The following is a 112,594-nucleotide window of genomic DNA, read 5'->3' as shown; positions in this document are numbered from 1 at the left end:
GAATTTAGGCTGCGTTATGTAGAACCGAGTAATGCATCTCCTGGTTCTGGGACTGGTATACAGTCGCTAATAGATGGTCAACTAGCTTTTGCCCAATCTTCTCGACCAATTTTAGACCAAGAATTTAGCCGGGCCCAGCAGCGTGGGTTCACTTTGAAACAAATTCCTGTAGCAATTGATGGTTTGGCAGTTGCAGTTAACCCAAACCTCAATATTTCAGGACTGACAGTAGACCAATTAAAGTCAATTTATACTGGCAAAATCAATAATTGGAGCCAGTTGGGTGGTTCCAATATCCCCATCAAGCCTTATTCCCGCCGGATAGTTGATGGTGGTACGGTAGAACTTTTTGTCCAAGACATCTTGGGTGGTCAAGCTTTCAGCTCCAATGTGGAATTTATCTCCACAACCACCCAAGCCTTGCAAAAATTGGCTGGTAGTCCTGGCGGCATTTACTACGCTTCTGCCCCAGAGGTGATTCCTCAGTGTTCAATTAGAGCCTTGCCGTTGGGGCGCACACAAGGACAGTATATTGCTCCCTACCAAGAACCATTTGTCCTCCCGTCTGAATGTCCTGGTAAACGGAACAAGTTGAACATTGAGGCTTTTCAATCAGGAAAGTACCCGATTACCCGCAATCTGTTTGTGGTGGTCAAACAGAATGGTCAGACTGAGCAGCAAGCAGGTGTCGCTTACGCCAACTTACTGCTGACTGAGCAGGGACAGGAACTGATTACCCAAGCTGGGTTTGTCAAAATTCGCTGACATCGTGATGGTATTCAGGCAGAGTGGCGGAAATCGCCCCTCTGAACTGTGCTTTAGCTGGCTCTATTAATCGACTCTGCTGGTAAGCAAATCAGATTATCACCTTGGGTAAGGATTAAGCCACGTTGACGCAGCTTGCCCATTAAGCGGGTGACGGTGACACGAGTCGAACCAATGGCGCTACCAATTTGGGCATGGGTAAGGGGGAAAGGCAGACAATAGCCGCGAATTACATCAGGATCGGTGTCGCTCATTGCCGGCTCTCCATATTCCTCAATCAACAATGTGAGGAACCCTAAGAGTCGGTCAATTGTGCGGCGTTGTCCCAAAGCACTCAGCCACAGCAGCTTGCGCTGGTGCTGATATCTAAAGGCATCCATAACTTCCCGGCGGAAGTGAGGCCAGTTATCTAAGTCGTGCCAGTACATCCACAGCACCGCTGTTTGGTCAACATGAGCGTAAGCTTGGAGTGTGAATGGTGACTGGGCAACAATTTCAAATGGCTGTCCCGCTCCAACAAAACCCAAGAACGCTTCCTCTGGAGTTCTGTTGATTCGTCGAGACGTTAGCTGGCTAGCAGTGGCGCTAACCTGAGCGGTTCCTACCATGCGAATTGCACCCCTTTGCACCAAATATAGCAATCCAGGTCGGGCTGGAATGCGCTCATCTTTGCTGAAGGTGCGGCAGCGGTAGTGTTCCTGAGCCCAGTCAAGAATCCGTTGCCAAGTTAAAAAAGGCCGTGATGCCTCAGAAAAAGAAGATGGAGATTGCATAGGTAACAAAGAGCGTTCGGCTGAAGACAAAGACGTGATCGAAAAGGTGCAAGGAGTGTCTTTGTGTTGGCGATGCAGGCTTAACGCCCAAAAGCGCCAGCCATCCAAAGAATAGAAAGCAAAGAATTACTCTCTACTCTTTTGTTATACTTCCTACTGTACAATGATGGTAGTAAAATTTACTCACTATTCATCGATTATTCATCAAATTTTATCCTACTCTCATTTTTCTTCATCTAGATTAAACCTATATCCGGAGATAGGTGACACCAAATTAACAAATATACTTTACAAGAGTGTCTACGTAAAATCTAGTGTACAAAGAAATACAAGCATACAAACATCTGTCTTTTAAGCGGTTAATATATGATTATTTAGCTGAAGATTTAAGTATTAATACTGAAAGCGTAAAAAATGAATACATAAGAAATAAAAAAATTCCTCTATACAAAGATAGAAACAGTAGCAAAATTTTGTATACCTCAAGTGTGGCGTTGCAAGTGTCAAACTCTCAGAATCGAAAAGTGATGGAGCTTGCTAGTGACATTGCCCTTCATCTATCTGCAACCTGTGGCGACGTTTTTAACATCCAAATAGTTCCCTCTGGTTTGATACATTTTGAATTAACAGACTCAGCATTGGGGACTTGGTTACAAAGTCTGGTGGGGGAGATGGGGAGATGGGGAGGTGGGGAGATGAGGGAGATGGGGAGATGGGGAGGTGGGGAGATGAGGGAGATGGGGAGACAAGGGGACAAGGGGACAAGGGGACAAGGGAGAAGAAGTCATAACCAATGCCCCATGCCCAATGCCCAACGCCCAATGCCCAATTTGTTATTTCCCATTCAACATGCCCATGCGCGTTGCTGTTCGCTAGTGCTGCTGGGTCACCGAGAGGGATTGATTCAACTTCGAGAACCCCAAGCAAAGGATAGTTACAGTTTTGGGAATCTTATCTCCCCCAACCCCGTACCTTGGCTCAACGGCGATGGAAGATTGCAGTTCAATCAACCAGATGAGTATCGTCTAATTGGTGAGTTAGTGGGGGTGGTGGACAACATAGAGTGTCCGGATATTGGGGGTTCTGTGAAATGGGAAAAGGCAGCATTTAATTTGAGCCAAGCTTTTGAAGACTTCTGGCGTAATTGCCGCATTTGGGGTGAAGTAAAAATTATGTCACCAGAGTTAGCCCAAGCTAGGTTGGGGTTGCTGATGGCTACTCAGTCAGTCTTAAAATTTATCCTAGAGGAAAAGCTGAAAACTTGTGCGCCATTGGACTTATAAAAACTTTAATCGTAGCTATTGACTCAATGCATTACCTCGGCTACATTAGCTCTTGTGTGAGGAGCGAACCAGCAGGGGCACCGAGACGAAACACGGCCAGTCGTCGGTGTCCTTTCTGATTGGTATGGGTCGGATTTTCAATGCAAAATCCAAAATTTAAATTCTAAAATTTGCTCACTGGAGCAAAAACTTTTCAATTGCCACTGCTACTCCGTCACTATCTATACTAGGGGCTACCCACTGAGCGATCGCCTGCACTCCTTCTGGGGCGTTTCCCATAGCTATACCAATACCTGCATACTCTAGCATTTCCAAATCGTTGAAGTTATCGCCAATAGCCATGACGTTAGCTGTTTCTAATCCCAGCAATTCTTCGGCCAGGTAACGCACAGCAGTTCCTTTATTTACAAAGGGGTTAGTGGCTTCTAAGAAGGTGGCAACAGATGTGGTGAGATAAAGTTCAGCTGGTGTATATTGGCGACGCAAATTTCCCAATACCTCGCTGATGAAATTTGTGTCATCGCACAAAGCCAGAATTTTTGTTGGTTCATTCGTTAAAACTTGCCGCAAATCACCCACAGGAATTGGGACAATACTAGAACGTTGTGCGTAAATTTCAGTTTCTTTGGTTATTTCCCGGACGTAAAGTTGGTCATTGATGTAGAAGTGGATCGATAAAAGCGCCCGTAATTGAGGCTGTTCAAAATAATCGAGTAATTGGTGGGCGAGTTCTTTGGAAAGCACTAAATGGCGATGAATTTTTTGGGTGATGGGGTCTTGAATCCAAGCTCCCTGATAAGCCATTAATGGTAAGGTAGAGCCGATTTCTTGGTGAAAGCGCAGCGCTGAACGATACATCCGACCTGTAGCGATCGCCACTTGAATGCCTCTTGCTTGTGCCGCAATCAGCGCTTGCTTTACAGGTTCGCTGATGGTGTTGGAGTGTCCGGCGATCGTGCCATCTATATCTACAACCAGTAGTTTAATATTTTTGGTAGATACGTTATACATACATTCCTGAGATTTCAAGTTACAGTTAGAGGTTATACCATTTTGGATTTTAGATTGTGGGAAAAGTTTGAGATAACGCCAATAAAAAAACCCGATTCTCGAAAGAATCGGGGATTTACATTTAAGTTAGATAACTTGACTTATAGGTAAGATATAAAGAATCTACCTCTTGAACTAAAGTCTATGAATTTAAGACTTTAACCAAAATTTTTTTGCGTTGTGACAACAGACAAAGCCCAGCTACTACACCAATTCCAAAAGTAGTTGATGCTTCAGGTACAGACTTAACTTCTTCATAGTCATAAGTTACTTTGATACTTGCTTTAGCATAAGTATCAATATAGGATCTCATGTTGCCCGATCCTGTAACTAGCGAGTTGGCTATAGCTGAAAACAAAAAGTCTATGTCGCCATTACCAATGAAAGACTGCAAAAATGAGGTATTGGTAAAAGACTGAGTAGCAGATTCTGTTGCAGTTAAGTTAGATAGGGTTTTTCCAGAAGTACCACTATAATCAGTGATGCCATCATATTTGGCAACTTGGTAACTGGAACTATATTCTGGATTGAATGCTAACAAAGACTGATTATTTAGTTGTAAACTGAATTGACTGCTAAGATTGACTGTTGTTTGAGTTGGGGTTGGACTCCTATTTTCAAAACCTGCATTTCCAAGTAGGTCGCCAGTAAATTGGATTGTTACACCTTTGAGTGTGCCTAAAGAAGAATCAAATTTTTGCACGCTCAAAGTTTCATCAATAATATCTGTAAACTCATAATTACTGGAACTAGTGTAAGACAGAGAAGCTGCATTTGCTACTCCAGAAGTTGCAATAATTCCTGCTAAGGTTGTGGCAGCGCCTAGAGTATTCAATAGTTTTGTTGTCATGATGGAAGATGCTTTTCTGAAACGAATCATTATGGGATTACCAAATTATTTCTAACTCGTAACTTTTACTTCTAGGCTTGATAAATACACGTAAATTTATGTGAATTTTTTATGTTCAATTTACCTTAATAAATATAGATTTTTCATTAATATATGAAGTTTTGTTAAGAAATCATCCTGACCCATGAGGAATTTCAATAAACCAACTGATGCAGTATGTAAATAACAAAGCTTGTGGCTAAAATAGGGCTATGTCTGAAACTACTGCTACTGCAACCCCAACACGTCCGACGTTCATCCTAGTAGATGGACACTCACTGGCTTATCGTTCATACTTTGCTTTTGCCAAAGGACGAGATGGAGGACTACGTACAAAAACGGGGATTCCCACCAGTGTATGTTTTGGTTTTCTCAAGTGTTTATTGGAAGTCATGGGAACGCAACAGCCCCAAGCAATGGCTGTGGCCTTTGATTTGGGTTTACCCACCTTCCGCCATGAAACAGCTGATACGTATAAAGCCGATCGCAAAGAAACACCAGAAGATTTTATTCCCGACTTAGAAAATCTCCACGAGTTACTCGATGGCTTGAATTTACCAATTTACACTGCTCCTGGTTACGAGGCGGATGATGTTTTAGGAACCTTGGCGCAACAAGTAACGGCTGCTGGGTATAAGGTGAAAATTCTGACTGGCGATCGCGATTTATTTCAATTGATAGATGCCGAAAAGCAAATTACTGTTTTAAACTTTAGTCCAGATGCCTTAAAGCGTTCTACAAATAGCATCACAGAATTTGAAGCAGAACAAGTTCAACAAAAACTAGGGGTATTACCTTCACAAATTGTTGATTTCAAAGCACTTTGTGGTGATAAATCAGATAATATTCCTGGGGTTAAGGGAATTGGAGAAAAGACAGCTGTACAGTTGCTAAGTGCCTATGGTTCCCTGGAAAATGTTTATGCTGCTTTAGAAGAAATTCCAGGGGCAAATCAGAAAAAATTGGCAGCTGGGAAACAAGACGCTTATAAGTCCCAATATTTGGCAAAAATTGTTGTTGATGTTCCTCTAGAATTTAATTTAGAGGATTGCAAATTAAAAGGCTTTGATACAAACGTTTTATCACCAATTTTAGAAAAATTAGAATTTAAATCATTTTTGGGTAAGATCAACGACCTACAGCAACGTTTTGGCGGTCAAGTTGAAGAAGCACCAAAAACACAAAAAGCAACAACAGAACCAGAATTTGAAGACCCAGACCTTTCATTTTTTAGTTTTGCAGAAACAGAAGCTGCACAACAACAACCAACCTCAGCAATTCAACCACGCATTATTAATACCGAAGCAAAATTGACTGAATTATTGGAAATTGTACAAAAATTCACTAATTCTAAAACACCAGTTGCTTGGGACACTGAAACTACTGATTTAGAACCAAGAGATGCGGAATTAGTAGGAATTGGTTGTTGCTGGGGAACAAAGTTAGATGAAGTGGCATATATTCCTCTTGGTCATACAACTGGGGAAAATTTAAATAAAGATGTGGTGCTAGAAGCACTACGTCCAATTCTGGAAAGTGCTGATTATCCTAAAACTTTACAGAATGCTAAATTTGACCGCTTAATTCTAAGGTGTCAAGGAATTAACTTGGCGGGAGTGGTATTCGATCCGATGCTGGCAAGTTACCTGCTAAATCCAGATTCAAGTCATAATTTGATGGATTTGGCACAACGATATTTAGGATTAACTGCGAAAAGTTATTTAGATTTAGTTCCCAAAGGTAAAACCATCGCAGATGTAGATATTGCCGCAGTTGCAGATTACTGTGGTATGGATGTTTATTCTACCTTTGGTTTGGTGGCGAAACTGCGTGCAGAATTAGACAAAATTCCAGCTTTGTCCAAGCTATTAGTGGAAGTGGAACAGCCACTAGAAGCAGTTTTAGCACAAATGGAATATACAGGCGTTCGCATTGACTCAGCTTATTTACAAGAACTTTCACAGCATTTAGAAATAGAATTAGCTAAATTAAAAGAAAAAGCAATAGAAATTGCTGGAGAAAACTTTAACTTGGGTTCTCCTAAACAATTGAGTAATATATTATTTGAAAAATTGGGATTAAGCACGAAATATTCCCGAAAAATTCAAACTGGTTATTCCACAGATGCAGCAACTCTAGAAAAACTGCAAGAAATCGATCAAACTGGATTTGTGGAAACGATAACTGAGTACCGCACTTTATCTAAATTAAAATCTACTTATGTAGATGCTTTACCTGCATTGGTGCGTCCAGATACTCAACGGGTACATACTGATTTTAATCAAGCAGCAACATCAACTGGTAGGTTATCTTCTTCTAATCCGAATTTGCAAAATATTCCGATTCGTACAGCTTTTAGTCGCCAAATTCGCAAGGCATTTTTACCGGAACCTGGTTGGTTAATGGTGGCTGCTGATTATTCACAAATTGAATTGCGAATTTTGGCTCATTTAAGTCAAGAACCGATATTAGTAGAAGCATATCAGCAAAATGAAGATGTTCATACTGTGACGGGGCGATTAGTATTTGAAAAAGAAAATATTACATCAGAAGAACGAGCAGTAGCAAAAACTATTAATTTCGGTGTAATTTATGGAATGGGTTCTCTCAGGTTTTCTCGTTCCACTGGGATAGATAAGAGCATTGCCAACGAATTCATTAAGCGGTTTAATGAAAGATATCCTAGAGTTTTTGCTTATTTGGAGCGAGTGAAAAAAGAAGCGATATCTCTTGGTTATGTAGAAACTATTCTTGGTCGTCGTCGTTACTTTGAATTTACTAATAACACTTTACGCCACTTAAAAGGTAGCAACCCAGAAGATATTGATCTGAGTAAATTGAAAAATTTGGGTGCTTATGATGCTGGTTTATTACGCTCCGCCGCCAATGCACCAATTCAAGGTTCCAACGCTGATATTATTAAAATTGCGATGGTACGATTGCATGAAGTTTTGCAAAAATACCAAGCGCATTTATTATTACAAGTTCACGATGAATTAGTATTTGAAATCCCCCCTGATGAGTGGGAAGAATTACAACCACAAATTAAATCGGTAATGGAGAACGCAGTACAGTTAAGTGTACCCTTGGTGGTGGATGCGCGTGCGGGTCAAAATTGGATGGAAACTAAGTAATTTGAATATCCAGACTACGCTTTTGCGTTATTCCTCTAAGTCAAGCTATTTGCTATTAAGTTGCAATCAAAGATACTTATTTTAGATGTAAATAGCATAAGAATATTTTGTTTGAAGTTAAGTTAGTACGAGCGAAATAAACGAAGCTCAAGTTAAAGCTTTGGTTAAATTTAGCTTTTTGTAGTCAAAAACACTAACAGAATCAGCCGATTAGTATAATAATGTTAATTAATTAGAGAATAATCACTGACAAAAATATAAATTTCTCATACAAGAAAAATTTTTACATAACCTTGTATAGATTCTGGGGAGTAAAACGCCGTCAAAATTTCTAAAGAATTTTGTACTACGTTTTTACTCGCCTTTTTTTATATATGTAGAACTAGGCAAAAATCCGTACAGCCATTTTACTGTAGGGGCGAACGGCCGTTCATTGGTGTCAACTTAAGCTTAAACCCTTGTTCCACAGCCGTTTTACCCCACCCCTCAATCCCCTCCTCGCACGCGGGGAGGGGAGGTTTTGCGTTAGCAAAGCCGGGGTGGGGTGACTCCGGATTAGTTAGTAATTGAGTTAGTTTGCTCTAACGTTATTATAAGGATTTTACGTTAAGTTGACACCAATGACGGCCGTTAGCCGTTACGTAGATTTGTTAAATACATAACATAAAACTAAAAGAATAAGTTAATTAATTGCACAGAATTAACTACATTTATAGCAATTCTGCATGAAAATGCGGCAAACTATATGAGGAACAAAACTTATAAGGAATGTATTATGTATCATCGTTGGTTTGTATGTGCTTTGGCATTTTTTTTGAGTATAGCCTTAGTTGCTTGTAACACTGTAAGTACTCAACAGCTACCAGCAAAAGTAGCAAATACTACTGAAACAACTAACACCAATTCGCAGCAATTACCCAAAAAATCAGCAACAAGAGTTGTGGCTCTTTCTTCTCTCTCTGCTGATATTATCGCTCAATTAGACCAAACAAAAATTGTGGGAATTACTGGTAGTAAACTATTTAAAGATGACTCGCGTTTTAAAGATATTCCTCGTGTTAGCGAAGGTCAAAATTCTCCTAATTTAGAAAAAATAGTAGCACTCAAACCAGATTTAGTTATTGGCGCAGAAGGTTTTTCTACGATTCCAATTCAAAAAATTCAGCAATTAGGAATTCCCACTTTACTTACCCAGGTGAATAATTGGGAATCTCTAGAAAAGTTGACTAAAACACTAGCTGAATTAATTGATGCCGACCCTCAGCCTTTGTTAAATCGTTACCAAAGTTTCTTACCAAATAAGCCTAATGAAAGTCTTACGACTTTGGTGCTGGTTAGTCGTCAACCAATTTTAGCGCCAAATAAAAATAGTTGGGCAGGAGATTTACTAACGAAATTTCAGGTAAAAAATTTGGCAGCAGAATTACAAGGAAAAAGTCCAGTTGGTGGTTATATAACTCTTTCGGCTGAAAAAATTATAGAAGCAAATCCAGATGCAATAATTTTGGTCAATCCTCCACAAGGTAATTCCCAAACAGAGCTTTTAGATGATTTAAAAAAAGAAAGTTTTTGGAAACAATTACAAGCAACTCAAAATAACCGAGTTTATGTGTTCGATTATTATGGTTTGGTGAATCCGGGTAGTATAAATGCTATAGAAAAGGCTTGTCAAAAACTCCAACAAGATTTACTTAGATTAAAAGGCACTTAAATAAGTATAATTCTTGATTTTATGCTACACAAAAACATACAAAATTTCCAAAAATTATTTAATCCTTGGCAGAATTGATTGGTTTTTGATGAGATGGAGTATTCTTTTTGGCTGGTAAAAAGCCTCCTCCAATACTGCGGAAATATAGCCCGCCTATAGCGAGCAAAAAACCAAAATATGCCACAGCTTGAACGAGATAGATTTTGTCACTATAGCCAAACAAAGATTTGAGAATAATGCCAGGAAATTGTTCGTCAGGCAAAATTGTGGAAGTATTGGAGACCATTGGCCCCAGAATACAAGAATGGATTTTAGTAAAGCGTTCGTAATAGAAACAAAGGCTTTGTGTAGCACGACTGCTAAGGGCAAAATTAGCTGCGGCGTCGTCAAAATTTTTCAAGGCTGAAATTACTAAGCCTGCGACAATCAAGACTAATAAAACACCCATTACTTGAAAAAATTGGCGGATATTAATTTTGATGCCCCACTTAAATAAAAGCACACCTATGACGATCGCCACTGTTAAACCTGCAACTGCACCGATGCTAGGAATTAGTCCTTGTTGAAAATTAGCAGCAATAAACAGAACAGTTTCAAAGCCTTCTCGAATAACAGCAATAAAAACTAAACTAAAAACACCCCAACCAGCATTTGAGTTTTGTTTCAGTGCTTGGATAACTGCTCCCTCAACTTGCGCTTTCATAAATTTGGCTTGTTGAGTCATCCAGATGAGCATCCAACTGAGCATTGCGATCGCTAACAAACTAAATACACCTTCCAGTAGTGGCTCAACTACGGAAGTATATTGAGGATTAGCAGCTCCCACTACTTGAATTATCCAACTAAATAGCGCTCCTATCAAGCCGCTAACAGCAATACCAACGCCGACTCCAGTATATACCCAATATTTTAAATTAGATTTTTTCGCTTTTTGCAGCAAAGCTAGGACAATTCCCACCACAAGGGCAGCTTCTACTCCTTCTCGGAGGGTAATTACAAAAGTAGGTAGAGCAGTACTAAAATCCATTTTTTATCCTTTGTCTTTTGTCCTTTGTCATTAGCCAGTTATCATTTGTCCTTAGCAAATAACCAATGACTAATGACTAATGACTAATGACTAATGACTATTAACTAAAATCACGTAACATTTTTTTCAGTTCGAGATTATGCATCTCTTCTTGTCCTATCATCCCACGAGCAAATTCTTCTAGATAAATGCTGGCATTGGTGACAGTATCCAGGAGATTTTTATACAAATCTAATGCCTTTTTTTCATGGGATAAGCTTTCTGCCAAAATATCTTTGACTGTATGCTTGTAGGTTTCTTCCATTGGGGCAATTTTTAAAGAGGGATGCCCATCTAAACCTGTGAGAATTTCTCCTACTTGTTGGGCATGAAGTAACGATTCGCTTGCCTGTGCTTTGAAGAAAGCTACTATGGGAATACGGTTAGGGCCAGTGACCATTAACGAATAATGTGTATAGCGTACTACTCCTGCTAATTCAAATTCCATGATGGCGTTGAGCAAATCAATGGTCTTTTTCTGGTCAAGTTCTTGCATTAGTTGTGGATTGAAGTGACGAATAGAGTTTAATTAGTTAAGAATTAGGAGTGAGGAGTGATGAATTAGGAGTGAGGAGTGATGAATTAGGAGTGAGGAGTAATGAATTAGGAGTTAAAAATTTATTATAGTTTTTAAATTCTTAACTCTTAACTCCTAACTCCTAACTCTTAACTCCTAATTTTTAACTCCTAACTTTTCACTCCATAACTCCTAACTCTTAACTATCTCCTAATTTTAAATAGCTTACTCTCAACTTCCCATTAAATCAAAATGCGATTTTTGTGCTTGGGAACTGGATTTATCAATCACTTTTTGAGAGTTTTCCTCAATGGTTTTCACCAACTTGGTAACATCCTCCGGAGTCTTCACCGGTTTAGCTGGTGGAATAGCACCAGGCCAAACTTTTACTAGTTCGGCAAAACTAGTATTAATTGCTTTATCTGCTTCGGCATCTTGTTGAGCTACTTGGCTGGCAATTCCTTTGTATAATTCGTTGGCGTAAAAGACAAATCCACGAGAGTCTTGATATTCAATTGCTGCGGATATCTTACCATCTGCGATCGCCGCGCCATATTCGGAATTAGCTGCATCCAGTAATTCGTTTATTACTTGTAATACAAATCCTGGTTTTGAACGTTCTGCTGCTGGTAAAGCTGCGATCGCTCCATCAACGGCTGCCACTGAAGAACTAAAATTAGTTTTAACTTTACTATCCTTGGGGCTAGATTTGACCAAATCTTGCAAACTCACCAAAGTTGTCTTAAATTCCTTAACTTTGCGTTCGTTAAGTTGGTCTTCTACATCAACATAAATCTCCTCAACTGGATGCCCAATATGAGGTTCTGCCTGTTTCGGCTGATTTTGGTCTAAAAGTTCTTTTGCTACTATCAGATGTCCTTTCATTAAGCCTAATTTAGACATGTAGTCAACATCTTTGGCTTCCCCTGTCAGGACTACATCTTGAACGCCAACTTGGTCTTTAATTTGGTCGAATTGCTCCTGAGTAATCACTTTTTTTGTCACTAAATCTTCTGGACTACCGTAGGGACGATTCGCCTGAATTTTGTTAGATAAAGCCGGGACACCAAGCTTGGCTTCAAATTTATCTAATTCTGACAATATAGCAGTATTAATGTTAATTTTTTCTTTACTACCGTGACCGCTATGGCTGTTATTACTTGCTGCTTCTGTAGCTTGGGGAGTAGCAACTGGGGCTGAAGGATTTTCGGCGGTTGGTGTACTGCTACAAGAACTCAAGGTAATGATTGCCGCAGTGGCAACAGTCAAACAAATATAACGAAATTTTATCATTTTAACTCCTAACACAACTTAAATTTATTAATTGTTGTATGGCAAACTATTACCCAATGTCATAGATTGTACTTTCGCATATAATGATATTTTTTATCAACTAGTTAATTGAAAATTTTCTGGAAATAATTACAAATAACTTAACTAGTGGTTGCCTTGATGAGCAATAACTAAGTATTTCGTCAAGAAATTTTTACAGTTTTTTGAGATTTGCTATCAGCAATTACTTCAAATTGACCCATGCAACCGTTTTCGGCGATCGCATCTTGATGAGGATGAAACATGTATTTACCTGGATAGCGAAAAGCAAATTCTAAAATGTGCCTTTCTGCTACACCCATCGTCAGTACATCAGTTTTTTCACTGGCAGTCATACTCATGCCGTAGCGATAGACATCAAAAAAGTTGGCGTGGAGGTGAAAGGTAACTGCCGGATCGTATTCAATAATGTTGAGGACGTACAACCGAATTAACTGATTTTGATAAATGGGAATGGGATGATGCATGTAATGATGAGGTAGACCATTAAAGGCGTAGTAATCATTGTGGCTATCATCATTTACGTCATACCCAGCCATTACTAGGACAATTTCATCAGCTGGCGGACGGGCAGTAGGAGGATCGATGATAAACATCCCGTACAGTCCCTTGGCAATGTGACGGGTCACTGGTTCAATATGACAGTGGTATAAGTGAACGCCATAAGGTTCGGCATCAAATTCATAAATTGTGGCTTTGCCATTGCTTACCGGACGAACACCATCCATTTCTGCTGGATGAACGCCATGAAAATGCAAAGAGTGAGAATGTCCAGCGTTATTGAGAAATAGTATTCGCACGCGATCGCCTTGTTTGGCCCGTAGCGTTGGCCCCGGTATGCGCCCGTTTAAATCCCAAATATTGTAAGAAACAGCGCTATTTAATTGAATAATGGAAGTACCCGCAGTTAATTGAAATTCTCGAATAGTACGCCCATTTTCTTGTTTTAACGTTCCATAATCAAAATCCCTGAGCATCTTCGTTGGATTAGCAACATTGTCTGATGCTTCCATATCAAGTGGTGGTACTTTGACTATTGACTGACTTTGTAAATTCAGCGTTTGCCAAAGTGCTGCTGCACCAGTCACTCCCACACCTGCTAAGCCCAGCTTTATTAATTGACGGCGACTCCAAAGTTTTTCTTTACCCAGAGCGAAGTTATTGGGCATGACAGTTAACAGTTAGCACCAAAAAAATTGAAAATTATTTGCAATTATCATTGTGTATATTATCTGAATTAAAAATCATTGTCAATAAGTTGCTAGCGCCGCAAAACTGTTACTAAAACTTATGCAATTTACATCAAGCTAAAATCTGGTTTAACAACAAAAAACACTGAAGAAAATGTATATTTTATTACTTAATAAATAAACCTGTTATTAGTCAATCACTGCTACCAATCATCTCCTCCGCTTGCCCATATGTATCATTTTTCAAATTAAATAGTCTGACAGATAAAATAAATCGCATTTCCAAGAGTTTTTTATATTTGGCATCTTTGTCTTATTCAAAATCATGTGTCATTGTTTTGTTATTTGTATGGAGTTCGTGTGTCAATTTCTGCATACCATGACCTAAGTTAAAAGGACAATATAGTATTCACTAAAGACAAATTAGTTAAGACATTTCATACCTACTTGTCAAATAGGAAGCTTATCGTATATCTTTTTGCAATCCATTGGCATTGTGCCTTTGATTGATGAATTACCCAAATTAATTATGCGAGGTCAAAAATGAGTAGTTTTTCTACTATTTCAGTATTACAAAAGACTGCAAATATTACCTTGTCGAAGCCAGTACAGATAACGCTTTATATGCTGCTATCTTCTTTGATTATCTGGACTGCTTTGTTCTCGACTTATCCTGCTGTGCATAACGCAACACATTCAGCACGACATCATACTTTAGGCGTTGCATGTCACTAAATTAACTAATCCCAAAATTTTACTACTGGATTAGACAATAGTTTGACACCTCATCAATTTATCAAAACGGAATTTAGAAGTCAGTCGTCAAAATTCATGTGAAATTTTGGCGACTGGCGGCTCATCAAATGCCAATGTGAGTTTTTATGAAAAAATATCGATTATTTGGAGTTATCGGTGCTGTTTGTATTACTTTGTCAATTCTTTATTCCTTAGTAGGAAATTCTCAAACTCCTAGTTCCAGAGTGATACTTTCCACCAACCCACCTTTAGAAAGTATTCTTCCCTTTGAAGCCGGAACAGAAAGACATCAATCTCCTGTCACCATGACACTACAAGCGGTAGATGCTGCGGGTAAATCTTTAGAAAATGCCAAAATTAACTTAGAAATTTTGACACCACCATCTACTCCTTGGTTAACAACAGATTTTCCAATTGTTGAAGGTACAAAGCTATTGCAAATGAATGCTGTTGCACCTGACGGAAAACTAGAAATTCAGCAGATGTTACCGATTAGGGGAAAATATGAATTACTGGTAAAAGTGTCACCTTTGGTAGCAAATACCTTTGCTCCCTACGAGCAAACTTTAAATCTTAATGTCCGAGAAAATCCAATTAAATATAAATATTTTGTCGTTACAGCAGCTATTTTATTAGCAGTTGGATTGTTGGGTGGTTGGGTTATTGGGGGACAACAAGAACTACAACAAGGAGAAATTGCTCCCCAATCAGTGCGCCTTTTATTAAGTAGTTTAATAGTAATAGCGATAGTAGCTTTATTATTTATCAATATTAGTGCAGAGGTAGCCGAAGCTCATGGCAGTGGACACCACTCCAGCAATACTGAAGCCATCGCACCATCATCTCAAAAATCCCAAGGATTAGAAATCCAAGTTCAGGGAGATAAAAAGGCCACTGTGGGTAAACTTGCAAATTTAGGCTTACAAGTGAAGGACACTACCACAGGACAACCAATCAAAGATGTCACATTGCAGGTGAAAGCCATCGCTCTTGAAGATAATTTAACAGTCTTTGCCTACAAAGGATTTAGCGACCAAGAAGGTAAGTTAATATGGCAAGAGCAATTTTTTGACGGTGCGCCTCATAAAGTTGAGATAGAAGCAACTCCCAACTCAGGATCTAGCCGTGAATTTACACCAATCAAAGTAGCACAAGAAATTGAAGTCGAAGCGATCGCACCACCAATTTATATCAGATTGATCGGTTTATTCTACTTTACTGCCATCGTCGGTATTGGTATGGGCATTGGATTGCTAATCCAGCATCGACGAACACCAAAACCAAGGACAAATTAGCCATATCACTGCTTGGCTGGAGATTATCAATATAAAAATGTGCATCAACATGTGAAAATAGTTGTGGTGAAAAAACCACACTATTTTTTTATTTATATAAACTATAAATAATGCACAAATAATTAAAATTAAATATACAGCAATCCTCAATCATTTGTGAGACATAGCCAAGGACAAATGACCAATGACAGTCAACACCAAAATTCTCATCAATCAAACAGGATTGCTATATTAACGCTGGCTAATATTTTGGCAGCCTACCCTAGAAATTATAATCTCAAAATTATAATCAAATAATGGTGACAAAAATTGCAGTTGAAAAAATTCTTGAGCGTGCCTTGATGGGGTACGATGTATCTCCCGAAGAGGGAGTGGTATTGTTACAACAAACCGAACCAGAGGCGATCGCTGCAATACGTACCACATCTGATACTCTACGTCACGCACAAGCGGGTGATACAGTTACCTACGTAATAAATCGTAATATCAACTTTACTAATATTTGCGAGCAACACTGTAGCTTTTGTGCCTTTCGTCGAGATGATGGGGACGCAGGCGCATATTGGTTAGATTGGACACAAATTTTGGAAAAGGCCGCAGATGCAGTGCAACGGGGTGCAACCGAAATTTGTATGCAGGGGGGATTAAATCCACAAGCACAAATCAACGGCAAATCTTTGCCATATTACCTGAAACTCGTAGAAACCATCAAACAAGAATTTCCCCACATACATCTACACGCTTTCTCCCCCCAGGAAGTGCAATTTATCGCCAGACTTGACGGACTGCAATACGCTGATGTCATTGCTGCTTTGCGAGATGCTGGTGTTGGTTCAATGCCAGGAACAGCCGCAGAAGTATTAGATGATACAGTGAGACGGATACTTTGCCCAGAAAAAATTGATACAGCCACATGGTTAGAAATTATTAGTACAGCTCATAAACTAGGCTTGCATACCACCAGTACGATGTTATCTGGGCATATCGAAAGCCACGAACAGCAAATTGGGCATTTAGAAAAACTGCGATCGCTGCAAAAAATAGCCATCGAACAACAATATCCAGCACGGATTACAGAGTTTATTTTATTACCCTTCGTCGGGCAAGAAGCACCAAAACCCCTACGTCGTCGTGTCGGACGCGACCAACCCATCTTACAAGATGCACTGCTATTAGGTGCTGTAGCTCGGATTTACTTAGGAAATTGGATTCCCAACCATCAACAGAGTTGGGTAAAACTGGGACTTGCCGGTGCAACAGAAGCCTTAGTTTGGGGTTGTAACGATATCGGCGGCACCTTAATGGAAGAACACATTACCACAATGGCAGGAGCCTTAGGCGGTACATGCATGGAAGTAGAAACATTACAAAGTGCGATAGCTTCCTTAAGACGACCTTACCAACAACGGGATACTCTTTATCAAAGGGCGTAGGGCATTGGGCATTGGGCATTGGGCATTGGGCATTGGGCATTGGAGGTGTTGACTGTTGACTGTTGACAGAGTAATTATTCTCCTCATCCCCATTCCCCATTCCCCATGCCCCATGCCCCATGCCCCATGCCCCATTCCCCATTCCCCATGCCCCATGCCCCATGCCCCATTACCCATTCCCCATTCCCCACTAAAATTGATCCCCAAGATACCAATCCAGGATACGATGGACGTTGATTTACGTATTCTTTTAGTTAATGCATATGAAGCGCTATTGGTCGCGTCTGCTTGCACTTGTTTTGGTTGTATCTATCGGCTTGATGGGTTGTTCTGGCAGTCCAGATAGTTTGACTGGTGATTATCGCCAAGACACTTTGTCTGTGGTTAACATCATGAGACAGGCCATTAATTTATCACCAGATTCACCAGACAAAGCAGCAATTCAAGCAGAAGCGCGTCAAAAAATAAATGACTTTTCAGCTCGTTACCAACGAGCTAACTCTGTTTCTGGCCTTGGCTCTTTTACAACTATGCGAACAGCCCTCAACTCCCTGGCTGGACACTACAGTTCTTATCCTAATCGTCCCGTACCCGAAAAACTCAAAACTCGCTTGGAGAAAGAGTTACAGCAGGTAGAATCAGCACTCAAACGTGGCGGTTAACTCTTAACTATTAACTATTCCATGATTAAGAGTCAGCAGTCTCAAGTTTTGATTCTTCAATCTTGAGTGGAGTTGGAGACACTCCGACTCCACTCTCGACTAAGTTTTCAACTTGAATCTCAATCGGAATTCAAAATTGAAAATTTTATACTAAACTAATTCATACTAGTTGAGAAATTTTTCAACTTTACTAGCACTTATGCAAAAATTTTCTCAAACTCTTTTTCTACCCTTCTGCTGACGTAGACGCTACGCGAAGGGCGAATGTGTTCTTTGCGGTAGTCTGCGACAAGCCCCTCTGCGTCTAGATTTTTCCTATTTTGCGTAAGTCCTGTTTATAAAGAAAAATTTAAAAGCACATATTTTAATACTTTAAGAAAAATATTAAGTATAAATTACAGTATAAATTTTTTATAAATCCCATTGATATAAGTCTATTTTCAATCACTAGGGCATAGGTAGAGTCTATGCAATACCAGGGTAAACTTGATTTTATATCGATAGAAAATTATTGCAATCAAGGGAAAGCAGTAAAGGTTAAAGAACAAGTGAAAATTCCTCCTTTTCCCTCTTTTTTATATGTTCTCTAGCAATCCCAAATAATTTGTGAAACATAGCACAAGCCTTGGTGGTTAGGACATTAACAGACGAGAAAACTCAGACATCAAAAGACTTTTGACCCAGTGACCAGTCCCCAGTCCCTTGCTATATTACCTATTAGGGTTGTTGACTCTTAACAGTCAACAGTCAACATTTAACACCGATATTGTTCACAACTGAAATAGGATTGCTATATATTCCAGTTGATGTATTTATATGTTTACAAAAAAATACAGCAACAGAAATAGATTTTTGCCCGTCTTGAAAAAGTACGTTTTCAAACTCCGTTTACTCAACTATATAATTTGATACAAGTTGCTTATAGCCATTTGAGTTGGAGTAATTGATTTTTGTGTCCATCTACTACTAAGTATGTTGAATCGTCCTTTGAATGTTGCAAGATCGCAGTTATTTTGGCGACGCGTGTTCGCTGTTGTTTTCGGTAGTAGCTCATTACTTTCTGGCTTTGGGAGCCAACCAGCAAGAGCGCAAGTAAACCAGTATTGTCAGTTATCACCAACGGCGGCGCAAGAAAAAGAAAACTTGCGTTTGTCAGCCCTCAAAGGCAATGAAAATGCCCAGGCTCGATATCAAAAAATATTACAACAACAAGCACAGGAATTACGCGAGTGCCGTACTCGGACATGGCCACAAATCCAAGCCCTTTGGTTGCGCTTGTATCCCTGTGATGTTCAGCCAGGAACAATCGATCTGGTTATGGATCGGATTGTTAACGGTGGGTATAACCAAGTTTATTTAGAAGTATTTTACGACGGGCAAGTGTTATTGCCAGCAATTGCTAACCCGACGGTTTGGCCTTCTGTGATTCGTACCCCAGGAGCAGAAAACGTCGATTTACTATCTCTAGCCATTAAAAAAGCTCGACAACGGGGTTTGAAGGTTTACGCGTGGATGTTTACCACAAATTTCGGCTATACTTACGCCCAGCGAAAAGATAGAGAAGCTGCGATCGCTCGTAATGGTAAAGGTCAAACAAGCTTATATGTTGTAGACAATAGCTCTCAAGTATTCATCGACCCTTACAACCTTGATGCAAAACGCGACTACTATAAATTAGTACAGGAAGTTTTGCGCCGTCGTCCAGATGGTTTGTTATTGGACTACGTGCGCTATCCCCGACAAGCAGGAAGTGATTCCATCGCCACCAAAGTTTCAGATTTATGGCTATTTACTCCCGCAATTCAAGAAGCTTTATTTAAACGGGCACAGAATTACAAAGGGCTGGACTTAATTCGCCGCTTTTTGAGCAAGGGATATGTCACCGCTGGAGATGTGGTGGAAGTTGATAAACTTTATCCTCAAGAAGGCGAACCCCTTTGGCAAGGACGCATTCCCCCACCAGCCGAAAAATCAATTCAGCCTGCAACCGATAGACAACCACTTTTACAATGGGAATTGTGGCAACTCGCTGTTGCCCACGCCATGCAAGGAATTTTAGATTTTGTCACCATTGCCAGCTATCCAGCAAAACAGCAAGGTATTCCCACAGGAGTGGTGTTTTTCCCTGATGGAAACCAAACTGTAGGACAAGGCTATGATTCCCGTTTGCAACCTTGGGATAGATTCCCCACGACACTAGAATGGCATCCCATGTCTTATGCAACTTGCGGTAATGCCAGTTGTATCGTGTCCCAAGTGCAGCGAGTTTTGAGTATGGCAAAACCGGGTACACAAATAATCCCTGCTTTAGCTGGTCAGTGGGGAAAACCTATTAGTAATCGTCCCCCACTAGAAGTGCAAATGCAAGCACTCCGACAATTTAGCTCTCAAGTCAAGGGAGTTAGCCATTTTGCCTATTCTTGGCAGTATCCTCAAAATGATAGCGATCGCAAATTTTGTCGTAATCGCTAAGTAGAATTCAGAACTCAGGAGTCAGAATTCAGGAGTCAGAATTCAGGAGTCAGAATTCAGGAGTCAGAATTTAGGAGTCAGGAGTCAGAATTGATTCCGTACCACTGGCGGATGAATTGAGCGAGTTTGAGACCCGATCTAATTTTCAGTTTGGTCGTCTTTAATCAGTCGAGAATTGTAACTCCGACTGATTAATTCTGAATTCTGACTCCTGACTCCTGAATTCTCAATTCAAGCCAAGTCCTCTGGTGTATTACAGTTAAACAGCATTTCTGGTTCTGGTAGCGGCAAAACTTCCACAGGATATTGTCGCAACCACTCTTGAAAGGATCGCCCCCCTTGGTTGATAAAATCCAACAGTTGCGGCAAACAGCGACGGCGATAAAAACCACACAACGGTTCCCAGCCTTTGGGATGATGAGCTAAAGCGGCGATTTTATTATCTGCGATACTATCAAGTGTAGTTGACCATTCTTGCAAAACTTCAACCCGCAATCTCGGCAAATCGCAAGCCAGTAATAACACCCATCCTGTTTGTACTTGGGCTAGTCCTTGGGCAAAACCAACTAAAGGGCCGTGTGTGTGGAGAGAGGGTGAAGACGCGGGGAAAGAAGAAGAGGTGGGGACTCCAAGAGGCGGTGAAGTTCTTAAATAATTTTCTGTGTCCTGTTGTCCCTGTGTCCCCGTATCCTGTTGTGGCAAAGGCAGTTCCCGAATAAACTCACAAGCAGGCAAAAGCAAGTCTCGATAGCGTTCTGGCCAGGGAGTAACTATATAAACGCTATCAGCACAGCCTTTAGCAATCTCACAAACCTGCTGTAACAAGGGCACTCCTTGAATGGGAATCAAGGCTTTATCCTGACCCATGCGAGAACTCTTACCACCAGCTAACACAATTGCGGTTAATTGTTTGCGGGTCGCCATTCTCCAATCACCTCTCTATCCAATTGCCCTATGCCCATCATCCCCGATTCTGGCTTTGCTGGACTTGCTGCAATAACTTTTCTACACTTTCTGCTGGTGCAAGGCACTTTAAACCTTGGCAAACTAAACCAACGCTTCCCTCTGGTAAATCAGATACCGCAGTAAACACAGCACTTGGTAGAAAGTCGGGGATCAAAGAGTTTATTTGCTCTGTTGTGCTGCGAATCAACGTTGAATTCCGATACCAATCCAAAGCTGTAAACAAGCTTGGACATGCTTGGGGAGCGCGATGCATGACGCTTTTGAAAGCTTTTAAACCTTGTTCTGCTAAATCTAAATAATGTAGATTATCACTGAGTAGTGCTAGACGCACAAGGTTAGCGATCGCCACTCCATTGGCTGATGCTGTGGCATTATCGGCGTAACTGCGCTCGCGCACAATTAAATCTTGACTTGCATCACTTGATGCGTTATAATAACCACCTAACTCTACACTCCAAAGGAATTCATTAAATTCATCTTGGATAGCGATGGCTTTTTCTAACCATTGTTGATGCTCAGGGTTGGAAGCTTGTAAATCCAAAAGAGCTTTAATAAAAAAGGCGTAGTCTTCAGACTGGGCTAAAACCGTTGGTTCTCCTTGGTAGTTGAGTCGCTGGAAGCGCCCATCAACAAACTGATTATCTAAAATGAAATTTGCCGCTTGTGCTGCTAGTTCCAGGTATGGCGGTTGTTGGAATACCGCCGCAGCCCTAGCTAAACCAGAAATCATCAAGCTATTCCAGGCGACAATCATTTTCGTATCTGTTACCGAGGGAATGCGTCCTGGCCAGTTAGTGGTTTTAGCTTCTTGATTGTTGCGAGCAGGGGGGAAAATGTCTAGTGATTCAGGGCTAGTGCCGTAGCGGACTGCAAACAATTTACTCAGTGCTGTTTCCAGTGTTGCACTCAGTTGCCCGGTATGGCGTCTTTGCAAAACATTCTTACCTTCAAAGTTGCCGTTAGGGGTTACGGTAAACTGTTGTTCTAATTCCGTGAGTTCTTCAGAGGTTAACAGTTGTTGTAATTCGCTGTAACTCCAGACGTAAAAAGCTCCTTCCTCTGGTTCCACAGCAGTGGGTTCGGTGAAACTGTCGGCATCTTGAGCCGCATAGAAGTAACCTTCAGGCGAGGTCATTTCTCGTTTCAGCCATTTTATAGTACCAGCGATCGCCCTTTCAAAAGCTGGCTCTTTTATGCCTGCACTCCATAAACCAGCTAGATATTCGACAATTTGCCCATTATCATAGAGCATCTTTTCAAAGTGGGGTACTGTCCAAGTCGGGTCTACAGTATAGCGATGAAACCCACCGCCTACATGGTCGTAAATCCCTCCCAGTGCTAGATCTAGTCCTCGTTGGGTACAAACTTCCTTGCCATCATACCGAGATTCAAAATTGAATCGAGTTCCCCGCAGTGCTAATTCTGCATAGGGAATCATGGGAAAACTATTGCCAGTTTGATTAGGAGTAATTATGCCCGTGCTGGTTTCCCAACCTTGTCGGAGTAATTCATGGTCTTGTAGCTCATTAGTTGTAGCATCTTGCAACACCGCAGACGTGAGCAGCGACTCGATAATAATGGCTTTGCGTTGTTGTAAATCTTTTTTTTCTGTATCGTAATAACGACGTAGTGCTTGTAAAACTTGTAAAAATCCGGGACGACCATAGCGTTGGTCTACAGGAAAATAAGTACCAGCATAAAACGGCACTAAATCCTCAGGAGAAAGAAAGACATTTAAAGGCCAACCGCCTTGACCGCTCATCATTTGTAGAGCCTGCATGTAGATGCTATCGAGGTCTGGTCTTTCTTCTCGGTCTACCTTAATGGGAAGAAAGTTGGCATTCATGTAGTTGGCGATCGCAACATCAGAAAAAGCCTCCCCTTCCATAACAGTACACCAGTGGCAACTAGAGTAACCAATGGAGAGAAAAATTGGTTTATCTTGCGCTTTTGCAGTTGCAAGTGCTTCGTCACACCAAGGCCACCAATCAATCGGGTTTTCGGCGTGTTTCCGGAGGTATAGGCTCTTAGCTTCAGCAAGACGATTAGTCATAATCAAATGCAAATAGTTGCCTTCTTTGCTCAGTCTACCCTGTTGCTAGGAATGTTCGTCTAATAGTCTGCCAACCCAAAAATGTTAGTTGGAGGTTGGGTAAAGGTTAAAAGGAAAAGGGTAAGGGATTTAAAACCTTTCCCCTTTCCCCTTTATCCCGCTATCACAAAAGCGAACTACTAGTAGTCTGTCAACCCAAAAATGCTGGATGAAGGCTCTTTAATGGGTAAGGGATTTAAAACCTTTCCCCCTTACCCTTTCCCCTTTACCCTTTCCCCTTTAAAGAGCCAAGCGAACTACTAGTGTAAGTTTTGAATATCACCTACATTTGTGCAATTTTTAAATTATTTTTACTCAAAAGTACGTAATAACAGACTCACGATGATATTTGTTGGCGTTTCCGGCACAGGTGATGCTGTTTTTGTCTGAGCTATGGTATTTGAGCTAAGTCCTGCTATCAGGTGGAGCAAGAAGGTGATAATGGCGGCTTGTAGAAGTTTTTCCCGCATGGCACGTCTCTCTCTAGATGGATAGCCTTTCAATAAGGGACTTCCAAGTCAAAAAATATTCCATAGAAAATTGTTCGCTGTTGACTGTTGACTGTGAACTGTCAACGCTTTAACCGGAATACTTTATTTTTTAGAGTTCCCTAAGGACTGGTTATTCTAAATACACCTCGTAGTATCGATTTACCGAATCTAACAAAAATAATTTGAGAAATGGCGAGGGGAATTCTGAAAAAATGTTTAAAATGTTACTTTCATTTCATAGAATTTCCCAAGGAAGCCAAATCACTATATAACCAAAGTCATAGAGAAAAAGTTGAGATATGACTTTGGTCATAGTTGGAGTTGTTTGATTGTTATTCCCTGAGCAGGGACATTTTTAAAGACCGCTTTTGCGAATAAAAAGTGCCCTGAGTGCAACTGAAGATTCCAAGGGCTAGAATTCTATTTTCTATCTCCCAGAGAATAGGAGGGATAAACTCCAATTTCCTGTTCTCATCGATAAAATGTACTTAATATAGCCACAAACACGCTTACTCATGATTCCTATCGTTATTGAACAATCGGGTCGAGGTGAACGCGCCTTTGACATCTACTCACGGCTGTTGCGTGAGCGCATCATTTTTTTGGGACAACAAGTTGACAATAATCTGGCTAACTTGATTGTCGCCCAACTGCTGTATTTGGATGCTGAAGACCCGGAGAAAGACATTTATATGTATATCAATTCTCCCGGTGGTTCGGTAACGGCTGGTATGGGTATTTTTGATACTATGAAACAAATTCGCCCTGATGTCTGTACTATTTGTACCGGATTAGCGGCAAGTATGGGTGCTTTCCTCCTCAGTGCTGGTGCTAAGGGTAAGCGGATGAGTCTACCTCATTCTCGAATTATGATTCATCAACCTCTGGGTGGCGCTCAAGGACAAGCAACTGACATTGAAATTCAGGCGCGGGAAATTCTCTACCACAAGCGGCGGCTCAACGACTATTTAGCCGAACATACTGGTCAACCAATTGAGCGTATTGCTGAAGATACCGAACGCGACTTTTTTATGTCGCCAGAAGAAGCTAAAGAATATGGCTTGATTGACCAAGTAATCGACCGCCACGCTGCTGGTAGCCGTCCAGTAGCCCTAGTGTAAAGTGCTGAGTGCTGAGCAGAATTTCCACTCAGCACTCATAACTATCCTAAAATCCAGCTAATAGACATCTGATTAAAATCAATGTAGAGACGTAGCAATGCTACGTCTCTACAAGAGTTTTGGGTAACGCAGAATTAATTTCACTAGATGTCTAATGGGTCTTCTGGCTGAGATTGGAGGTATTTGAGAAATTCGTATAATTCCTCATCAGTCAGCAAAAAACGTCCTCGCTTGCCGTAGGTTTTAATGAGGTGCTGCCGTCCCTGTTCTTGTGTCCAGCCTAAGCGGTGCATTTCAACATCAGTCTTAGTTATTACCTGAGATAAACCCTCAGAAGACATTCTAGAGATTAGATTGTCTGATTCTTCCCAGAATGTAGAGAAATCTTGTAACTCTTCGTATTCTAGTTCCAAACAAATATTTTCTGATTCTTCCCAGAATGTAGAGAAATCTTGGAACTCTTCAGATTCTGGCTCCAAATAGTTGGAGTATTCTACTTCATCGGATAGAACTTCGTTTAATGCTAGTGTAGGTTGAGATGCAAGGTATTGGAGAAAGTCTAGTAATTCTACTTCGGTCAGCAACAAACGCGATCGCTTCCCATAAGTTTTAATCAGATGTTCCCGCCCCTGGTCTGTTGTCCAGCCTAACCGCTGAAGTTCGACATCTGTTTGAGCTATTACTTTAGAGAAATTAAAAGGTTCCATACCTTAATTCGTATTTCAATAGCCTTAGGACTTACGCAACGCCGATATTGTCATTGCGACCGAAACGGAGTGTAGGGAGGCAATCCCAGCGTCAGGGGGGATTACTTCCCTATCGCTCGTAATGACCGAATTACGTTATTTTTGCGTAAGTCCTGAGCCTGTGTCTTTTGCCATTAGTCCTTACAAATCACAAATGACAAAAGACTAATGACCAATGACTATTAACTAAAATCCCGCTAGCGGGTCTGGCTGAGATTGGAGATATTGGAGAAATCCGTGTAATTCTTCTTCAGTCAGCAAAGTCCGCCCCCGCTTGCCGTAAGTTTTAATTAAATGCTCCCGTCCCTGTTCTGGTGTCCAGCCTAAACGCTGAAGTTCCACATCTGTTTTGGCAATAACATCAGATAAATCTACAGGTTCAGCTTTTTTCCTTCTCTTTCCTGTACTGATTTGCGGAACTGCATCTTCTTGAGGGCTATAATTCCGGGGTGTAAATGGTGTGACATTACTGGCAGAAATTCCTGGAAAGCTGGGATTTTCTGCCTGCTGACCAGATACCATTTCCAAATTTTCAGCTGGCGAATCGAATTCTAGTTGTCGGTTAGCAGTCAAAGCAAACTCTCGACCTAAATCTTGGCTATAAGTCTCGCTTGTGTTTGGCGTGTCAGGTATCGGCTCGATTCTGCTGCTAGCCGTTGGCAGATCTAAATTTTCGTTTGTTACTGGCTCTAGTTTGATATTCCTTTGTTTAGAGGATGGTGTAGATATTTCTTTGTTGCTGACACTTGACCACTGGGGAGCAACAAAATCCTCATTTTTTGTTGAGGAATAACTAGACTCACTCACTTTGGTGTTCGAGGAAGCATTTGATTGTGTTTGAGAAATTGATTCTTGTGGTGCATCAGTAATTCCCAAAACCGTCAATGCCCTGGTTCTGGCTTGGTCTTCTGCTGCTTCTATTGTTTCTGCTGCTGCCATACCCGTAGCACGGGTTATACCTTCAAGTTGTACGCTTACCCGAACAATAAATTTTCCTTGAAAAATTTGGGGGGAATAGGGAGATGGGGGGATGGGGAGATGGGGAGATGGGGAGATGAGGGAGATGAGGGAGTAGGGGAAGAATAACTTTTGTTCTTAACTTTTAACTCCTAACTCCTAACTCCTAACTCAGCACTCCCCATGCCCAATGCCCTGAAGTAATATTGTTGCTTCGCCCTGTGTCCCAATTGTAGCAGTACCTGTTTTTTGAGGAAATTTTTGGGTGGTGTCAACTTACCTGGGTAGTTTTGTCTGTAATGCTATACTATTTACCCAACTTAATGTGTATAACTATTTTCTGGAAGTGCGCTCTAAATCTACAATAATGAAGATAAGGTTCGCCCTCACTGCTTATTAAGCTGCTCGCCTAATTGTTACCGATTCTACGTGTGGAAAAATTGGGTTTACTAGCAGTTCCTCCTAGTTAAAAATCAGAGTCTAATGGCGTAAAATTACCTTCAATCTAGACAATCAAACACCTGTGGTCTCCACGCCACTTGCTCTACTTGGGGAGACCCCTACGTACTGTTAGTGGCTCCCCCGCATAGCGCTTTGGGCAGCATGGAGAGTTCTCCAAACCCAGCTTCTCCAAAAGCGTTGCGTGATTACCAGGCGGGGCTAAATATCAATCAGGCGTACTTTCTGAGTTTGGTTAGATGAAGGAATTGAAACCCAGGCAAACTTTGAGAGCATCGTGCAGTGAGAAGTCCAAAGGACGCCCAGAGTTGTGTGTGGGTTGGTTTCCTCGGCTCAACACAACTTGGGGAATAGTTTCCCGCAAGGGTAGGTTGGCTTCCTTTCCTTGGAAATTAGGAAGCCTTGCCTCAGGGCAATTCGTTTCCAGCTTGTTTCTGTAAGCCGTCAAAACCCTTGAAGCTCTTAATCAAGGTAAAGGTGAAAGGGAAAACACAAGAAGGGAAAGGTTGGAAAGGAAAAGGGGAAAGGTCTGAAGACTGGTCTTTTTCCCTTTTCTCTTTAGCTCTTTGTCAACAGGCAAAGGAGACCTTTCGCTTCCTATGGTGAGGGCATACAGGAAAGAACCAGATTAAAAAAATGATGTTTTGACCAAAGGTCGGTTCACTGCATGGAATTTTCAATCGCTACACTCCTTGCCAATTTCACCGATGATAAATTGGTGGCTCGTAAAGTTTTGGAAAAGAAACTTGGTTGTGAAGATGAAAAAAGCCTACAAAAACTTCACATAGCCTTAGATGTTCTGGAAAAAATCGGTATTTTGGTGAAAGAACGAGGCAAGTATCGCCGTGTTATGGAAGAGGGAATCATCGAAGCAAAACTCCGTTGTTCTAGTAAAGGTTTTTGCTTTGCGATTCAAGATGTGGAAGGAGCTGAGGATATTTACATTCGTGAAAGTCATCTAAGTAATGCTTGGAATGGCGATCGCGTTTTGGTCAGAGTCCTCAAAGAAGGTAGTCGCCGTCGCTCTCCAGAAGGAGAGGTAAAGCTCATCCTTGAACGTTCCAACCACACATTACTGGCACGAATTAAGCAAGTAGAAAATGGTTTTCGGGCTGTACCTCTAGACGATAGATTGCTGTTTGAACTCAAGATTCAACCCAATGGTGCGAAATTAGAAGATGCCATCGATCACCTCGCCCACGTGGAAGTCTTGCGTTATCCCTTAGCTCAATACCCCCCTTTGGGTAGAGTAGTACAAATCCTTGGCAGTGATGCCGAAGCTGCTGCTGATATAGATTTGGTAACATGCAAGCACGACTTATCCCGTACTTTTGCCGATAACGTCCTAGAAGCAGCTGCCAAGTTACCCAAAAAGCTCCTCAAAGCAGACCTGAAAAATCGCTTAGATTTACGTAATGTATTCACCATTACCATCGAAGGCGTAAATGGAGATACCAAAGTCATCGAGAATGCCTTTAGTTTGGAGAGAAACCCCAGTGGAAATTGGCTTTTAGGAGTTCACATCGCTGATATTTCTCACTACGTGCAACCTGATGAAGCCCTGGATAGAGAAGCACTCAAACGAGGCAAATCAGTGTATTTGGGAGAATTAATACTGCCAATGTTGCCCCCAATTGTGGCAGAACGCTGTTCTTTAGTAGCAGGAAGCGATCGCTTAACCATCTCTTTCTTAATTACCATCGATCCCAAATCAGGGCAAATAGTAGAGTGGGAAATTCAACCAAGCGTCATCAACGTCGAGACTGCACTCACCACAGAACAAGCCGAAGAAATTCTCGCAGGTGAATTTCACAACCAATCTCCAGAGGTGTTGGAGATTCTGCAAAATCTCCAGGCTTTGCAAAGAGATTTAAGACAAGTGAGATTAAATCGCGGTAGCTTGCAATTAAATCTGCCCCCCAGCCAAAACCCATATTATGATGAGGGAATTCTGGGGGCTGTGGTGGTCAATGATTTACCGGTGCGATCGCTACTCACTGAGTTAGTGCTGTTAGTTAATCAATTGATGGCAACTCACCTAAACGCCCTTGGTGTTCCGGCTATTTGGCGAGTCCAAGGCACGCCAGATATCGAAGATGTCCAGGAAATGCTGAAATTGGCAATCAATTTAGGCGTTGACTTAGCCTTAGATCCAGAAGCCGATATCCAACCATTAGATTATCAACATTTAACCAGAGCTTTTGCCGAATCTGCCTCCGAGCAAGTTCTCACCTATTTGTTGCAAGATACCCTCAAGCCTTCTGCATACAGCACCACCAAAGGGCCTCACTTTGGCTTGTCGCTAGGACAGTATGTCCACTTTAGCGCCCCCTTGCGGCGTTACCCGGACTTACTGATGCAAAGAGTGTATTACACACTACTGGAACATGGACGCGATCGCCGTAACACCCGTGTGAGAGAGCGAGTTAACTTACGCCATTCCTCCAGCCACGAAGAAATTAACTGGAACGTTTTACCCCCAGAATTGCAACAAGAACTCCAAAGCGATTTGACCAGGGTAATTGTCCAAATCAACGACAGAGAAAAAGAAGTCCAAGAAGCCGAAGCTGATTTAGCAGGACTGCAAAAAGCCCAACTCATGAAGCAGCGCATCGGTGAGGTCTTTCAAGGAGTAATTACTGGCGTTCAATCCTACGGTTTCTTTGTGGAAATTGAAGTACCAGCAGAGGCGGTTGAATCCAGTAGTAATCCTGGCGTACCCCTGAGAGTAGAAGGATTGGTACACGTCAGTTCTCTCAAAGATGATTGGTATGAATATCGCGCCAGACAGCAAGCACTATTTGGTCGCAAAAATCGCGCTTCCTATCGACTAGGCGATCGCGTTGCTGTGCAAGTTAAGAGTGTTGATTACTACCGCCAGCAAATTGATTTGGTAACTGTCGGCAGCGATGGTGTAGCTAAAGGTTTAGCAGGTAGCGCCTCTAATGAAGATATTTCAGACCTTTACTTAGAAAATGACATGGAACCTGATGACCTAGATCCTTATGGAGAGGATGAGTAAATACCTGTAGGAAGTACGTGTTAAATCAAACTAAACCTCTAATTTTAGGCGTATCGGGCGCATCTGGTCTGATTTACGCCGTTCGCGCTATCAAATTTCTGTTGGAAGCAGAATATAGTATTGAACTGGTTGCCTCTAGATCAACTTACATGGTTTGGCAATCAGAACAGGAAATTCGGATGCCAGCAGAACCAACAGCGCAAGAACAATTCTGGCGAGAGCAAGCAGGAGTCCCACTTGCTGGTAAACTGCGCTGTCATCCTTGGGGCGATGTCGGTGCTGGAATTGCCAGTGGTTCCTTTGCGGCTTTAGGAATGATAATTATTCCATGTAGCATGAGTACAGTGGCAAAACTAGCAGCCGGCTTGAGTTCGGATTTACTAGAACGCGCAGCTGATGTGCAACTCAAAGAAGGTCGCAAGTTGGTAATTGTACCGCGTGAGACTCCTTTTAGCTTGATTCATCTGCGTAACTTAACTTCCTTAGCAGAAGTTGGAGTGAGAATTGTCCCCGCTATTCCTGCTTGGTATCACAATCCGCAAACCATTGAGGATTTAGTTGATTTTGTAGTTGCCCGTGCTTTCGATCAATTAGATATTGACTGCATACCAATTCGGCGCTGGCAAGGAAGGAATTAAGTTCATTGTTGACTGTTGACTGTTGAGTGTTGACAGTTAACAGTCATAGCAGTTCAAACAACCCCAAATGCTCTTGGTAGCTGAAAAAAAAATTTTTTTCCAAAAACACTAGCGCAATGGAAAATCTTTTGCTATATTATATAATCGTGAGACACAAGGGCGGTTAGCTCAGTTGGTAGAGCGCCTGCCTTACAAGCAGGATGTCATCAGTTCGAGTCTGGTACTGCCCATGCGCTAGAAAACTAAAAAAGCCGTCGTTTGGCGGCTTTTTTAATGCAGTTCGATTTTATCGCTGCAATTTCGGGTAATATTATCACTTGAAATTACTTGAAATTACTTGAAATCACAGCACAAAATTAGCACAGCAAAATGGACAATCGAGGCGGTAAATGAGCGCCTAAAGGCAGGCAAGATTGGGGTGAAGGTGGAAGCAAGGGGCGATCGCTTATCTCTCCGGGCCACACTTCCACCCAAGCCAGGGAGCAACAAAGCCAAACCCCATCAGCAGTACATTGCCTTGGGAATTTACGACAATCCGGCCGGCTTGCAACGAGCAGAAGCTGAAGCCAAAATCGTGGGTGGATTGTTGGCTAGGGCTGAATTTGATTGGGGAAGGTATCTTTCCCAAGAACAAGAACAAGAACTAGGGATCGGGGACTGGGGATCGTGGATAGAAAAACTCCGCGCTGATTACTTTGCCCAGAAGGGCGAAAATCCCACGACCCAATTTACTTGGAAGAACGATTACGAAGCAGCCTTCAAAAACCTCAAGGGGGATGTGACTGGTGCCTCAATTATCGCTGCCGCCACTTCGACGCCTGCCAATAGCCGATCCCGGAAGCGGACTTGCGAAAAACTACAGATTTTAGCTGAGATTGCTGGGGTAAAAGTAAACCTTAAACCTTACATCGGCAACTACGGCAATGCCCAGACCAAGCCGCGCCAGGTACCGACTGATGAGCAAATAATTCAAGTGCGATCGCTTTTTGACGACTCTCCCGCTTGGCAATGGGCTTATGGAATACTGGGGGCCTACGGCTTGAGAAGCCATGAGATATTTTTCTGCGAAATATCAAAAGATAGCTTAGCCTGCCACGTACTGGAAGGCAAAACCGGCGAGCGAATTTGCTACCCCCTGCACCCAGAATGGGCACAAGAGTGGCAATTGTGGCAAATCAAGAAGCCCCGGTGTAGTGGTAAAACTTACCGCGATTATGGCAAACGAGTGACTTCTACCTTTTGGCGACGGGATGTGCCATTTGACCCCTATGATTTACGCCATGCTTACGCGATTCGGGGCAGTGTGCGCTATAAGGTTCCGGTGGCGACGATGGCAGCCTGGTGTGGGCACTCGCCCGTTGTCCATTATCAGACGTATAATCGCTGGATCTCACAAGTAGAACACGAAAAAGTCTTTGAACAACTCAAAAACCAAAAAACCTAAATATTATCCACTAGCAACTTAATCAACCTTCTCCGCTGTTCCACATCGAGTTGTAGGGCTATCGTCAGCACATCTTCTGCCACCTTTGGCGAGTAACTTACGTTTTCGCCTTTGATTTGATTAAACAATTCCTCAATGCTCATACCCGCAGCCACAGCGATTTTTTCTAAATTCTCCGACGAGGGAAAGCCTTGACCTTGTAGCCAGTTTTGCACAGTCCCCAATGCGACGCCCAGATCCATAGCAAGTTGGCGCTGAGAGCGAACGCCTTGCGCCCTGGCTAATATTTGTGCTAATCGTCTTTTAGCGTCGTCATCCATTGCCAATAATTCAATTTCTGCCCACATACAATAATGCAGCTTAAAAGGTAATTTTTGGTATTATTTATGACCACTAAAATAGTAGTCAATACTGACTAAAAATCTGTACGTGCTAAACAACCCATACGCGGATTTAGCTCTAATCCATGTATGGGGCGGATACGAAAGTGTCCGTTTCATCAAAACACAGTGTTGCGGCATCAACACCTGTGATTAAAGCGTTCGGGCTTCCCTGCTAGCTCGAACTTTTCGTATCTCAATCCAAATCGATAAGCGCTTTTGTTAATTCTTTGCGCTCTTCTTTGGACAAGTCTTTAGCAAGCAGCAGAATCTGCTTGACAGATGCCGCGCTTTTCTCTCTTTCTATGCCCCGAAGATAATCGAGCAGATCATCAATCCCGCTAAACCCGGTCGCCTTGGCAATTTTTTCTAAATTCTCTGGCGAAGGAAATCCCTGTCCATCAATCCAATTTTTGAGCGTCGCGGGATTAACGCCCAGACTCATCGCGTATTTTCTTAGCGATTGGTTTCCTTGGGCTTCAATAATTAGTTCCGCTAGGCGCTGCTTGGCTTGACTGTCCATTGATAGGAGATATTCAAACGTTTCTAGCCACATCATAATGCACCTTTGAAGGTGTTTTTAAACTACGTGTCACACTTTACGAACTCTTGTAGTAATATTATTTATAAATACACTAATCAACATATTGTTTAGAGCAATATACATGAATAAAACACATTCTGATTCCACCTTGACCGGGGAAAGGGCAAAAGCTTTCAAAAAATCCTTCGACGCGACGCCAGAGATTGAGAGTGAGCTTGTAGAGATAGCCAAAGAGATGGGGGTACCGCAGTCAGCGGTAATTGTCTTTGCCCTCAAGGACTTTTTCTTGAAATACCACAGAGAAAAGCACGAAAGAACGCAGCTCCGGGCGGCCTAATATGAAACAGCCCCAACCCACCGAGAGGCTGATCCCTGAACACCAACTGCGGGAAGCCATTAAAGAAATTTTGGCGGAAATGCTCGGAGTAGCCGCTACCGCACAACACCCGAACCGACGGTGGTACGACACGGAACAGGCTTACCCCCTATTAGGACTCGACTCGGCTGAACAACTCCGCATCATGGTGCGGGACGGCACATTGCGAATTGGACACGAGGTGCGTGATGTGCGATCGCCCAATTCCACAGTTCCTCGATATCAATTTCACATTGGAAATTGCGATATTAGACTCGCATCGCCCCCCGAAAAACGGCGGGGCAAAAAAATAGCGTAATCAGGCGTGATTACGCTTAAAAAAATTATTTTGCAGGCCACAAATTATGACAGAAACTTCACAAACCCGAAACGTTGACGCTTCGGTGCAATCGAATACAAGAGGCGACTTACGCCCCATCAATCCTACAGATATCCAGATACCACAAAGTGCTACAGCTAATACCAAAGAAGTAGAAAGAATAGTCCAAATTTTAAAATCCAAAGGCTCATTGCCAGAAATAATAATAGCTCCTGACAATTCATTAATTCGGGGAATTGACGCGCTAGAAGCGGCTATTCAAGTGGGGCAAACCCTCATTTTGGCTTCAGTCCAAAAGTTAAAAATAGAGACTTCAAAAATACAGCTGACTAACATCAAGCTTGATGGCGGTACGCAGTCCCGCGCCGGTATCAACCAGCAAGTTGTGGATGAATATGCAGTTGCTTGGCGGGATGGGGCGAAATTCCCCGCAATAATTGTGTTTTACGATGGCGAAAATTATTGGCTGGCTGATGGCTTCCACCGCTGCTACTCAGCCAAACAAGCGGGACTGAGTGAAATTGAGGCGGATATCCGCCAAGGCACTCGCCGCGATGCTGTGCTGCATTCTGTGGGGGCAAACAGCAATCACGGGCTGCGACGAACGAACGAAGATAAGCGTCGTGCCATCCAGACCCTGCTAAACGATGATGAATGGCGTCAGTGGAGCGATAGGGAAATCGCTAGGCGCTGCGGCGTTCATCACGACACTGTAGGACGAATCCGTGCTGAACTAACTACTACAACCACGCAAGCAACAGACAACCTATCTGGCGGAAACCGCCAGATAGATGAGAGAAAAGTTGAGCGCGGAGGAACTACCTATACTCAAAAAACGAGGTCAAAGGCAAAGCCCTGGATTCCTAAGGAGACGGAGATAGTAGAGGTAACAGGCGGCGAACACAAAGATAAATTAGCCGAGGTGAGGGTCATCACGGGAAACACGGCTATGTGCTTCGTGGATGGCTCCACCAAGCACGTTCACATCCTCCTTTCGCACATGCAGCCGCAACAGGAAAAGCTGCAAGAGCCTCCGACCTCTGTGACTCAAGAACTGAAACAAAAACAGAAGGATTTAGGATTGGGGACGCGATCGCAAATCTTCCCAGATAAAGAGCGCAACGAAGGTTTCAAGCCAGAACAGCAGCTGGCCTCAGCCAGCATTGTTGACCTCAATACCAATGGCGATGCGCTCGTGACTGAAGTGGCGATCGCACTCCTCAAACTCGCCCCCAAGCAGATGTACGAGGTAATGTGCCGCATCGAGCCAGAACTCGGCACAGATCGCCTAAACGCCATCTGGAAAGCCCTAGAGAAATCTTTGGCGCACAAAGCAGCATGATTCCCGAAATACAGACCCGACTGACTGATGAGGAAGAATTATGAGTTACTGGAGAGAAAAAGCGGCAGCAGCGATTGAGGAAGCGATCGCTCTATTCGCTGCCGATCTGAACAATCTAAACGATCAGCAAAAACAAAGATTAAAATGCGCCATCGACGCTTCTTACCCATTCGGACTACGAAAAAATCATCCATACCAAGCCTGGCTTGACGAACGCCGAAAAGCTTTCTATCGGCTTGGATTAGCGGAAGCTCAAATGGGGTCTAAGGGTGCAAAAAGAAAGCCAGCGATCGGTTGCGATTCAACTGTTCCAGGACAGCAATCGTTATTTTAATGAGTGCAAGACCGGATTCACCTTGGCACTATGCCCGCGCTTTTTATGCTTTGGTGAAAGCCGAATCAAAGCTACACAGACTGATTCGATTTGTTGGCAGAACCGAATTTCATCTTCAGTCCAAATTCGATGACGAGATGATTCTTGATTCCCTCAACGAAATCGAACACCACCTAAATTATGCACGCCAAATAGCAAGCGATAAGTCAATGGATCTAACACAAAAAATTGAGGCTGAACTAGCTCTTAAAGACTGCAATGCTGGGCAACTCAAAGACACCACAGGTGCTACTTATGCTGAGATATTCGCAGTTCTCAAGCGGCTTGTTGATGAGGGTAAAGCATCTCACTACTTCGACAGCAATTCAACCCTGACTTATCAACCTGTAAAACAGCCTTTCTGGAAAATTCGATGAAGCTCTCTTTCCCAAAAAAAGAGACTTCCTTCGCAGTAACGCAATCTACAAAGGAAGCCGATGAATCAATATGATTATATCATTTTTAAATCTTCAAACAACAAAAATTAACGGAGGATGCAATGAGAACATCGTGCATTAATCATCCTCCACGGCAGATAATGGCGATCGTGCGAGAAGACTATTTCTTGCTAACTAGAGACTGTACTGCCGCCGCAATCTTATCAATTTTCGAGTATTGGGCAAATGCAGCGATCGCGCTCAATGCGAATGAATTAGAACCTTGGCTGGGGATAAAAACAGTTAAAGACTTCGAGGAAATGCTACTTGGCATAGCCACAGATAAATGCATTCGCAGAGCGTTACACAAGCTAAGAGAAGCAGGCTTTATTGACATCAGAAAACCCTTGGCGCACAGGAAAAGCCTGGAATATAGGTTTTTGATAACAACAGTACAGTCCGCTTTAAACGAACTTTTTAACGGTAAAAATACCGCTGACTTTGACAAAAGCCAACGGTCAAATGACCGCTCACCCAACGGTAAAAACACCGTTGACTTTGACAAAAGCCAACGGTCAAATGGCCGTTTGACTATATATAAAAAAGATCAAGATCTAGAAGAAATAAGAGAGAAGGAAATTTCTCTCGCGGACGAAACAATTGCACCGATTGTTGAGGAATCGCGTAGGCAAAGCCCCCCGCTCTCATCGCCCCAAATACTCGCTTCGTTGTCAGAGGAAAAGGAGATTTTGCATGAAGCTGATAGCTCTTCATTGGGACAAATTATTCCGCCACCGCCCGGACTCGAAAAAATTAAAAAATATCAAAAGCTGGATGCCGAAGGAACCAAGCTAAAATCTGCGGAACTGCGGGATTGGGCCGATTTGGAGATTGGCCAATACGTTCCGATTTATCGCAAAAGCGGCTATATCCTGACTGGCGGAAACGACATCGTTGGCGAATTTGCGCTTTATGTTGCCAAACAAAACTGCAAGCCTCGACAAGAGCCGACGATCGCGCTCGGATTCAACGTAATCAACAAATGCGAATCCGACCCCCGCAGCTGGCAGAAATTGGTGGTTTGGGTTGTCCAGTGGCAGCAGTCAATTGCAGCAGCTAAAGAAGTGAATCTGGCGGCGTCTATCGCCGACGAGCAAGAAAGGCAACGAATACACCTTGCCTCTAAGAAGAAATTTAGTTTGTGAAAAATTTTTCAAGATGATTGACGACGCTAAATTTAAACGCGGCATCGCTTTGCTGCAACAGCACTTTAATCGAACTCTATCGGATGATGCGATCGCTATCTGGCGAGAGTTCTTAGACGACAACCTCAGCGACGAGGATTTTACTCAGGCGATTAAAGAAGCCGTGTTGAGTTGCGAGTTTTTCCCCACGGCTAAAAAACTTGTGGAATTCGCTATCGGCGCTCTAGAAGTTGCGGCTATCCAGCAATGGCAAATTATTGTCACTGCTGCCAGCACTGTAAGCGAGACTTGGATTAAAGAATTGCTTGGTAGCTTGTCTGAGCGATCGCGCGCTAGCTTGCAAGCCATTGGTGGACTGCAAGCAGTTGCAATGACCGATGATTGGAGTCTTAGGAAGTTAGAAAAACAGTTTATCACCGTCTATTGCCAGTCCCCTTCCAAAATCAAGCTTTTACCACCTGCCAAGATTCAGCCAATAAACTACGAAGCGGAGCCTGTAGCCAGGGACTACACACCACCCGATCCTTCTACCAAACCAGAAGCCCTGCGAAGAGTGCTGGAAGCTTTGGATCTACGCGTTGCTGGACTTGAACAGTCGGACGAATCGAAAGCGACCAACACCTTTTTCCTTCGCTACCGCTGGAAGATTGATGAAGACCGTCTTTCCCATTATCTAAATCTAGATCTAGAGAGTAAACGAGGGCTTCTCTTGATGATGGATTCCGCGTTTCGAGATAAAGCGTCGTGGCGTTCGGCGGCTTTTGCGTTTGACAAATTCACTGGCTATAAAGCAGGGCCGGCTATTGATGCCAGAGCAATCGCTCGCCGATGGCTAGAGGAAGAGGAAGTATGACCGAATTGACCGAATACGAATACCTACAACAATACGTGATGGATCGCTATTGCACTTCTGTAGAAGCTCTAGTGCATCCAATCCACGATCTGCACAAAAGATCTCTACTGAAAGGCGATATGCAATCAGCAGAATTTTTCGAGGCGGCACGGAATGCCATCCAGCAGAAATTATTCTCCGAACGCATCCGTTCGCAAGACATAATCCACTGGCTCAAGCTCGATACCGAACTTCGGCAAATGGGCGAACAAACTTATCCCGACGTGATGGAGCGATATCTTAACAAAATCGAGGTTTTTGATGAAAGCTATTAGTTTATGGCAGCCGTATGCATCCTTGATTCCCTTTGGATTAAAGAGATACGAAACGCGCTCTTGGGGCACAAATTACCGAGGCCCGTTGTTAATTTGTTCGGCGAAAAAACAGTCTAGAGAGCAAGAGCAAATTTACGACGAAATTCTCTACAAATATCAAGACCAATATCCCGGTTTGATTATAGATGGTGAGTGGTGCAGGGAATGGGACGACTTGCCTAGAGGTTATGCGATCGCCATTGTCACCCTTACCGATTGTGTCCAAATGACTGAAGAGTTCATAGCCCAACAATCGCAAATTGAAATCGATTGTGGCGATTGGCAGGTCGGGCGTTGGGCTTGGAAGCTGGAGAATATCAGGAAGATCAAAGAGCCTTTTCCAGTTAAAGGCAGGCAAGGATTTTTCAGTGTTGATGTTGATTTAGCCGTTGAAGTTTTGGAGGCAGTCAATGTGTGATTGTGAAATTCCGGAGGTCTGGAGCGAGTCTTACCCCAAAGCCAGAATTGCTCACAAGTGCTGCGAGTGCGATCGGCGAATAGATACAGGAACAACCTATCGGCTAATGAAAGGGCTTTGGGATGGATGCTGGTCTACTTACAAAATGTGCTTAGAGTGCGAGAAAGTAAGCAATGCTTTTCAAGAAAAAGGTGGCTGCCACTGTATTGGCGGACTTTATCAAGAATTGATCGACTCTGATGTCTTGCTTCGAGATGAAGAAAATGAAGAGATCTGGATCGAGCAAGAGTCTTGGTTAAAAGTTGTTTGCCAGCATCCGATCAAATGCGAGGTAGTTGAGGAGGCGGCATGATACGCGATTGCAACGAAAAGTCAGAACAAACAAATACTTGTCCCCTTGGCTTGGAATGCCCAGATGAAACCGATAACTACGATGAATGCATCAATTCGGAAGCTTGCTATCGGTGGACGGAGGCATGGGATTTGTATGAAATTTTTGTCCTGGGTGACTTGCCACCAATATTTTTGAACAACGGTAAGCGGGACGATTGGACGAAACCCGAATACGGCTTTGAACGCTTAAACAATTGCGACTTTCTTCTTTACTACGTAGCCAAATTTATCCAGTTTGAGCAGTGGAAAGAAGCTTACTACAAGCTCAACCGCAGGTATTGTGCCTGCGTGAGAAAAGAACATTTTGCTCAACTGGAAGAGTTAAGAAAAGCGATCGACCAAGAATACGCTCAGTGCGGAATGACAACAGAAGACATCCCTTTTTAAGAGTGAAGAGGAATTGCTATGAAAGTAATTATCAGAGTCCAGGAAACGGTTACTAAAGATGCAGAGATTGAAATTCCAGACGACACGGAAGATCCGAAGCAATATTGCCTAACACTCTACAACGAAAATGCTCTAGAGTCCGAGCTTGAGGTATCTGATTCTACCTGTTCTTCTTTTGAAGTGGAAGTTGTGGAGCCAAAATTATGACCGCCACCGCACCCAATCTCGGCAAAACCTTCAACGGGACAGCCAGACCCGCCACAGATGAAGATATCAAAATCTTGGAGACTGGAGACTGGATAAAAAGACGAGAACATCCTTGGTGCTACCAATTCAAAAAGTGGGACGGCGACAAGGCGATTTGTACCTGGGAAGGAGATGAGTTTTTCGTCCCGCGTCACTTGTTAATGGTTGTTGAGGTTCTAGAAGGTCAAGTTTGTGAAAAATTTTTCAGGAAGCTAGAACAACGCAACTTGAAAGAGACTGAGATATCCACAGATTATAGTCAGTTGAAAGTGGGCGATCGCCTTATTCATCACTCCACTAACGGCAAAGGAATTCACACTCACTTCGCCACTGTGATTGCAGTAAAAAAGGATGAAATTACTTTTTTACGCGAACACAACAGGTGTTACGACGCGTTTAGCTACAAAAAGTTGAAGGAAGCGGGATACAGCAAATACCTACAATCCCTGACGAGGGAAAGTGTCAAGCCAGGAACCTACATCGTTGACCGATTCGGGTCTTTGGCGATTGTCACAAGCGACTTAGGTTTTGGCTTTGTGGTTGATTGGCTGGGCTTTGGTTCAGTCCCCAATCCTCCATCTGGTAAAGCGCTGACCTATAACTGGGAGCGAGATGGCAAGACGATCGCGTCATTTGCGATCGCGCCTGATGAATTAGTGTCCAAGTATAACGATCTATCTTTGAAAACCGTTGGCATCGAGGCGAGTAATGGCACTTCAGATCGGAAAGAAGTGTCCAAAACCAGAGGCGAGGAAATTTTATCAGAACAGCGTCAACAGGCTCTCTCCAAGCTCAAGAATGGGTACAGGTATTGGGATGCCACATCCAAGCGCTTTGGTAAATTTGTTGGCACACAAAAAGAGCTTGCCCAATTGGATGATGACGACAAAACTTTTACCGTTTGCCCTACAAACCTGTGGCAAGCCAATCTCTGGGAAGGTTTGAGAGTCCACCGTGCAAGATGGGGGAATGGTGTCATCGCTCATTGGCATCCATACACTGGCGGTTGGTGGGTGATTTGGGACGAAAAACCAGATTGTGCTTGTCAAGACGATCTGTTGGTTCCAGCGATCAATGTAGGCGATAAATTCGCACTGAGTCCGGGAGTGACTCAAGAATTTGAGGTGAAGGCGATTTCTAAGGAGGAGAAACCATATCACATCAAGTGGAGGCACGGGCCTGACGAAACACATCAAGTCGATCTTGAATTTTTCAGGAGGTTCAAACGTGTTGTGGAAGATGACCGTTGGAACCCCGACAATTTTGGGGAAGTGCCGCGCCAAGTGGATGCTGATGGGCAAGCGACCATCTTTTTTGATGACAGCGACGAACCCCCAGAACCTGATGATTTTGACACTATTGAGGAGTTTGATCGGGCTTGGGAGAAGTGGGAACAGCGCAAAGCCCTATCCAGTGATAAACCAAAGGCTACTGAAGGCATCGCTAGCACTCCTGAAAAATTTTCCACAAACCAAAACGACGAACAACCTTCATCTATGACTGAGTTCAAAAAAGGCGATCAAGTCGCCCCTGCTTGGCCTGCTGGCAGAGGTAGAAGAGGCGTTGTCGAGAGAGTTGAGAAAAATTTTGCTTACATAGACTGGGCTAATGGAACTTCTGGGAAAGTCCGCTTTGACCAGTTGTTGTTAGTTGAAAGAGCAAAAGAAGAATCGCTCCCTACTCCCTTCTGGCGCTCCAAGTTTGGATTGCACCCCTGCGACCAAGTACCAGAGGGCGCGCAAAAAGACCATATCCGCTGTGATACCCTCCCTGTTGACCAGCAAATTCGCATTTCTCAGGAGCGAATTTTTCAGCAGAATTGGCGCATTCAGGATTTGGAGTCTCAGCCTAAACAGTCCAAAGACATCAAAAAAACAATTGAATCAGCTAAAAGTAACATCGCCTTTGAAGAAGGATTAATTGATTTGCTACTTCCCTCACTGATTATTTATCGCCAGTTCCTGGATTTAGGCTTGTCCGAGGGTGAAGCTAAGAGGGAGGTTCTTGGGATAATCGCAAATCAAACCCCGCTGCCTCCAGCTTGCCATCAATGCTGGCCATCTCTTCAGTCGTAAAATCCCCAATCCCAGAAATCCCGCTCATCGCTTCTCTGAGTTTGTTGAGGGCAAATTCCAAAGTCTCAATTTTGCGGAGGGAAGTGAGGGTGGTGAGAAGAAGCGTAAAAGCTGTGTTGGCTTTTATTGTTTTTTCGGCAGCTGCATACGCCCTTCCCCACTCTGGGGAACTATCTAAAAGTGAAATGAGTTTGTCCCAGTCTTGAAATGGAGTAAGGGGTGATGGTGCAACCCAAGTATTGGTCGTGCCATCCCAATAATGTTCGGGTGACGGCTGTGGTGGTTTGGTAATTATATTCTGCCCGTTCCAGTAAACTTCAGATAAAGGTAAGTCCGGGCCCTCGGTTAGGGAAAAGCTTTCTGGTAAATTATCTGTAAATTCGGTACTTGTCCCCGCTATTGCGCCATCTTGAATCAAAAAAAACATATCACCCCACTGGAATAAAATTTCTCAATATCAATTGCCCGGACGAGGCAGAAGCGCCGCCTTTTTGCCCGCCGGCACCGCCAAAGCCCCCGCCGGCACCGCCGCCAACTGCTGTGCCGGTGTCAGTGCCATCCGCGCCAGCTGATAATAAAATCGTGGAGCCGCTTGTATTGTTGGAGGGACTAATCAAAACCACCTGACCGCCGCCGCCAGCACCGCCGCCACGCGAACTAATCCCGGCCCCATCGCCGCCATTGCCGCCACGCACGTCAATGTTCGCAGTCGCAGAAATCGTAATTGATGTCAGGCTTTTGAGTAGCACGAGTCCGCCACTACCGCCGCCACCGCCAGTGGAATATCCGGTGCCTGTTATGATGCTGCCGCTTGTCCCGTTCCCTCCTTTGGCGTTTATGGCTCCGGTAACTAATATTGCTCCGCCGGCTTCAATAGTTAGCCCGCCGCCGCCCTTCCCGCCGCCAGCAACGCTCCCAGAGCTAGAGGCGTTGCACGAGCAAAAGCCAGAGCCACCCCCCGAACCGTGGCGAGTTAATACGTAGTTATAAGCTTGTCCTGTCCCGCTTCCAGATCCACCACCGGGGCCCGCACCCGATAATCCTCCGATGTTTCCCGCGACACTGGTGGAAAAGCCGGCCCCGCCGCTGATGGGCGTGTTGACGTTGATTGTCCCAGCAATGGTGGCATTCCGAGCCACGTAAATGTGAGCGCCTCCGCTAATTGTCAGTGTTGCGCCTGCTTGAATGGTAAAGTTTTGAAAATAATATTCACCTTGATCGAAAGTCGCCGTGCCTGAGAGCGTGTAATCGCCCTCGCCCCCAGAGCCGCCAAAGGATCGAACTGCCTCTTGTCGCGGAGAAACCATAAATCGCGGTCGCAAATCCACAACCGAACCAGAAATAGCGCCGCTGACTGTAACGATCTTTGCTAGACTGATTCCCAATAATGGAGTGGAAGTACTAGCGACAACAGATCCAGATGAGTTGACATAAATGTAATTAGTGGCATTATCAGTTAAAGAAATCGTGCCAGGGGTGATTGTCGCGATCGCTCCATTAGGCAGGGTTGCCGCCCCTCCGGTGTAAGTAGCGCTCAATCCGCTAGAAGCGCTTACTTTTAGGGCGTCTCTAAAAGTCGTCCACTCCGGCTTGATTTGCCCTGCTGTGTTGCTGAGGTCATCGTTGGTGATTTTGGGGTTATGTCCGTCTAAATCTTGGCCATCAAAGGTGGGATTGTTGATTGCGTTGAGAAAGTCCGCAGTTACTGTAGTTCCATTTACAAAAGTTGTTTTACTCATCAAATGCCTGCGTAAATAATTTTGTTGATCACCAGATAAGGCGGCATATTTTCGTGGGAAGCTCCGCCGCCAGCGTTTCCAGTGGTTGCATTGGTGGCTATCGTTGTTCCTGCTGATAATCCCGCTGCGCCGCCAGAAGCGACAGCGTTTGCGAAGCTGGGGGTGATACCCGATGCTGGAGCGTGATTGTGAACTGGCATTTCGTTGCCAGTCAAAGCTACTCTTTCACTTCCTCCATTACCTGCAAGATTATTCGCTCCAGAAGTAATTCTCGATGCCGCCCCTTGCGCGGTGCCCATGTTATCAGGCGCTATCCCTGTTCTTCCTCGATAATCAGGAATATTGAAGGTAGTCGCGCCGTTACCCGCGCCGTAAGTTGTGCCGATCGCGGCAAATAGCGCTGCATAAGTTGTGCGAGAAATTGCTCTGCCATCGCACAACAGCCATTTACTAGGTGCCGAGGACAGTGCCCAATCGATCATTCCTCCAATGGGCACTGTTCCTACAGCAGCGATCGCCCCATCGACGTAAGCAGTATTGGCAATGCGCGTGTTGTTACTGCCGGGCGATTGGTTGGGGCAAGTGGGGTTGCCTGTCAGTGCAGGGTTAGCTAAGAGTGCGTAGCTTGCCAGATCGGTAATTCGTGCTAGCTGCTCGATGATGTCGCGCACTGCATTGCGGCTAGGTGCATCCGTCGCCCCATTCCATCCAGCTGCGTCGTAAGTTGTATCGTTTCCGCCAGTTCCCCCTGCATCGCCCTTTTGGGCTAAAAGCTGCCAGTAAGTTGTATTGATAACTGAAGGCGTTTGATTTGCGGCAGGATCGGCGTTGATGTAGACCCAAGAAGAGCCGCCATAAGTTACCGAGTCGTCTCTTTGGTAGTAAGTCGCAGCTGAATAAGCCCCTTTGAAGCGAGGGCCGCCGCGCAGTGCTTCTACAAAATCGGCGTCAGTGGTGAGTAGTTCGGCAAGACTTCGCACCGTCCGAGGTAGGGAGTCTGTAGAAACCCGCGAGGGAATGAGAGAAGCAAATTCAACTGATAAGGTATTGGGTACAACGGCGTGAAAATCCATCACCACGCTTGATTCTGTGCTGGTGACCTGCCCTAATTGCAATGATGTATCGGCATCGTAAAACGTGCCCGTGTAATAAAGGCTACCCTCGATAACCACTGGCCCGTCGTATTGCGTGCCGTCAGCAAGCCAGTAGGTAGTTTTTGTAGTGTGCCTGTTGACAACAAAGTGGTAAGTGACATTACTTGTGGCGCTTTCAACTACGCTTACACCGCTGAGCGTGCCAGAAGTGAAATTGAAGGTATGGGCAGCTAGAGTATAAATTGAATCAGGTGTTGTGGCAGTATCAACCAATGGGGCATCGAGAGCGATCGTTAAATCGCCGTCAAACGCCACCCCACCCGAATCTACGAATTTTCCTGTTATTTGCGTCATGGGGGTAGGGTTCCCCATGATTAGGGAGCAGGGGAGATGGGAAAAGGGTAAAGGGTAAAGGGGAAAGGGGAAAGGGGAGATGGGGGAGATAGGGAGATRGGGGAGAAAAATTGCTACCTTGTCCCCCTTGTCCCCCTTGTCCCCCTTGTCCCCCTTGTCCCCCTTGTCCCCCATGTCCCCATGCCCTGTTTGGCCAATGCCTAATGCCTAATGCCTAATGTCCAACAACCGATTCCCTAAACTGTTTCCCGGCAGAAAATGCCGGGACTCTGGTTGCTGGAATATCCATTTTTTCATTAGTTTTGGGATTGCGACCTTCCCTGGCTTTGCGATCGCGCCTCTCAAACGAGCCAAATCCCACTAGCGTTACCTTATCGCCATTAGAAACGGTTTCGATAATGGTGTCGATAGTGGCAGTTAAAACTGCATCGGCTTCTTTTTTGGTGATGTTGGCTTTAGCCGCGATCGCGTCTATTAATTCACCCTTGTTCATAACTCAATCTCCCTGAAATGCTCGAAATATAACGCCAGATGCTTTCCGACGCAAGGCGACAGGAACGCACTGGCTCAAGATTGTAACTAAAACTCGACAGAACTATCAAAAACTGGGTCACCTGCCACCGAAAAACCGCAATAGAACTGTGAATAACATACCGTTGACTTGACGTAGACAGGCCCATAGAGCCGATTGAATTTTACTGCTAGCCGCCACTTGTATGAGGTTCGCAGATAAGAAAGCGGCAACAACAAGAAATATTCCAAGGGTTCGCCACCTAGCGCATCACCCGCTACGTTGCGCCCTGCGAGGAATTCACCCAGTAGGTAAATTTTGCCTTGAATGCTGAAAGTTTCAAGCAAGAATTCCAGCACTGCCCTTGTGCCCTTAGATTCCCAGATAAAGGTGAAGGCGTTGGTAATGAGCGATCGCTTCTGTTCTTGGCTCCAGCTAGTTTCCCAGTATTCGCCCGTAAAGCCGCACAGTTGTCCGAGCCAATCCAAGTTTTCAGTCTTGGCTGTTACTGGGTCAAGGTAATCGGTGTAAAAGTTGTCAACCGCTTCCTTGGCTGCCATTAGATATTCATCTATTGGCAGAGTCAACCAATCCGCCACGGGGTCAAGTTCTGGATCGTCTGGCGAAACCTGGTACTTCTCTTCAGCGATTGGCAGACGTTTATAAATTGGCCTTCCTTGTTCCCAGGCTGATGGCATAAGCGTTAGGGGTGAATTTTAATCCAGTATTCGACCTTGGCATTAGGGTTAGTTGTCGCCAAGCGATTAACTATCCCTGCTAGATGAGAGGCTTTGCGCGGCGAATCATCTGGCGAACGCAATATCACCTCGGTTTCAGGAACCGAAAGCCAGTCCTCAACGTGGTAGTTTTTGCCAATGATATATTCGCTGCTCATTAATCTAGATCCCCTCCCTCGCCATAGCTGTAACTGAAGCTTTGTCCTTCTAGCACCAGATCGACTGTGAGGTCAAGTAGATAAGCCGCGCTATAGCTATTAGGAAGCTGAATGTCTGCATAAGAAACATCCAGTGCATTGTGCGTGGAAACTGACTGCACCAAATCCACACCCGCCAACTTCACCTGAAACTCTAATTCTTTGAGGTTGATTGTTTCTCCCAAAGGTAAATTCCCTGGTTGTAGGTACTCTTGCAGCCGCTGGTAAATCGTCAGCGTGATCGCTTCTGGGTTGCTCCCAGGAAGTAGAGATGCGATCGCGTACACTTCCAATGGCACAAGCTCAATGCTCGAAACGTAGACCAGTACACCAATTGGCGCTTTACCTGGCGCTCTAAGTGCCGATTGTAGTTCGTTTATTTGGGCTTGGTTTAGCTCTGTGCCGTCTGGGTTCAACCCAAAAACGTGTACCGCGCCTTTCTCGAAGCTGACTTTATCGGCTGCCAATAAGCCGACTGCTTTGGTCACGCTGCCTTCACCCAGTAGCAACTTTGTTTCCTGTTCGTAATCATCAGCGCTCGTCAGTCCCCGCCGCCGCAGTGCCACAAATCCCCGTGCCCTGGCTTCGTCTTCTGTTTCTTCGTCGATTCCGCCTGATGCAGGTTCTGTGTTAGTTACAGATTGCAGAAAGGCCCGCGATTCTGAGAGATTCTTGATGGTGTAAGCAGGAAGGTTGTATGCTCTTCCCAGGTTTTCAGCTGTCGCCGGCACCACCCCAGCAATTGATCCGGCTGGAATTACCAAGTCTTCATCAGTCAAAAAATTATAGGTATTGCTCACATCGCTTACCATATACCCGGCGCTCAGGTAAAATGGACTGCCAAGCGGCGCTGATAACGTGAAGATGAGGCTTACTTGCGCCGCTTTTCCCAATCTCCTTTGGATGCCAGCAATTTTCAAAAATTCCACCGCCATCGCTGATGGTAGCTTGTTGGTGTAGTACAAATGCTCTAACACGGCGAACAAGTGACCCTCATACAGCGCCACGATGGGGGAAGCTGCACTAAAGTCATTGAGTCGGCGATCGCTTGCCGTGTAGCACCTATCCTGCATAGCTTGTAGGATCAGCTTGGGGTCTGCTGGGTAGAGCGATTCGGGTTGTAGGGGAGTAAAGCGAGTGGGATTTGGCATAATAATCTCAGATTTCCCCCCGTGGTTATGGTGCTTAGTATCTACCTTGATAAAAATAATCCTGGAGAATTGTGCTGGGCAGGTGACACTCTCGCTACCGTAGCCCAATACAAAGCAGCCCTTGTCGAAGCCCGTAAATTCTGCCCAAAACGCCCTAGAGATGCCTTTTTGCCGCTTGACAAGCACGAATACATTGAGCTTGAAGAAGGGATTTTTATCGTCAATGAAAACCTGGAACTGCTAAACGGCACGCCACGTACATCAGAGACGATTAGGCACTATCTGGCGGATTCCGCCAGATAGATCTTGTATAATTGGGGTGCGATGAAGCTTGCAGGTCAGAGTAAGGGTCTCACTTTAAATTACCTGGTGCGCGGAGTCAAAGCGATTGCTAGGGACATGGCAACACATCAAAGGGAGCCTGCAATTGTTTGTGCGATCGCATCTCAAGGCAAAGTGGCAGAAACAGTAATGCGGGTTGCGACCGAGGGGTGTAATGTGCGATCTGACGGCTGAAATGATAGTACGCAAGAAAATATCAGATACCCTCAATGCGGGTGCAATTCCCGTCTTTGCCTTTGACAGAATAGCAGACTAGATATGGGGAAAACACGAAACGACGCAGCTAAAATACTGCTTGCTCAAGGATGGACTTTTGAAGAGGTTGAGTCTGTTCCGATCAAAAAGGTTGCTAGGGCGCGGACGCCTAATAAGCCCAAGCAAGCAAAACAACGCAAAAGCAAAGACGCATCTTGAGCTTGATAGGCGATCGCATTCACGATTTCAATACCAAACTAATCGGCGGCTGCGGCACTTCCCCGATACTCCACTCAATCCGCACACTCAATCCGCCACCTTCTTGAATGCTGCCAGTTACCGCAAACTCAACATCGGGGATTTGTTCTTCTAGCGCCACTTTGATGCGGGCCAAAACTACTTGGGGTTGCGCGACGGCATCAAAGATAAAGTCGGGACAGCCAAATTGCTGCCGCATAATTCTTTCTGTGGGGCGAGTTTCGAGAACTCCAAAGATCGCATCCCTAATTGTGTCAAAATCCTCACTCAGTTTGAGTGAGCCGTTGAAGACTTGAAGTGGGTAAGCTAGTCCCCTAACCTTGACCATTGCTCACCTCAAATGCTTTTAGTGCCGCATCTTGCCACGCTCGTCGTCGGGCTTCATCCATAGATTTGTTCCACACTCCTTCCAGTTCTTCGCGAGTGGTGGGCAGTGTGATAACTCCACTTTTTGCCAAAGATAGGCTAAAGGCGATAAATGCTTCCTTACCTAAATCAAAATTACTCATAGTTAACTCATATTAGTTGACTAAAAGCTTGGAAAACGCCTGATTAGTTTACCAAGATATGCGAGTATAACTTTTGTGTTCCGTGCTTATTAATACCCGCGAGAGTTATTTGTGTCGCCATCGGTATCAGTTGAACCAACCACAATTATGCTCTTGCCGTTGATTGTGACATCAGCTGCGTTGACAATTGAGATCGCACTTCCGGAAGCGTTCCAGATCCAACTTGTGCCGCTAGCTCCCCCCAATTCCCACTCTTGCCCTGCCGCGTTGCCAAAACGCAATTTTCCACCAGCCATGACAATATAGCCGCCAGAGCCATCCTCCAATCGCACCTCGGTTAGTCCAGCGATGGTAACTTTGTTGTTAGCAGCTTCAATAGCTATTTCACCAACAGAAGTAGTCAGCGAGTACGTTTGTTCGACTTTGACTACATGGTTTTGGTCTGTTTCATCAACTCTGTCGCCCACCGTCTGATGCGTGCTGCTGCCGATGATTGTGCGGCGATCGTTTCCTTGCACTTCCACTGCACAATCGCGTACTGGGTCAGATTGCGTGGGATCTGGCGGGTTGGTGTCGTTGTGGGTTACGCCAAGCCACACGCCATCGTGGGGGTCACCGTCGAGAAACTGAAAATACGCAGTTGAGCCAACTGCGGGGATAGGCGCGTCCATCGCCGGCGCTGGGTTGCAGTGCGATAGCCAATCCGTTGGTGATAAACCTGCTTTGGATTGGGGTGATACCTTGATCCGCCGCTGATTGAGTGGGTCTTGGTTATCGGTCACAATACCGATTTGCAGCCCGTACACTCGGTTTGGGAGTTCGGCGAGTTGGGCTTGCAGGCGCTGGAGTTGGGCTAAAGTGCTTAGAATTTGGGACATATAGCTATTTTTCCCAAAGTTCCTATGAGTCACGCGCTCCCGCCCACACTTGAAGTTGCCGTTTTATTGCGAATATCCGAAATTAAGCGCAGAGGCTACATTCCCGATCATCTTTATCACCAAGCCCAAGAAGCAGGCGAGCTACTTGCTAATAAGGGCGATGCGCTGCTGTTTGGCGGCAAGAAGGGTGAGGCAGCGTAGTTGTTTAATCAAGTGGCGCAGTCCATCGCAGTCCTTGCCTTTCAGCCGGGAGGGGTGGAAGTGTTCGGGGTTAGGCTGGAAACGAGTTTTAAATAGGATAAGTTTCCCCATCGCTCATTGCTCCCGCCCAATCGGTTAAGGCAAATATTTCAACTAGATCGACGATACAAAGCCCAATCATTTTGCTGTATTGTTTGCTTTCTTCTTCTATCGTTGGCTTACCGATTTTGAGCAATTTCAAATTATCCTTGCGATATATCATCCGGAAAAAAGCTAGCTCAAATATTTCTAATGCGATCGCTTTTGCAGCACGAGTTTTTAGAAAGTCTATAGCCTCTGATACCAGCGTCATTTGCATTTCAATATCAATTCTGTTTATCCAATGCAAAAAATTCTGCTTGGTCGATTCATCCGCACGGCTTGTGTCAAAGTGTACCAAAGGGTTTCCCGCCCCTTTTAAATTCTCTAAAAGCATTCTTGCGCCAGATTGAAAAGTTTTTAAGTCGCTGGCGATACCCCAAAAGCTTTCGGCAACTTCTTTTTCTATCTTTTTAGTGGTTTTGTTATCAAGATTATTCGCTAATTTAAACGCACTAAAAAAACATCCTCTCATCTCGTGTTTGTCGTATCCCACGATTTCTAAAAACCGTGAATTATAGATTTTCAATCTTTGCTGTCGATTGATTGCGTTAAATCTGTTGATATAGCTTTGGTTTATTTGATGATTGAAATTTTCACAAGATTCATCTGCAAGTCCTTTAAAATGAGCGAATGAAGGGCTGACTTCGGCACTTCTAACCAAAACTATCTGCTTTGATTTTGGTGCTAATCTTGCGTGTTCTTGGCGTTTAGATGCAGCTATTAAGTAAACAGGCTCCCCACATTTGGGACATCTTAATTGCCAGTTTGCGTAATTGCGGTAGCCACATTCAGAGGCATTTACAATTACGCCATATAACAAGCTTTTAGCGTAGCGCATAGGCAAAAATCAGGAATATAGAAACTTTGTTTTTCAAACGAGTTAACCGGCGATCGCTGCTTAATCATCTCTTTGAGAGAAAATCGCGGCAGGGCATATCAATCAACCCCATAGGATGAATAGCGCAGAAAAAGCCATCAGGTAATGAACACCCAGAAGCGCATTTTAAGCACATTTTGGTTTGCTCTTTTACAGCATTACGATGAGCAAATATCTTGTCTCGATTAGCTTCAAATATGGCTATGTGCTTATCTCGTTTATCTAACCATTGGGCATATTCTTCAGCGTTATCTGCTAAGAATTTCTCAATTCTTTTTCTGGAGTAAAGCTTGATTGATGGTGCGTTTCGGTAGTGGGGATTATCTAGCAATCTGTTAGGTTCGCCTATGCGTTTAATCCACCCATCCGAGAGTAAATATTTTTCCTTTAATTGTGTTTTGGTTATCCAAGTATCTTTGGGATTCCACTTGCAATCATCCTCATGGTAAAGAGGAATCCACACGCCCCACTCTTCATCTTTGTCCCATACCCAAGCGACTGCACGAGGCTTGGTATCTTCGCTCGGCGCTAGATTTATTTTCTTTAATTGACCAACAGTTTTGAGTTCGCCTACATTATCCCACTGCACGATGGGCGGCAGTTCGGGATTATCTATTTCGCAGTCTTTGACATCATAAAGCCAAGTCCAACAGCAGCGTTTCATGGAGTAAATTCCGCCACTAGGACTTGTGCCTTTTTTGGGTTTTAAGTTTTGCTTGTGCAAATCAACTAAGTCTTTTAAATGGTCGGGATGACAGCCCCAATCGTACCTAGTAACACCAGGACATTCCGTTCTCGGTTTGCTATTCCACTGCCAATCACAAACCGTGCATTTCCATATCTCGTTAGGATGTTTAAATAATTGATGTTGTAGCATATAAAACAATATTAACTATTAATTAATAGTTATATTATCTAGAGCAAATTTGTCAAGCAAAATTTAAGTTTTTATTGCAGTTATTAATAGTATTAATTGTATTATTAATAATAAAAATTCGCTCCATGAGCACTAACTCTGAGCGATGTATTCCTGGGTAAAAAGAACACCATGAATCTTAATATTTATCACAGCCAGGGTTAAATCTCTGCACTGGCAAACCCATTTTCAACACATCAATCCCGACTTGAGAAAGCAGGCAAGGATTGCCATTAAGCAAGAACCTTAAATGCAGGTGCGGCCCACTGGATAAACCTGTGGAACCGCACTTAGCCACTATTTGCCCTTGTTTTACCTGCTGCCCTTGTTGTACTAGAATGCCGCCATCCATGCAGTGCATATAGGTTGACTCGTATCCACCTCCGTACTTGATGGTGATCATGTTGCCAGCCCCGCCGTTACGTAGCGCGACCTGTGAAACCACCCCGTCAGCCATTGCCACAAACGGAGTTCCCATCGGGGCGGCGACATCAAGAATTTTATGGCGGTAACCGGCTGGGCGATTTTTTCTCGTGCCATACCCATCGCCGATACTACTTGCTCCCTTCGGCACGGGGAAGATAAACTTTCCAGGTGCGGCGACAGGAGCAGTCGGGGTCGTCGCTGCCGTAGTCGCCACAGGTGCGGACTCCACAGCAGGTGCAGCCTGCGGTGTATAAAACTGCAACTGTGTCACCCCACCAGGGAATTTGTGAGAAACGTTGCCGACTCGCCACTCCCGATTAAATGGCTCCGGCACGAGTTCCCCAGAGATGCCGATGATTTGCCCTGGCGCGATCGCCAAATATTCAGGCGTGGTGATAACAGTTGCCTCTGACTCGTACCCCTTAATCCTTTTAGCTTCATCGGCGATCGCCTCCCCTTGCGCCCTCCCATCAGCCAAGTCAATTGCGCCAATCGCCTGCCTCGGCATTCCCGCCCCATCTTCGCTTTTTCCAGGGTTAGCGGTTACGGGTTGCGGCGGCGGATCTTCTGCTTTCAAGGTGAGGCTAGTCAGCGCTGCTTTAGAAACTTGGCTGTTGCTGGTGGTAGATTTGGTAATCACCCCATTGGCGTCGATATCCTCAGTCTCAATCGTCGTGCCTGTGGTGGTTTCGGTCGTTGTCACCACCTTCTTGATCGTCGTCGCACCCGTGACTGAAGTTGTTTCCACCACCATCACAACCTTGCCGCGCTCGATGGTTTTGTTGGTGATGGTGGTGATGGTGGTAGTTGTGCCGTTGGGATTTTTCTGAGTCTTGGTAGTGGTTTTGGGCAATTCAAATTTTTTGGGTGATTCCTTGGGCGTGTTGTCGGCGGTGGTCGCAGAAGGCTTGGGTTTCACGTTGCCCACGATTGGGGGTGCAGCTGCGCCAGTTACCCCAGATGGCACTTTCCCTGTACCCGCTTTATCTTCAGTTTTTTGCTGCTCGACTTTCCCCGTTTGGCGGTCAATCACTGCCTTAGATGCGGCGGCGGGAGTGGGGGGAGAAGTAGCAGAAGCGCCAGAAGTTGAAGCGCGATCGCTCCTTGCCTTATCACTAAATCTCAAATCCAGCACATCGCCCCAATCAACTACAATCCCCGTGTACTCCGGTCTGCCGCTGGGTTTGAGAATGAGTTTATTTTTTTCGTCTTTGACGGTGTAGCCAATTGACCTGCACTGCCTGAGCAACAGTTCGTAGGCGGTAATCCCTGTTTGGTCGAGGAACTGGTAAGTTGGCCCGTTGCCTTCCATTTCTAGCTTGAGGTTATGCTGTCGGCAGACAATCTCAGCTAGCTGCCGCAGGGTGATATTTTCAAAAGACTTATTCTCAGTTCGCCGCGTCATCAGCCAGCGAACGCTTTGCCCTGTAAAGGTGGTGATATCTTTTTCGCCCTTAACCGAATCAGTGCCAATGTGGATGAAATGATAGGCGATGAGTTGCGATGGCTCAAACCCCAACTCGATGATGATTTCAGTCCCCTTAATGCTGGTTTCTTGTGGCGGCGTGACTGCTTGAATTTGGGTTTGGGGTGGGTTAGGCTGCGTCTCAGGAGCCATTGTCCGCTTTGAATTTAAGATGCTCCAAATGATAGGGAGTGTCCCGGTTCGCCCATCTTTTGTACCGCTTGAGTATCTGCCATCTGAAACGTACATCCCCGAATCATAGTGCTGGCTCCCGGCAAGCAAATACGGCGACGGACGCCCTTTAAACAAATACCCCAAGCCGTTGTAAGATTCCAAGAACCAGCAAAGGTCAGGAATATTGCCCCAGTTCACGCCCTTGAAACGGTTATCTGAGGTCAAGGCATCGATAGCAGCTTGCTCAAAAGTGTAGGGAGGAGCAACGCCGGGGATGCGACCAGCTGGGACGCGCACGGTTTTTCTTTGGAGCGAGTCGCCGTTAGCGATATTTTGGTTGAAATTGTAGGAACACTCGCGGTAGTGAATCGCTGCTATCACGTACCAAGGGACGCCCGTTTTGGCAGAGATGGTTTGATACCGGGCTTGGTTTGCGATCGCGTGCTGTGCCGCTTCCTTGACTATCCCTAATCTGTCGGAACGGATGGACATTGTTGTCCAAATTTGACTGTAGTAATCAGTTTGGGCTGCTTTGGTGCGACCAGTGGGACGGGTAAGGATTGCCGCGCCACCTGTTGAGGTAGGGAGGGCGAGGTCTGAGGTTGCTGATGATGTCGCGGTGGGTGTGGCGGTTTGTTTATTGCTGCCTAGTAATTCAGGTGGAACGACGATACCGCTAGATTTCAGGCTTATGTCTTGGAATTTGCCGCCAATAACTAGACCATTATCGTAGATGGAGAAGCTGCATTTACTTGCTCGTTCGCTTTCGCCAAGTTCCACGCTCACTTCCAAAAGGAAGCGATCGCCACTTTCAAAAACACTTTCACCAATCCGGCAACGACAAAAGGGGGCGATGAGTCTCACACCTGACCTCCCAATAACCACTTCACTAGCTGTACGGGTTTGCCGTCGTAGTTTGAAATCTGTTCCTCTGCCTTGTTGAGCGTTGTCTCCACATCCCCTAGCACCCCGTTAACATCACCCAGTAACTTCAGTGCGTCCGCCGCATACCCTTGTAAGTTGCCGGGTAACTGGGTTTGCAATGTTGTGAGTGTATTGGTTGCAGTATCTAGAGTTTCGCTAATCTGCGACAACACCGGACGGGCGTAGTTGAGGATTTGGGAAGTGTCAGGAATTTCTAAATCAATACCTTCTACCAGTTCGCCGAACACGTCGATATCTGGGTTGAGGTCGAGCAGTTCGGTGAATCTTGTAACGTCGCCGTTGAAGATTTCGGAGGCGAGGCTGGCTATGCTATCTCCGGTTTTGGTTTGAATCATTGGTCATTGGTCATTGATTATTGGTCTATCTGGCGGATTCCGCCAGATAGAATTACGGTGCTTTGCCACCAGTTACTAGTGGAATTGTAGTTACCCCTTGTCCTGTTTTAGCTTGAAACCCGTCCCACGCAAGGACTGTACCGATGGTTTTGCCGCCCGCCCCAGTCATACTGACTGCCCCACTACTAGCATCAGTTGAGAGCTTGTACTTGTTACCCCGAATAGCCGCCTGAACGTCGGCAGCCCATTGCTTGATATTGGTTTCGAGATATTTCTTAGCAGCAGCAGACGCATCAGCGCGTTGCCTATCAGTCAGCGGAAGCCTCGGTTTGCTTTGCTTCTCGCGAGTTGTTTTGGTAGTTTCTAAGTTTTTAGTTTTCTGCTGCTCAACCTCCCCTCGGCTAATCGCCTTGGGAACTTCCTTGAGTTCTAGTCCCAACTTCACGCTAGCGGGTTCGCCCCCCAGCCATGCCGATTCCTCCCACTGAATGCTAGTCAAAACGCACGGGCCAAACTCCCGCGTTCCCCATTGGAATTTGAGAATTGGAGGGGAGTATTTTTTATTTTTAATATCCGCTTCTAGTAGCAGGTTTATCCCTTCAATCAGTGGTCGCAGCGACTTCCCGCAGTACCAAGTTTGCAGAATTAAATCGGGAATGGAGAGTGTTTGCCCTGTGGTGGCAGTGTATTGAACTTCCGATCGCTGCGATGCCAGTGGCGAAATCTCGGTATACTTGGCTTCCCGGCTAAATCTGAGCGATTGAGGATTGACGAGAAATAGCCACAAAGGTTTAGCGACATTGCCGGAAATATCGTACTCCAGTAGCACTGCCTCAATCGATGCGCCTTCTTTGCTGGCATCTGGGAGTTGGCTGTATACAGAGTTGTACCTCATGCCAGTACCCCCTGTTGCTGTTGGGCGTACATAAGTTCTAATTGCTCTAGTGCCAACCGTGCGATCGCTACAGGGTCGTTTACCCCATATACGTTAATCACGGGCGAGAAAACAGTATTTCTCGTGGATGCTCCCACTGCCGCACTCCCTTGCATCATCCGCTGCATCTGGGCTGGAGTCAGGATGAATTCGCTTGAATTGGCAACTACCGGACTTGCTCCTGATGGCATATTGCGCGATTCGTTGGCGAAGGCTCCCAGCAATCCGCCAGCAGCCGTAGGGATATGGCCTTTATAGAAGCCAAGCAAGTTACCAACTCCAGAAGCAATATTTTGCCCCAGGTTGAACGCCGATTGTCCGGCGTTGGTAACCACGCTGGTAGCAGTGCCAATCGGATCGCTAACAACATTTCCGATGGCGCTGACGGGTGCAGCTATTGTACTTTGAGCTTGACCAATGACGTTGCCAATAGATCCAGTAATTGCCGATAGCAATTGATTCCACATATCGGCGATCGCTTGTCCCAGTGAGGCAAAGAAGTTTTGGGCTGAAGCGATCGCTGAATTTACGACCTCCGTCCAACCATTGGCGAAGTTCGCGAGCCAGTTTTGAATTGAACTAACAGCAAAGCTTCCAACTTCTCCCCAGCCACTAATATAAGAATTCAACCACTCGGAAATCGTGTAGCTAGTCGCAAGCCAAATATTATTCAGTCCTTCCAGAAGCTTGCCACCAATACTCAGCAATCCCCTACCAATCTCTACAAGTACGGTGGCGCGGAAGCTAGCAACCAATCCCACAATAAAGGGAATAGCTGCAAGGGCGATATTGCCAATGGAAATCAGGATATCCCCCCAAGGTAAATTGATGATGAACTGAATCAGTTTACCTACCAACAGACCGCCAAATACCCCAAGCTTTGCGCCCATCAGCCCAAACCCAATCGCGCCCCCACCACCGGAAAAAATCTTACCCGAAGAGGTAGCAAGCCAGGAGAAAAATTGCCCAATCCAAGCGTTGATTCCACCCAAAAATTTTTCAAAGCCGTTTAATATTGCAGTGGGATTGAATAGCTTCTGCGCCCCTCCCATGAAGCCTTGAAAAGCGTTAACTAAAATATCTGGCTTGATAAAACCTTGAATTGAATTGGTTAATTTTTGCAAGCCACCAAGAAGAAAGTCAGGGTCGAAAATCTTATTAAATATTGCGCTTACTCCGCCTATCCCGCCGCCTCCACCCTTGGCAAGTTTGGCAAGCGAAGTTGCAAAATCCGAGGCTTTTTTAACCCAGCCAGTGAAAGTATTGATGCCATTATAAAGCGCGAGCATCGGATCGACACTTGGCACTCCCAAGGCTTGCAATATGCTAGCCCCAGCATCAAAAAAGGCTTGCACGGCTTTTATGCCACCAGCAACAGCAGTCATTATATTCTGCTGCCCTTCACCAACTGACAAGTCCCGCAGCAAACCAAATACGCCAGAAGTAGGATCGAACAAGCTTGATTGAATACCAGCAATTAAGCCATCAACTGTGTTGCTAGCAGCGTCGATTACGTCTTTAGTGATTAGTTTGCCGCTGACTGCCTTAACAACTTCAATCCGCTCTTTTGAAGACAAGTTCTTCATGTCATTGAGAACCTTGCCGCGCTTTTTCATCTCCTGTTCTAGCAGGTTGATGAAAGCCGGGTTGTTATCGGCAAATAGCAAGTTTCTGGCACTAGCAATGTTGCCATCGAGCAAGCGCGCCGTGAACATCCCTACAGCGCCCGCATCTGTCCCTGACGAGATGCCAAGCAAGGTCATTTGCTTGGTGATGTCGGTGAGGTTCTTTTGAAATTCGCCTTTGTTTAATACTCCATTGGCATCCTTAAACGCCGGGATGACGTTATCCATGATGGAGTTAGCGACTTTTTGATAGTCAGCAGTCGCACCAGGCAAAGCACCCGCAATCTTCGATAGTTCTGCGCCAAAGCTGGTGACAAACTTCTCTGACTCTTTGTAAGATTCGCCCGTGAGTGCGGCAAAAGTACCAGCTGCCGACACGGTATCAAGCTGGATTTTCTTGGCTTCTTCAAACTTTTGCCCCATGAATTGAGCAGCATTGCCTACAGCATTCAAAGCTTGCCCCAGTAGGTTGGCTTTAAGAATCGCTCCGAATAAAGCATCGCCGATATTCCCGCCAGCATCGCCGCCATCCCTGCCCAGCAATCCTAGTCTTCGGCGAATGCGATCAAAGATATCGGAGGCACCATCTCGCGCTCTAATTATCAAGTCTACCAGGCTACTTGCCATGTTCCCAAGCTTTTCTTTCGGCTTCTACGGCTTCTAGGTGGATATCTATCATCAATTTGAGGGTGTCTAAGGGAATGCGCTTGTATTCTTCCAATCCCTGAAATGATTTACCGTTGATGAAATACACAATCCTCAAAAAATTTTCTTCATCAATGCCCTTGAGGTTTGCGGCGAAAGGATTGGAGGAGTTTAGCCACCCCCTGCCAGTCTCCCATGTTGATTGAATTTAGCGTTTTCTCGTCCACCCCGTCGCGATCGCCCCAGCGGACGCACAAGCGCAGAGCGATCGCTACTTGCGTTTCCAAATCCCCATCTTTTTGCTTGCTGATTGCTTCGGCATCGCCGTAGTTAGGGCGGCGGAAAATCGTCTCGATGCCATTGCTAAGAGTCAGGGATTTCGAGCGATCGCTCAGTTCGACGAATTCAGGCATTTCTTTTGGTGCAAGGGTCTCGCTGATAAGCTCTACATCCTCAATGTCGCGTTGCCGCAACTGTGGTAGCGCGATTCCTGACTTGTCTCCCCAACGGACGCAGTTTCTCGCTATCAGGCGGCCAGCTGCTTCGATTTCGTTGGTAATGCCAGCTTTAGCAAGGCTTCGCACGTCCTCTAGCACTACAGGACGAAATACGGTAATCGTGCCATCGCTGAGGGTAATTTTGATTTCTTGGGGGCTTTGTCCCTGTACTTCAATGACTTGCTGCTCGTTTGATTGAGTGCGTTGAATTCTGCCCATTATGCGTACTCCCAATCATCCGCGATAAAAGTGAGCTTCAGCATCGAAATATCGTTGGATTTTTTATCCACTTCAAACCCTTCCAACGCAGTCGGGCGAGCTTTGTAAACGATGACACTAGGGCCAATTGGCTCGACTTCTGGGCAGTAGGTCACTGGCGTAATTGAAATAGTGATTACATCTTTATTGTCATCACAGTAATTGCGCCAAAAATCGATAATAGGCTTATCCGCGATTGGATCGAAGGCTTTTTCCAAGTCCATCTCTTCCAATTCTCGCGGGCCTACAAGTTTGAATTTGCGGTTGCTGAGTCCGTCGTTGTAATCGGTGGTATCCGCCTTGTCCTTGATGCCGCTAAATTTTTCCCAGTAGCTATCAATGCCTTTGATGGTTACCAAAAATTGCTGCTGGGTAATTGGATTTGCCGTTGCTGCCATACTACGCTACACCTGCCGCTTGCTGTACTTGATCGATTGCCACGCGGTAAGAGCCGACTAATATCCGCTCCAAAGTCGGTGCTGGAGCCGCGTATACTTCAGCCCTCGCAATTCCCGATTCCAGATCGATAGCAGGATTTATTGAGCGATCGCACTTCACTAAAAAAGCATCCTTGGGTTGTGCGCCAAAGAAAGCCCCGCCTTCCCAAAATCGGTAGGCGATCGCTTCGATTGTTTCTCGAATGCGAATGAACAGCACACCTTGTCCGTCCACCGCACTGAATATCACGCCACCCTCATCCAAGGTTTGTTGAATGGAGCGATTGAAAACCGAGAAAATAATCCGAGTATTAACAAAGCGGTAGTAAGGTGAAGCGCTGCGGGTGCGAGAGCCGTAGACCACAACACCTTGTCCTGGCAGATTGCGGATGCAGTTAACTCCTTCTGGATTAACCACTGCTTGCTCGGCTTTCTTCACCGTCACCGCTACGCCCTTCACTCCGCGCATTGGGTACTTTGTCCCCGCCGGCGGCTGTTGGAATCCTTGTTCCCTGTAGCGGCGAAGCGCGATCGCAGCCACTCCCGCGCTGGGTGGAACTGTGTTGTCCAGCAAGTCCACAACGTAGGGGAAGAAGTAAGCAAGGTGTCCGCGTGCTGTAGTGTAGTTGGCGGATTCGGTTTGTGCCAGTGCCGGAGTATTGATAGCGGCGTGCGGGCCAGAATCTACGAATGTCGCCCAATCAAAGCCTTCAGTGGCACAGAGGTTTTCCATCGCGGTGGCGACTGAGGTGCGATCGCTCTGGTTGGTCAACCCTGAAAAAGCCTCTGGGCAAATTAGGATACCTTGCTCGTGCAGATCGGGGTCGAAGGAGTTTTGAATGGCATAAACGAACTCATCCGCCAATGTAGCGTAGGTGTCAACAGTAACCGTGAGCGTTGAGCCGCCTGGAGCTGTGGGAGATGTGACTGTAAAGGCTGTCCCGGCACTATCAGAGGTAACAAGAAAAGTACTGTTGCCACTGGTGTCATCGGATGCTGTAACAACGGGGTTAACTGTGACATTGGCATTAGTAGCAGCAATCAAGCCATCCACGATTGATTGCAGAGTTGGCGACGATCCGGCTGTGTAGCTGATTGCCGTGCCGTTGATATTGAATGAATAAGCGCCAGCGGTTGGAGTGCCAACAGTAAATGTGGCGACTTGCTTAGAAGCAGCGCGGACGAAAAAGAGAATGCCGTTAGAAAGATTATTAAAAAAGAGCTTGACTGAATTCAAGCTTGGAGAAGTCCCAAATTTGGTTGCAAAGTCATCCGCGCTGGTAACTTGCGTAGGTGTGTTGAAAGCTCCGGTTGTCCCCGTGCCGATGAGATAGGCGCGGTTGAATGACGCGATGTCAGCAGGGATCAGTCCTGCTGTGTCCTCGTAGACATACACGCCGGGCGCTGTTAGTTGATTTATGTTAAGCGTTTGAGGCATGAGCAGTTATCGATAACTGCCCGTAGGGTTCCCTATACGACCATCTTGCCGTTTGCATCAAAACTGAAGGGCATAAAGGCAGATTGGGCGATCGCAGTCCATCCTTGAATTTCTTGAGATGTGGGCTTATTCAAAATAGGCACTGCATCAATCATGCCATTCCACAGCATCACTATAATGTCGTAGTTTTCGTACTGCGAGCCACTGACTCCGGCAGAAATGGCTATGCTCTCTAGTCTGCGTACAGCACCCCGGTTGGTAGATGATTCACTCATCCGGTTGTAAGCCGCATTTGGCAATATTGCTCTATTGAATGCTCCCCAATCAGGATCTGGTTTTGGTGCAGCAGGGCGTGTAAAAACTGTGCCATTCCAGATATCGCCCATCCCTGCTGTCTCACTTGGAATCATAAGTGAATCTGTTGGGTAATCATCTGGGTCATCTAATACGATTACGTTAACAACTATTGCATCTTCAACAACTGCATATCGCATTATTTACCCCCAAAAAACCCTAACTTCACCACGTCCACCATTGCCACCGCTTCCACCAGATGTAGTACCAGGGCCGCCTCCTCCGCCCCCTCCACTGGGAGCGCCACCGTTGCCGCCGTTGCCTCCTGTGGTAGTTGAGCCGCCACCGCCGCCGCCAGCGCTACCCGCGCCAGTTGTGGAATCGCTGCCATTACCACCGGTTGCCCCCGGAGTTCCAGTAGGGCCGCCAGTACCCCCACCTCCAGAATTCACAGCTGGTGCGCCACCGTCACCACCACCAGCAGCGGTACCACTAGCGCCACTTCCACCGCTAGGGCCGCCGAAAACGCTGCCTCTGCCAGGGCCGCCAGCGGTCGAGTTGCTAGCAGCGCCAGCAAACAAAGCTGCATTACCTCCACTTGCACCCGCAACCCCATCTGGGTCTAGCGCTGTTGTCGATCCGGTTGCAGCTTGCAAGCTAGAAGCTCCCGCAGATCCGGTAGTTGAACCAGAAGGCGAGCCGCCCCCATAAGCTGTCAAAAAACTTCCAAAAGAAGAGTTTCCCGCTTGCGTACCTTGAGCGCCTGGAGCGCCGCCAATGCCGCCAGCACCCACGGTCACAGTTACAGATGAGGGCAAAGCGCTCGCAGCAAATCTTTTACGCACATAGCCGCCGCCGCTTCCTCCTCTGCCTCCTGAACTGGTAGAGCCGCCACGCCCCGGGCCGCCCGGCCCGTAAATTTCCACTTCTACCCAGGTGATATTGTTGGGTTTGGGCCAGGTTCCGGAAGCCGTGAATATTTGAGAACCAGATGTGGAAGCGCTAGCCGTTCCTTTAACGTATCCCATCCTATACCTCCCACCAAGTTACAAAGCCATTGACAGCAATAGCCGAACCGACGTTGATTACAAAAGCTTGGTCAACTGCTAAAGCCACTGGCTGAGGAAAATCTGCAACCAAATCGGAAATGGTCATTACTCCGCTAATCGCTGTAGAAGTCTTTTTCAGGGTGATGGCTGTAGCGCTGCCAAGAGTCAGACAAAGACTGCTAATTCTCAAAGCCTTGCCACTAGTGGGAGTGAGAATTGTTTTGTCACCACTCGTGCCATCGGTGGCGATCGCGGTCATAGTTGTTGTAGGAGAAGCAGGCAAGCGATCGCGTATTTCCGTAAGCCTAGTGAGTTGTGCAGTTTGATTGGTCGCTGTGGCTGCATCCGTAGGCAATGGCAGCGATGTAGCTGATACGGGCTGCGTGGCGGGGAAGTTACTAACTTGAAAGCTTGTAGGGAAGTTAGAAACGCTGACACTGCCTGCAATTGTCTGGGTCGCTGGAAAATTGCTAACTTGAAAACTTGTAGGGAAGTTACTAACTTGAAAGCTCGTTGGAAAATTAGAAACACTAACGTTACCCGCAATTGTTTGCGTAGCAGGTAAGTTGCTAATTTGAAAACTAGTAGGAAAGTTGGAAACGCTTACAATGCCTGCTACGGTCTGCGTGGCAGGAAAGTTGCTAACTTGAAAACTTGCAGGGAAGTTGGATACAGCCACCTCACTAACTTCTACGTTGATGTCGCCCACGCTCAAGGGTGGCATCGCAGTAACTTCCACTTTACCTATAGTGTTTTCGCCAACAGGTAAAGGCTGACTGATTGCTACCGCCCCAGTAATGCTTTGTTGCGTTTTTAGCGGATCGTCGGGCGTTCCCGTCCCTGTGGTCGCAACGTGCTTAGTAGCTCCATCTGCGTCTTTAATCTTAAGAGTAGTCATAATATTTCGATATATTGACCGCCATCCGAACTCGAAAAGTCCATTAACCCTGTCGGCACGCTTTCTATCACTACGAAAGTCCGATCCACTACGTTGTCTGGTAGATCGTTGACACGCGATCGCCTTGTTGCAACTTGAATTTGAATACCATTAGCAGGGGTATAAGGACGCACGCCCAAAGCCGGATCTCGCGTCAGGTAATCAATATCAGCAGCAGTATAAGGCTGTTGCCCTTCGATTTGCATCATCGCCACAGCGACCACCATTGCGTAATACCAAATGCCATCCTCAGCTTTTAAAAATCCTTCCTGCACTGGGTAGCACTTGGAAAGTGGCCCCTTGAGGGGAATTAATCCTGTGATGGCATAGCGCACCGCATCAAGCAGTGGATAAGCGCCTCTGTGGGTACGTAAATCCTTTAGTTGCAACGACAACTCGAACTCGGCAATGATTTCAACAGTCATAGGCTGAACGGATGTCACGCGATGGCGACTTCGCTTGTAGCCAATGAGAATCATTCCCTTGCGTCCTGGCTTCGGTTGCTGGTCGCTATCGCCCGGAAAAGGAGAGATATTCACCTCAAAAGGTGCAAGAATCGCCTCGACTCGTTTGACTATAGCGGCTTCAGCTTCTGCAAGCATTACCAATAATCCTTCAAGGCGCTAGATGTCCAAGTCCTGCCAGGGCTTTTAAACAGCACCACATCGCCATTTCCAGCATCGGTTGTAGTACCATCAGTGCCATCAACGATACCCGGCAGCGATGCTTTGTTAGCTGCCAAGTCTTTGAGGTAGTAAAAAACCAAATCCCGCCGCCTGGAAACTTCTTCTCTTGGCTTATCCTTGTCTAAGATGTACCGCGCCACATCGCAAGTGTAATTGCGAAGCACTGTTGGTACAACAACCAAAGGCACTTTGTAGTGCACCGCTAGGTAAGAATCGAGTTGAGCTTGGGCATCCTCGATCGCCCGATTTACCACATCTTCGTTAATTGTGGTGTTGTCGGGGTAGTCAATGTTACTAAGCTCAAGTATTTCTTGCTCGCTAAAAGCGGCAATCATGTCGGCGACGGTAGCGTAGGGCATGGGAGATTGGATATTAGGAATTGGATGTTAGTAAGGATTGAGAGCTACACGACAATCACCTCTTGTGGTTGAAAATAATTCTGAATTCTGAATTAAATCCTTCTCAAGGAAACTGTAACCACCACTCCAGCTAGGTTTGTGACTGTGCCAGCGAAATCAAGAGACAAGCGATCGCCACTAGCCAACGTCCTTGTTGCTTCAGTTGCAACGAGCGCCCCAGTTTGCACAGTGTTAGCAGTGCCTTTGCAATTAAATCCAGCATTGCTGCTGTCGGTCAATAGGTCAGTTCCAGCACCAGGGGCAGCAGTGCCGGTATCTTTGGTGATTTGTAGGTTTACCGCGCTAGCATCATTCCCCGCAGCCGAGTGTACGTAGGAAATGCTAGTCACCAAGTAAGATCCATCCGCTACAAAGAAAGGCTGGTCAACGCATAGTGAATTGAGCGGACACTGAACGCTGATATTGTGCGTGAGGTTGATGTTAGTGTTGATCAACTCAACACCGATTTTTTGCTTAACAGCCACTATTCATTTCCTCCCTTGATTGCTGCGATACGGCGGTTAATGGCACGGCGAACGGTAACGCGAGATTCCGAAGCAAGCCACGCTTCGAGTTTGGCAACATCGGCGCAATTTTCAATTACTTTTTCCGCCTCCTCGACGTTCATGGTCGAAAGTTCCGAGGGCTGGGGTGCGTTCGGGTTAATCTCGGTTTTAGGAGAGATGATCTCAATTGCTCCCCAGCGTTCGTACTGGGGAAAGTCGGGGTGCGATCGCAATTGTTCTACAATGTCGTCCGAGATATTTAGATTACTGCCAGGTCTTAGGGTGAGACTGTCAAAACAGACTGGGCCGTTGCGGGGCGGAAAAGATTTTTCGGGTCTGAGGATAATTGTTGCCATTAGCTCACCTTTGGAACCTTGATGTATCTAAATGCTCCAGGATAATTAATTATTGTGGGCGTTGTTGAACTAAACATCGGGTAAACCTTCCGCCCGTCCCGCACTGTTACCCATTCTTGGGGCATGAGTTGAACCAGTTCGATGTGACGCTCAACAACTTCTGGGTCTTTGGTGTAAAGCGTGATGAGGTCTTTGTTTGTCCCACCTGCTTGCACGCCATTTGCTTCCAGCTGACTGGAATCGCACTCTTGGCACTTCGTAATCTTGAAGTTAACGTCTTCTTCGGACAAAGCCTGCTTGATGTAAGTAAGCACGCTTACAGAACTATCAGGCATCCTGGTTTTAACTAACTTGAAGTAAAAGCCAGTGGAAATTAAGACATCCATCGGCATTTCAACGTTATTTGAACCCGTGTGTGCTGCCTTTAATTCATCTACAAAAAACTCTGCCAATTCGTCGGGTGCTGCGGTGTTCGGGTCGAAGCTGGAGTTATTGAGGGTGACGCCGGCGTTGTTTAAAAAGCCAGTTACATTGAGTCGTGTGTCGCCGAATGCAGCAATACGGTGATGCCTTTCGCCGATAGATCGCTTTGCCAGCATTTGTTTGCGATTGTTGATTTCTGCCTTTGCACCAGCGTAGTTGTAAGCACGCTCTTGCTGGAAGGTGTAGGAGAAGGCACTAGCAATCATGAAGATTTTGTAGCGATCTTCGCCGGCTGACACATCCACAATGGGGATGTCGAAAGCGCCATCGCCGATAATGTCAGCGTCGCCAACTTCGTCTACAGTATCGCGCACCACTTCAGATGCACCTGCTTTTAGGTCTGCCTGGGTGGGTACAATTTTGCCGTTTTCAAAAGCTAAATCGCGATACCTTCTTGAAAGCACTCCGGGCATATTTTGCTCAAGCGCCCGGTACAGTAAATTTCCGCCTGTGGTCATGGTTAGGGATTGGGGATAGGGGAATAGGGGAATAGGGAATAGGGACGAGAATGATTGTCGCTACGCCAAATTAATCGAGAGAGGAACGACAGAGCCAGCAGTCCCGGACTTCATGAATCGAGCATTAGTTATCTGCACTGCCCGGTTGGTGTCGGCATCGGCGCGGAATTGTCCTTTGCGTTGGCCAGTTTGGGGGGTGTGAATCCAAAAAACGTTAGACGCGGGGTTGACGTTTTGTACAACTTTCACCCCAATCACGCCGCGCACTAAATACGAAATAGTCCAGTCGAGGGGATAGCCAAAATCACCATCAGCGTTAATGCTAAAGCCAGAGCGCTTTTCGATTGTGTCAGTGGCATAAGCAATGCCCATGAACAAGCTATTAGCATCCACGGGTAGAATTAAATCTTTGTCACCACTGCCTTTGACCAATGCCCGACCAAAAACCAGGATATCGGTATCCGCATTCGCAGCTGTGCGAATGACAGATGACTCTAGGTTGGCGACTTGCCCCTCGTAGAGTGAAGCACCGTCGAGTAAATCTGTGCAGTTATTAATTGGCATTATTTCCAAGCCTCCTCATAAGCTTTGGCTGCGTTAGCGTAGGCGCTGCGGGATTGCTTCTCTTCCTCGGAGAATGCCTCAATGTTCTCATCGCGCACGACTTCCTTGAGATTCACTAAGTCTGGTTGAGATTTGAGGAAATTTTGTAACCAAGTTAAGTGGGTCTGAGGCTTGCCTTCAGAAAATTCCACCTCTTCTTCTGGCAGGTTCATCATGAATTCGACTAGCTGCCCTTTTTGATTGGGGCGAATTTTGCCCTTGAGGGACTCAACGAAGTTGGCTACGTTTTCCCTTTTCTTCTCCAACTTGGCTTGCCGCAGTTCGGCTTTCAGTTGTCCAACCTCTTCTGACAATTCAATGCTTTCTTGTGATGGCACTGGCTCTGATTCCTCCGTGTAATCGTATTTATTTAAAAGCTGCAATACTCTCTCCCCGACTTCCTCTAGGCGCGATTCCATGTCAGGGGAAAACGTTTTACTAATAAAGTTTTCTAGTTCATCGACTCGGCTCTCCAGATAATCAAGGCGGCCATCACTGGGCATGGAGAGCAAGTAGGCAGGTACAACGCGATCGCTCACTTCAATGCCGTACTCTTCAATCAGCCATTCCCGCAGATTGCGAAAAATCTCCTTATCTCCCCCCACACCACAGCAAAAATCCACCACTCCCTCTTCAGCTTCAGCAAAGGCAACGGATTTTAATCCTTTGACAGCTGGTGCCATTCCCCCTAAAAAGCCCACGTGACGCAGGTAGTAACTTCCTGGCTTGGGGTTGGAGGATGAGTCTGGACTATAAAAACTGGCGGAAATTTTCTTATACCGCCTGCTTTTAACTGCTTCTTGGAAATCTGCGTCCCAATCTTTGAGGCTGGCCATCAGCTTGTTGCCCACCCGCCGCACTCCTTCTACCCAGGCGTAAGCCGGGGAGTTGTCGCGGGGATGTCCGACGACTGCGGGAGCGTCGAATAAATCGGGGTCATAGGATTGGGCGATCGCATCGAGGTCGCTTTCCGACAGGGTGACGGTTGCGCCGTTACTGGAGGTGTGAGTGCCAGCTGCAAAGATTTCGATTTCCTGGGGCATGGAGGAGTAGGGGAGAAAGGGAGGGGGCAACCTCCCAAAATAAGGAATTTTCTAATGCATTTGTAGAGTTCCCATTTGTCTTATCTGGCGGAATCCGCCAGATAGCGTCTTGAAAAGTTGCTCCTGGGGAGCCAGTGCGTTGGGCGGTTCTGCCGACTTGTAGCAACTGGCGTGGAAACCCCCAAGACCGACGCCACTTGCTTTATGCCGGGGAACCCGTCCACCGCAGTGGCTCCACTTTCCGCTACTGCCCTTTGACGTAATCAAGTAAAATCTCCCCTAACTCTCGTTCATCTTCTGTCGATGCCCCCAAAAACGGGCGTGGCGGCAAATTGCGCTTGGGGTATCCCATTTGGTGAGCGCGAGCATACTTGATATTGGTTCCTAAAACCACCCGAACACCATCAGCGCGGTAGGTGATGGATGCCCTGAGTCTGCCGGATTCCGTGAGTATTTTGGTTCCCCGCTTGCGCTTCTTGTATGCGGCTGTCAATGGGGCCCACGCTACCCCATCGGGGTCGTGTTCGCCCTTGAAATTCCGCTCGGTTCGCCGCACCATGTATTCGCCCATTGAAGCAAAGGCAGGGCGGAGGTTGTGCAGGCGATGTTCAATTTGGGCTAAATTGTGCTGGGCAGCAAGGGAATCGAGAGTGATAATGATTTCAGCCATGACACCTAAGCTTTTGAAGCGCTATGACTACGGTTCCCCACGCAAATTACATCCAATGGAACAACGCCACCTTGGACGACTTACAACCTAGAGCTAGGCTCTACCGTTTTGACGGGATGTTTGGTTATGTAGCTCGCATTGGCAGCAATGATGACTATGCTGTTTACCAAGGCAATGCAGATTGGACGCTAGACACAATTGCTGACTATGGAACCAAGATTTTAGAGGAAGAAGCGCGAGGTTTGTTTCCTGTTTGTTTAGAGGCAGGGTTGAATTACAGGTACTAAGACTGTTTTATCAGTACTTCACCAGCAACAGTATCAATTCCGTCGCCTACTCCTTCGCTATAGCCGATGTAGAGCGCCGTTGTCGGCTCTTGAGAATTTTCTGAAAACGCTCTAGTGCCGAGATGATCGTATTCCCCATAGTAGGAGCCATGACCGGGGTCTTTTTTGATCTTTGTTTTTATAACTGTTTTGACCGGATTAAGATTCGCTTCGTACCCAGTAACAACCACCTCAAGTTCTGGATGCTGAAGCAGAATCTCTGCAAGTTCTTTAGCTTTCATAAAAACTGCACTCTCCACAATTGCCACTAGGATTTACAGCGCATTGCACGCAAGGCGATGCCTGCGGCGGGCTGCGCCTGCGCGCATTGAACTTACACGAAGGATCGCCCAAGCAATCATCCTCAGTATCTACTCGAATCAGATCTACCTGATATCGGTGACAATACAATTCATATTGACGAAGCAATTCAGCCTCTTGAACTGCAACAAGCTTTTTCTTTGTTGATTCAAAGTTGAAGCTAGGGCGAAGACTTCCAGTATCAAGAAGTCCTAGCTGGCTAATTCCAACTGGAACAAGGCGCGCAAAATCCTGCCACATCTTCCTTATCCCCTCTTGAACCTCAGGACGCGCCATTGTTTCAGACAGCTTTGCTATTGTGTTATTCATTTGAGCAAAAGCCTCGCTGACTCCGGTCAGTTCAATAGTGAAACCGGTGCAAACGGTCTTTATTGTTGGTTGTCTTCGTACAGCTTTTATCTTGTGGCGGTTTCGCCTGCGCTGTCTGATTGAAATCATTTCTCTAAAGCCCTTTTGACCTGCTCCCGTAACTGTGGCGGTAACTTTTGCATCGCCTGTTCTAGTATCGCTTGCTTTTGGCTGGGGTCGCTGCCACCGGGGATAGTCGAGAATCCAGGTTCACCAATGGGCTTGCCACCGATCGCAGGGACTCTTTTCTTGTCGCCCGTCACTTTATCTACCACAGTCACCGTCTCTTGCGGTGGTTCATCTACCGTCAAGCCCTCGCGTTCAATGTCCCGCCGAGATACGGAAACCGCACCACACCTGCAACCAAAGCCAGAAGGTGGAAAACAGGTTTGCCAGAAAGGAGCGTCGGCCCTAAAGACTTTTTGATCTAAGGCTAGGTGATGGGGGCGAGGTACTCGTGAATCGCGATGTACCCATTGCCAATATGGACGAAGCCTTAATACTTCGGGATCGCTCATCTGCTTGTAGCGTCCGGCCCCGTAGGCGTTCCTCAGGTTCTGGTTGAAGATGAGCGCAGTCCGCCAGGGCCGCTTCGCTGGGTTCCACCCCGCCTTGTCTATCGCATGGTCAAATCCCTTCTTAAATTCGCCGTAACTGTCGCCGTTTTCTAAGCCACTCGCAACCAAGCGATAAACATCGCCCAGGAGTTCGAGGGAGGTTACGTTCGCCAACGTAAAGGCATAATCAGCAGCCGCATCAGCAAAGTCATCCCAGGCAAGGGACGGTAAAATCGATTTCTGTTTAAAATAGGCGATCGCTTCATCAAATGGTAGTTTAAAGGGATCAATGGTTTCTGGCATGGGTTTATGGTTCCCCTGGTGGCAATAGCCCCTCTCGCTCCAATCCCTCAATCACCCATTGCCTGATTTTTTCGGAGCGGTTGGGGAGACTTCGCAGTATTTCGTCTACATCTGTGGTGAATTTTACGCAGATAGGGGAATCCGCCATAGATCCTGGCTCATTAACAAATCTACCGCTTGCATCCCTTTTAGCTTTATCTATTGGGCGTTCCATCAATACTAATCCGATTCTCCTCCTTATTTTACCACCATCCACGGTATACCGTGATAAACTTCCTTTATTGCAAAACTGATTTTTGCTAAAAATCCATAGAAAATTCTCATGTAAAATCTATTGCTACCACGGTATACCGTTGTTATGATAGGTACATGAGCGGCGAGGGACACCACTTCAACCCCCCTCCCCAAAAGAAAAATGCGCTACATCGATACCCGCCAACAAAGAGATTACAGCCAAGAAGAATTAATCGCCCTGTGGAATGGCATCGCCAAACCCTTTCCCAGCAGCTACTACCAGAGCGAAAAGTCGTTGATTATCCAAAAAAATGCGAGTTTGTGGAGAGATTACCAAGAAATGGTTCCCTACGCCCAAGAATACGAGTCCGATGGGTGAGACTACAGCGAATTTTCCTGCCCACTGCACAGATGGCAGTATCTGTGCAAAAAAATCTAATCACACCAAAACTCTACATACTACTCATTCAGTCTCAAAGGATTTACATCATGCAAGAAATACTTACCTATGCCATCGAAATCGTGTTTTGGGCTTTCATCTTTGTGATGATTTTTGACTTCATCAACGGACTCTTCCCCCCTGTGCCAATGCCAAGCGTCAAGGAAGTCAAACCAATCGAACCTGAACCTGAAAACATTTCATTGCCCGACGACATACCCCACACTAAATTTGCAATTCCCGATCCGTGGTTGTGTGATACTGAAGAGGTTGTCAAAACCGCGCATATCACACCCCTGCCTCCGCTTCTGGCGTCAATGTCGCCACAGATTGCAGGTACTCTGCTACAGACCCCATCAGTACCGAAGCGCAAACGCGGAAGACCAAGGAAGATAGCCTAGTACACTGCCCTGAGCATGGCGCTAAACTGCTCAATCCAATATAAAAGTAATAGTCTAGTTAACAGAAAAATTATGGAAGATGAGATATTAATTACTTGTGCTTTGCGTTTTGATGGACACAAATACCAACAGCAGACTGGATTTGACGCTAAGAAAGCAATAGACAGTTTCTTCTCAAATCAACAATGGGGATTGCGACCACTGGAATTACTGGCGACATTCTTTTTGTTGCAGCGATCGCTTTACAAATATGATTTGCAGTACGAACCAAAAGATAGCAATTTCAGAAAAGTTTTTCGCTCTCTATTCTTTGAATGCGTTGATTTAGACATCCCAGAGGAATATCAACAAAAAGAATATGTTCAAGCGTGGGACAGCCAATATAAGCCTGACTTAGAAAATGTAAAAAATATTGTCAAAACTAATTACTGAACAAAGTTTTTAGCAATCCGGCGTCATCGTCATCATCTGCATCTATGGTTTTTGTGTATTTGAAAGGTACTTTGTCCAGAATGGCTACAAATTCATTTTCATAATCGCCCATGAACGCAGAACCTCCTTTCCCTGGATGGCGCTCATGAAAATAGACGCCGACAACACGATGAGGTGGAACTTTTTGCACAGTCAGTTCATTGCCATACACGGATATTGCTTGAACTAAAGAGGTTGACTCTGCTACTCCACGCTTCATGATGATATCGGTATCGCCAACCTTATGTCCATACATATCCATAACGGCTTTATTTTCAGTTCGCACGAGCGTGATTGTGCCATCGGAATTTTTGTTAGGAAAGTCAGTCTTCGTTAGCAGCTCGTAATTGAAAGCATGATAAGCTGCCATTGTTTCGCTGTATTTGCTTTGTCCGCCTGCTTCTTTGACGTATTTTTTGTATGCCTGCTTGGCGGATTCTTCCCCATCTGACCAATAATAGTTGTCTTTGCTACCACCTCGTTGCTCCGCTAGATGGTATTTGTAAGCCTGAGCGCCATCACTCCAAGAAGAGCCAGCTTGTTTGTCCATCCAGGTACTTGCTACTTCATAATTTCCTCCGTTTTTTTGAACGTATTCTTCAAAATCTTTCATTGTGGAATTTTTGCCACGCAAATTGTCGAATTCCTTGCCATTCTCGTCTTTGAGGATCACATCGTTTCCCTCTCCTTTGAGAGATTTTGGCAATTTACCAGTGATGCCGACTGTGCGAATGCCTACAGTATGCTTGGTGAAGGTACTGATGTAGTTGTCGTTCCAGTCGTCATCTTCCAAGGTTTTGCTGATTTGGGCAACTCGCTGCATCTCCTCAATCCGACCTTTTAGAGTTTCGCGGACATCTGGCGGCACGGCCGCTAAAAGTTGTTTTTGTTTGACTGCGATCGCGTCGATCTGCTGCACGATTTCCTTGTGCTTCATCCCGGCAAATGCTTCGGCAGCCTGGGGATTAACACTTTTGTCGCGCATCGACCAAAGTTCAGTGGGGTATTTATTCCACTGTTCGTCAGTTTTTTTAGCTCCCTGCGCTCGATAGCCAAGCGCACCGCCATTATCAACACGGTAGACCTTGCCATCCTTACCAAGGATGATGTTATCTTTTTCTTGACCAACTACATCCCAGTTTCCAAGTAGCGCATCAGCAGTATAATTTTTTTTCAGTTCGGCTAGGAGCTTTTTTTTCTCGGCTGGCGTACCTTTTTCTATCACCTCTTTCATGCTTTTGCCCTCAACGTACTCAGCCAGCTTCACCGGGCCGTCGGGGGTTTCGTAGAGCTTCTGTTTGGGCACATTAACGCCCAGCGCTCGATAAGCATTATCGGCCGACGCTTCGCTTCGCAAGTGTTCGGGACTATCGCCAGTTTTCCTGACAAAAAGCTTTCCAGTCTTGGGATCGCGTACTAAGACGGCTCCAGTGCTTCCTCCCAGGGGTTTAACGACCTCTAGTTTGCTGGGGTCGCTGGGAAATCCACCACTTCCGCCTGATGACTTGGTTTTTTGCGGACTTGAGCTTCCTCCCTTTACCTTTGTCCTTACCTGAGAAATCTTTTTCTTGGTTGGAGCGTCTGCATTTTTTCTACAGGTTTTCTTGGCGCTGATGCACGATCCGCCACAAGCAATACCTTTTGTGCAATTACTGGCTTTTTTTTGAGCGAAATCCAGCCCTTCTTCAGTGAAGTCCCCTACGTCGCCGGGATTGACGAGACTGTAGCTAATTTCGTCATCATTGATTTCAAACTTAAATCGCTTGGTCAGCTTGGAATTAACCCTATCAAGGAAGATGCCAGAGAAGCTGTCATCCTCATTTAACTGGGCTTGAGGTATGGCAGTAATCCCGTCTTGGTACTGGGTTTCGAGGATGTCCCGCAGTTCTAGCAACAATTGGGAGTCAGTTATTTTGGCGACGCTGGTCTCGGCAAAATCAAAACGATCTCTCAGCAGTCGCGTGACATATAGCCCGACAAACTTGTATTCATACTCGGTGAACTGTAGCGACATCAGAGAAAGCCAAGAGAATTACGCCTCTAGATTTCCCGCCTCATTTATTACCTCAAATCTGCCACCAGCTTCGGTTGCCATCATCGCTTGTGCCATGAGTTCGGTGAAGTCGGTGGTGTTAAGCTTGGGGAAGAGGTCGAAGAGGCGATCGCGCACCTCCTCAAAACTTTCCGATTCCTGCACTAGTCCCCGTATCTGCTCAATCCACGAACTTACAATGGGTGCAGAACGCTCTTGTAGCTGAGCCGCGTACAGGTCAACTCCATCCTTCTCGGTTTCGGCGAAATTAGCAGCAATGGGGAGACTTCGGGAAGTGGAAAGAGAAACAGGTTGAGTACGCTTGTACTGTTCTAGACTCTCAACGGTCACTTCCTGAATTCCACCAAAGAAATCAACAGGCATTTCCTGAAGATAGGCAGCCTTTGCTGATTTGAGGTTTGCGTAGCCAACCATGTATTTGTGTTCGTCAAAATCGCCATCCTCCAGCGAAACCTGGGAGACTTGAAAGATGCGTTGACGGTTTGCATCTTGCCCTTGGGCATCGCTCCCGGTAGGTTCATCGTCAAGTAACCCGGAGTAGATATAGCAGTCGAGCGCTTCACTATCTGCCCCAACGTAACCTCGTATGTGACCGTAACCAGATCGCAGTTTCTTGGAATGCTTGCGACCTGGGAATCTCACCTGATTGGGAAGGAACTCCACGCCGATAGCCAAGCCATTCCACTTCAGCACGCGGTCAATGATGCTGCCAAAGTTAAGGCTCTCTGACATATCAGCAGTGTCTTCTTCTGTCTCCCCTGCCCCCTGCTCCCCGCCCCCTGCCTCTTGTACGCCCGAATTAGCCAAAAACTGCTCATCCGTCGCCTCGCCACCCTGCTCAACTTCCTCATAGTGGTCGCCGTAAATCTCAGTTACAGCTTCCTTCTTCAGTTTGAAGCCCATGTCAAATAGGGTCTTGTCGCGCTGCGATCGCCCGTTCAAATCCTCTGCTTCCTCGAAGTTGCGCCATAAACGCGGAGGTTTGGCTTCCGGCAGGTTTAATTGCACATCCCACTTAATGAGCGTGCGGTTAAGGGTGTCGGAGAGCAAATCGGCATCCGCCTTAGTCAGTTCCTTTCGCACCTCATTGTGAGTGTTGGCAGCGGCGTAGCTCCCCCTGCTGCCGATTTCAGTGGTCAAAGTCTCGCCCAGCACAGTTTTACTGATTTCCCCGTCCATGTACTTGCACAGGGATTCATAGCAATTTATACTGCCAGAGCGAGAGGCTTCTAGTAGCATGATTTCTATGTCTTCGGGAATCATCACGCCAGCATCGGTGGCGATCGCTTCCAATGCCTCAAGCAGCCTACTTTTTTGCTCTTTGGTGGCTCCACGCTTGTATTTACCAATTGCGGTAGGAGATGCGAACTTATCAACGAACTGCAACCAAAATTTGATGCCTTGCTTTTTGAAGAATACATTCCACCAGAGTGTACGCCCTAATCCCGTACCGTAAGGGTTATCATCGGTAGCGCCGCAGATGTGGCTGAAAAACTTCTTAGGGTAGAGCTTGGTGACAGCCTCCCCATCAATCATGTCTTCTAGGGTTAAAAGTCGTAGCTCCCACTTTCCCGCTTCGTTGATGGCGAAGTTGAAGCGTTGCTGGTTTCTGGCTTTAATTTGGTTGGGATAGAACTCTTTGCCATCTTCACTCCAGAGAATTTCTGCCGGCTTAAAGCCTTTGAGCGTGGCATCAAGCAAGTTGTAGCAGGTTCTGTCAAATCCAGTTGCCAGCAAATCATCATCATCGGCCCTGCTAGCAAGACTTTGCAGATGATACTTCACCATGTCCGCCGCTTTTTGGTCAATCTTGTCTTTTGAGGCGGGTTCCACCGACCACTCGCGGGCGATGACTGCTAGATATCGCTTTTGCAGTACCGAGAAACAATGCCCGTCTTTGAGTAAATCGTCGTAGGCTTTATACTCCCCTTTGCCTCGCCCCTGGAGAACGTCATCAGGATTGAGCAAGCGCGAACCCAGCAGCAGCAGATAGGGGTCGCGTTTGACTGAAGCTATTTCTGTGTCAAAGTTACGGGGGAGGGAAGGCATTTGAATGTAGGAGAAAGAAAGCCGGAAACCCGGCTAGTGCATGAATCATGAAAATTCACTCATCTAGAGTTCCCTCGGTTTCCTATCTGGCGGAATCCGCCAGATAGCTCCTCAAGCGGACATTGGATCGTCGCGTCCAATACCGAGCGATCGCAGCTTGAGCTTCACGTCCTCAGGTTCATTCCCACAGTAGTAATACTTTTTCTCACGCAGATTTGCTAAGTAGTAACCGGCTTTGCCACCTTCAAGACGAAACAACTCAATAGCTACTTGTTGTTTGGAAATGCTGTACAGGAGTTCAAAGTCGTTAAAATCAATGCTTATTGGCAAGCTTTTGTGAAACAGCTTGCCTTGCTTGAAATGCCATCCACCAGCTACGCGCTCAATCACGCGATAGTAATCTGGGATATAAACGTTTGTGTCCATTTGCTATACTCCAAGTAGGCAAGAAAGCCCCCAAGTGGGGACTTGGGGGATTGAGCTACTTATCGCTCATCTGGCTCATCTGGCTTAATTTCAGGGGGGAGTTCGTCGTCAGAAACTAACTCTCCCTCCTGGCCCTTAATGTCGGTCTTGAAATAACCAACATGGTCTTCCTCCGCCGAAGCTGGTTCATAAACTTCCAGGTCTTCAGGATTGGGTTTTTTCGAGCCGCCATTGGATTGAGTCATTCGCTTCACCTCCTGACAAGGGGTAGTGTTTTTGTCCCTTGTAAATCCATTATATTCCCGGTTAACCGGGAATATCAAGAATTGCATAAATAAATTTTAGGGATTATTATGGGGTTATCCCTAGTTAACCAGGAATAGTAGCGTGAGTAATCCCAAACCTTTGCAAACTGAAGGCTTTCTCGAACAACAGTTTAAAGGCTATACAGAGGAAATAACAGAGCCGTTATCCAAAAAAGTGACGGGAGTTAAGCTGCCACAAAGCATCCATAACGCGCTACACGCACTTCCACAAGAAGAGAGAGTGAAATATCTGCGGCGAATTATTTGCGAGGCGGTTGAGCGAGATTTGATGAGTAAGTAAATAGGCTCCGTCCTCAACGTGCGCTAACGCCCTAAGCATTAATCACCAAGCTCATCAATGACATCAATGACAAGGCAGTAGGACACAAAAAGGTAAGGCAAGCCTAATATCACAGCTAGCGCAGTTCTCGTCACCCCATCATTGACAATTCTTTCACCAGCGTCATTTGTCCAAGAAATTGTATTTTGGGGATTAAAGGTAAAACCAAGCCACTGGGCTAGGACGACAATTAGGAACAGTTCTGTTATGAAGTTGAAGTATTTCACTCTCATTAATCAATAAAAAGTAGTATCAACACAAGTATTTGCATTAGCAAAAGTGCGTTTTCCCTCAGTATTTGCATTAGTAGATTGAGGTCTTCTTTCATAGTTTGTAGCGATGATTTACATATCTCTAGTAATCCCTCAACCTCGACCCTACGCGTGAAGCCTTGCCCACGCTTTCAAACTCAACCACCCCACCAGTGCCGTTGTGGCCCAGCACGGTAGCATCCCCAACGTTGGGCGAACGGTGCAGTCTAGCAGTGGTTTTCTTCTTATCCTCAATCTTGGTTTTGCCTGTGGTGGTTTCCTCGTAGTAGGTTCCTGCGAGGTCTTCCATCAGCATTTCTTCGATTTCACCCAAAGGTGCGATCGCCACCTCTTCATTCCTAAAGCCTTCACGCAGCATCCAGTAATGTTCGGCTTTGAGGTTCGCAAACAAGCTATTTTCATCGGCCGCCTCTCCCCAGTGCGTACCATCGCCAGGGTAGTCGCCCTCTAGCAACTTGGATAAAGCGCCAGAGCCGACGCCAATGATATCCACGTTGATCCGTCCTGGCTTTTCGTCTATCACTTTTGCGCCAAGGGCTGCGGCTCTACCGACATCTAATCGATCGCCTTTGGTTGGCATGACAGCAACAGCATACAGCACCGGGCCGCGCCACGATGCAGTAGCGTGGTCGTCGCCACCGTCACCCACGTCTAACCCGTGCCGCCAGTGGTGGTGTTCTGCTATGAAATCCCATTTTTGCGGATCGGCATCGTAACGAGCGCGGGCTTGCAGGAACCAGCTGCGGGGGACGATAGACTGTTCGCTATCAACTGGGAATAATCCCTCAACGCGAGATTGCCAGAATGCTGATGATTCGCCTTTTTTGCGGACTTTTTCAATCCAGGCAATCGAGATAGCGCCGGGGATGACATCGCGCTGACACCAGTCCGGCCACGCTGACTGCGGCAAGACATCGCCTGTTACCGAGTCAACTATTGCAGCTGCGACATCTGGTTTTAAGCGATGAATGCCATCGGTGTGTTCTTCGTAAGCCCAAGAAACATTAATGTGGCTCCAGGCTGAAATACGATTGTGCCGACGAGCGCAGGCTTTTTCAAAAGGAGTGCCGCCGACTATGGGGTTGCCAATTCTTAAGCCTCGGTTATCGGAACCAGTTAGGCAGCTGGCAAAACCATCGTCGATTTCTTCAGTGATGCCGCACGCTTCATCTTGAATGAGTAGTAATTTTTCAGCGTGCTTACCCTGAAAGCTATTGCTGTCATAGTTTCGGGCAGTAAAGCCATAGGCGCGGGCAGACTCAGAAAACTTTAAAAATAACTCTCCCCTTTCCCCGCCAAGTTTTACCTTGTTTTTGTCATAGAGTTTGCGGACTTCCGACCACAGTATCTGCTTGACTTGGGATTCGGTAGGGGCTGTAGAAATGGCGAGTCCGCCAACAGCGAACACCCACCACAGCACAACACAAGCCGAGATAAAACTTTTTCCCACACCATGAGCAGCTTGGACGTTGGTTTCTGCTCTGTCCCTAACTGACTCCAAAATCTTGATTTGCTCACCTGTCACGGTTGGGACGGCTAGCACCTCACGCACAAATTCAACTGGCTTGGTGGCGTAGTCAGCAAAAGGAACCGCGTCATCTTCGCCTTGGACTAGTCCAAGCGCTGCTGCACACTCTTCGGCAAACTCCCTCCGGCGCTTATCGGCTACGCTTTCTTTTGGCATTGGTCATTCAAGGCGCGGATAAAATCTTGGGGGGAGATGCCCAATGCCATTGCCATATCAGCCAAATCCGCCGCTGTCTTGGGTACCAGCTTGTTACGCAATTCAATCAGGCGGCATAAGCCAGTTGCAATCCCACCGATACCACGAGTATCTTCGCCTCCTCCCGCCAAAATACACGAGAGTGAAGCGATCGCGCAGTCAATGATTTCTACTTCATCAATTTCTCGCAGGTCGCGGCGATTCGACGGCGGGGAATAGGGAATAGGGGTAGAGGCGCGAACAGCATTTTTCGGCTGCTGACCATTTTGTGCTTGGCGCAAAGCTGCCCAACCTTCATCACTGGCACGCTTTTCAACTGCACGCTTAGAGATGCCAAACCTCATGGCGATCGCCGCTAGCGACTCCGTGCCAGTCGTGTAATCTTTTTTTGCTTTATCCCAAGTCTTAGAATCGATCACCGCAGATCCGCATTTTGTACCGCACCGTATTTTTCTAAAGTTCCCTACTGGTGGGCTATGCGAGTAAAATACGGCACTGGTTTTTAACGCAAAAATCAAGTGTTCAATGCGGGGTGCGCGTCATTCATTACAAAAGTTTTTCTGACCTCTCTTAGAGCCTGCCGATGTCCGTCTATTGCCTCTTGCTTGGTCGAATATTTCCACGAATGCCCATCCAGCAATCCCCCTGAGATAGCTGTCTCGTAGAGTTTAGGTTTTCGATCGCTGGTCGGATGCGAATTTAGTCCCACAAAAGCAGTCGATATTTCAATTTCTCCGATCTGAGTAAAATCAACCATCCTCAGGATGCCAGCATCTTCAAGCCAGCAACCCCACTGTTCTACTGTTGCCGATACGGGATTTCCACCCTCGTCCAAAATGTAGTACATATTCATCGTTTTTGATTGCGGTACAAACATTCTAGATCTCAAGCACAAGCTCTTTCCTCAACTCGCCGCTGATGATCTCGTCAAAGTTTTCACAAACCGCCAGTAGATTAAGCGATCGCTCGCTTGCTGGTATCGTTTTCAAATCTTCCTGAAATTTCCTCACTTCCTGCAACAGACGCAGTGCATACGAAATATCGTTATCTAGAGCTGGAAAATCTTCTGACAATCTCACGAGGCACTCGTTACTTATACGCATTTTTATTTAAAGCTGTATTTAATATTACTTTGAAATGAAGGATTGTATCTTTATAACAACCTCGAACGCATTACAAGAAGCGCAAAAATACAATATCACCTGTTTTTGTATTACGTAAAATTACGTAATCTTTCTCAAAATCAACCAATGACGACTTGACAGTGTTGCGCCAACCCTCGAAAATGCTATTTCGATGGTCTTCGGGGGTCTTCGGGGGTGAACAAGAAGGAAGCCGCTGAGTTTTTAGGTATCTCGACGCGCACGGTCGAGAGTTACGTAAAGGCAGGTAAGATAAGTGTTGCTTATGTACCAATTAAGAACGGCAAACAGGCCGTTTACAACGAAGAGGAGTTGAGGGCGTTTAAGGAAGATTCACAAACGCCCGTGCATCGGTCTTTTGTTGCCCCGAACAATTCCGAAATTGCTCCGTCGGAGGTCTTCTCCTTCGGAGACGCTAACGCGAACGGGGGTCTAGCAACACTACCACCGACAAGGGTGCTGGAGCTATTGGAAGCTATTGTTTCTACTCAGGAAGTTATTGCTTCTAGTCAGAAATTGGCGCTGCTGTGGAATAAGTTGGTGTGGAATTTAGAGGAAGCAGCAGCAGCTACTGGCTACTCGCGGTACAGATTGCGGCAGGCGATCGCTACAGGAAATCTGCGGGCGCAGAAGGTGGGCAGAGGGTGGAAGGTTCGCCCCCAGGATTTACGAGAGTACACGAAGTGTTTGTTTGGAGACAAGGAGTACGTCTAAAGCCCCAAATACTTGCTACTGGAGTCCTCTGGATTACTTTCTAAATACACATTTGTCACGCTAATGTTGCTATGTCCCAAAGTATCCCGCACCAAATGAATGGGCGCTCCTTTTGTCAAGGAATGTTGTGCGTGCGCGTGCCGCAGCCAATGGCAGCTGATTTTAGGGTCGAGATTGGCTGATGCCGCAGCTTCTTTAATAATCAAATGCACCATCGTGCGGTCTAGAGCCTTGCCCCTGACTGACAAGAACACTGGCCTATCGTCTGAAGAATTATCTCTTAGTGCCTCCACCTCCATCCAAACCGATAGCGGCACTAAGACCACCCGCTGCTTATCGCCTTTACCCACAATTGAAACTTGCACTTCTCCAGAATCGCGCTCTGTGAAGTCCTGCCACTTCAAATTACAGACTTCGCTGACCCGCATTCCGGTGGCGTAAAGCAGCTTGAGCAGGGCGCGATCGCGTGCCGATAATTCTGGGTGATTGATTAATTTGAGTACCTCAATTTGCTTGAGTATTCTGCCAGATAACAGACGATTGCCCTTCGGGATGCGAAGCGCGGCGGCAACATTGAAGCGGGTGTAGTTGAGCTTGGTGGCGAAGGTAAACAGCGATTTAATGGCGTTGAGCTTGCGGCGGATGGTCGCTGGCTTTAAATCTTGTTCGTCAAGAGAAGTACTGTAAGCCTGCAATTCCTCCAAAGAGACTTGCTGTAAGGATTTGGCTACAAACCCAAAAAAATTATCCACATCCCGCCGATAAGCTTCTTGGGTGGAGTCCGGGCGGTTGTGCAACCACATTTCGACGAGAGTTTGATCGGGATTTAGAGGAGTGAGTTTTCCCAAAGGATTGTAAAACTGAGGCTACTCCTTTGAGATTTCCCGGACGTGAAACCCTTGATTTTGCGCCCATTCAACATAAGTGCAGTTATGTTGAATGGGCAAATAATTAAAAGTGGGGCTATAATTTGCAGCTATAATACGCGGCGACAAGTTCCTCTGACCGCTATCGCTAGCAAAATCCAACACTCATAGGTTGAACGCCGCTTACCAGAGTGGCGTTTTGTTTTTGAGGGAACCCTAGCGAAGTAGTGCAGCCCTCGCCATCATGACTTCCCCTCCAACCCCAAAAAATTCTCGCCTTGGCAAGGGCTATTCCTACCTCTTTGCCGCTGTGTTGACCGGGCTGCTTGTAGGCCAATCTCTAAATATTTCCTTGAAATTTAATAATTCTGGTTTCGAGAAATTTGACATCGCCACCCGCGAACTAAATGGCGCAATTTTTTACCCTTGTGTAGCACTAATTGCCGCAATCCTGGGGCTTCCCACAGACGCGATCGCCTTGGCTTTGGGACATTTTTTGAGCAGCGAAAAGTTGGAGCAAAGGCTCCTCCAATCCAAACTTTTCAAAGATAAGGAGCGCGAGTAATGTGGGGATGTGGCTCCAAAGATTACAGCGATGGATTGCAGAATTATTCCGTCCAAAGAAAAAGCGTCGCCGCGCTTCCCCGCGAGTTCTCATGCGATGGGATAGAAACTTCACTGTTGTCCTGCGCCTTGAGCGTAGCACTCCAGGCGGAATTGCCACCTACAGAATCACCTCACGCTACGCCGACGAATGCGACTTCCTCATCACACTTGATTATCTCCCAGAGTTATTTTCAGAACTGGTTGGGGAATTCGATGGAACCGTTGTCAGGTTGGGACATTTTGATTATCCGTCTAATCCTGCTACGCACCGCTTTGCGATTTTCCGGCTTGGGCATGATGGCAGCAATCGTCCTGTTGGTATCTGGGATGTGGATTTACAGGGATTTTGCCAAAACTTCTCGCTTAGAGATCTCGCGCCAAAGCGTGCTGTCCGGGGCGTGGCACTACGAAGTCTTCAAGTAGTCCATTCCGCGAAAACGCCAGACATGGCTTGGCAGTCGCAAATGAATCGGATGGACTGGCTAGGATCTCTAGAAGAGAGGATTCGAGGCGAACTGTCAAACTCCAATCACAATCTAAAGGCTTGCGTAATTCTCAGTACTCAGCAATCGGGAAATCTAGCCTAGTTCCCCATACCCTGACTCCATGAAACTCCCCCACCTCCTTCTCGCCGTTGCCGTTGCTAAGCAGCAAGCTGACCGTAAAGCCAATCATGTAAAAAAGCCATCCCATTAGGTAGCAGATATCCGGCTGATGATTCAAAACTTTCCAGTCCTTCAGATTCAGCAGCAATCTGCACAGCCTCAGACAAATCACAAATTTCCAAGCTCGATAATTCTTCTATGCCCTGCCACAACAGGGCATTTATTTTGGCTTCGCAGGTGTGCAATATTCTGGCTGCTTGGCGTGGGTGTTTACCTTGAAGGTAAACGAGATCGATTGCCGGGTTCTTCAGGGATGCGATCGCCCTTCTCAGCTTCCCTAATATCTCGTCAGTTCTGTCTTGGGGCGAATCTTGCCCGACTAGAGTATCACCCAAAGTCAGATCGTCTGTGTCATCCAATCTGGAATCGAGACTCCAGATGTACTTTTGATTGTGTGAAGCTCCCAGAGCTTCGTCGATTTGCGACTTACTAACACCCAAGAAAAGGGCCACTTCAGCATCGCTAGGACGATGACCTAATTGAGCGGACAAATGCGATCGCGTCTTTTTGATCTTGCCACTCATCTCATGCAGCCCCCTAGAAATGCGAATGGGGGAAGCTTTGTCGCGGAGGAAGTGCAAAATCTCGCCTTTGATGTAGGGCAGGGCAAATGAAGTGAAGTATTTTTGCTCTGGATTGTAACGCTCCACTGCCTTGATTAGTCCCAGCGTCGCCAGCCCCAGTAAGTCTTTGTAGCTTTCGGTGCAGTTATCCACCATGTTGTGAGCGACTTTTCTGGCTAGCCCAATATTCAGTTCGACTAAATGGTTCCGCAGCGTGAGGCTGCGTGTTTGATTATACAGCGTAAATATCTCTTTCATTGCCTATCTCCCAGCCGATAAAACTTTTGTGGCGCAATGATTAAGACAATACAAAGAGTAACAATACTGACAACACAATATCTTTAAATTCTCTTTTGTTAGAGAAAATACTGGTGGCGCTCATCCATCAATCGCATCAATCGAAGGAAATGTATCCCCTGAAGTCGAGGCTTCCTATCCAGATTGGATCTTGCAGGAATTCAATGAGGCGATCGCCATGAGCCTCCAGTAATCTAGGGGATCTCCTAGATGTTCCGTTAAGTTCAAATATTCTCTCTTCTCCCTCTTCAGAGATGGCGATAAGTCTGCTAAAGCCACGCTTTATTAATTGATCGCGTGTGGAGATGCCCTGCAATCGCTCAAATTCCCACCTAAGCTTGTACTCAGGCGCGATGAGCGGCGTGAGAAGGGAATAGCCTTGGGAGCGAAAAAGCTGAAGTCTCTGGCGAAGTTCAGTGCGATTCATGATTTGTGGATAAATGTATGAATTGTTTATCTGGCGGAATCCGCCAGATAGGAATCAGTAATCACTCATCAGTTTTGTTGACCTGTTTTTTACGTAGCTGCCTATTAACTAAGCGTTTGTTACTGCCTTCAGCGTGGACTGCAAACCCCTTTTCCCAAAAAACACGATGCAATTCCGATGGATTCCATCCTTCTGCTTTGGCTAGTTCCAGTGCATCTTCAAGCAAACTTTCAGGCACTGAAAAGTCTATTTTTATCATCTTCGGCGCATTTGTCTTTGGCATCTCTTCCACTTCATAAACTTCTGCCGTCTCCATCATTTTGCCTCTTCGCAACGTCTTAGTTACCCCTTAGTCGCGGCTTTTTTGTTTTAGCCCCATCTAAGGGGTAACTAAGAGGTATTATAAAGTGAAAGACCAACATAAAAGCGATCGCCCTTTAGCCAGACGCGATCGCTTCCCACCCGAAGGCAGTTCCCCCAATTAGCTGGAGGCAAATTAATGATTGCACAAATTCAAGATGTTGAAACGCCCCTATGCCGTCGTACCAAGCCTAGAGGCATCTACGGTGCAGTCCCTCTCCCTTTGATGCACCCAAGGGAATTTTTGAGTCAATTTCCCCTTACTTATAACGAGTTAGCGAATTGGTTAGGGGTAACTGTCTATGCTGTGGATAACTGGATGGGGAACAGAGCGCAGCCATCCAGGCAAACACAAAGACAAATTGCCGACCTTGCAGCAAGATTACAAGAAAACAGTACATTCAGGAAACTTGTATTAGCTACAGAAGTCGACGAATAAATAAGCATTAGCTGTAAGTAATACAGATTTGACTGTTGCCCGCTATATGCGGGTTTTTTTAATATTAATTCGTGAGCTTTTCGTGAGCTAATTGTGAACCAAGACCATGACCCAATCGTGGACTTATCGCTGTTGGCAAGACATTTATCTTTATGAATGGTCGGATAAAAAATTAGACGACGTACTGCCACCAGAAGTAGATCATCTGACCAGAAAAGCTGCTTGCGAACGTTTTTACGGTAAGTCGTTAAGCACTTTAAAAAGGGATTTATCTTGTCTTGTGGTAATGGGAATTAAGCCAAAAGGCTTTACTTTCGAGCCGCAGGACGAGGGTTTTAATCGAACTACTTTGGAAGTTTTATTTGAGTTCAGGAAACTCGTAAAACGCTACCAATACGAATCAGCTGTAGAGAAAATTTGCAGACGAATGGAGGAGATTTATGAGCTACAAAAATGCCAGAAATAAAGCAGCAGGGACTAAGCAGCCTGAAACGCACTCTGAAGAGATAGGGCAAGAAACAGGACAGAATGCTGTTAGAGGGTTTGAGGGTATCAATTCAGCGATCGCTGACCAGATTGTAGACCTCTCAGGCGCTCAAATTGTGCAAGAAGTTATCGGACGGTTATCCACTGGTGATTTTGGTAGGCTTGCTCCTGCAATGCTCAAATCATTTGAAACTGGAGCATTGCACACGCTGGGGGAGGAAGTGAAGGCATTGAGGGAATGGCACGAGCGACCGGTCAAAGCCCTGCCGCCCGCCGACAAATAGAATGGTTAATCTTATTGGCTTATATGAATAGAATTCGCAAGTTTCTCGATATTGCAGCGTTTCTCGCAGTTGTTTTAGGTGTGCTTGGTTTGGGAGTTTCTGCCTATCTAATTAGCAGTTATTTAGTGGTTCAAAACGATGGCAGCAGACAAACAATTCAGCCTGTTCGACCTGTTGGGATTGTCGGGGATGGTTCTGGCGATCGCTCTACTTTGGGCAGACAACAGTAGGCTCAAACAGCAGTTGGCGGATCGAGAATCAGAAAATGAAGCATTAACAGCCCAGCTAAAACTGCAAAAAGCAGAATCCGAGGGCTTGATCAAAGGCGTTTTACTCAGGAGGTGAAACATGGCTAAAAAGTCGGTAGAAGGAGCTTTTTCGTCAGTGACTGACAGCATTCGCAACCCCCAAAATACTACTGACAAAAGCACTGACGCGGCTAGCATCCCAATCGCGCCAAGCGTAGGCGGGCTGATTAAATCATTTAATTCAGCCCCCGAAATGCAGGGGTTATTGAACGAATATTTCGGCATTGGGGATTTCCTGACAGCATTGCCAGGTATGACTCCTAACGAAATTGCCGCAATGGCTGACAAGCTCGATCAACTAAATTTTCTGCTGGATAATTTGCCAGCGATCGAGCAGAACATCATCAACTACGTTCAAGGCGTCGTCAAGTATCACGAATTTGTGGAGCGCTGCGTTAAAGAAGGCGTAGCGGGTATGAACAAAATCGACCAGTCGGTTTTGGATATCTTCTTGTCCCATAAAGGCTTGTTGGGGGAACGCCAAAAGCGTGAAGCACATAGCAAAAACGAGGTTCAGCTAATTGACAATGGCGTTAGCAATTATGTCGAACTGCAAGACCACAAGCTCCAGGCAGCTTTAAAGCGAAATGCTAAAAAACTCCAGGCTGATAAGGAGAAGGAGACAGCGAAAGCGGAAACAGAACCACAGACCAAAAAGCCTGTGGAGATGGTTGCGGTATTAGACACGCGGGCTAGACTACGGCGTCTGATGCAATACGGGACAACCAACCCCAAAGCTTTTACCCCCATGAAGTCTGCTGCTGTTCCAGAGGAGCTAGGTAAAAGTAGAAACGCTACCAATTCAGTGTTTGAATTTCTAGCAGGAAAGTAGTTTATGGCAAGAGTATCGAAGCGCCTCCAGATGATGAGGGTTGTCCACTTTGGCAGCGCTTACGGGTTTTGGTTTGCGCTCGGCGTTAGCGCTTGCCACTTCTCCCGCCTGCTCGTGGGCGGGTGGATTATTTATTTTGCTCTCAAGCTTTCGATCGCTGGCTGGTTGTTACTGATTCCGCCCGAAGACCCGACGCAGGAAACGTTAATGCTCAGGAGGTTGAGCGGCTTAGCAATGGCGCTTAGCGTCATTGCCTTTTGGGACATACTTGTAACGGCGCTAAGTAATCCTATTACGTTGGGTTATTGGATTTTGCCTACTTGGCAAGTCGGGTTTTTGGGCTTGGGAGTCTTGGTCGCAATGTTGTTGTTCTTGGCATTTCTCAAATGAGCTTCCAGAAGATTTATGCTCCCGCCAGTACTACGTTATTCCTGTGCGGGGTAATTGCTGGTATAGGTAGCTTGTCTGGCTATTTCAATGCCAGACAGCAATACTGCGATGCGATTACTAAGCCATGCACGCAAGTTACCGTTCCTGCTGATGCTCGGCTGCCACAGACGGCGCAGGATACTACTGTTCTGCCAGGGAGCGGCAAGATGCGCCTGTCTTTGGGGTTGGTGGCATTGGCTCTTTTAGCTGGTGGCTACGTTTTGTCGGGGTTGGAAGTGGATGAATTAAAGCTCAAAGCCAAGCAAGAACAGATCGACGAAGACCTCGAAGAAAAGCGGCAGCAAATTTTAGCTGGAGAGGAAGAGAAGAAACTGGTTTTCGCTTCAGATATCCGCTACAAGGATTTTGAAGAAGAACTGCTTGATGGCTACGCTCAAATGCTGCTGGAGAAAAACCCCGAACTGGCAGCCCAAATTTTAGCCTTGGAGGAAAAGCCACAGCAGTCCGTTATTGCAGCATCTGATTCCAGTTCCAGTCCCGTAGTTCAGGTAGAGCCATCCGACAAAACGCCACCAGAAGAACTTGCCAGTGGCGACACACTTTTACTCCAACCAGTAGAAACCAACGTCTTGCAGGAGCTTATAGACGCTGGTTCAAGAGCGATAGACGCTTTAATCGAAACCAGTCAAAGCTTGATTTTTTTGGGGACGCCGGGAGCGGGAAAGTCCGTTTCGATGGGAGTCGTCATCGGGCGCAAGAAAAAGCGGTTTGGCGACAAGCTCTGGCTTTTTGCGATCGCCATGAAGAACGATCACTTTGCTGGGGCTAAAGTCGGGCGACTCAATGCCGACTCTAATGATTGCTACGAAATTTTTCTGGAAGTAATTACAGAATTGCGGCAACGGGCAGCAATGCCCAAGTCCGAAAGAGAAGAATACTGTGAAGCGAATCCAGTAATTTTGATTTTGGATGATTTCATGTCTCAGCAGAAGTTACTAAGTTCATCGCTGAGCAAAAAAATTGTTCGCTATCCAGAGGAGTCTGGAGCATTCCAAAAAATCTCTTTGGGCGATGCCTTCAACGCAGGCATGGCAGAGATTGTGTTTAATGGGCGGGAGCTAAATGTTGCTGGCTATGTCGGTACGCAGTCATCGAATATTGACGACTTAAAATTTCTGTCGTCAAAAGGTGGGCGAACGGGCGTGATTTTGATGTATCAGGCTTTCCGTAACCTGAAAAAGAATCAAGGCAACTATGAAATCATCAGCCAGGCGATCGCTAATCACCACGTTATCGCTGACAGTAGGGAGCGAGAACGGATGCGGAAGGTGTTCGACCAAGCCAAAGCCTTATCGGTGCAAGAGCAGCGCCCAATGATTTTGTCCTCCAACGCCGATGCCGGGCAGTTTATTTTGGGTATCGTCCCAGATATGCGGGGTGAATATAACGAGTACGAGCGCCTGTTTAATGGTGCAGAAGATGAAATTGAGCCTTTTAGTTGGACAATACGCAAGGTTGGCGAATTTTACCCCGACACCACAGCAGAAACTTTGTTTAATCAGATTCGTGATTTGGCTAATGAGGGTGTTTCGCAGCGAGAAATTATCAGGCAGGTTTTGAAGTGTGGAGAAAACAAAAATCATCCCACGCGATCGTATTCGGTTCATGGAAAGACTTTGTTTCGTTGGTTGATAAATAACTTTGATAACGGTGAATTGTCAGCAATGTTTGAGGAAGGAAATAAGTAATGCTTACCGAACATCAAATTCTCAATGCTAGAGACTGGCTAAAGGATTGCAGTGGCTCCTATTTGGATATTCAAGAGCCAAGTGATGTTGACAATTTTACAGATGATGAAATAGTAAACGGCTTAATCAATGAGTTTGGATCTATTGAAGAGGCTATCAAAAACTTAGATTTAGATTATCCGAACTAGTCATGAATCGAGCAAGAACAACATTTGAGTATGCCGATAATTGGCGCTCAACATGTAAGCGAGGATTGCGGCTCATGCCATTTTGCACCTGCAATCCCTTCCACGGTAGGGCGGTCTACGTGCATCACGTAAAATACAGCCGCAGTCCTGTACGTCGTTTATTTGGAATTTTATTATTTCATGCACCTAAAAAATCAGTTTCAGGGTGCGAAATTATTGGCTATGATGCCTTCCCGGTGTGCGAGAACTGCCACCATAATGTTTACGGTAGAAGCGATCGCCCCAATAGTGTCCATTACACCAAAATCTGGAAACAATTAGGCGGATTAGATAATCACAACATTGCATCTGTAGCTTGGCGTTTAAGATTGAAATTTTGGTTTTGGGTAACAATTTTGCATTGCGGTAGGGCAATTTCTAAACTATTCCAAAGGAAAAGAAAAATACTATGAAATTACAGGAAGCATTAACGTCTCTGGCAATTAGTACTGTTTCATCGATAACGTGATAACACTTCAGCCGGAATAATAAACAATCTTGGCTGACGAATGAGGTCTTGTAGGGTGTAGCATTGCAGGCATTGAACCAACTCAGGAAAATAAATTTCATCACTTTGAGAATATTTTCCACAGGTGCAGCAAAATCGATGTTTGGCGGCGTTTGTGTTACTAAGGTCTTCCATATTCAATACCCTCTAGAAACCTTAATTGCTTTGACGTGACTTGATGAGCAAACATTCCGGGACGAAAGCGATCGCGCCAAACATCAGCAGGGCAAAAGTTTATACCAGCATTGATAGCGCATTGCTCGTCTTCCGGGCGATCGCCTACCATCCAAGAATTTTCTAGCGACAACTCCAAGTCGTGAGCAGCTTTTTGAAGCATCCCTGCGCCTGGCTTGCGAAATGATTGATAAAAAGGCTTGTTTGTGCTGGGGTCTAAATAAAGATGCCTTTCCGAGGCTGTGTAACTTTGATAAAAAACTCGATAAATCAGATTTCCGTCGAAGTCGGGGCAAAAGTAAATACAGTTGATTTTAGGAAATAATTGCAAGGTGAATTGCATTTCAGTAATGGTATCCTCTATTGATTTGCGAGGTTTACCCGTATCTGGATTGATTGCAGCACATCCACCTTGATTGCTAATACCAATAATTGTCCATCCCTGGTTATGGAAATGAGAAACCGCTTTATCTGCACCTTCCATCACCTTTACATCCTGGGGATGCTGTTTAAAGGTGTGCCCTGAAAGCGTCTCGGTAGCGGTTCCATCAATGTCTAGAAATAAGATTTTCACCATTTTAATTGCGACTCCACCGACTAAAGCTTCAACTCAAAAATTTTAATTCGCTGCGACTGGACTAGACCTCAAATACTCCAAAAATTCTTGCAGTTGTTTATCACTCAACTGTTGCCGTCCCCGTGCGTTAAACAACTCCTGTAATATTGCTCGCGCCTTGTCAGTTGAGATGGCTTTGCGCTTCATGACTGATTCAATCTCGGCATTTAGCAGAGTGCGATCTAGTGGGGGAGGCGTCAGAGGTGCAACTTCTACGGCTGCAATCGTAGGTTCTTGAGACTTCAGATATCCCAAAAACGAACTCAATTGATTGTTGGAAAGATTTGCTGTTGACTGCGCTTTGAAAGTTTTGTTCAAATAGGTAGCCTCTTGAGCAACTGTCCACTTCAGCCTATTGATTTGTTGATTAATCGATTTCATCAGAAAGTCCCTGCCAATCGGCTCAGGTTTGGCGGTTGGCTGCTCTATCCAACCGTTTTCAGTGATGAATTTGTTTGCTCATTGGTCGCCCTTGGAAGCCATGTATTTGGCAAACTCATTGCGCTTGGCTTTTTGATCGTCCAGATACGCACAGATGCCGAATTGTTCGGCAGCATCTTTAAAAGCCGATCTAAATGCCTTTATCGGTGGAGAACCAATAGTCTTGGCTTTACCTTGTTCGTTGAGTTCGGGAAATGTTTTGTCATCACCTATGCCAGTGCGAGTTACCCCACAGATGGTTAGCTCTAGCATGACTACCGTGTAGTCGCCGGCGATGTTAGTGGAATTGACCCTCGTGTGCCACTCACCAGGACACACAGCGTTTAGGCGTTGGGAATTTCCTGGTGAGGTACGTAAAACCAACGCCCGCCGCCAGGAAGCGTGCGCTCTTTATGTTCTTCGGGAAGAAACCGCTCGGACAGTTTTGGGAGAATATCTTCAAGTTGCATGGCTACAGTCATAGTTGAAAAGTTTGGGGAGGTTGATTACCTCCCCATTATTGTTTTAGCGATTTATCAAAACCGGACATCCTTCGCGTCTATCTTTTGCCTTGCTGCAATCTTCTTGGGCATTGACAGGGAGAGAGACAGCGATTAAAGCAATCGCTAATAAAACAGGTATATACTTCATGGTGTTCATTCTTTGATGAGGGTGGACGGGTGCGTTAGCGTTCGCGCAGCGTCTCGTAGAGAAGCTTTGTCGAAGACATCGCGCTATAGATGTCCAGTCCCAGAGCGATGCCTACGGCGGGCTGCGCCTACGCATTTCAAAATCTAATTAAGCTACGGCACAAATAATCTGAAACTCGCCGACAACATCATCGTTGTCCATCAGATAAAATTGATCGTCTATTTTCTGTTTGATGGTTGCTTGCCGTGTTTGGTCACCAACCTCATAAGAAACAAAGCTGTTTTTTTCGTAAGAATACAAAATCAGATCTTTCCGATCTTCTGCAACTATCCGATTGGCAAGACTGGGTTTTAGAAAATTCTCCACAGCTATCTGATGCTTGCACGTTGACCCCCTGTGGCGACAATCACCGCATTCACAACGCTGATTTGGATCGAGATGATCGGGGCGAACGATGTAACGGTTTCCGTTCTCCCCGTTCTGCACTACAAATTTATCGCCCTGTTGCTCGACTATTTGAATGGTGGCAGCGCGTTGTGTGCGATCCAATAGCCGCTTTTTTTGGAGTTTTGCGACTGCCACCAAACTTTGCATAATCGCTGTATCGTAATCGGCAAACACGACATCTTCAGTGAGATTGGTTTTGTAGCCGCCTTGAACAGCTGTAATTTTGACTCGCACTCCGTTGACGGTTCCTTGACATACACCGTCAGCAACTTTTTCAAATGCGATCGCTTCTTCGTCATGAAGTTGCTGTTTTTTGAGCAGCGCTTGGAGCGATTCGTACAAGTCAATAACTGCCTCTTGGGGAGTTGCAAAGGTATTGAAGCTCATTGTGTGAGTCCAGAATGCATCCCCCCATCCCATTCTGATTTCGCCCAAAAGACTGACGTCCTTGCTGACATCCCAAACAGTTGCCCAGTCCCCACCGATCTGAGCGCAACGAAGCAAGAAGTCGCCAATCAAGTGAGTGTCACCAACTACGGGCAAGTTAGTCGGTGTCTTGCTTTGCGCTTCATCGTGGAAGAGGTAGTCATCGGCTTGTTCTTCGATATACTGGTCGAGTTCTTGGGCTACTACGGCTTGCTCATCCATGACGATTCCATCAATTTGTTGTGGTTTGGTAGCTGCCACTTCGCCATAAGTCATCAACTCAATATTTCCTACAGAAAAATGCAGATCGTCACAACCATCGTTCACGACTACCATTCCTTGCTCGTTGTACCCCTTGATGGTTAAGAAATTTCCTACACCAGCCCAAGAAAATACATAGTCTGATTTAGCCGCCTCTTCTATAGTGAATGGGTTTTCTTTTGTTGGCTGTAGTTGTGGCGCTTGAGTGACATCTGCTACTTTCTGAGTTTGTGAATTTTGATGCTTGATAATCGCGCTAACCCAGTTATTTTTGTTGCGTTTGTCGCCTTCTGGGGCGATACTCATCCGAGACGCGATCGCTTTAATTTCCCCTAACTTGAGTTCAGTCAGTTGTTGTTCTGTGTAAATTGGGTGTGTCATAATTTTTTGTACCTGATGTTCGTCTAGGGTTCCAAAAGGCGATTTGCTTGCAGGTGAGATGGTGGGCGATCGCCTTTTTGGTTGCCATGAATCCATGTTAGTACCGCGTTAGTACAATAGTCAATAGCTGTTAGTACGAATTTTGCTTTATATATTAGCTTTCAAGGGTGGAAGTGCTATCTTTGTTAGTACGACATGCTGCGACATACTGCGACATACTACGACACAGAAATATGGCAGAAGAATCAAGACTGACAATCCGGATTAATCTAGACAAAAGGGAAGCCCTTAAAAAAAAGGCAGAAGAAGAGGGTAAAAACGTAACCGAGGTGTTGACGGAATTTATCGACCAATACCTTGGACTGAAGCAAGTTGCTAGCCCACTTGAGATGCGAGTTACCAGACTTGAAAAAATAGTTGAGGAAAAGCTGGGGGAATTAGCCGCCTGAGGGAAGAAAATGAATCTCTCAGGCAAATAAAAGAAAAAATAATTGATGCAGTTCTCAAAGAAAAACCCGCCGAGTATTAGGCGGGTTTTGCGTTTTATTGCAGCACTTGTACTAACAAAAGCATGACGATATACTAACGGTTAAGCGAATCGCGCTTCCCAATGCGAGTCGCACCCACCCAAGCCAGAGGGCAAAACACAGCGTACTGCTGCCCTGATATCAGTAGCCAATTGCTGGCACAACTGCCCTACAGGATGTCTTCAGCCGCTGTTTCCTCTGCCTTGGTGACCGAACCTTGAAAATTTATATGCCGTCTTTGCATTGTCATTAGCCGGACGACGCGGACGGAGGAGGACAGGGAATGAATTTTTCGATCAAAGCAAGCAGCAGATCACACTGACCGACTTGGGTTTTTGCTAAGACATTCAAAACCTGTGAGTGTCTAACTATGCTTTTCAAAAACTGCCTGTACCCGCTTCTTTGTTTAGTTTCACTTGTTGCCGCTAGCTGCGCTTCGGAGCCGACGCCAGTCGTTTTCAAGCCATCGCCAGCTGTAATCAAACTAAAAGCCGAGGCAACACCGACGCCGACGCAAGAGGCACAACCAGCAGAGTCGCCTGTGCCCAAAAAAGCCAAACCGGCATCCACTGAGCCACCCGAATTCGTCGCTTTCGATCCTGGTGTTTGTAAGACAGACGCTTACTTACCAGTTAACGGGGCTAGCATTGCCTTGTACACCACCTGCCAATACATCAAAACCGATTCAATCAAACCCGAATCGGTGTCTGTGGTCACCGCTGCCAATGGCAACAACGATCCATCTGTTTTGGAACTAGAAGCAGAATCGGGATTTGAAAGGGTGATGTGGAGAGATTACAGCCCTTCCAACAAGGACGTGTGCGTTGAGTACAAGGATAAATCAATTTCCTGCTACAAGTTCTTTGTAGAACCCAACTGATTATCTATCTGGCGGATTCCGCCAGATAGCAAATTCGCATTGTCCCATCCACGATCGCTTTGCAAATCCCGTAAAGCGACAAAACCCGCTGATTGCGGTAACGATCAACGATCGCCTTTCTTGCTTCCGAATACGGTATTTCGTGCAACAGGGCGATCGCGTCCACTGCCCAAAACCAATCCTCGCAGCAGGCCGTATCGGCGATAATTGCTTCCTCGTTCACAAGATCCAATATCGAGTCTGCTGGGGCATAAAAGATTTTCATGGGGGAAATTTAACCTCATGATGCTTACCGACTATAACCCCCAAGATGCCGAACGACTACAGCAAGCGAGACTTGCGCGTTTCAAGGCTTTCGTGTTGACCAGGCTAGTCACCACAGTTGAAGCTGACCGCCTCATCCTCCAAGGCGCTGACCCCGAAATCGCCATCGCCCAGACTGACGCTCTACTAAATCAAGCTGCGATCGTTCTTGGCACATCCAAGCTCCAAATCTTCGACACCGAGAACAACTTAGTATTTGCCGCTGAACTAAAATCAGAACAAACACTATATAGCGAGGAAGCCATGACAGCGGCAACAGCAGCAAGATCGGTAGAATTTGAATTGGCCCAATCCGCGACGATACCAGTAACAGTGCCCTGGAATCGGATCGCTGCCATCACCGGCGAAACAGAAGACCAATTGCGATCGCGTCTCAAAGATTCAGGTACTCCTTTCTATTGGAGCGATGACGGCTGGGCGGTAGATGGCGAAATGGCGAGGGAACTGGTCATCCGCTTTCGCACCGAACAGGGACAAAAAGAAGCAGCGATGTTGCTGGAAAACCAAGGTGAAATCCAAGCCAACGGGCACGTTGCCCGCCCTAAATCCAAACCTACCAGTGCAGGCTCAGGAGCGTCAAAACCAGATTTTCAACCCTTAAAGAAGGGCATCACGCCGACTCTAGAAAAATATCTAGACTTCGTTAGCAGGGACGCTGCTCGGCAAATGGAAATCTTAAGCGACATCGCCCAAGAAAACGTCAAGGGCAGACGCCATCTGAGCAAGATTGTCAGTTCTTACTCGCCAGAAGCGGAAGAAAAACCGACGCGGGGAGAGTTTCAAGTGGCAGCTAAAAAATTAATGGCGAAGCGGGCGAAGCAGCAGAGTGAAGCCCAAGTAGAGGCAGAGTCAGAAGAAGATCCTAAAGAAGTTTAGTTCAAAATTAGCGCAGATTATTTTTACACCTTCTAAAAACCTTGCAATGAAAGTATTTTGGCATTTTGGTCTACTGCCTTACAAGCAGGATGTCATCAGTTCGAGTCTGGTACTGCCCATAAATAAAAAGCCGCCTTTTAGGGCGGCTTTTTGATTGGAAGTATACTGAATACCCTATAGCTAAAGAGATGGGGAGATGGGGAGATGGAGAGATAGGGAGATGGGGAGATGGGGAGATGGGGAGATGGGGGAAAAGGTTAAAGGGAAAAGGAATAAATTTAACTTTTCCCCTTTCCCCTTTCCCCTTCCCTATGCCCTCAATCAATAAATCGTATAGAAAAAGTCTGACTTTTTTTTGATACTATGAAAAGTCTGACTCATTAAACACCGATTGACGTATGAGTAAAGGTACTTTATTCGATAAAGTTTGGGACTTACACACCGTTGGTACACTTCCCTCAGGGCTGACACAACTATTTATCGGGCTTCACCTCATTCATGAAGTCACTAGTCCCCAAGCCTTTGCTATGTTACGCGAGCGGGGTCTAAAGGTACTGTTTCCTGAGCGTACTGTCGCTACGGTAGACCATATTGTACCTACAGAAAATCAGGCGCGTCCTTTCATCGATCCCTTGGCAGAGGAGATGATTCAAGCGCTGGAACAGAATTGTCAAGAAAATAACATAACTTTTTACAATATTGGTTCTGGCAGTCAAGGTATAGTTCATGTGATTGCACCCGAACAAGGACTGACTCAGCCGGGAATGACTATTGCTTGTGGAGATAGCCACACATCCAGTCACGGTGCATTTGGAGCGATCGCTTTTGGTATCGGTACTAGTCAAGTGCGGGATGTCCTTGCTTCCCAAACCCTGGCCCTATCCAAGTTGAAAGTCCGAAAAATTGAAGTTAACGGTACTCTTAATCCTGGCGTTTATGCCAAAGATGTAATTTTACATATCATCCGCACCCTTGGCGTTAAAGGTGGCGTGGGCTATGCCTACGAATTTGCAGGTACTACCTTTGCACAAATGAATATGGAAGAAAGGATGACAGTGTGCAATATGGCGATCGAAGGCGGTGCCAGATGCGGTTACGTCAATCCGGATCGAGTCACCTACGATTACCTCAATGGTAGAGATTTTGCCCCCAAAGGTGCAGATTGGGACAAAGCAGTAACTTGGTGGGAATCTATTAAAAGTGATGCTGATGCCGAATATGACGATGTAGTGGTATTCGACGCTGCCGAAATTCCTCCCACCGTTACCTGGGGAATTACTCCCGGTCAAGGTATCGGTGTGAACCAGTTTGTGCCTCAGCCAGAAGAACTACCCGAAGAAGACCGCTTTGTTGCCGAAGAAGCTTACCGCTACATGGATTTATACCCAGGACAACCCATCAAAGGCACCAAAATCGATGTCTGCTTCATTGGTAGTTGCACCAACGGCAGAATTAGCGATTTGCGGGAAGCCGCCAAAATCGCCAGAGGTCGCCACGTTGCCGAGGGAGTTAAAGCTTTTGTCGTCCCTGGTTCCGAAAGAGTCAAGCAAGAAGCCGAAGCTGAAGGACTAGACAAAATATTTGCAGAAGCAGGATTTGAATGGCGCGAACCTGGATGTTCCATGTGTCTGGCAATGAACCCCGACAAATTACAAGGAAGACAAATCAGCGCATCATCTTCAAATCGCAACTTTAAAGGTAGGCAAGGTTCCTCCTCCGGTCGCACATTATTAATGAGTCCGGCAATGGTAGCTACCGCCGCCATTAAAGGCGAAGTTTCAGACGTGCGTGAGTTGTTGTAATTTTAAAGGGGCATGGGGCATGGGGCATAGGGAAGGGAAAAGGGGAAAGGGGAAAGGGGAAAGGGGAAAGATTAAATTTATTCCTTTTCCCTTTAACCTTTAATCTTTTCCCCTATCTCCCCATCTCGCCATCTCCCCATCTCCCCATCTCCCTCATCTCCCCAATCACCAATCTCCAAAATCCCCAATCCCCAATATGGTCAGTGAAGTTAAAACAGTTTCCGGGCGCGGTATACCTTTAGTCGGCAATGATATAGATACCGATCGCATTATTCCCGCCCGCTATTTGAAAGCCATTACCTTTGATGGGTTAGGCGAAGGCGCGTTTATTGATGACCGCAAAGCATTAAACGGCGAACATCCCTTTGACCAACCCCAATATCAAGGGGCAAAGGTTTTAATCGTTAATAGAAATTTTGGTTGTGGTTCTTCACGGGAACACGCACCGCAAGCGATCGCTAAATGGGGAATTCAAGCTTTAATAGGTGAAAGTTTTGCCGAAATCTTTTTCGGTAACTGTGTGGCAATGGGTATACCTTGTGTCACAGCCGATGCTGCTAATGTCAAACAATTGCAAGAATTAATAGCAGCCAATCCCCAAGCAAATGTCACAGTGAATTTAGAAACTTTGCAAGTGCAAATTGGCGATTACAATACGCCAGTTTTTATTAGTGAAGGTACAAGAAGCGCCTTTATTGCTGGTACTTGGGATGCTTGCGGTCAATTAGTCGCAAATGCCGACCAAGTTCGGGCAACTGCGGCAAAATTACCTTACATCGGTTGGGGAAATTTAGCTGCAAGTTAGTATTTTCTCATTCCCTGGCTCTGCTAGGGAATGTTAATTTAGGGAACTCCAAAAAATAAAATATTCCAGTTTATGCCTTGACTGTCAACAGTCAACAATCAACAATAGCAATAAAGTTTTAATCTCCAGTGTTTTGTTGACAACTTGCATTAGAGTCCAAATCCTGACATTCTTTGCTTTCTAACAATTGCTTGACTGTAATACCAGGTTGACAACTCATCAAAGTTCCTGCCAACGCAGCCAAGGTCATTACAGTAGCTATTCCCAATAAAGTAGCTTGTTTTAAAGGTTTAATTGTCCTGATTAAATTTTCTATTCCAGTACCGCTACCAAGAACTTCAATCGGCTTGAGTGCTTCTAAAGCAACACTGGCATTAGCATAGCGGCGTTTGCGATTGCGTTCCACCATTTTTGTTAACCACGACTCAAAACGCGGACTGATTTGAGGAACTAATTTGTGTAAATTAAAACGGTAATCATCATTAATTAGTTTACCAATATCAATGGAACGAGTATTACTCAATAAGCAAATTAATGTTGCTCCCAAACTATATAAGTCTGAGGCTTCTGTGAGGGGATGACCAAATTGTTCTTCTGGGGGCATGAAGCCTGGAGTTCCTGTGACAAAGCTACTAAGAGCTATTTTTGTATCCTGGATTCTAGCCAAACCAAAATCAACTAAATAAGCATTTAATTGCTCATCAATTAAAATATTCTCTGGTTTAATATCCCGATGAATAATTGGCGGAATTTGCTTTTGCAGATAAACCAAAATTTCCAAGATTGATATTGCAATTTGCTTAATTTGTTCTGGATAAAAGCTACGTTTTTCACCTAAGGATGGGGCATTTTTATATTCTTGAATCATATAAAAAAACCCTGGAATTTCAAAGGAATCTATATAACGAGGTATGCGGGAATGATTCAGTTGTTGCAAGATTTCAATTTCCCGTTCATATACTTTCACACCAGACCAATCCGCAATTGCACTGGCTAAACGAAATTCTTTAATTACTACTTGGCGATCGCAATTCAGGACACTCGCTAAGTAAGTAACGCGTCCTCCTTCTGTGTTGCGTCCTAGTTCTCTAATAACTTGATAACCTTGTTGGGAAAAATCTGGATGGTGACTCAAGGGAATTTCCCCTTTATCTCCATTACGCACATCAAGCTCCATTATATCCACCACATGAGTTTGATTTTGTCAAGGTGTAATTCAAAATAAAGAGCGACTCACCCAGATTGTTAACCGTATTTCCAACTTACTCGCCCGAAAGCACATAAACACAAATTAATGCCCTTATTTCCCTAACACCAGCTACCTCAACTTTGGCAAAGTTGGGTAGTGGCTTGTTTATGCGCCAAATTGTCAAATTTGCCCCAACCATTGGGCAATCTGGGCGTTAACAATATCCGGAACTTCATCGTGGGGACAATGACCGGCATTGGGAATGGGCACTATTTTGATGTCTTTGCCATTCTCACGTGCCTTTTCGTAAATCTTGGCCCCAGTAATTGGCGTCCAGGGATCGTCAGCACCCCAAATTACCAACAGAGGACGTTCGACTTTGGGCAATAGTTCCTCTGGACTGGGGCCGGGAGGTGCTGTGAGAATCGAGGCGAAAACTTGTTGCGCTCCAGGATCGCAAGAGGGAGTATAAAGTAAATCCACTAATTCATCGGTGACTGCTTGGCGATCGCGGTAAACTTGGTAAAGAGTGCGGCGAATTTGGGATTTTTGGCGGATGCGATTGTAAACAAATTTGCCTGTAATTGGCGATCGCACAACCCGATTAAAAGCCGCCATTACAATCCTTAGCGGCGGATTCAATTCGTGGGGACGATGACTCAAGCCACCCGCAGAGTTGATTAAAACACCGCCAGCAGCAATTTCTGGATGTTCTACCAGTACTATCAAACTCAAAAGTGCGCCGATGGAGTTACCAATAAATACAGCTGGTTGCTGGATGTGTGCTGTGCAAAAATCTTTCAGCAGTTCCACCCAAACTTCTACACTGTAATCAATGGCTGCTTTATCCGAACCACCAAAACCCAAAAGATCCAAAGCAAAAACTTGGTAGCCAGCATTCGCCAAAACTGGGATGTTTTTGCGCCAGTGACCAATGGAAGCACCAAAGCCATGAACCAGTACTAAAGGGCGTCCCGTACCCATAACGGTGTACTGAATTTTATAGCCCTGCCAAGTCCAAAAGAATTTTTGAATGCTGGTAGCTGTTGTTATCTGCTGTGTAGTTCCAGTCATTATAAAGATTTATAAACTCTGTTAAATATAGTAATGTTCTCTGGCGTCATATCTTGCGCCTCGGCATAGAATTTGTGGGTAAAAGGCAAGGGGTAAGAGGCAATAGGCAATAGGCAATAGTTAACAGGTTGAGGGTAGGCTTATAGAAAATTGAAGTGTATGGAATTTTTTTTAGGCAATTAATAGGAATTCTAATATAGCAATCTTATTTGATTTTTGTAAAACTAGGCAGAACTCAAAACCTTTTTTTACTATTGTCTTTTGCCTTTTGCCTACATAAATAATTGATATGTTAGTTTCATCTATTACCAGGGATTAATAAGTTAGGGATACCAAATACCCCTTTGACTTTTTAGACGAATGGTAGTGTGAGATGAAAAATACAAATCATGGTAACTTTGGTCATTTGAGGAAATTTGTTCTTGCTGCAACTTCTGTAGCAATTTTTTCGCCAATAGTTTCTGCTTACGCAACTTCAGGGTTTTCTACCATCGTCGCCCAAATCCCTAATAATTCGACAGAACAACAAATTTTAGCTCATAATGCAGTAGAAACAAGCAGTAGTAGTACTACTATTCAACAACAAACTGTAACTAAACAAAGCCGGACTCAAGTAAATAATAGTAGGGTTGCACTCAAGGAAAAAAAAATAGGTTTTAGTCTGGCAATTTGGGAACCATCCGGTCATTTATCAGAAGTCATTGCCCGCGTTTCTATTAAAAGTAAACAGAATAATAGCTTTTTAAAAGAGCGATTTTTGGGTGATTATAAATACAAGATTCAGCAAAAAGCGAAATTTGTTAATGGATTAAAAGCAAGCGATCGCATTGTGGTGCGATTATACGATGTACAAAACCGCTTCATTGGCTACAGCGAATTTGAATGTTTATCAGCAAACACCGCAGTTAACTTGATTTTGTCTGCTAAACCGGCGGAATATCGAGTCATTCGCACTGTTTATGGTATCGATGCTAACCGGGATGGCATCATTGACGCAGGTACTACCACTTACGACTATTTCACCCAAATCAGCAATCAAAGGGTTACTTTTCTCAGCGGTTCCCAAACTTTCCAAGCTAATCACTTCCAAGTACAAGGTTTATCTCCAGTTAAAGCCAACAGCGTTTATCCTGTATCTTTTACCCAAGGTGAATTCGCTTTAGTCCGTCAGTCTTCCTTCACCATTTTTAATTTTGAATTGGCACGGGCTTTACAAGCTATTCCTGGTAGTTTAGTGCAGGTGACTGAAGTCAGCGATAACTCTAGCTACAATGTCAGCCAATTACTAATGAATTATCGCCAAATCGGCATATCTCGCAACCTGCAAGTTGAATTTTCGGATGTTTCCACAAATTATTGGGCTAGAGATTTTATTGCTGAATTGGCAGCAATGAAAATTATCGAAGGTTTTCCCGATGGAACTTTCCGCCCAGATGCACCGGTCACTCGTGCCCAATTTGCGGCAATGCTGCAAAAAGCCTTTACAAAGGGCAAAATTCGCCCAGCAAAAGCTTTTCAGGATGTCTCCAGTCGATACTGGGCTTACAATGCCATTAGAAATGTTTACCAAATGGGCTTTTTAAATGGCGTAATTGGCAGTGATTTCAACCCTACTCAAAACCTTTCTCGCCTAGACATTTTAGTAGCTTTAGCACAGGGTTTAAATTATCAAGCCAGCGGTTCCACGGATACAATTTTATCTGTTTACAACGATGCAACTAACATCAGTGGCGAACATCGCAGTCTGATTGCTGCCCTTACACAACGCGGTATAGTTGTTAATTATCCCAACGTGAATTTATTGAACGCCGAACGCATAGCAACTCGGTCTGAAGTCTCAGCTTTGCTATATCAAGCACTTTACAGCACTGGCAAGGTAGCAAATATCTCCTCACAATACGTTGTGGGACAACAACGGTAATTAGGTAACCTTATGGTGGTAAGGGAGTAGTGGTGTCTCTTGCCTGCTCAATTGTAAATTGAACTACCTGACCATAGGAAATTTCCAATGTATGGCCATCTGGGTCTCGCAGATAAGCCCAGTAACCAACTGGGGGGCCGGAGTCATTCGGCCCATTCAACAGTACTTTCTCTGTGCGTGCTTCATTGCACAGGCGATCGATGTCTTCTCGATTTTGATAAGCTACTCCAAGATGGGATTGTGGTAACAGTGCGCCTTCCACTTGAGTTGATTGAATTAAGACAATCACAAAAGGTCTGGTAAGGTCGCTAATCCAAGCAACATCTGATTGAATCGCTTCATCGATACGACGGTGGACAACGGTCATTTGGGCATATTTTTGATAAAATGCGATACTTGCGTCCACATCCCTAACTGCAAGGGCTATGTGAGTAAAACCAACGTCAGACATGATACAAATTCAAAATTAGGAAACTTGGGGATTCTAGTTTTCTGAGGCGCAAACCAAGAAATTCTATTGTTGTCCAACAGTGTGAAAAGTTCCACGATGGAAGCTAACACGATTGATAATAAAGATAGGCGTTATCTTCATAAAAATTTATGTTCTTAACTTGGTTTGACAGCAATAGTTGGCTGCTGGAAATTGGCGAAAAACGGATATTAATCGACCCTTGGCTAGTTGATTCGTTAATTTTCAGTAATTTGGATTGGTTATTTAAAGGGCAGCGATCGCAAAATCGCCCCATACCTGAGAATATTGATTTAATTCTCCTATCTCAAGGTTTAGAAGACCATTCTCATCCACCAACACTCAAGCAGCTTGACCGCAATATCAAAGTTGTAGCTTCTCCCAATGCAGCTAAGGTGGTAGACAAACTAGGTTACACCAAGGTAACCACCCTCGCTCATGGAGAAACTTTCATTTTAGATCGTCAAATTGAAATCAAAGCTTTTCCTGGTTCGCCCATCGGCCCCACTTTAGTAGAAAATAGTTATCTCCTCAAAGAATTGGAAAGTGGTTTAACTTTATACTATGAGCCTCACGGTTATCATTCTCCAGAAGTGAAGCAAGCTGCACCTATCGATGTAGTGGTTACACCGTTTATTGACATGACATTACCGTTACTTGGGCCAATTATCAAAGGAAAAAATAGTGCTTTAGATATCGTAAAATCCTTACAGCCTCAAGTAATATTACCGACAGCAGCAGGTGGTGATGTGATATTTGAGGGATTGTTGATGAAATTGATACAGACTAAAGGAAGTGCTGCGGAATTTCGTTCCCTATTAGAGAAAAACAATCTTTCCACACGGGTGATTGAACCAACACCAGGCGATCGCTTTCAAGTACCATTGGAAAAGCGAGCATTAGCAATTTAAATTTGATTTTTGAAATATACTTAGTGGACTGTCAAGGCTAAAATAGTGCATTAGCTTGACTCTTGTGGGGTGGGCATCCTGCCCGCCCGGACGGGTGAGGACACCCATCCCACAATAAATTTTATTGCAATATTTAAGGCTTTGGTGCGTTCCTGAGATTTTTTCATAAATCAAATCGGATTTCTATAGCAATTTTGGATTTTGCAAAAAGTTTGTAGACGCTTTGCCACAAAACGAATTTTAAATTGTAAATTAAAAGCATTTACACAATTTTTTATCTCAATTTACTATTAAATACAACTCAAAAAAAATCCTCAGTTATATTTCAACATCCTGGCTTATGAAAACTCCAATCTTTATCCTTACATTATTCTGATTCCTGAATTCTGAATTCTGAATTCTCTTTATTTATATTATGTTGCACGTAAATTTCTTTGATGGGAAAGGGAATTGTAATTCCTGCTTCCTGATAGCGTTTGTGTAATTTTTTAATAAATATATGTTTGCCAATTCGCTGGTCAAAAAATTCGCTAACTCGCATATAAAGGGTGAAGTCTATACTAAAATCCCCAAAGGTGTGAAATCTGATATATGGTTCATTGGCAATTAATTTCGGTGCGATTTCTTGCATAACTTCTTTGGCGACTTCTACAGTTACTTTTTCCACTTCTTCTAAATCGCTATCATAACTAACACCAACATTCAGAGTTAAGGTTATTTCCTTAGCGGGTAAATGATAGTTGGTAAAAATTGCCGATGCTAACTTAGAATTTGGCACAATTACCACATTATTAGAAACTTCTTTGATTGTTGTGTTGCGCCATGTGATATCTGTAACGTAACCTTCCTGTCCACCATCTAATTTTACATAATCTCCAGTTCTAACTTGTTTTGAAATAATTAAATAAAACCCGGCAAATAAATTTGCTAAGGTGTCTTGAAGTGCCAAACCAACAGCTAAACCACCAATACCTAAAGTTGTCAGTATTGGCGTAATTTTAACACCGACAGTTTGCAACAAAATTAATGTTCCTAAAGCCAAAACAACAACTTTAGCAACATTAGAAACTAGTGAAGTGGGAACTCCTTCTGTTCTTTGAATTAATAAATTTACAAAACCAGCAGTTAGCCTTGCTAAGACTAAAGTAACTGAATACAGAAATGCAACAGTGAGAATTTTTTGCAGGACATTAATAATATCTGGTCTGAGGGGAGAACTGAGAACTGCCCAAAAAAAACCAGCAATCACAAACCAAATAAAAGTCATGCGATGCAGGGCATGAAATATAATATTTCCCCCAGCTATGCGTTTTTTAATAACGAAATTTTCCAGCTTTCTAAAAATCAGTTTTTCTCCAATTATTCCAGCTAGCACGCCAGCTACAATAAAGCCCAGTGGCAAAATCCATTGCATGATATCCATTTGCATTTGTTTTTTGTAATTATTGTTAAATTTAACTTGACAAATTTGAGATTATTTTGGCTAATACCAAATTAACCATTGAATTGTACCTGCCATTGGTAGATGTTCTCCAAGGCTGTTATCCTATTGCCTGAGGCTTTTCATAAGTGCTGGGTAAGTGCTGTTTGGTTGCATTGAAACCACTTTTGCATGAATTTTGTCAGGCAAAAACAATCTGATGATTGATTACTAAACAATCTCTAGGTGTATTTGGCACTGGACTATAGTTCAAAATTAATAACATGGACTTGCCAATTATTTACCACCCAGATTACGTTGCCCCATTGCCTGAAGGCCATCGCTTCCCGATGTCCAAATTTCGGCAACTCTACGAATTACTATTAGCTGACGGTGTAGCAAATCAAGAACAATTTCATACACCTGAACGCCCGCCAACAAAGTTAATAGAATTAGTTCACACCCCAAACTACGTCCAAGCTTATTGTCAAGGAACCCTAGAACCCAAAGCACAGCGTCGCATTGGTTTACCTTGGAGTCCAGCGCTGGCCAATCGTACTTGTGTAGCGGTTGGTGGTACAATACTGACTGCTAAGCTGGCACTGAGTCAGGGTTTAGCTTGTAATACCGCTGGTGGCACTCATCATGCTTTTCCCAGTTATGGATCTGGTTTTTGTATTTTCAATGATTTAGCGATCGCCTGTCGCGTTTTACAAAAACTCGGACTCGTGCAAAAAATCCTCATTGTAGATTTGGACGTTCATCAAGGAGACGGCACTGCTTTTATCTTCCAAGACGATGAGAGTGTTTTTACTTTCTCCATGCACTGCGAAGTTAATTTCCCAGGTACGAAACAAACCAGCGATTTAGATGTTCCTTTACCAGTGGGAATGGAAGATGATGCTTATTTGCAAACATTGGCAAGTTATTTACCAGATTTATTATCTCAAGTCAAGCCAGATATAGTATTTTATGATGCAGGTGTAGATCCTCATGTAGGCGATCGCTTGGGAAAATTAGCCTTAACAGATGCTGGCATTTTCCGTCGAGAAATGCAGGTTTTAAGTACTTGTATGAGTGCTGGTTATCCTGTCGCTTGTGTAATTGGTGGCGGTTATGCTGATGATATGAAATCCCTCGTTTGGCGACACTCTTTACTGCATCGTGCTGCGAGTCAAATTTATCAACAGTACAAACTATAGTCATTTAGTGGGCAATACTACGCAAAGTTGTAAAGTTTTAAAACGCAGAGGAACGCAAAGTAAACGCAAAGGTACGCAGAGTATTTCCAAATTTAATTCGTAGCGAATGGAACTAAAATAAACTTTGCGCTCCTCTGCGCTTACCTCTGCATCCCTTTGCGTTTAAATTTAAACCCTAAAAGGCACTACTGGATGAACCACGGCAAACTCAGAATCTACGAGCTAGCAAAAGAATTAAATTTAGATAGCAAGAAGCTATTAGCAATTTGCGAAAAACTCAACATTGCAGTCAAAAGCCATACAAGTTCCATCTCAGAACCTGAGGCAGAACGCATTCGTTTAGCGATAAATAAACTCGCAGCAAAATCCACAAAAAGTAAAACATCCTCTGAAGATTGGGGTTATACATTTGTAGGTTCAACAATTGATAAATTAATCCGCAATCTTGAAGGAGAAAGCGCCCTACAAGCATATCCTGAGTTTCGGGAACGACGCGAACACGCCAATGAATTAATGTTTGAATGCGTTGGGAAAAAACCTTGTCTATTTTATGTACGTCGCAAAGGTGCAGGAAAAGATCCAAAAGAAGAAATTTGGGATTTAACAATAGCAACAGATTCTGATAATTTCCAATTACCACCAAGACTTGATAAACTAAAAAAAACATTAGGATTTACAGCAGCTGTCCAAAAAAATGGACGCGACGGTTTAAAGATACTTTCGGCTCATTTATTACAAATATCGCGGGGAAATGCTGATAGCTATTCTGTAGCTTTTCCCTTACGTTTGCTACCTAATCACCAGCATCATCTCGACATTCCACCAGCGACATTGACGCGCATAGCAGCCGCACCAGTTTGTGGTGATAATGTACCTACAGAAGATCAGCTAAAAGCTTGGAAAGCGTTTTTACAAATTGAAGAAAAGATTGCTAAAGCGCGTCAATTTTGTGTACGTTATGTACGTGATAACTATAACTTAAAAAGGCGAATAAATTTTGAAATTGATGTCACCTCAGCTACCCTTGATGGCTTTTATCAAAATTCTTTAGAACTAGAAAACTTTTGGGAACGCGCAAAGCAAGCAAAAAATGAAGATTTAAAACTTTTTGAAACTGCTCCCATCGGCAAAAATTGGCTGAGTGGTCGTCAATTAGGGACTATTGAAGAAATAGATCCCAATCGTTGCATTATCAGCGTTAGATTAGAAAGAGACTTAGCTGAATATATCGCAACAGAACGTTATAAGTTGCCAACTACAGGGTTTTTGTGTTTTGAAGCAGTTGGTGATATTCAGCAAATTCAACGTAAGAAAAAAGCTTTAGACGATTTGAATAATGGTTATACTCAAAATCAATATTTGGGTAACTTTTTATTCGATGCTTCCCAGGCTAGAAAAATCAAAACAACTACTGAAATCCAACCACAAGATTTACTATTATCTGCTGCAAATCCAGGTCAAAAAGCAGCAGTAGAAAAAGTACTTGCAGCTAAGGATCTTGTTTTGATTCAAGGGCCGCCAGGTACTGGAAAAACTACCGTAATCGCTGAAATTTGCTATCAAATTGCCCTTCGTGGTGGACGCACTTTAATCGCTTCTCAAGCTAATTTAGCAGTAGATAACGCCTTAAGTCGATTAGTTCATAACCCAGTTATTCGTGCTGTACGCAAAGGAAAAGCCGAAAAAGTTGGCGAGGAAGGACAGCCATTTTTAGAAGACCAAGTAATTGGTAGATGGCTGGAAAATACTGCAAATGACTGCGAAAATAATCTAGCTCAAAGATTTGAAAATATTCAAATCTTTCGCAAATTACTCTCATCATCACAAAGATTTACAGGCTATTTGCAAGCAGAAGAAGAATTCGATAAAGAACAAAGTAAATTCCTGAAAAATAAGTTAAAAATAGAGTCAAACTTTAAAAATCAAGAAAAATCTTACAATGATTCTTTAGCAACGCAAAATGAGGCAGAGTCCTTAATTTCTGGTTTGGATAATTTACTAAATACTGTTCCTAATGTCAATTGGGAATCTCCAGAAATCACAAATTTTCTGCCACTCCTGAAACCCTATGCAGAAGGTAATACTTTAGTAGAAGAATTTTTAGCCAATGTTCGTAAATCTATTAAATATAGTGATGAACTTGGCTTTGTGCGTCCAGCGTTTGGTGCTTTTGGTTTAGCGATTTGGTTGCGTGAAACCATCGCAACAGAAATTTCGCAATTTAAAGCTGCTTTGAATTCTGCTCAAAGTGCCAGTGAAACTATGTCAGCAGTTGCAGCGTTGGCGCAGACTGTGAAACAAAATTTTGACTTGTTAAATCAGTTACAAACAGATTATCAGAAATTTCTTACCAAGCAGCAAAACCTACAGCAAACAATTCAGATATGGCAAAATCGCCAAAGGGAAATTGATTATATTATATCAGCAGTTAAAGAATGGAAGTCTACAGCGCATTCTCATCTCTATCAAACTTTAAAAGATTGTCAGCAATCAGGTTTACCATTAACAGATAATTTAGTAGACTTGCCATTAGGTTTGTTAATGTTTGCTAATACATTAAAATTACCGATACTACCAAAAAATTATCAAATTAACCTACCAGATTGGGAGTTATTGACAAAAGCTATTACTTATGAAATAGACGGAAATTTTAGCGATCGCCAAGGCAAACAGCATAATTTTAGTTACTTTTTACAACAAAATTTTAGTCAGATTCCAATGGTGCTATCACAAAGCGATCGTACTCAATGGCAAGAGACTTATCAACAGTTTAATAACTATCAATTGCTCAACCCAAAACAACGAAAGTTACTGGTTGAAAATACCCACTTTTTCTTAATTAGAATTCAAAAAACTTATGGCGCATCATGGGAATGGAATAACATCGATTCTACTCTCACCCGACTTACACAAGAATTACTAGAAACTATCCTGGCAAATGCACGTCAATGCGTTTTAAAAGTCAAAACTGAAGCAGAACAACAACTTCATCATCTACGCCAGCAATTAAATGAACTGCAAAAAAATGAAATCAGCCAAGAGCAAATATCTGCTACTCAATATCAACTAGAAAAAGCACAGCAAGATGCTAATTTTCAACTTGGACAAGTTGTTAATATCTTGCAAGAACTCAGCCAACAGCCAAATATACCTGCTCAAGTACGCACTTTAGCCGAGCAATATCTCACAACACAATCAAAAATTTGGGAACAACCGCAAGAATTTACTAAGCAAGTGCATTCCTGGGTAAATTGCATCACTCAGCTTGAAAACTTAATTTCATTATTAGAACCTTTTGCTGTGTTGGAGGTAATCAAAACTTCTCTAAACGAGCATTTAGCTAAACTCAAACAAGAAACTGACAATTCTCTACAAGAACTTCAAAAATTGGAAATTAGCCTCCGGGAATTAGAACAAAAATTACAACCACAGCCATCAGAAAGTTTAATTGCAGAAAGAATGTGGTGGTCGGCAGAATGGCAAAATATACCCGATAAATTTAAACCAGAAAACTCTAGTGGTGATTTGCTGAATATAGAGTTTTTACAGACTTTAAATCTTAAGTTTGAATCTTGGCAACAACAACTCCAAAAAGAAGAGATTTATCTCAACAAATATCAGAATTTTGTGCAAGATTGGATAGAAAAATTAAGACAGCCAACAGAAGGCGATGCCTGCGGCGGGCTACGCCTACGCAACGATTTAAGGCGCATATATTTAGACAATGCCAACGTTGTAGGTATCACCTGCGTTCAAGCTGCCAATAGAGGTTTTTCTGAAGAATTTAAATCCTTTGATGTCGTCATTATTGACGAAGTTAGTAAGTGTACTCCACCAGAATTACTAATTCCCGCATTGAAAGCTAAAAAATTAGTCATGGTAGGCGACCACAGACAATTACCACCCATGCTCGATACTAGCACTTTAGAAGAAGTTGCCCAAACAATTGGCAATACGCGAGACGAACTCCAATTTTTAGAAGAGTCGCTATTTAAAAGTCAGTTTGAATCTGCCGATGAAAGTATCAAGCAAATGTTGACTACACAATATAGGATGCATCCATATATTATGGGTGCAATCAATCAGTTTTACGATGGTAAACTAGAATCTGGTATTTTAGAACCTGATATAAAACGCGCACATAATTTAGCAGGTGAAATCATCCAAGAATCTCACCATATTCTCTGGGTAACAACGCCTATTGAAAAGAAGTTTTTAGAGGAACGTAGCGGAACTTCTTACTTTAATACTCCAGAAATTGATGCAATTGAACATTTGTGTCAGCAGTTCGAGAAAACTTGGGCTTCTAAAGTTGCTAATGGCGAACCAAAAAAAGAAATTGCGGTGATTACATTTTATGGCGCTCAATTAAGAAAAATCGATGAACGCCTGCAATCTGAACTTTTCCCTTCTCTAGAAATTCGTACTGGTACAGTAGATAGATTTCAAGGCATGGAAAGACCTGTTGTAATTGTGAGTATGGTTCGTAACAATAATAAAGGAGATGTGGGATTTGCTAAGAAACCAGAACGAGTGAATGTTGCATTTTCCCGCGCTCAAGAACTGCTAGTAATTGTTGGCTGTCATGATTTATTTACCCATCAACCAGGTAAAATAGGAAGTATGTATTCTGAAGTTTCCAATATTGTCAGCCTTCATAACGGTTTCGTTGATGTTTCTGGCTTCTTCAGCTAAACTCGACTTTATCCAAAATTAATAACTTGCTTTGATTGACACGGTGCTAAGATCCCCGACTTCTTCAAGAATTCGGGAATCTTAGCCTCTCAAAATTAATACGATGAATTACTAGATTTTAGTTTTCTGAACCATTCCAAGAGCTTAATTTGCAATAGTCATCAATCTAAACACGGTACAATCCAGAGGCACTTTTTATTGTTACCAACGCAGGTTAAGGATGGAAGCAAATTTTCTGACGGCTGTTTTTCTGCCCCTGGCTCTATTTATTATCATGTTAGGCATGGGACTAACCTTGACCCCAGAGGATTTTAAGCGAGTTGTAATCTATCCAAAAGCAGTGGTGATTGGTTTAGCGGCGCAGCTAATCGTGTTGCCCATTGTGGGCTTTGGCATTGTATCAGTGTTTCCCCTTGAGCCACAATTAGCAGTAGGTATGATGATTTTAGCAGCCTGTCCCGGTGGCGCTACCTCTAATATGATTACGTTTTTGGCTGGGGGCGATGTTGCTCTTTCTGTGACGCTAACAGCTATTAGTAGTTTTATTACGGTTTTTACGATTCCTTTGATAATCAATTTGTCAATGCAGGCATTTTTAGGGCAAGGAACAACCCTACAGTTACCTTTCTTAAGTACGTGCGATTCGTTGATTAGTGAATCACGGCAACCAATCCGTAAATAACTAATCCAGCCTGACAGCAGATTACTGTCACCAAAAGGCTGAACTCTCGGTCAGATGTAGGTGAAAGCCCTACCATTCAGACTCAGAATTGACTCCTCATCTGCCCACACTGAGTAGACTCGGTTTCTACAGGGTGAAGCTGGGAACAGGGCGCAACCAGACGATCGTTACGGATCGACACTGGCGCTAATAGGGAGTTCCTATGATGAAACAGAGCCTAGAAAAGCAACTTATGAAAAGGCAAGGCGTAACAAAAAACCCCTGACCTCACTGGAGATAATTCCCGCCGAGTATGTACTTAACAACGGCAAGAGTCCAGGGAATCCAGTAGTTGAAATGGCTAC

Annotated in this window: 130 protein-coding genes, 1 tRNA gene and 3 pseudogenes (1 of these 134 cut by a window edge); 61 read left to right on the top strand and 73 right to left on the bottom strand. The window is 45.0% G+C overall.

The features are described 5' to 3' along the window. A protein-coding gene (locus tag VF06_RS12965) for a PstS family phosphate ABC transporter substrate-binding protein (protein WP_099067918.1) crosses the window boundary here: on the top strand, positions 1–765 show its 3' portion. 282 nt of this gene lie to the left of the window's left edge; only the last 765 of its 1,047 coding nucleotides appear in the window; its start codon lies beyond the left edge, outside the window; it ends in the stop codon at positions 763–765. Positions 766–818: 53 nt separating this feature from the next. Here the strand turns inward: VF06_RS12965 and VF06_RS12960 are convergent, their stop codons facing one another. Beyond that, positions 819–1,538, bottom strand: coding sequence for a Crp/Fnr family transcriptional regulator (locus VF06_RS12960; RefSeq protein WP_096536235.1), 720 nt, complete (start codon positions 1,536–1,538; stop codon positions 819–821). A 314-nt stretch (positions 1,539–1,852) separates the two neighbouring features. Here VF06_RS12960 and VF06_RS12955 point away from each other — a divergent pair, with 314 nt between their 5' ends. Then, positions 1,853–2,821 carry a DALR anticodon-binding domain-containing protein gene (locus VF06_RS12955; protein ID WP_143861805.1) on the top strand — a complete coding sequence of 323 codons (969 nt, stop codon included), beginning with the start codon at positions 1,853–1,855 and terminating at the stop codon, positions 2,819–2,821. A gap of 174 nt (positions 2,822–2,995) precedes the next feature. Here VF06_RS12955 and VF06_RS12950 read toward each other — a convergent pair whose 3' ends face one another. Together VF06_RS12950 and VF06_RS12945 are read right to left on the bottom strand one after the other, a co-directional pair. Further along, complete coding sequence (locus VF06_RS12950; protein ID WP_099067917.1) at positions 2,996–3,832, bottom strand: Cof-type HAD-IIB family hydrolase; 837 nt, start codon at positions 3,830–3,832, stop codon at positions 2,996–2,998. Between the two features lie 181 nt (positions 3,833–4,013). Beyond that, a complete protein-coding gene (locus VF06_RS12945; protein ID WP_099067916.1) occupies positions 4,014–4,721 on the bottom strand; it encodes a choice-of-anchor E domain-containing protein in 708 nt (235 codons plus the stop codon). Positions 4,722–4,972: 251 nt separating this feature from the next. On the opposite strand from VF06_RS12945, the gene polA reads away from it, so the two are divergent. Beyond that, a complete protein-coding gene (polA, locus tag VF06_RS12940) occupies positions 4,973–7,894 on the top strand; it encodes a DNA polymerase I (RefSeq protein WP_099067915.1) in 2,922 nt (973 codons plus the stop codon). Positions 7,895–8,669: 775 nt separating this feature from the next. Next, positions 8,670–9,605 carry an ABC transporter substrate-binding protein gene (locus tag VF06_RS12935; RefSeq protein WP_099067914.1) on the top strand — a complete coding sequence of 312 codons (936 nt, stop codon included), beginning with the start codon at positions 8,670–8,672 and terminating at the stop codon, positions 9,603–9,605. Positions 9,606–9,663: 58 nt separating this feature from the next. On the opposite strand, the gene VF06_RS12930 is transcribed toward VF06_RS12935, so the two are convergent. From VF06_RS12930 to VF06_RS12915, 4 genes are all read right to left on the bottom strand, one after another. Further along, positions 9,664–10,632: an FTR1 family iron permease gene (locus VF06_RS12930; RefSeq protein WP_099067913.1), complete on the bottom strand. Its 969-nt coding sequence runs from the start codon at positions 10,630–10,632 to the stop codon at positions 9,664–9,666. Between the two features lie 100 nt (positions 10,633–10,732). Beyond that, positions 10,733–11,167, bottom strand: a complete 435-nt coding sequence (locus tag VF06_RS12925; RefSeq protein WP_099067912.1) for a ferritin-like domain-containing protein — start codon at positions 11,165–11,167, stop codon at positions 10,733–10,735. 252 nt (positions 11,168–11,419) lie between these two features. Continuing rightward, positions 11,420–12,481, bottom strand: coding sequence for a 4-helix bundle domain-containing protein (locus VF06_RS12920; protein ID WP_099067911.1), 1,062 nt, complete (start codon positions 12,479–12,481; stop codon positions 11,420–11,422). Positions 12,482–12,663: 182 nt separating this feature from the next. Further along, positions 12,664–13,689 (bottom strand): multicopper oxidase domain-containing protein, encoded by a 1,026-nt coding sequence (locus VF06_RS12915; RefSeq protein ID WP_099067910.1) that lies wholly within the window; start codon positions 13,687–13,689, stop codon positions 12,664–12,666. Between the two features lie 564 nt (positions 13,690–14,253). Here VF06_RS12915 and VF06_RS12910 point away from each other — a divergent pair. The 3 genes from VF06_RS12910 (at position 14,254) to cofH (ending at position 17,194) form a co-directional block, all read left to right on the top strand. Next, positions 14,254–14,445, top strand: a complete 192-nt coding sequence (locus VF06_RS12910; RefSeq protein ID WP_099067909.1) for a CbtB domain-containing protein — start codon at positions 14,254–14,256, stop codon at positions 14,443–14,445. 146 nt (positions 14,446–14,591) lie between these two features. Next, complete coding sequence (locus VF06_RS12905) at positions 14,592–15,761, top strand: hypothetical protein (protein ID WP_099067908.1); 1,170 nt, start codon at positions 14,592–14,594, stop codon at positions 15,759–15,761. A 296-nt stretch (positions 15,762–16,057) separates the two neighbouring features. Continuing rightward, positions 16,058–17,194: a 7,8-didemethyl-8-hydroxy-5-deazariboflavin synthase subunit CofH gene (cofH, locus tag VF06_RS12900; protein ID WP_099067907.1), complete on the top strand. Its 1,137-nt coding sequence runs from the start codon at positions 16,058–16,060 to the stop codon at positions 17,192–17,194. Here the strand turns inward: cofH and VF06_RS12895 are convergent. Beyond that, entirely contained in the window at positions 17,147–17,371 is a 225-nt protein-coding gene (locus tag VF06_RS12895) for a hypothetical protein (RefSeq protein ID WP_099067906.1), read from the bottom strand. The two genes, cofH and VF06_RS12895, sit on opposite strands and share 48 nt — an antisense overlap. Before the next feature lie 86 nt (positions 17,372–17,457). On the opposite strand from VF06_RS12895, the gene psb27 reads away from it, so the two are divergent. Both psb27 and VF06_RS12885 read left to right on the top strand, forming a co-directional pair. After that, on the top strand, positions 17,458–17,856 hold the full coding sequence (gene psb27, locus VF06_RS12890; protein ID WP_099067905.1) for a photosystem II protein Psb27: 399 nt from the start codon (positions 17,458–17,460) through the stop codon (positions 17,854–17,856). Positions 17,857–18,828: 972 nt separating this feature from the next. Continuing rightward, positions 18,829–20,328 (top strand): family 10 glycosylhydrolase, encoded by a 1,500-nt coding sequence (locus tag VF06_RS12885; RefSeq protein ID WP_099067904.1) that lies wholly within the window; start codon positions 18,829–18,831, stop codon positions 20,326–20,328. A 231-nt stretch (positions 20,329–20,559) separates the two neighbouring features. Here VF06_RS12885 and VF06_RS12880 read toward each other — a convergent pair whose 3' ends face one another. From VF06_RS12880 to VF06_RS39135, 3 genes are all read right to left on the bottom strand, one after another. After that, a complete protein-coding gene (locus VF06_RS12880; RefSeq protein WP_099067903.1) occupies positions 20,560–21,252 on the bottom strand; it encodes a molybdenum cofactor guanylyltransferase in 693 nt (230 codons plus the stop codon). A 37-nt stretch (positions 21,253–21,289) separates the two neighbouring features. Then, positions 21,290–23,347, bottom strand: coding sequence for a thioredoxin domain-containing protein (locus VF06_RS12875; RefSeq protein WP_099067902.1), 2,058 nt, complete (start codon positions 23,345–23,347; stop codon positions 21,290–21,292). A gap of 350 nt (positions 23,348–23,697) precedes the next feature. After that, entirely contained in the window at positions 23,698–23,889 is a 192-nt protein-coding gene (locus VF06_RS39135) for a QAALIT motif small membrane protein (protein ID WP_143863117.1), read from the bottom strand. 503 nt (positions 23,890–24,392) lie between these two features. Here VF06_RS39135 and clpP point away from each other — a divergent pair. Further along, positions 24,393–24,998, top strand: coding sequence for an ATP-dependent Clp endopeptidase proteolytic subunit ClpP (gene clpP / locus VF06_RS12870; RefSeq protein WP_099067901.1), 606 nt, complete (start codon positions 24,393–24,395; stop codon positions 24,996–24,998). 143 nt (positions 24,999–25,141) lie between these two features. Here clpP and VF06_RS12865 read toward each other — a convergent pair. The 3 genes and pseudogenes from VF06_RS12865 to VF06_RS12860 all read right to left on the bottom strand — a co-directional run. Then, positions 25,142–25,324 (bottom strand): annotated as a pseudogene (locus tag VF06_RS12865) (slr1353 family protein); the annotation flags it as partial. A gap of 216 nt (positions 25,325–25,540) precedes the next feature. Beyond that, positions 25,541–25,705, bottom strand: a pseudogene (locus VF06_RS43665) (slr1353 family protein); the annotation flags it as partial. Between the two features lie 225 nt (positions 25,706–25,930). Beyond that, a complete protein-coding gene (locus VF06_RS12860) occupies positions 25,931–26,776 on the bottom strand; it encodes a slr1353 family protein (protein WP_503423056.1) in 846 nt (281 codons plus the stop codon). Between the two features lie 1,051 nt (positions 26,777–27,827). On the opposite strand from VF06_RS12860, the gene VF06_RS12855 reads away from it, so the two are divergent. From VF06_RS12855 to VF06_RS12840, 4 genes are all read left to right on the top strand, one after another. Then, on the top strand, positions 27,828–30,182 hold the full coding sequence (locus tag VF06_RS12855; protein WP_099067899.1) for a ribonuclease R family protein: 2,355 nt from the start codon (positions 27,828–27,830) through the stop codon (positions 30,180–30,182). A gap of 17 nt (positions 30,183–30,199) precedes the next feature. Next, complete coding sequence (locus VF06_RS12850; RefSeq protein ID WP_099067898.1) at positions 30,200–30,820, top strand: flavin prenyltransferase UbiX; 621 nt, start codon at positions 30,200–30,202, stop codon at positions 30,818–30,820. A 157-nt stretch (positions 30,821–30,977) separates the two neighbouring features. Beyond that, positions 30,978–31,050 (top strand) — tRNA-Val (locus VF06_RS12845). Positions 31,051–31,157: 107 nt separating this feature from the next. Beyond that, on the top strand, positions 31,158–32,264 hold the full coding sequence (locus tag VF06_RS12840) for a site-specific integrase (protein WP_244918242.1): 1,107 nt from the start codon (positions 31,158–31,160) through the stop codon (positions 32,262–32,264). Here VF06_RS12840 and VF06_RS12835 read toward each other — a convergent pair. Together VF06_RS12835 and VF06_RS12830 are read right to left on the bottom strand one after the other, a co-directional pair. Continuing rightward, positions 32,261–32,611 (bottom strand): helix-turn-helix transcriptional regulator, encoded by a 351-nt coding sequence (locus tag VF06_RS12835; protein WP_099067897.1) that lies wholly within the window; start codon positions 32,609–32,611, stop codon positions 32,261–32,263. The two genes, VF06_RS12840 and VF06_RS12835, sit on opposite strands and share 4 nt — an antisense overlap. Positions 32,612–32,840: 229 nt before the next feature. Next, the gene (locus VF06_RS12830; protein ID WP_099067896.1) at positions 32,841–33,203 is read right to left on the bottom strand and encodes a helix-turn-helix domain-containing protein; all 363 of its coding nucleotides are present in this window, start codon (positions 33,201–33,203) and stop codon (positions 32,841–32,843) included. Positions 33,204–33,309: 106 nt separating this feature from the next. On the opposite strand from VF06_RS12830, the gene VF06_RS12825 reads away from it, so the two are divergent. The 13 genes from VF06_RS12825 (at position 33,310) to VF06_RS12765 (ending at position 41,905) form a co-directional block, all read left to right on the top strand. After that, positions 33,310–33,525, top strand: coding sequence for a hypothetical protein (locus tag VF06_RS12825; protein ID WP_099067895.1), 216 nt, complete (start codon positions 33,310–33,312; stop codon positions 33,523–33,525). 1 nt (position 33,526) lies between these two features. After that, positions 33,527–33,862, top strand: a complete 336-nt coding sequence (locus VF06_RS12820; RefSeq protein ID WP_099067894.1) for a hypothetical protein — start codon at positions 33,527–33,529, stop codon at positions 33,860–33,862. 46 nt (positions 33,863–33,908) lie between these two features. Continuing rightward, entirely contained in the window at positions 33,909–35,225 is a 1,317-nt protein-coding gene (locus tag VF06_RS12815; protein ID WP_099067893.1) for a hypothetical protein, read from the top strand. 40 nt (positions 35,226–35,265) lie between these two features. Next, complete coding sequence (locus VF06_RS12810) at positions 35,266–35,559, top strand: hypothetical protein (RefSeq protein ID WP_099067892.1); 294 nt, start codon at positions 35,266–35,268, stop codon at positions 35,557–35,559. Continuing rightward, complete coding sequence (locus tag VF06_RS12805) at positions 35,559–35,975, top strand: hypothetical protein (protein WP_099067891.1); 417 nt, start codon at positions 35,559–35,561, stop codon at positions 35,973–35,975. The genes VF06_RS12810 and VF06_RS12805 overlap by 1 nt, the downstream gene beginning before the upstream one ends. Positions 35,976–36,097: 122 nt before the next feature. Beyond that, on the top strand, positions 36,098–37,180 hold the full coding sequence (locus VF06_RS12800; RefSeq protein WP_143861860.1) for a hypothetical protein: 1,083 nt from the start codon (positions 36,098–36,100) through the stop codon (positions 37,178–37,180). Between the two features lie 13 nt (positions 37,181–37,193). Next, positions 37,194–38,033, top strand: coding sequence for a hypothetical protein (locus VF06_RS12795; protein WP_099067889.1), 840 nt, complete (start codon positions 37,194–37,196; stop codon positions 38,031–38,033). Between the two features lie 38 nt (positions 38,034–38,071). Continuing rightward, positions 38,072–38,347: a hypothetical protein gene (locus VF06_RS12790; protein WP_143861859.1), complete on the top strand. Its 276-nt coding sequence runs from the start codon at positions 38,072–38,074 to the stop codon at positions 38,345–38,347. Further along, complete coding sequence (locus VF06_RS12785) at positions 38,334–38,804, top strand: ASCH domain-containing protein (protein WP_099067887.1); 471 nt, start codon at positions 38,334–38,336, stop codon at positions 38,802–38,804. The genes VF06_RS12790 and VF06_RS12785 overlap by 14 nt, the downstream gene beginning before the upstream one ends. 106 nt (positions 38,805–38,910) lie before the next feature. After that, on the top strand, positions 38,911–39,156 hold the full coding sequence (locus VF06_RS12780) for a hypothetical protein (protein ID WP_099067886.1): 246 nt from the start codon (positions 38,911–38,913) through the stop codon (positions 39,154–39,156). Next, positions 39,153–39,584, top strand: coding sequence for a hypothetical protein (locus VF06_RS12775; RefSeq protein WP_099067885.1), 432 nt, complete (start codon positions 39,153–39,155; stop codon positions 39,582–39,584). Before VF06_RS12780 ends, VF06_RS12775 begins: the two co-directional genes overlap by 4 nt. Positions 39,585–39,602: 18 nt before the next feature. After that, positions 39,603–39,791 carry a hypothetical protein gene (locus VF06_RS12770; protein WP_099067884.1) on the top strand — a complete coding sequence of 63 codons (189 nt, stop codon included), beginning with the start codon at positions 39,603–39,605 and terminating at the stop codon, positions 39,789–39,791. Beyond that, a complete protein-coding gene (locus VF06_RS12765) occupies positions 39,788–41,905 on the top strand; it encodes a hypothetical protein (RefSeq protein WP_099067883.1) in 2,118 nt (705 codons plus the stop codon). The genes VF06_RS12770 and VF06_RS12765 overlap by 4 nt, the downstream gene beginning before the upstream one ends. On the opposite strand, the gene VF06_RS12760 is transcribed toward VF06_RS12765, so the two are convergent. From VF06_RS12760 to VF06_RS12745, 3 genes are read right to left on the bottom strand one after another with little or no spacing between them, the layout of a single operon-like run. After that, the gene (locus VF06_RS12760; protein WP_099067882.1) at positions 41,820–42,332 is read right to left on the bottom strand and encodes a hypothetical protein; all 513 of its coding nucleotides are present in this window, start codon (positions 42,330–42,332) and stop codon (positions 41,820–41,822) included. The two genes, VF06_RS12765 and VF06_RS12760, sit on opposite strands and share 86 nt — an antisense overlap. A gap of 1 nt (position 42,333) precedes the next feature. After that, positions 42,334–43,644 carry a hypothetical protein gene (locus VF06_RS40670; RefSeq protein ID WP_180267625.1) on the bottom strand — a complete coding sequence of 437 codons (1,311 nt, stop codon included), beginning with the start codon at positions 43,642–43,644 and terminating at the stop codon, positions 42,334–42,336. Then, entirely contained in the window at positions 43,644–45,092 is a 1,449-nt protein-coding gene (locus VF06_RS12745; RefSeq protein ID WP_180267624.1) for a phage tail protein, read from the bottom strand. The genes VF06_RS40670 and VF06_RS12745 overlap by 1 nt, the downstream gene beginning before the upstream one ends. A gap of 79 nt (positions 45,093–45,171) precedes the next feature. On the opposite strand from VF06_RS12745, the gene VF06_RS42605 reads away from it, so the two are divergent. Next, positions 45,172–45,303: a hypothetical protein gene (locus tag VF06_RS42605; protein WP_257208124.1), complete on the top strand. Its 132-nt coding sequence runs from the start codon at positions 45,172–45,174 to the stop codon at positions 45,301–45,303. Positions 45,304–45,306: 3 nt separating this feature from the next. On the opposite strand, the gene VF06_RS12740 is transcribed toward VF06_RS42605, so the two are convergent. From VF06_RS12740 to VF06_RS12725, 4 genes are all read right to left on the bottom strand, one after another. Next, positions 45,307–45,585: an HU family DNA-binding protein gene (locus tag VF06_RS12740; RefSeq protein WP_099068845.1), complete on the bottom strand. Its 279-nt coding sequence runs from the start codon at positions 45,583–45,585 to the stop codon at positions 45,307–45,309. Between the two features lie 86 nt (positions 45,586–45,671). After that, positions 45,672–46,301 (bottom strand): phage tail protein, encoded by a 630-nt coding sequence (locus VF06_RS12735; protein WP_099068846.1) that lies wholly within the window; start codon positions 46,299–46,301, stop codon positions 45,672–45,674. Between the two features lie 5 nt (positions 46,302–46,306). Next, positions 46,307–46,498: a hypothetical protein gene (locus VF06_RS12730; protein WP_099068847.1), complete on the bottom strand. Its 192-nt coding sequence runs from the start codon at positions 46,496–46,498 to the stop codon at positions 46,307–46,309. Then, positions 46,498–47,688: a baseplate J/gp47 family protein gene (locus VF06_RS12725; protein ID WP_099068848.1), complete on the bottom strand. Its 1,191-nt coding sequence runs from the start codon at positions 47,686–47,688 to the stop codon at positions 46,498–46,500. Before VF06_RS12725 ends, VF06_RS12730 begins: the two co-directional genes overlap by 1 nt. Positions 47,689–47,715: 27 nt before the next feature. Here VF06_RS12725 and VF06_RS12720 point away from each other — a divergent pair, with 27 nt between their 5' ends. The 3 genes from VF06_RS12720 (at position 47,716) to VF06_RS40665 (ending at position 48,444) form a co-directional block, all read left to right on the top strand. Further along, complete coding sequence (locus tag VF06_RS12720) at positions 47,716–47,991, top strand: hypothetical protein (RefSeq protein WP_099068849.1); 276 nt, start codon at positions 47,716–47,718, stop codon at positions 47,989–47,991. Positions 47,992–47,994: 3 nt separating this feature from the next. Further along, positions 47,995–48,204, top strand: a complete 210-nt coding sequence (locus tag VF06_RS42020; RefSeq protein ID WP_143863040.1) for a hypothetical protein — start codon at positions 47,995–47,997, stop codon at positions 48,202–48,204. Between the two features lie 84 nt (positions 48,205–48,288). Then, positions 48,289–48,444 carry a hypothetical protein gene (locus VF06_RS40665; protein WP_180267322.1) on the top strand — a complete coding sequence of 52 codons (156 nt, stop codon included), beginning with the start codon at positions 48,289–48,291 and terminating at the stop codon, positions 48,442–48,444. Positions 48,445–48,463: 19 nt separating this feature from the next. On the opposite strand, the gene VF06_RS12710 is transcribed toward VF06_RS40665, so the two are convergent. The 3 genes from VF06_RS12710 to VF06_RS12700 form a co-directional block, all read right to left on the bottom strand. Further along, positions 48,464–48,811, bottom strand: coding sequence for a GPW/gp25 family protein (locus VF06_RS12710; protein WP_099068851.1), 348 nt, complete (start codon positions 48,809–48,811; stop codon positions 48,464–48,466). Next, positions 48,798–48,992: a hypothetical protein gene (locus VF06_RS12705; RefSeq protein ID WP_099068852.1), complete on the bottom strand. Its 195-nt coding sequence runs from the start codon at positions 48,990–48,992 to the stop codon at positions 48,798–48,800. The genes VF06_RS12710 and VF06_RS12705 overlap by 14 nt, the downstream gene beginning before the upstream one ends. Before the next feature lie 89 nt (positions 48,993–49,081). Next, entirely contained in the window at positions 49,082–49,870 is a 789-nt protein-coding gene (locus VF06_RS12700) for a phage baseplate assembly protein V (protein WP_099068853.1), read from the bottom strand. Between the two features lie 24 nt (positions 49,871–49,894). Between VF06_RS12700 and VF06_RS42015 the strand changes: the two genes are divergently transcribed. Then, complete coding sequence (locus VF06_RS42015; protein WP_180267321.1) at positions 49,895–50,071, top strand: hypothetical protein; 177 nt, start codon at positions 49,895–49,897, stop codon at positions 50,069–50,071. A gap of 88 nt (positions 50,072–50,159) precedes the next feature. On the opposite strand, the gene VF06_RS12695 is transcribed toward VF06_RS42015, so the two are convergent. The 21 genes from VF06_RS12695 to VF06_RS12600 all read right to left on the bottom strand — a co-directional run bounded on the left by VF06_RS12695 (position 50,160) and on the right by VF06_RS12600 (position 68,667). Next, complete coding sequence (locus VF06_RS12695; protein WP_099068854.1) at positions 50,160–51,050, bottom strand: hypothetical protein; 891 nt, start codon at positions 51,048–51,050, stop codon at positions 50,160–50,162. Positions 51,051–51,114: 64 nt separating this feature from the next. Then, entirely contained in the window at positions 51,115–51,966 is an 852-nt protein-coding gene (locus VF06_RS12690; protein ID WP_099068855.1) for a hypothetical protein, read from the bottom strand. Between the two features lie 178 nt (positions 51,967–52,144). After that, positions 52,145–54,934 carry a peptidoglycan DD-metalloendopeptidase family protein gene (locus VF06_RS12685; protein ID WP_099068856.1) on the bottom strand — a complete coding sequence of 930 codons (2,790 nt, stop codon included), beginning with the start codon at positions 54,932–54,934 and terminating at the stop codon, positions 52,145–52,147. Further along, positions 54,931–55,242, bottom strand: coding sequence for a hypothetical protein (locus VF06_RS12680; RefSeq protein WP_143863038.1), 312 nt, complete (start codon positions 55,240–55,242; stop codon positions 54,931–54,933). The genes VF06_RS12685 and VF06_RS12680 overlap by 4 nt, the downstream gene beginning before the upstream one ends. Positions 55,243–55,402: 160 nt before the next feature. Beyond that, a complete protein-coding gene (locus tag VF06_RS12675; protein WP_099068858.1) occupies positions 55,403–56,245 on the bottom strand; it encodes a CIS tube protein in 843 nt (280 codons plus the stop codon). Further along, positions 56,242–58,536 (bottom strand): phage tail family protein, encoded by a 2,295-nt coding sequence (locus VF06_RS12670; RefSeq protein ID WP_099068859.1) that lies wholly within the window; start codon positions 58,534–58,536, stop codon positions 56,242–56,244. The genes VF06_RS12675 and VF06_RS12670 overlap by 4 nt, the downstream gene beginning before the upstream one ends. Next, positions 58,526–58,672: a hypothetical protein gene (locus VF06_RS40655; protein ID WP_180267320.1), complete on the bottom strand. Its 147-nt coding sequence runs from the start codon at positions 58,670–58,672 to the stop codon at positions 58,526–58,528. Before VF06_RS40655 ends, VF06_RS12670 begins: the two co-directional genes overlap by 11 nt. A gap of 13 nt (positions 58,673–58,685) precedes the next feature. Beyond that, positions 58,686–59,270 (bottom strand): hypothetical protein, encoded by a 585-nt coding sequence (locus VF06_RS12665; RefSeq protein ID WP_099068860.1) that lies wholly within the window; start codon positions 59,268–59,270, stop codon positions 58,686–58,688. Beyond that, the gene (locus VF06_RS12660; protein WP_099068861.1) at positions 59,270–59,707 is read right to left on the bottom strand and encodes a hypothetical protein; all 438 of its coding nucleotides are present in this window, start codon (positions 59,705–59,707) and stop codon (positions 59,270–59,272) included. Before VF06_RS12660 ends, VF06_RS12665 begins: the two co-directional genes overlap by 1 nt. A 1-nt stretch (position 59,708) precedes the next feature. Further along, positions 59,709–61,184 carry a phage tail sheath subtilisin-like domain-containing protein gene (locus VF06_RS12655; RefSeq protein ID WP_099068862.1) on the bottom strand — a complete coding sequence of 492 codons (1,476 nt, stop codon included), beginning with the start codon at positions 61,182–61,184 and terminating at the stop codon, positions 59,709–59,711. Between the two features lie 32 nt (positions 61,185–61,216). Beyond that, positions 61,217–61,678, bottom strand: a complete 462-nt coding sequence (locus VF06_RS12650; RefSeq protein WP_099068863.1) for a hypothetical protein — start codon at positions 61,676–61,678, stop codon at positions 61,217–61,219. A 3-nt stretch (positions 61,679–61,681) separates the two neighbouring features. Continuing rightward, positions 61,682–62,506 (bottom strand): glycine-rich domain-containing protein, encoded by an 825-nt coding sequence (locus VF06_RS40650; protein ID WP_099068864.1) that lies wholly within the window; start codon positions 62,504–62,506, stop codon positions 61,682–61,684. A 1-nt stretch (position 62,507) separates the two neighbouring features. After that, positions 62,508–63,425: a hypothetical protein gene (locus VF06_RS12640; protein ID WP_099068865.1), complete on the bottom strand. Its 918-nt coding sequence runs from the start codon at positions 63,423–63,425 to the stop codon at positions 62,508–62,510. Further along, positions 63,422–64,066 carry a Gp37 family protein gene (locus tag VF06_RS12635; protein WP_099068866.1) on the bottom strand — a complete coding sequence of 215 codons (645 nt, stop codon included), beginning with the start codon at positions 64,064–64,066 and terminating at the stop codon, positions 63,422–63,424. Before VF06_RS12635 ends, VF06_RS12640 begins: the two co-directional genes overlap by 4 nt. Beyond that, the gene (locus VF06_RS12630; RefSeq protein ID WP_099068867.1) at positions 64,066–64,509 is read right to left on the bottom strand and encodes a gp436 family protein; all 444 of its coding nucleotides are present in this window, start codon (positions 64,507–64,509) and stop codon (positions 64,066–64,068) included. The genes VF06_RS12635 and VF06_RS12630 overlap by 1 nt, the downstream gene beginning before the upstream one ends. A 92-nt stretch (positions 64,510–64,601) precedes the next feature. Beyond that, positions 64,602–65,033, bottom strand: a complete 432-nt coding sequence (locus VF06_RS12625) for a hypothetical protein (protein WP_099068868.1) — start codon at positions 65,031–65,033, stop codon at positions 64,602–64,604. Beyond that, positions 65,033–65,410, bottom strand: coding sequence for a hypothetical protein (locus VF06_RS12620; RefSeq protein WP_099068869.1), 378 nt, complete (start codon positions 65,408–65,410; stop codon positions 65,033–65,035). Before VF06_RS12620 ends, VF06_RS12625 begins: the two co-directional genes overlap by 1 nt. Then, the gene (locus tag VF06_RS12615; protein ID WP_099068870.1) at positions 65,410–66,351 is read right to left on the bottom strand and encodes a major capsid family protein; all 942 of its coding nucleotides are present in this window, start codon (positions 66,349–66,351) and stop codon (positions 65,410–65,412) included. Before VF06_RS12615 ends, VF06_RS12620 begins: the two co-directional genes overlap by 1 nt. Positions 66,352–66,411: 60 nt before the next feature. Then, positions 66,412–66,915, bottom strand: coding sequence for a structural cement protein Gp24 (locus VF06_RS12610; protein WP_099068871.1), 504 nt, complete (start codon positions 66,913–66,915; stop codon positions 66,412–66,414). After that, positions 66,915–67,997 (bottom strand): hypothetical protein, encoded by a 1,083-nt coding sequence (locus VF06_RS12605; RefSeq protein ID WP_099068872.1) that lies wholly within the window; start codon positions 67,995–67,997, stop codon positions 66,915–66,917. The genes VF06_RS12610 and VF06_RS12605 overlap by 1 nt, the downstream gene beginning before the upstream one ends. Positions 67,998–68,241: 244 nt before the next feature. Continuing rightward, positions 68,242–68,667 (bottom strand): phage virion morphogenesis protein, encoded by a 426-nt coding sequence (locus VF06_RS12600; RefSeq protein ID WP_099068873.1) that lies wholly within the window; start codon positions 68,665–68,667, stop codon positions 68,242–68,244. 23 nt (positions 68,668–68,690) lie between these two features. Between VF06_RS12600 and VF06_RS12595 the strand changes: the two genes are divergently transcribed. Continuing rightward, complete coding sequence (locus tag VF06_RS12595) at positions 68,691–68,954, top strand: hypothetical protein (protein ID WP_099068874.1); 264 nt, start codon at positions 68,691–68,693, stop codon at positions 68,952–68,954. Here the strand turns inward: VF06_RS12595 and VF06_RS12590 are convergent. Genes VF06_RS12590 through VF06_RS12575 form a run of 4 tightly spaced genes read right to left on the bottom strand, consistent with a single transcriptional unit; the run spans position 68,951 to position 70,736 of the window. Next, entirely contained in the window at positions 68,951–69,235 is a 285-nt protein-coding gene (locus VF06_RS12590) for a hypothetical protein (RefSeq protein WP_099068875.1), read from the bottom strand. The two genes, VF06_RS12595 and VF06_RS12590, sit on opposite strands and share 4 nt — an antisense overlap. Beyond that, complete coding sequence (locus tag VF06_RS12585; RefSeq protein ID WP_099068876.1) at positions 69,225–69,752, bottom strand: DUF6464 family protein; 528 nt, start codon at positions 69,750–69,752, stop codon at positions 69,225–69,227. Before VF06_RS12585 ends, VF06_RS12590 begins: the two co-directional genes overlap by 11 nt. Next, a complete protein-coding gene (locus VF06_RS12580) occupies positions 69,749–70,522 on the bottom strand; it encodes a phage head morphogenesis protein (RefSeq protein ID WP_099068877.1) in 774 nt (257 codons plus the stop codon). The genes VF06_RS12585 and VF06_RS12580 overlap by 4 nt, the downstream gene beginning before the upstream one ends. 4 nt (positions 70,523–70,526) lie before the next feature. Beyond that, a complete protein-coding gene (locus VF06_RS12575; RefSeq protein WP_099068878.1) occupies positions 70,527–70,736 on the bottom strand; it encodes a hypothetical protein in 210 nt (69 codons plus the stop codon). Positions 70,737–70,937: 201 nt separating this feature from the next. Between VF06_RS12575 and VF06_RS12570 the strand changes: the two genes are divergently transcribed. The 3 genes from VF06_RS12570 to VF06_RS12560 all read left to right on the top strand — a co-directional run bounded on the left by VF06_RS12570 (position 70,938) and on the right by VF06_RS12560 (position 72,028). Further along, on the top strand, positions 70,938–71,135 hold the full coding sequence (locus VF06_RS12570) for a hypothetical protein (RefSeq protein WP_099068879.1): 198 nt from the start codon (positions 70,938–70,940) through the stop codon (positions 71,133–71,135). Then, positions 71,132–71,596 (top strand): hypothetical protein, encoded by a 465-nt coding sequence (locus tag VF06_RS12565; RefSeq protein WP_099068880.1) that lies wholly within the window; start codon positions 71,132–71,134, stop codon positions 71,594–71,596. Before VF06_RS12570 ends, VF06_RS12565 begins: the two co-directional genes overlap by 4 nt. Before the next feature lie 72 nt (positions 71,597–71,668). Next, a complete protein-coding gene (locus VF06_RS12560) occupies positions 71,669–72,028 on the top strand; it encodes a hypothetical protein (RefSeq protein WP_099068881.1) in 360 nt (119 codons plus the stop codon). On the opposite strand, the gene VF06_RS12555 is transcribed toward VF06_RS12560, so the two are convergent. The 4 genes from VF06_RS12555 to VF06_RS12540 form a co-directional block, all read right to left on the bottom strand. Further along, the gene (locus tag VF06_RS12555; RefSeq protein WP_099068882.1) at positions 72,018–74,081 is read right to left on the bottom strand and encodes a hypothetical protein; all 2,064 of its coding nucleotides are present in this window, start codon (positions 74,079–74,081) and stop codon (positions 72,018–72,020) included. The genes VF06_RS12560 and VF06_RS12555 overlap by 11 nt on opposite strands. An 18-nt stretch (positions 74,082–74,099) precedes the next feature. Beyond that, positions 74,100–76,169, bottom strand: a complete 2,070-nt coding sequence (locus VF06_RS12550; RefSeq protein WP_099068883.1) for a phage portal protein family protein — start codon at positions 76,167–76,169, stop codon at positions 74,100–74,102. A 111-nt stretch (positions 76,170–76,280) separates the two neighbouring features. After that, complete coding sequence (locus VF06_RS12545; protein ID WP_099068884.1) at positions 76,281–76,595, bottom strand: hypothetical protein; 315 nt, start codon at positions 76,593–76,595, stop codon at positions 76,281–76,283. Between the two features lie 59 nt (positions 76,596–76,654). Next, complete coding sequence (locus tag VF06_RS12540) at positions 76,655–76,927, bottom strand: hypothetical protein (RefSeq protein ID WP_099073039.1); 273 nt, start codon at positions 76,925–76,927, stop codon at positions 76,655–76,657. Positions 76,928–76,982: 55 nt separating this feature from the next. Between VF06_RS12540 and VF06_RS12535 the strand changes: the two genes are divergently transcribed. Beyond that, the gene (locus tag VF06_RS12535) at positions 76,983–77,201 is read left to right on the top strand and encodes a hypothetical protein (protein WP_099068886.1); all 219 of its coding nucleotides are present in this window, start codon (positions 76,983–76,985) and stop codon (positions 77,199–77,201) included. A 38-nt stretch (positions 77,202–77,239) separates the two neighbouring features. Here the strand turns inward: VF06_RS12535 and VF06_RS12530 are convergent, their stop codons facing one another. From VF06_RS12530 to VF06_RS12510, 5 genes are all read right to left on the bottom strand, one after another. Then, on the bottom strand, positions 77,240–77,467 hold the full coding sequence (locus tag VF06_RS12530; protein ID WP_143863036.1) for a hypothetical protein: 228 nt from the start codon (positions 77,465–77,467) through the stop codon (positions 77,240–77,242). Between the two features lie 127 nt (positions 77,468–77,594). Further along, positions 77,595–79,055 carry a hypothetical protein gene (locus VF06_RS12525; RefSeq protein ID WP_143861774.1) on the bottom strand — a complete coding sequence of 487 codons (1,461 nt, stop codon included), beginning with the start codon at positions 79,053–79,055 and terminating at the stop codon, positions 77,595–77,597. A 122-nt stretch (positions 79,056–79,177) separates the two neighbouring features. Beyond that, positions 79,178–79,654 carry a hypothetical protein gene (locus VF06_RS12520; protein ID WP_099068889.1) on the bottom strand — a complete coding sequence of 159 codons (477 nt, stop codon included), beginning with the start codon at positions 79,652–79,654 and terminating at the stop codon, positions 79,178–79,180. 95 nt (positions 79,655–79,749) lie between these two features. Beyond that, positions 79,750–80,112, bottom strand: coding sequence for a hypothetical protein (locus VF06_RS12515; RefSeq protein ID WP_099068890.1), 363 nt, complete (start codon positions 80,110–80,112; stop codon positions 79,750–79,752). A 1-nt stretch (position 80,113) separates the two neighbouring features. Continuing rightward, positions 80,114–80,308: a hypothetical protein gene (locus VF06_RS12510; protein WP_143863034.1), complete on the bottom strand. Its 195-nt coding sequence runs from the start codon at positions 80,306–80,308 to the stop codon at positions 80,114–80,116. Between the two features lie 246 nt (positions 80,309–80,554). Here VF06_RS12510 and VF06_RS12505 point away from each other — a divergent pair, with 246 nt between their 5' ends. After that, positions 80,555–81,091: a helix-turn-helix domain-containing protein gene (locus VF06_RS12505; protein WP_099068892.1), complete on the top strand. Its 537-nt coding sequence runs from the start codon at positions 80,555–80,557 to the stop codon at positions 81,089–81,091. Here VF06_RS12505 and VF06_RS12500 read toward each other — a convergent pair. Next, positions 81,088–81,939 carry a tyrosine-type recombinase/integrase gene (locus VF06_RS12500; RefSeq protein ID WP_099068893.1) on the bottom strand — a complete coding sequence of 284 codons (852 nt, stop codon included), beginning with the start codon at positions 81,937–81,939 and terminating at the stop codon, positions 81,088–81,090. The two genes, VF06_RS12505 and VF06_RS12500, sit on opposite strands and share 4 nt — an antisense overlap. A gap of 262 nt (positions 81,940–82,201) precedes the next feature. Here VF06_RS12500 and VF06_RS12495 point away from each other — a divergent pair, with 262 nt between their 5' ends. Beyond that, positions 82,202–82,522, top strand: coding sequence for a hypothetical protein (locus VF06_RS12495; RefSeq protein ID WP_099068894.1), 321 nt, complete (start codon positions 82,202–82,204; stop codon positions 82,520–82,522). A 1-nt stretch (position 82,523) separates the two neighbouring features. Further along, the gene (locus VF06_RS12490; protein WP_099068895.1) at positions 82,524–83,150 is read left to right on the top strand and encodes a hypothetical protein; all 627 of its coding nucleotides are present in this window, start codon (positions 82,524–82,526) and stop codon (positions 83,148–83,150) included. 56 nt (positions 83,151–83,206) lie between these two features. On the opposite strand, the gene VF06_RS12485 is transcribed toward VF06_RS12490, so the two are convergent. Further along, on the bottom strand, positions 83,207–84,049 hold the full coding sequence (locus VF06_RS12485; protein ID WP_099068896.1) for a sigma-70 family RNA polymerase sigma factor: 843 nt from the start codon (positions 84,047–84,049) through the stop codon (positions 83,207–83,209). 527 nt (positions 84,050–84,576) lie between these two features. Continuing rightward, complete coding sequence (locus VF06_RS12475) at positions 84,577–84,834, bottom strand: hypothetical protein (protein ID WP_244918123.1); 258 nt, start codon at positions 84,832–84,834, stop codon at positions 84,577–84,579. Between the two features lie 180 nt (positions 84,835–85,014). Here VF06_RS12475 and VF06_RS12470 point away from each other — a divergent pair, with 180 nt between their 5' ends. From VF06_RS12470 to VF06_RS12430, 9 genes are all read left to right on the top strand, one after another. Continuing rightward, a complete protein-coding gene (locus VF06_RS12470) occupies positions 85,015–85,314 on the top strand; it encodes a hypothetical protein (protein ID WP_099068898.1) in 300 nt (99 codons plus the stop codon). A 106-nt stretch (positions 85,315–85,420) separates the two neighbouring features. Further along, positions 85,421–85,780 (top strand): hypothetical protein, encoded by a 360-nt coding sequence (locus VF06_RS12465; RefSeq protein WP_099068899.1) that lies wholly within the window; start codon positions 85,421–85,423, stop codon positions 85,778–85,780. Continuing rightward, positions 85,755–86,084, top strand: coding sequence for a hypothetical protein (locus VF06_RS12460; RefSeq protein ID WP_099068900.1), 330 nt, complete (start codon positions 85,755–85,757; stop codon positions 86,082–86,084). Before VF06_RS12465 ends, VF06_RS12460 begins: the two co-directional genes overlap by 26 nt. Then, entirely contained in the window at positions 86,039–86,314 is a 276-nt protein-coding gene (locus tag VF06_RS12455) for a hypothetical protein (protein ID WP_143861772.1), read from the top strand. The genes VF06_RS12460 and VF06_RS12455 overlap by 46 nt, the downstream gene beginning before the upstream one ends. A gap of 118 nt (positions 86,315–86,432) precedes the next feature. After that, complete coding sequence (locus VF06_RS12450; protein ID WP_099068902.1) at positions 86,433–87,224, top strand: hypothetical protein; 792 nt, start codon at positions 86,433–86,435, stop codon at positions 87,222–87,224. Between the two features lie 114 nt (positions 87,225–87,338). Continuing rightward, positions 87,339–87,614, top strand: a complete 276-nt coding sequence (locus tag VF06_RS12445) for a hypothetical protein (protein WP_218964534.1) — start codon at positions 87,339–87,341, stop codon at positions 87,612–87,614. After that, entirely contained in the window at positions 87,611–89,362 is a 1,752-nt protein-coding gene (locus VF06_RS12440; protein WP_099068904.1) for a hypothetical protein, read from the top strand. Before VF06_RS12445 ends, VF06_RS12440 begins: the two co-directional genes overlap by 4 nt. Further along, entirely contained in the window at positions 89,362–89,550 is a 189-nt protein-coding gene (locus VF06_RS12435; protein ID WP_099068905.1) for a hypothetical protein, read from the top strand. Before VF06_RS12440 ends, VF06_RS12435 begins: the two co-directional genes overlap by 1 nt. Positions 89,551–89,552: 2 nt before the next feature. After that, the gene (locus tag VF06_RS12430) at positions 89,553–90,002 is read left to right on the top strand and encodes a hypothetical protein (protein ID WP_099068906.1); all 450 of its coding nucleotides are present in this window, start codon (positions 89,553–89,555) and stop codon (positions 90,000–90,002) included. A 41-nt stretch (positions 90,003–90,043) separates the two neighbouring features. On the opposite strand, the gene VF06_RS39120 is transcribed toward VF06_RS12430, so the two are convergent. The 4 genes from VF06_RS39120 to VF06_RS12415 form a co-directional block, all read right to left on the bottom strand. Beyond that, positions 90,044–90,232 (bottom strand): hypothetical protein, encoded by a 189-nt coding sequence (locus VF06_RS39120; RefSeq protein WP_143861769.1) that lies wholly within the window; start codon positions 90,230–90,232, stop codon positions 90,044–90,046. After that, on the bottom strand, positions 90,219–90,848 hold the full coding sequence (locus VF06_RS12425) for an HAD hydrolase-like protein (protein WP_099068907.1): 630 nt from the start codon (positions 90,846–90,848) through the stop codon (positions 90,219–90,221). The genes VF06_RS39120 and VF06_RS12425 overlap by 14 nt, the downstream gene beginning before the upstream one ends. A 42-nt stretch (positions 90,849–90,890) precedes the next feature. Next, a complete protein-coding gene (locus VF06_RS12420) occupies positions 90,891–91,268 on the bottom strand; it encodes a hypothetical protein (protein ID WP_099068908.1) in 378 nt (125 codons plus the stop codon). A gap of 78 nt (positions 91,269–91,346) precedes the next feature. Continuing rightward, positions 91,347–91,691 (bottom strand): hypothetical protein, encoded by a 345-nt coding sequence (locus tag VF06_RS12415; protein ID WP_143861768.1) that lies wholly within the window; start codon positions 91,689–91,691, stop codon positions 91,347–91,349. 84 nt (positions 91,692–91,775) lie between these two features. On the opposite strand from VF06_RS12415, the gene VF06_RS40645 reads away from it, so the two are divergent. Beyond that, on the top strand, positions 91,776–91,925 hold the full coding sequence (locus tag VF06_RS40645; RefSeq protein ID WP_180267758.1) for a hypothetical protein: 150 nt from the start codon (positions 91,776–91,778) through the stop codon (positions 91,923–91,925). 180 nt (positions 91,926–92,105) lie between these two features. On the opposite strand, the gene VF06_RS12410 is transcribed toward VF06_RS40645, so the two are convergent. Next, positions 92,106–93,569, bottom strand: a complete 1,464-nt coding sequence (locus VF06_RS12410; RefSeq protein ID WP_099068910.1) for a hypothetical protein — start codon at positions 93,567–93,569, stop codon at positions 92,106–92,108. A gap of 137 nt (positions 93,570–93,706) precedes the next feature. Here VF06_RS12410 and VF06_RS12405 point away from each other — a divergent pair, with 137 nt between their 5' ends. Together VF06_RS12405 and VF06_RS12400 are read left to right on the top strand one after the other, a co-directional pair. Beyond that, positions 93,707–93,922 (top strand): hypothetical protein, encoded by a 216-nt coding sequence (locus tag VF06_RS12405; RefSeq protein WP_099068911.1) that lies wholly within the window; start codon positions 93,707–93,709, stop codon positions 93,920–93,922. 448 nt (positions 93,923–94,370) lie between these two features. Continuing rightward, positions 94,371–94,880 (top strand): hypothetical protein, encoded by a 510-nt coding sequence (locus VF06_RS12400; protein ID WP_099068912.1) that lies wholly within the window; start codon positions 94,371–94,373, stop codon positions 94,878–94,880. Between the two features lie 4 nt (positions 94,881–94,884). Here the strand turns inward: VF06_RS12400 and VF06_RS42010 are convergent, their stop codons facing one another. Beyond that, positions 94,885–95,145 (bottom strand): hypothetical protein, encoded by a 261-nt coding sequence (locus tag VF06_RS42010; protein ID WP_099068913.1) that lies wholly within the window; start codon positions 95,143–95,145, stop codon positions 94,885–94,887. Between the two features lie 17 nt (positions 95,146–95,162). Here VF06_RS42010 and VF06_RS12390 point away from each other — a divergent pair, with 17 nt between their 5' ends. The 4 genes from VF06_RS12390 to leuD all read left to right on the top strand — a co-directional run bounded on the left by VF06_RS12390 (position 95,163) and on the right by leuD (position 98,687). After that, positions 95,163–96,080: a hypothetical protein gene (locus VF06_RS12390; protein ID WP_099068914.1), complete on the top strand. Its 918-nt coding sequence runs from the start codon at positions 95,163–95,165 to the stop codon at positions 96,078–96,080. Positions 96,081–96,276: 196 nt separating this feature from the next. Continuing rightward, on the top strand, positions 96,277–96,408 hold the full coding sequence (locus tag VF06_RS42600) for a hypothetical protein (protein ID WP_257207527.1): 132 nt from the start codon (positions 96,277–96,279) through the stop codon (positions 96,406–96,408). Positions 96,409–96,478: 70 nt separating this feature from the next. Further along, positions 96,479–97,882: a 3-isopropylmalate dehydratase large subunit gene (leuC, locus tag VF06_RS12385; protein ID WP_099068915.1), complete on the top strand. Its 1,404-nt coding sequence runs from the start codon at positions 96,479–96,481 to the stop codon at positions 97,880–97,882. A 196-nt stretch (positions 97,883–98,078) separates the two neighbouring features. After that, positions 98,079–98,687: a 3-isopropylmalate dehydratase small subunit gene (gene leuD / locus VF06_RS12380; protein ID WP_099068916.1), complete on the top strand. Its 609-nt coding sequence runs from the start codon at positions 98,079–98,081 to the stop codon at positions 98,685–98,687. Positions 98,688–98,805: 118 nt separating this feature from the next. Here the strand turns inward: leuD and VF06_RS12375 are convergent, their stop codons facing one another. Both VF06_RS12375 and VF06_RS12370 read right to left on the bottom strand, forming a co-directional pair. Continuing rightward, positions 98,806–99,864: a serine/threonine protein kinase gene (locus tag VF06_RS12375; protein ID WP_099068917.1), complete on the bottom strand. Its 1,059-nt coding sequence runs from the start codon at positions 99,862–99,864 to the stop codon at positions 98,806–98,808. A gap of 192 nt (positions 99,865–100,056) precedes the next feature. Further along, entirely contained in the window at positions 100,057–100,950 is an 894-nt protein-coding gene (locus VF06_RS12370) for an alpha/beta fold hydrolase (protein WP_099068918.1), read from the bottom strand. A gap of 373 nt (positions 100,951–101,323) precedes the next feature. Between VF06_RS12370 and VF06_RS12365 the strand changes: the two genes are divergently transcribed. After that, the gene (locus VF06_RS12365) at positions 101,324–102,871 is read left to right on the top strand and encodes an S-layer homology domain-containing protein (protein WP_099068919.1); all 1,548 of its coding nucleotides are present in this window, start codon (positions 101,324–101,326) and stop codon (positions 102,869–102,871) included. A 10-nt stretch (positions 102,872–102,881) separates the two neighbouring features. On the opposite strand, the gene VF06_RS12360 is transcribed toward VF06_RS12365, so the two are convergent. Next, entirely contained in the window at positions 102,882–103,322 is a 441-nt protein-coding gene (locus VF06_RS12360; protein WP_099068920.1) for a VOC family protein, read from the bottom strand. Positions 103,323–103,471: 149 nt separating this feature from the next. On the opposite strand from VF06_RS12360, the gene VF06_RS12355 reads away from it, so the two are divergent. Next, positions 103,472–104,251 (top strand): MBL fold metallo-hydrolase, encoded by a 780-nt coding sequence (locus VF06_RS12355; RefSeq protein ID WP_099068921.1) that lies wholly within the window; start codon positions 103,472–103,474, stop codon positions 104,249–104,251. Between the two features lie 367 nt (positions 104,252–104,618). On the opposite strand, the gene VF06_RS12350 is transcribed toward VF06_RS12355, so the two are convergent. Then, entirely contained in the window at positions 104,619–105,668 is a 1,050-nt protein-coding gene (locus tag VF06_RS12350) for a mechanosensitive ion channel family protein (protein ID WP_099068925.1), read from the bottom strand. A 287-nt stretch (positions 105,669–105,955) separates the two neighbouring features. On the opposite strand from VF06_RS12350, the gene VF06_RS12345 reads away from it, so the two are divergent. The 3 genes and pseudogenes from VF06_RS12345 to VF06_RS12335 form a co-directional block, all read left to right on the top strand. After that, positions 105,956–106,873, top strand: coding sequence for a histone deacetylase family protein (locus VF06_RS12345; RefSeq protein WP_099068922.1), 918 nt, complete (start codon positions 105,956–105,958; stop codon positions 106,871–106,873). Positions 106,874–107,065: 192 nt separating this feature from the next. After that, positions 107,066–111,568: a translation initiation factor IF-2 N-terminal domain-containing protein gene (locus VF06_RS12340; protein WP_099068923.1), complete on the top strand. Its 4,503-nt coding sequence runs from the start codon at positions 107,066–107,068 to the stop codon at positions 111,566–111,568. Positions 111,569–111,788: 220 nt separating this feature from the next. Next, positions 111,789–112,205, top strand: a pseudogene (locus VF06_RS12335) (bile acid:sodium symporter family protein); the annotation flags it as partial. Between the last annotated feature and the right edge of the window lie 389 nt (positions 112,206–112,594).

It is taken from the genome of Nostoc linckia z4, from assembly GCF_002608075.1.
Classification (GTDB): Bacteria; Cyanobacteriota; Cyanobacteriia; order Cyanobacteriales; family Nostocaceae; genus Nostoc; species Nostoc linckia.
This window is presented reverse-complemented; position numbering and strand designations above follow the sequence as displayed.

Coding starts and splice junctions, on each gene's coding strand:
- VF06_RS12670 (WP_099068859.1), bottom strand. CDS start 58,536: ATGGCAAGTAGCCTGGTAGACTTGATAATTAGAGCGCGAGATGGTGCC.
- VF06_RS42010 (WP_099068913.1), bottom strand. CDS start 95,145: ATGAAAATCTTTTATGCCCCAGCAGACTCGATATTGGATCTTGTGAAC.
- leuD (WP_099068916.1), top strand. CDS start 98,079: ATGGTCAGTGAAGTTAAAACAGTTTCCGGGCGCGGTATACCTTTAGTC.
- VF06_RS12605 (WP_099068872.1), bottom strand. CDS start 67,997: ATGCCCCAGGAAATCGAAATCTTTGCAGCTGGCACTCACACCTCCAGT.
- VF06_RS12585 (WP_099068876.1), bottom strand. CDS start 69,752: ATGATTTCAATCAGACAGCGCAGGCGAAACCGCCACAAGATAAAAGCT.
- VF06_RS12460 (WP_099068900.1), top strand. CDS start 85,755: ATGAGCTACAAAAATGCCAGAAATAAAGCAGCAGGGACTAAGCAGCCT.
- VF06_RS12425 (WP_099068907.1), bottom strand. CDS start 90,848: ATGGTGAAAATCTTATTTCTAGACATTGATGGAACCGCTACCGAGACG.
- VF06_RS12410 (WP_099068910.1), bottom strand. CDS start 93,569: ATGGATTCATGGCAACCAAAAAGGCGATCGCCCACCATCTCACCTGCA.
- VF06_RS12820 (WP_099067894.1), top strand. CDS start 33,527: ATGAAACAGCCCCAACCCACCGAGAGGCTGATCCCTGAACACCAACTG.
- VF06_RS12610 (WP_099068871.1), bottom strand. CDS start 66,915: ATGCCAATTAATAACTGCACAGATTTACTCGACGGTGCTTCACTCTAC.
- VF06_RS40670 (WP_180267625.1), bottom strand. CDS start 43,644: ATGAGTAAAACAACTTTTGTAAATGGAACTACAGTAACTGCGGACTTT.
- VF06_RS12905 (WP_099067908.1), top strand. CDS start 14,592: ATGAAAAAATATCGATTATTTGGAGTTATCGGTGCTGTTTGTATTACT.
- psb27 (WP_099067905.1), top strand. CDS start 17,458: ATGAAGCGCTATTGGTCGCGTCTGCTTGCACTTGTTTTGGTTGTATCT.
- VF06_RS12895 (WP_099067906.1), bottom strand. CDS start 17,371: ATGGGTAATGGGGCATGGGGCATGGGGCATGGGGAATGGGGAATGGGG.
- VF06_RS12615 (WP_099068870.1), bottom strand. CDS start 66,351: ATGACCACAGGCGGAAATTTACTGTACCGGGCGCTTGAGCAAAATATG.
- VF06_RS12730 (WP_099068847.1), bottom strand. CDS start 46,498: ATGAGCAGCGAATATATCATTGGCAAAAACTACCACGTTGAGGACTGG.
- VF06_RS12885 (WP_099067904.1), top strand. CDS start 18,829: ATGTTGAATCGTCCTTTGAATGTTGCAAGATCGCAGTTATTTTGGCGA.
- VF06_RS12475 (WP_244918123.1), bottom strand. CDS start 84,834: ATGATGGAGACGGCAGAAGTTTATGAAGTGGAAGAGATGCCAAAGACA.
- VF06_RS12795 (WP_099067889.1), top strand. CDS start 37,194: ATGATTGACGACGCTAAATTTAAACGCGGCATCGCTTTGCTGCAACAG.
- VF06_RS12800 (WP_143861860.1), top strand. CDS start 36,098: ATGAGAACATCGTGCATTAATCATCCTCCACGGCAGATAATGGCGATC.
- VF06_RS12400 (WP_099068912.1), top strand. CDS start 94,371: ATGCTTTTCAAAAACTGCCTGTACCCGCTTCTTTGTTTAGTTTCACTT.
- VF06_RS12935 (WP_099067914.1), top strand. CDS start 8,670: ATGTATCATCGTTGGTTTGTATGTGCTTTGGCATTTTTTTTGAGTATA.
- VF06_RS12430 (WP_099068906.1), top strand. CDS start 89,553: ATGAATCGAGCAAGAACAACATTTGAGTATGCCGATAATTGGCGCTCA.
- VF06_RS12775 (WP_099067885.1), top strand. CDS start 39,153: ATGATACGCGATTGCAACGAAAAGTCAGAACAAACAAATACTTGTCCC.
- VF06_RS12780 (WP_099067886.1), top strand. CDS start 38,911: ATGAAAGGGCTTTGGGATGGATGCTGGTCTACTTACAAAATGTGCTTA.
- VF06_RS12690 (WP_099068855.1), bottom strand. CDS start 51,966: ATGCTACAACATCAATTATTTAAACATCCTAACGAGATATGGAAATGC.
- VF06_RS12815 (WP_099067893.1), top strand. CDS start 33,909: ATGACAGAAACTTCACAAACCCGAAACGTTGACGCTTCGGTGCAATCG.
- VF06_RS42600 (WP_257207527.1), top strand. CDS start 96,277: ATGGGGAGATGGAGAGATAGGGAGATGGGGAGATGGGGAGATGGGGAG.
- VF06_RS12735 (WP_099068846.1), bottom strand. CDS start 46,301: ATGCCATCAGCCTGGGAACAAGGAAGGCCAATTTATAAACGTCTGCCA.
- VF06_RS40650 (WP_099068864.1), bottom strand. CDS start 62,506: ATGGGATACGTTAAAGGAACGGCTAGCGCTTCCACATCTGGTTCTCAA.
- VF06_RS12950 (WP_099067917.1), bottom strand. CDS start 3,832: ATGTATAACGTATCTACCAAAAATATTAAACTACTGGTTGTAGATATA.
- VF06_RS12760 (WP_099067882.1), bottom strand. CDS start 42,332: ATGTTTTTTTTGATTCAAGATGGCGCAATAGCGGGGACAAGTACCGAA.
- leuC (WP_099068915.1), top strand. CDS start 96,479: ATGAGTAAAGGTACTTTATTCGATAAAGTTTGGGACTTACACACCGTT.
- VF06_RS12465 (WP_099068899.1), top strand. CDS start 85,421: ATGACCCAATCGTGGACTTATCGCTGTTGGCAAGACATTTATCTTTAT.
- VF06_RS12910 (WP_099067909.1), top strand. CDS start 14,254: ATGAGTAGTTTTTCTACTATTTCAGTATTACAAAAGACTGCAAATATT.
- VF06_RS12700 (WP_099068853.1), bottom strand. CDS start 49,870: ATGTCCCAAATTCTAAGCACTTTAGCCCAACTCCAGCGCCTGCAAGCC.
- VF06_RS12405 (WP_099068911.1), top strand. CDS start 93,707: ATGGCAGAAGAATCAAGACTGACAATCCGGATTAATCTAGACAAAAGG.
- VF06_RS12580 (WP_099068877.1), bottom strand. CDS start 70,522: ATGCCAGAAACCATTGATCCCTTTAAACTACCATTTGATGAAGCGATC.
- VF06_RS12640 (WP_099068865.1), bottom strand. CDS start 63,425: ATGACTACTCTTAAGATTAAAGACGCAGATGGAGCTACTAAGCACGTT.
- VF06_RS12725 (WP_099068848.1), bottom strand. CDS start 47,688: ATGCCAAATCCCACTCGCTTTACTCCCCTACAACCCGAATCGCTCTAC.
- clpP (WP_099067901.1), top strand. CDS start 24,393: ATGATTCCTATCGTTATTGAACAATCGGGTCGAGGTGAACGCGCCTTT.
- VF06_RS12915 (WP_099067910.1), bottom strand. CDS start 13,689: ATGCCCAATAACTTCGCTCTGGGTAAAGAAAAACTTTGGAGTCGCCGT.
- VF06_RS12720 (WP_099068849.1), top strand. CDS start 47,716: ATGGTGCTTAGTATCTACCTTGATAAAAATAATCCTGGAGAATTGTGC.
- VF06_RS12365 (WP_099068919.1), top strand. CDS start 101,324: ATGAAAAATACAAATCATGGTAACTTTGGTCATTTGAGGAAATTTGTT.
- VF06_RS12590 (WP_099068875.1), bottom strand. CDS start 69,235: ATGAAAGCTAAAGAACTTGCAGAGATTCTGCTTCAGCATCCAGAACTT.
- VF06_RS12930 (WP_099067913.1), bottom strand. CDS start 10,632: ATGGATTTTAGTACTGCTCTACCTACTTTTGTAATTACCCTCCGAGAA.
- VF06_RS12545 (WP_099068884.1), bottom strand. CDS start 76,595: ATGGACACAAACGTTTATATCCCAGATTACTATCGCGTGATTGAGCGC.
- VF06_RS12790 (WP_143861859.1), top strand. CDS start 38,072: ATGGATCGCTATTGCACTTCTGTAGAAGCTCTAGTGCATCCAATCCAC.
- VF06_RS12470 (WP_099068898.1), top strand. CDS start 85,015: ATGATTGCACAAATTCAAGATGTTGAAACGCCCCTATGCCGTCGTACC.
- VF06_RS12390 (WP_099068914.1), top strand. CDS start 95,163: ATGATGCTTACCGACTATAACCCCCAAGATGCCGAACGACTACAGCAA.
- VF06_RS40645 (WP_180267758.1), top strand. CDS start 91,776: ATGGCTACAGTCATAGTTGAAAAGTTTGGGGAGGTTGATTACCTCCCC.
- VF06_RS12830 (WP_099067896.1), bottom strand. CDS start 33,203: ATGATGTGGCTAGAAACGTTTGAATATCTCCTATCAATGGACAGTCAA.
- VF06_RS12925 (WP_099067912.1), bottom strand. CDS start 11,167: ATGCAAGAACTTGACCAGAAAAAGACCATTGATTTGCTCAACGCCATC.
- VF06_RS12575 (WP_099068878.1), bottom strand. CDS start 70,736: ATGGAACGCCCAATAGATAAAGCTAAAAGGGATGCAAGCGGTAGATTT.
- VF06_RS12375 (WP_099068917.1), bottom strand. CDS start 99,864: ATGGAGCTTGATGTGCGTAATGGAGATAAAGGGGAAATTCCCTTGAGT.
- VF06_RS12650 (WP_099068863.1), bottom strand. CDS start 61,678: ATGCGATATGCAGTTGTTGAAGATGCAATAGTTGTTAACGTAATCGTA.
- VF06_RS12695 (WP_099068854.1), bottom strand. CDS start 51,050: ATGCGCTACGCTAAAAGCTTGTTATATGGCGTAATTGTAAATGCCTCT.
- polA (WP_099067915.1), top strand. CDS start 4,973: ATGTCTGAAACTACTGCTACTGCAACCCCAACACGTCCGACGTTCATC.
- VF06_RS40665 (WP_180267322.1), top strand. CDS start 48,289: ATGGGGAAAACACGAAACGACGCAGCTAAAATACTGCTTGCTCAAGGA.
- VF06_RS12635 (WP_099068866.1), bottom strand. CDS start 64,066: ATGCTTGCAGAAGCTGAAGCCGCTATAGTCAAACGAGTCGAGGCGATT.
- VF06_RS12785 (WP_099067887.1), top strand. CDS start 38,334: ATGAAAGCTATTAGTTTATGGCAGCCGTATGCATCCTTGATTCCCTTT.
- VF06_RS39120 (WP_143861769.1), bottom strand. CDS start 90,232: ATGGAAGACCTTAGTAACACAAACGCCGCCAAACATCGATTTTGCTGC.
- VF06_RS12705 (WP_099068852.1), bottom strand. CDS start 48,992: ATGAGTAATTTTGATTTAGGTAAGGAAGCATTTATCGCCTTTAGCCTA.
- VF06_RS12945 (WP_099067916.1), bottom strand. CDS start 4,721: ATGACAACAAAACTATTGAATACTCTAGGCGCTGCCACAACCTTAGCA.
- VF06_RS12665 (WP_099068860.1), bottom strand. CDS start 59,270: ATGGGCAGAATTCAACGCACTCAATCAAACGAGCAGCAAGTCATTGAA.
- VF06_RS12745 (WP_180267624.1), bottom strand. CDS start 45,092: ATGACGCAAATAACAGGAAAATTCGTAGATTCGGGTGGGGTGGCGTTT.
- VF06_RS12675 (WP_099068858.1), bottom strand. CDS start 56,245: ATGAGGTACAACTCTGTATACAGCCAACTCCCAGATGCCAGCAAAGAA.
- VF06_RS12595 (WP_099068874.1), top strand. CDS start 68,691: ATGACTACGGTTCCCCACGCAAATTACATCCAATGGAACAACGCCACC.
- VF06_RS12455 (WP_143861772.1), top strand. CDS start 86,039: ATGGCACGAGCGACCGGTCAAAGCCCTGCCGCCCGCCGACAAATAGAA.
- VF06_RS12370 (WP_099068918.1), bottom strand. CDS start 100,950: ATGACTGGAACTACACAGCAGATAACAACAGCTACCAGCATTCAAAAA.
- VF06_RS12620 (WP_099068869.1), bottom strand. CDS start 65,410: ATGGCAACAATTATCCTCAGACCCGAAAAATCTTTTCCGCCCCGCAAC.
- VF06_RS12360 (WP_099068920.1), bottom strand. CDS start 103,322: ATGTCTGACGTTGGTTTTACTCACATAGCCCTTGCAGTTAGGGATGTG.
- VF06_RS12660 (WP_099068861.1), bottom strand. CDS start 59,707: ATGGCAGCAACGGCAAATCCAATTACCCAGCAGCAATTTTTGGTAACC.
- VF06_RS12495 (WP_099068894.1), top strand. CDS start 82,202: ATGACTTCCCCTCCAACCCCAAAAAATTCTCGCCTTGGCAAGGGCTAT.
- VF06_RS12355 (WP_099068921.1), top strand. CDS start 103,472: ATGTTCTTAACTTGGTTTGACAGCAATAGTTGGCTGCTGGAAATTGGC.
- VF06_RS42015 (WP_180267321.1), top strand. CDS start 49,895: ATGAGTCACGCGCTCCCGCCCACACTTGAAGTTGCCGTTTTATTGCGA.
- VF06_RS12740 (WP_099068845.1), bottom strand. CDS start 45,585: ATGAACAAGGGTGAATTAATAGACGCGATCGCGGCTAAAGCCAACATC.
- VF06_RS12835 (WP_099067897.1), bottom strand. CDS start 32,611: ATGTGGGCAGAAATTGAATTATTGGCAATGGATGACGACGCTAAAAGA.
- VF06_RS12875 (WP_099067902.1), bottom strand. CDS start 23,347: ATGACTAATCGTCTTGCTGAAGCTAAGAGCCTATACCTCCGGAAACAC.
- VF06_RS12435 (WP_099068905.1), top strand. CDS start 89,362: ATGCTTACCGAACATCAAATTCTCAATGCTAGAGACTGGCTAAAGGAT.
- VF06_RS12805 (WP_099067891.1), top strand. CDS start 35,559: ATGAGTGCAAGACCGGATTCACCTTGGCACTATGCCCGCGCTTTTTAT.
- VF06_RS12540 (WP_099073039.1), bottom strand. CDS start 76,927: ATGCAATTCTTGATATTCCCGGTTAACCGGGAATATAATGGATTTACA.
- VF06_RS12550 (WP_099068883.1), bottom strand. CDS start 76,169: ATGCCTTCCCTCCCCCGTAACTTTGACACAGAAATAGCTTCAGTCAAA.
- VF06_RS12630 (WP_099068867.1), bottom strand. CDS start 64,509: ATGCCCTACGCTACCGTCGCCGACATGATTGCCGCTTTTAGCGAGCAA.
- VF06_RS12920 (WP_099067911.1), bottom strand. CDS start 12,481: ATGATAAAATTTCGTTATATTTGTTTGACTGTTGCCACTGCGGCAATC.
- VF06_RS12600 (WP_099068873.1), bottom strand. CDS start 68,667: ATGGCTGAAATCATTATCACTCTCGATTCCCTTGCTGCCCAGCACAAT.
- VF06_RS12345 (WP_099068922.1), top strand. CDS start 105,956: ATGGACTTGCCAATTATTTACCACCCAGATTACGTTGCCCCATTGCCT.
- VF06_RS12555 (WP_099068882.1), bottom strand. CDS start 74,081: ATGTCGCTACAGTTCACCGAGTATGAATACAAGTTTGTCGGGCTATAT.
- VF06_RS12450 (WP_099068902.1), top strand. CDS start 86,433: ATGGCTAAAAAGTCGGTAGAAGGAGCTTTTTCGTCAGTGACTGACAGC.
- VF06_RS12515 (WP_099068890.1), bottom strand. CDS start 80,112: ATGTTTGTACCGCAATCAAAAACGATGAATATGTACTACATTTTGGAC.
- VF06_RS12440 (WP_099068904.1), top strand. CDS start 87,611: ATGAGCTTCCAGAAGATTTATGCTCCCGCCAGTACTACGTTATTCCTG.
- VF06_RS12710 (WP_099068851.1), bottom strand. CDS start 48,811: ATGGTCAAGGTTAGGGGACTAGCTTACCCACTTCAAGTCTTCAACGGC.
- VF06_RS12340 (WP_099068923.1), top strand. CDS start 107,066: ATGAACCACGGCAAACTCAGAATCTACGAGCTAGCAAAAGAATTAAAT.
- VF06_RS12485 (WP_099068896.1), bottom strand. CDS start 84,049: ATGAAAGAGATATTTACGCTGTATAATCAAACACGCAGCCTCACGCTG.
- VF06_RS12770 (WP_099067884.1), top strand. CDS start 39,603: ATGAAAGTAATTATCAGAGTCCAGGAAACGGTTACTAAAGATGCAGAG.
- VF06_RS12960 (WP_096536235.1), bottom strand. CDS start 1,538: ATGCAATCTCCATCTTCTTTTTCTGAGGCATCACGGCCTTTTTTAACT.
- VF06_RS12570 (WP_099068879.1), top strand. CDS start 70,938: ATGCGCTACATCGATACCCGCCAACAAAGAGATTACAGCCAAGAAGAA.
- VF06_RS12420 (WP_099068908.1), bottom strand. CDS start 91,268: ATGAAATCGATTAATCAACAAATCAATAGGCTGAAGTGGACAGTTGCT.
- VF06_RS12855 (WP_099067899.1), top strand. CDS start 27,828: ATGGAATTTTCAATCGCTACACTCCTTGCCAATTTCACCGATGATAAA.
- VF06_RS12765 (WP_099067883.1), top strand. CDS start 39,788: ATGACCGCCACCGCACCCAATCTCGGCAAAACCTTCAACGGGACAGCC.
- VF06_RS12655 (WP_099068862.1), bottom strand. CDS start 61,184: ATGCCTCAAACGCTTAACATAAATCAACTAACAGCGCCCGGCGTGTAT.
- VF06_RS12825 (WP_099067895.1), top strand. CDS start 33,310: ATGAATAAAACACATTCTGATTCCACCTTGACCGGGGAAAGGGCAAAA.
- cofH (WP_099067907.1), top strand. CDS start 16,058: ATGGTGACAAAAATTGCAGTTGAAAAAATTCTTGAGCGTGCCTTGATG.
- VF06_RS12880 (WP_099067903.1), bottom strand. CDS start 21,252: ATGGCGACCCGCAAACAATTAACCGCAATTGTGTTAGCTGGTGGTAAG.
- VF06_RS12810 (WP_099067892.1), top strand. CDS start 35,266: ATGAGTTACTGGAGAGAAAAAGCGGCAGCAGCGATTGAGGAAGCGATC.
- VF06_RS12560 (WP_099068881.1), top strand. CDS start 71,669: ATGGAAGATGAGATATTAATTACTTGTGCTTTGCGTTTTGATGGACAC.